The organism is Streptomyces sp. NPDC002776, assembly GCF_053592195.1.
On record NZ_JBSFVG010000009.1, the window covers coordinates 223,120 to 309,131 of the forward strand.

The following is an 86,012-nucleotide window of genomic DNA, read 5'->3' on the forward strand; positions in this document are numbered from 1 at the left end:
CGGTCTGGAGCGGTACATCGGTCAGCAGACGGGCAGTCCGGGCACCGGCCCGTCGTTGTCGCCGCCCCTGACGTAGACGTCGCTGACCCAGACGTCCGCGTTGCCGCTGTCGTCGTCGGTCTTCGCCCACCAGACGTTGGTCCACTGGCCGCTGGTCTCGCGCCGGCCCAGATTCTGCTGGCAGTAGAAGTAGTTGGTGCCCGCGCCGAGGATGCCGACCTCGGCGCCGTCGGCCGTGTAGGACTTCGCGGTGCGCCAGACCTCGCAGTTGTACTTGCCGCCGCCGATGGGGTGGCAGGCAGGGGCGGTGGCGCCGTCTCCGGCCGCGGTCTTGCTCGGGGTCGGAGACGGCTCGGCGCTGCGGCTCGGTGAGCTGCTCGGTGTCGGGGACTTTCCGTCGGCCTTGTCAGTGGGCGTGGGGGCGGCCGGGGTGACGGTAGGGGCGGGGTGTCCGGCCGCTTCGGGTTCGTCGCCGCCGTTCAGCAGGGCGACCGTGGTGCCGGCCGCGGCGAGGACGAGGAGGACCGCGGCGGCGGCGAGCAGGGCGCGGCGCCTGCCGCCGGCGGGGCGGGCGGCCGTCGTGGTGGGCGCTTCGGCCGGGCCGTGCGGGGCGGGGAGCCGGTGGGCTTCCGTCGCCGTTCGCACCGGCCCGCGCAGGGTGGTCGTGGGCGTGTCGCCGGAGTCGGCCACCGCCTGGAGGAGGTCGCGGGCCTCCTCGGCCTCGGGACGGCCCTCGGGGCGCTTGTCCAGCAGCCGCTGGAGGACGGGGGCGAGCGGTCCGGCGCGGTGCGGCTCGGGAAGTGGCTCGGAGACGATCGCGGTGAGCGTGGAGAAGGTCGAGGTCCGGCGGAAGGGCGAGGAGCCCTCGACAGCGGCGTACAGGGTGGCGCCGAGGGCCCAGACGTCGGAGGCCGGGCCCGGCCGGGCGCCCTGGGCACGCTCGGGAGCCAGGTAGTCCAGGGAGCCGACCAGTTCGCCGCTGCGGGTGAGGTGGGTGGCGGAGCCGTCGCCCGGGTCCTCCATGGTGGCTATGCCGAAGTCGGTCAGCAGGACCCGGCCCGAGCGGTCGAGGAGGATGTTGCCCGGCTTGACGTCGCGGTGCAGGACGCCGGCGCGGTGGGCGGCGGCCAGCGCGTCCATCACCTTGGCGCCGATCCCCGCGGCCTCGCGCGCGTCGAGGGTGCCGCGCTCGCGCAGGACGTCGTCCAGGGACGGGCCGTCGACCAGCTCCATGACGATCAGCGGACGCCCGTCGACCTCGGTGACGTCGTGCACGGCCACGACGGCGGGGTGGCGCACCCGGGCCGCGGCGCGTGCCTCGCGCTGCATCCGCAGCCGCAGGCCGTCGAGTTCGGGGCCGGCGGTGTCGGTGTAGGTGCGCAGTTCCTTGACGGCGACCTCGCGCCCGAGGACCTCGTCGCGGGCCCGCCAGACGACCCCCATGCCGCCCCGGCCGAGCTGGGCCAGGACGCGATAACGCCCGGCCAGCAGCCGACCGGCCCCGTCCGTCTGTCCGTACTCCCCCGAAGACACCGCCGCCCCGTTCCTGTGCGCCCTGCGTGTGTGGCGTACAGCCTAGGGGGCGGCGGCGACCGTTCTCCCGCGCCCCCTCTACTGCGCCCCGGAGACGGTCAGGTCACCGCGCCGGGGTGCGGCGAAGGCCTCCAGGTCGGCGCGGGTCAGGCCGGTGAGCCGGGCGACCTCACCGGTGTCCAGGGCGCCGCAGTCCAGGCCGCGCAGCAGATAGCCGCTGAGGGCCTTGGCGGTGGCGGGCTCGTCCATGACGTCGCCGCCGGTCCGGTTGGCGTAGCGGGCGAGCCGGGCGGCGGCCTGGGCGAAGCCCTCGCGATAGAAGGCGAAGACGGCCGCGTACCGGGTGGGGATGTGACCGGGGTGCATGTCCCAGCCCTGGTAGTAGGCGCGGGCCAGAGCGCGGCGGGTGAGGCCGTAGTGCAGCCGCCAGGCGTCGTGGACCTTCTCGGTCGTACCGACCGGGAGGACGTTGGTGGAGCCGTCGGAGACGCGGACCCCGGTGCCTGCCGCGGCGACCTGCATGACCGCCTTGGCGTGGTCGGCGGCGGGGTGGTCGCTGGCCTGGTAGGCGGCCGAGACGCCCAGGCAGGCGCTGTAGTCGAAGGTGCCGTAGTGCAGGCCCGTGGCGCGGCCCTCGGCGGCCCGGATCATCCGGGCGACGGCGGCGGTGCCGTCACCGGCCAGGATGGACTGGCTGGTCTCGATCTGGATCTCGAAGCCGAGCCGCCCGGGCGCCAGGCCGCGCGCCTTCTCGAAGGACTCCAGCAGGCGGACCATGGCGGTGACCTGCTCGGGGTAGGTGACCTTGGGCAGGGTCAGCACCAGCCCGTCGGGCAGGCCGCCCGCCTCCATCAGACCGGTGAGGAAGATGTCGAGGGTGCGGATGCCGCGGTCGCGGACGGCGGCCTCCATGCACTTCATGCGGATGCCCATGTAGGGGGCGGCCGTGCCGTTGTCGCAGGCCTCCGCGATCAGGCGGGCGGCGCGGGCCGCGTCCTGGTCCTCGTCCGTGCCCTGGTAGCCGTCCTCGAAGTCGACGCGCAGGTCCTCGACGGGCTCGCGCTCCAGCTTGGCCCGCACGCGCGTGTAGACGGGCTCGGCCAGCTCGTCGGCGAGGCCGAGGACGGCAGCGAAGGACGCGGCGTCGGGGGCGTGTTCGTCGAGGGCGGCGAGGGCCCGGTCGCCCCAGGTGCGGATGGTGTCGGCGGTGAAGGCGTCGCCGGGGACGTAGACCGTGTGGACGGGCTGGCGGGTGCCGGGGTCTCCGGGGTAGCGGCGCTCCAGTTCGGCGTCGACCGGGGCGAGGGAGGCGCTGATCTCCTCGCTGACGGCGCCCGCGAGGCTCGTCGCCACCTTCTCCTGCTGGCCCTGACCCATCCCACACCCTCCTGTTTTCCGCTGTACGGAATCAACAATCCGTAGAACGAAGTTATCCGGGCACCATCCGGATGGTCAACACCATGTCCACGGGGAGCCATCCCGCCATATCGTCATGTTCACGCCCACCTCATGACGCTCCCTGACCCTCCATGAGTACGCCCGCACGACTCGCCCGGCCGTTCCCACCGAAGGAGCCCCCGTGCCGAAGCACAGCCGAGTCACGCGCCGTCTGGGCCTGAAGGCCGCGCTGGCCGCCGCGGTCACCACGCCCCTCTCCAGTACAGCACTGACCGCCGCCGGCGCCGCGGCGGAGGAGCACCCGCGGCGCCGGCTGGAAGTCATGTCCTTCAACCTGCGCTTCGCGAGCACCACCGAGCCGCACAGCTGGGCCGTGCGCAGACCGGTGATGCGCGAGCTGCTGCACCGCGAGGCCCCGCACATCATCGGCACGCAGGAGGGCCTCTTCCCGCAATTGCTCGACATCGACAGCGACCTCGGCCGCCATTACGACTGGATCGGCACCGGCCGCCTGCACGGCAGTGCCGACGAGTCCATGGCGGTCTTCTACGACACCCGTCGCGTCCGTCCGCTCGAGTACGACCACTTCTGGCTCTCCGGCACCCCGTACGTGATCGGCTCCAACACCTGGGGCGCCGCCTTCCCCCGGATGGTCACCTGGGTGCGCTTCCGTGATCTGCGCGACGGCGACCGGGAGTTCACCGTCATGAACACCCACTTCGACCACCGCGGCCAGAGCGCGCGCGAACGCGGCGCCGCCCTGATCGCCGAGCGGATCAAGGGCCTCGACCCCGCGCTGCCGGTCGTGGTGACCGGCGACTTCAACGTGCCCGCGCACCGGAGCGTCGTGTACGACACGCTCCTGGGCGCCGGACTCGTCGACACCTGGGACACGGCCGCCGAACGCGGCCCGCGGTACGCCACCTTCCACGGCTACCGGCCGCTGGTCCCGGACGGCGACCGCATCGACTGGATCCTGACCACGCCGGGCGTCACCGCGCACCGGGCGGCCATCAACACCTTCGCGGTGGACGGACAGTTCCCGAGCGATCATCTGCCTGTGCAGGCCTCGCTGAGCCTGGGCTGAACGCGCCGAGGCCCCCACGACCGTCGGCACGGTCGCGGGGGCCTCGTACAGCGCGCGGAGGATCAGCCCTTGCGGGTCTTGACCTCTTCGGTGAGCTGCGGGACGACGTCGAAGAGGTCGCCGACCACGCCGTAGTCGACGAGGTCGAAGATCGGGGCCTCGGCGTCCTTGTTGATCGCCACGATCGTCTTCGAGGTCTGCATACCGGCCCGGTGCTGGATCGCGCCGGAGATGCCGGAGGCGATGTACAGCTGCGGCGAGACCGACTTGCCGGTCTGGCCGACCTGGTTGGTGTGCGGGTACCAGCCGGCGTCGACGGCGGCACGCGAGGCGCCGACGGCCGCGCCGAGCGAGTCGGCGAGCGCCTCGATGATCGCGAAGTTCTCCGCGCCGTTCACACCGCGGCCGCCGGAGACCACGATCGCGGCCTCGGTCAGCTCGGGGCGGCCGGTCGACTCACGCGGCGTGCGCCCGGTGACCTTGGTGCCGGTGGCCTGCTCGGAGAAGGTCACCGACAGGGCCTCGACCGCACCGGCGACCGGGGCGGCCTCCACGGCGGCCGAGTTCGGCTTGACCGTGATGACCGGGGTGCCCTTGGCGACCCGGGACTTGGTGGTGAAGGCGGCGGCGAACACCGACTGGGTGGCCACCGGGCCCTCGCCGCCGGCCTCGATGTCGATGGCGTCGGTGATGATGCCGGAGCCGATGCGCAGCGCCAGACGGGCGGCGACCTCCTTGCCCTCGGCGGAGGAGGGGACCAGCACGGCGGCCGGGGAGACGGCCTCGTAGGCGGACTGCAGGGCGTCGACCTTCGGTACGACCAGGTAGTCGGCGTACTCGGAGGCGTCGTGGGTGAGGACCTTCACCGCGCCGTGCTCGGCGAGGACGGCGGCGGTGTCGGCGGCGCCGTTGCCCAGCGCGACGGCGACCGGCTCGCCGATGCGGCGGGCGAGCGTCAGCAGCTCCAGGGTGGGCTTGCGGACGGCGCCGTCCACGTGGTCGACGTAGACGAGAACTTCAGCCATGGGATTGCTCTCCTGCGGAATGCGAAGGCTTAAGGGGCGGTATGGGACGGTGCCTAGATGAACTTCTGGCCCGCGAGGAACTCAGCGAGCTGCTTGCCGCCCTCGCCCTCGTCCTTGACGATCGTGCCGGCGGTACGGGCCGGGCGCTCGGCCGCGGAGTCGACCGCGGTCCAGGCGTTCTCCAGACCGACCTCGTCGGCGTCGATCTCCAGGTCGTCCAGCTCCCAGGACTCCACCGGCTTCTTCTTGGCCGCCATGATGCCCTTGAAGGACGGGTAACGCGCCTCGCCCGACTGGTCGGTGACCGACACGACGGCCGGCAGGGAGGCCTCGAGCTGCTCGGAGGCGGCGTCGCCGTCACGGCGGCCCTTGACCGTGCCGTCCTCGACGGAGACCTCGGAGAGCAGGGTGACCTGCGGGACACCGAGACGCTCGGCGAGCAGCGCGGGGACGACACCCATGGTGCCGTCGGTGGAGGCCATACCGGAGATGACCAGGTCGTAGCCGGCCTTCTCGATCGCCTTGGCCAGCACCAGGGAGGTGCCGATGGCGTCGGTGCCGTGCAGGTCGTCGTCCTCGACGTGGATCGCCTTGTCGGCGCCCATCGACAGCGCCTTGCGGAGCGCGTCCTTGGCGTCCTCGGGACCCACGGTCAGGACGGTGATCTCGACGTCGTCGTCCGAGTTCTCGGAGATCTGCAGCGCCTGCTCGACGGCGTACTCGTCGAGCTCGGAGAGCAGACCGTCCACGTCGTCCCGGTCGACGGTCAGGTCATCGGCGAAGTGCCGGTCGCCAGTGGCGTCGGGCACGTACTTCACAGTGACAACGATCCTCAAGCTCACGCCGGCTCTCCTACTGCGTCGACATTTCTCTGCTGCCTACTTGCAGGCAGCATAGGCGCCTGAAGCGGCCGTTCCCGATCGGGGCGACCTGCGCTCCGACCGAAATATTACTCGTCAGTACACCCAGTTCGTTCCCGCTAAGCAAGCGCTTTGAACTGTGACCTTCGCAACGCAGCGTAATCGGAACTGGACGGTTTCGCAGAACCGTCCGGTACACAGTCAGTCGCGCAGGCCGGTGAAGCCTCCCTGGTGGTAGAGCAACGGCCGCCCGGGACCGGTGGGGTCGCCGCGCAGGACGTGCGCGAGCACGATCCGGTGGTCCCCCGCGGGCACGCGCGCGTGGATGCGGCAGACCAGCCAGGCGCGGACGCCGTCGAGGACCGGGACACCTTCGGGGCCCTCGCGCCAGGCGGTGGGCGGGGCGAAGCGGTCGGCGCCGCTGCGGGCGAAGGTGGCGGCCAGCTCGCGCTGGTGCTCCCCGAGCAGATGAACGCCCACATGCTCGGCCCGCGACAGCGTGGGCCAGCAGGAGGATCCGGTGCCGATGCCGAAGGAGAGCATCGGAGGCTCGGCCGAGACGGAGGCCAGGGAGGTGGCGGTGAAGCCGACGGGGCCGTGCTCGCCGCGGGCGGTGATCACCGCGACTCCCGCCGCGTGCCGCCGGAAGACGGAGCGCAGCAGGTCGGGCGAGGCGAGCCGGGTGGCGTCGGTGTCGGGCGTGGCGGTCATGAACACCTGGGGAGTAGGAGCGCCGGGGACATCCCGTCAGACTGACGATAGGTGGCCCGTACAGTCAAGTGCGCGCGGGCAGGTGGGAGATGACTCACTGCCTGGTCCATCCCCTCACACCGCTTCACCCAGGGCCGCGATCACGTCCGCCTTGCGCGGCTGTCCGACGGCGCGCCGCACCACCCGCCCGTCGGCGTCGAGGACCAGCACCGTGGGTGTCTTGCGGATCTCCAGCCGCCGTACGAGCTCCAGCCGCGCCTCGGCGTCGATCTCGACATGGGTGACTCCGGGGACCATGGCGGCCACCTCGCCGAGGACCCGCCGGGTGGCCCGGCAGGGAGCGCAGAAGGCGCTGGAGAACTGCACCAGAGTGGCCCGTTCGCCGAGCCGGCCGCCCACGTCCTGCGGCCCCAGCCGACCGCCTTCGCCCTGCCCCTGCACGCGTGTCCTCCTTGGGTCCTCGTCCGCTCCAGCGCGCACCGGACCGCAAAGATTCCCGGTCACGACTACAACGACGTGACGAGGATCTCTCCGTTCCCCGGCACGAGGGCTGGCTACCGGTGCGTTCTTGGGGCACGATCTGCGAGATGCCGTAAACCTACGGCTGCGTAACTTTCCCGCCGGGAGCCTTTCCCAGGCAGAGAAGGAAGGGTCCACACCGTCCATGGCAGAGCTTGTCTACCGTCCCGTCGTCGGTCTCGCCCTCACATTGTTCAAGGCGTGGGACCTCAAGATCGACTGCAAGGGTTCGGAGAACATCCCGCGCTCGGGCGGCGCCGTGCTGGTGAGCAACCACATCAGCTACCTGGACTTCATCTTCAGCGGCCTGGCCGCCCTGCCCCAGAAGCGCCTGGTGCGCTTCATGGCGAAGGAAGCCGTCTTCCGGCACAAGATCTCCGGCCCGCTGATGCGGGGCATGAAGCACATTCCGGTGGACCGCAAGCAGGGCGAGGCCGCCTACCAGCACGCGCTGGAGTCGCTGCGTTCCGGCGAGATCGTGGGCGTCTTCCCGGAGGCGACGATCTCCCAGTCGTTCGCGCTGAAGAGCTTCAAGTCCGGCGCCGCCCGGCTCGCCCAGGAGGCCGGGGTCCCGCTGATCCCGATGGCCGTGTGGGGGACCCAGCGGCTGTGGACCAAGGGGCACCCGCGCAACTTCAAGCGCAGCCACACCCCGGTCACGATCCGGGTCGGCGAGGCCGTCGAGGCGCCCAAGGACAAGTACGCGGGCGCGATCACCCGCCAGCTGCGCGATCGGGTCCAGGAGCTGCTGGAGGCCGCGCAGCGGGCCTACCCGGTACGCCCCAAGGACGCGGCCGACACCTGGTGGATGCCGGCGCACCTCGGGGGCACCGCGCCCACGCCGGAGCAGATCCGCGAGGCGGAGTCCCGCTAGGCCCTGCCGTTCGGATCGTCCCGGCGTTGCCGAACGACAAGCCCTAGGCACCGCTTGCGGGGTGCATCTCGATGCGGGCTCCCGGACTGCACTTCTCCAGCAGTTCGGCGAGTTCGGTGGCCGCACGCTCGACGTCGGCCACCGGCATCGGCGCCATGCTCTCCAGCAGGAAGACCGCCGAGACGGTCTCCTCGGTGAGACGGGTGCGCGGCCCCTGACGCCAGTTCCAGCGGCGGCAGGTCACTCCGGCGTCGTCGCACCACACCACCTCGCCGGCGTCGGGGTGCTCGACGGTCCCGGCGCCGTCGGCGACGGTCACGAAGGGCTCGTCGCCGGTGGCGCGGACCAGCCGCATACCGCCCTGGACGCGGTCGAGGTCCTCGCCGCCGACCGGGACGAGGTGCGCCACGCTGATCGCGTTGTAGAGATCGACGAGCAGGTTGATCCGGGGCAGCCCGGCACCCGACAGGGCCCTCTTGGCCAGCGCCTCCGCCGAGTTACGGGTACGCGACGGCTTGGCCCCGAACGCCGTGTACACCTCCCGCCAGGCCGCCATGTGCGCATCCTCGTGCGGCGCCCGGCCGTCCAGGCGTACGGCGAGACGGCGGGCCGCGTCGTCGAGGAGGGCCGAACCGGCTTCGGTGCTCGGTCCGTTGACGAGTCCGTGGGCCGTGACGGCGAGGTGGGTGAAGCCGGGGGCGAGGGCGCGCACCTCGTCGGACACGGTCAGGGTGAGGGTCATGGTCGGCCTGGCCTCAGAGTTCGGTCGGGAGCGTCTGCCACAGATGCGGCCGGTCGGTCGCGCCTCGGAGCGCGCCGACAACGGCCGGGTGCGGTTTAGCGTACAGGACCGGGTAGTCCATCTCATTGGACTTCGGGTCGACCGGGAAGGCCAGCCGTTCGCCGTCCAGGGAGAACTGCGCGTCCACTCCCGGCTTGTTGCCGCGGGGGTCCTGGCGGTGCCAGGCGCCGTTGAACCGGACAGCCACCAGGCCGTGCACCACGGTCCCGCCACCGTCGCCCCCCAGCCGCTGGTAGCACAGCGCCGTCGGGATGTCCTCGGCCCGCAACAGGGCCGCCAGCGCATGGGACTTGGCGTAACAGATGCCGGTGCCCTGCTCCAGCACGTCGGAGGCGCGCCAGGTGACACGCGGGTCGCCGGAATCCTGGGAGTGCGGGACGGTGTCGCGCACGAACTCGAACGCCAGTCGCGCATAGGCATACGAGTCCTCTGCCTGACCGGCGAGCCGCGCGGCCGCCTGCCGCACCCGGGGATGGTCGTGGTCGATGACCTCGTCAGCGGCCAAGTAGGCGGAGAGGTCGGGGGTTTCCTGGATGAGCTCCATGGCCGCAGAGCATAGGAATGCGATCACCCGAGAGTCAATGCTTTTTCGGGTGACCGCATATCTATGCAGCGTCGGCGATGGCGTCCGCTAGCGCGCCATCTCCTCCTTGAGTGCCACCAGGAAGGCGTCCACGTCGTCCTCGGAGGTGTCGAACGCGCACATCCAGCGCACGACGCCCTCGGCCTCGTCCCAGAAGTAGAACCGGAACCGCCGCTGCAGACGCTCGCTCACGTCGTGCGGCAGCTTCGCGAAGACGCCGTTGGCCTGCACCGGGTAGAGGATCTCCACGCCATGCACCGCGCGGACGCCCTCGGCGAGCCGCTGCGCCATCTCGTTGGCGTGCCGGGCATTGCGCAGCCACAGGTCCTTGGCGAGCAGCGCCTCCAACTGCACCGACACGAAGCGCATCTTGGAGGCGAGCTGCATGGACAGCTTGCGCAGATGCTTCATGTGGCGGACGGCGTCCTGGTTGATCACCACGACCGCCTCGCCGAACAGGGCGCCGTTCTTGGTGCCGCCCAGGGAGAGGATGTCGACCCCGACGGCGTTGGTGAAGGTCCGCATGGGGACGTTCAGCGAGGCCGCCGCGTTGGCTATCCGGGAGCCGTCGAGGTGCACCTTCATGCCGCGGGCGTGGGCGTGCTCGCAGATGGCGCGGATCTCCTCGGGCGTGTACAGCGTGCCCAGCTCCGTGCTCTGGGTGATCGAGACGACCTGCGGCATCGCCCGGTGCTCGTCCTCCCAGCCCCAGGCCTGCCGGTCGATCAGCTCAGGGGTGAGCTTGCCGTCCGGCGTGGGCACGGTGAGCAGCTTCAGGCCGCCCATGCGCTCGGGTGCGCCGCCCTCGTCGACGTTGATGTGCGCGCTCTCGGCGCAGATCACCGCGCCCCAGCGGTCGGTGACCGCCTGGAGCGCGACGACATTGGCGCCGGTGCCGTTGAAGACCGGGAACGCCTCGGCCGTAGGACCGAAGTGGCTGCGGATGATCCCCTGGAGGTTCTCCGTGTACGCGTCCTCGCCGTAGGCCACCTGGTGGCCGCCGTTGGCCACGGCCAGGGCGGCGAGGACCTCCGGGTGGGTGCCGGCGTAGTTGTCGCTGGCGAAACCGCGGATGTCCGGGTCGTGATGGCGACGCGCATCGGTCTTCGGGGGGTTCACGGCTTCTCGGTGAGCCACAGACGCTGTCCGTTCACTTCCGCGGCGGGCTTCTCCCAGACGCCGGCGATGGCCTCGGCGAGGTCCGTGACGTCCGTGAAGCCCGCGAACTTCGCGTTGGGCCGCTCGGCGCGCATCGCGTCGTGCACCAACGCCTTCACCACCAGGATCGCAGCCGCCGAGGTCGGCCCCTGCTCGCCCCCGGCCTTCTTGAAGTAGTCGGCCATCGCCAGCGTCCACGCCTCGGCCGCCGCCTTGCCCGCGGCGTACGCGGCGTTGCCCGCGGTCGGCTGGGTGGCACCGGCCGCGCTGATCAGGACGTACCGGCCACGGTCGCTGCGCTGGAGCGCCTCGTGGAAGGCGAGCGAGGTGTGCTGCACGGTGCGGATGAGCAGGAGCTCCAGGAAGTCCCAGTCGTCCAGGCTGGTCTTGGTGAAGGTCTCGCTGCCGCGCCAGCCGCCGACGAGGTGGACCAGGCCGTCGATGCGACCGAACTCCTTCTCGGTGCGGGCGGCCCAGTCGCGGGTGGAGTGCAGGTCGAGCAGGTCGACGGTCTCGCCGGTCACGGTCGCGCCGCCGGAGGCGTAGCGGGCGGCGTCGACGGCCTCGGCGAGCCGCTCCGGGTCGTTGTCGGCGCCGATGACCGTGGCACCGGCCTCGGCGAGCCGCAGCAGTGCCGCCCGTCCGGCGGGTCCGCCCGCGCCGGCCACCGCGATCACCGCGCCGCTGAGAGCCCCGTTGCCCATGATGTTCCCCTTCACCGCAGTGTTCCGGAGGCCGTCGCTCACGCGGCGACCCGCTCGGCGCTGTCCGCCGTGATGCCCTTGGTGGAGGCGATCACGTTCTTGAGCTTCTTGGACAGGGCCTCATAGAACATGCTCAGCGGAAACTCGTCCGGAAGCACGTCATCGACGAGCCTGCGCGGCGGCTGGGTCAGGTCCAGGGCGTCCGGTCCCTTGGCCCACTTGGAGCCGGGGTGCGGGGCGAGGTAGGTGGAGACCAGCTCGTAGCCGGCGAACCAGTGGACGAGCTTGGGGCGGTCGATGCCGTCGCGGTACAGCTTCTCGATGTCGGCGCACAGCTGGTTGGTGACCTGCGGGGCGCGCTGCCAGTCGATGAAGAGCTTGTTGTCGGTCCAGCGCACGACGTCGTGCTTGTGCAGGTAGGCGAAGAGCAGCTGGCCGCCGAGTCCGTCGTAGTTGCGCACCCGCTCGCCGGTGACCGGGAAGCGGAACATGCGGTCGAAGAGCACCGCGAACTGCACGTCACGCGCCTGCGGGATGCCCTCGGCCTCCAGCTTCACGGCCTCCTTGAAGGCGGTGAGGTCGCAGCGCAGCTCCTCCAGGCCGTACATCCAGAACGGCTGGCGCTGCTTGATCATGAAGGGGTCGAACGGCAGGTCGCCGTGGCTGTGGGTGCGGTCGTGGACCATGTCCCACAGCACGAAGGCCTCCTCGCAGCGCTTCTGGTCGTGGACCATGGCGGCGATGTCCTCGGGCAGCTGAAGGCCCAGGATGTCGACGGAGGCCTCGGTGACCCGGCGGAAGCGGGCGGCCTCGCGGTCGCAGAAGATGCCGCCCCAGGTGAAGCGTTCCGGCGCCTCGCGCACGGCGATCGTCTCGGGGAAGAGGACGGCGGAGTTGGTGTCGTAACCGGCCGTGAAGTCCTCGAACTTGATGCCGCAGAACAGCGGGTTGTCGTAGCGGGTGCGCTCCAGTTCGGCCAGCCACTCGGGCCAGACCATGCGCAGCACGACCGCTTCGAGATTGCGGTCGGGGTTGCCGTTCTGCGTGTACATCGGGAAGACCACCAGGTGCTGGAGGCCGTCCGCGCGGTTCGCGGCGGGCTGGAAGGCCAGCAGGGAGTCCAGGAAGTCCGGTACCTCGAAACCGCCCTCGGCCCAGCGACGCAGGTCCTCCACCAGGGCACGGTGATAGTCGGCGTCGTGCGGAAGCAGCGGCGACAGCTCCTCGACGGCCGTCGCGATCCGGGCCACGGCGGCCTGCGCGTCGGCGGCGGCCGGTGCGCCCTCGGCCGTGAGATCGATCGACCCGTCCTTGGACTGCCATGGCCGGATCCGCTCCACCGCATCCTTGAGCACGGGCCATGCAGGGTGCTCCACCACCCTGGCCGCAGGAGCGATCCGCTCCGCCCTACCCGACTGCACAAGAATTTCCGTCATGTCCCATCCTCCACGGGAGAACCTCGCGTAAGAACACCGTATGCGTACGAGGTTCCTCCCAGCAAGAGGGGTCTCGGGAAATTATCCTGCGCCACCCCCATAGTCACCGAACTTTTTCCTGCGAGGCGGAGTGCGGGCGCGCTGCCGGGGTAGGGGTGATCGACCGGCCGGTCAAGGCCCGTGAGACTCGCCCACGGCCGGGTGACCGACTCGGCGACGACCGATGCGACCGGCCGCCAGGCACTGGCCGGATCCCTCCGTCCACCCGGCTGAACCCCCGTGCACGCACGGGTTTCATCCGGGGTCCCGGCGGTTAGGCTGCGGCTCTGCCGCGCGAACGCCCCGTTCCGGTCGCGCGCGTGCCGAGCCGCCGTCGACGGAAGCGAGTCGAACGTTGAACTTCCTTACCATCGGTCATCGCGGAGTGATGGGTGTCGAACCCGAGAACACCCTCCGTTCCTTCGTCGCCGCCCAGCAGGCCGGCCTCGACCTCATCGAACTCGATCTGCATCTGAGCAAGGACGGCCACCTCGTCGTGATGCACGACACCGAGGTGGACCGCACGACCGACGGCAGCGGCCCGATCGCCGAGAAGACCCTCGCGGAGCTGCGCGCCCTGGACGCGGGCAGGGGCGAGCGGGTGCCGGTCCTGGAGGAGGTGCTGGACGCCGTGGCGGCGCCGCTCCAGGCCGAGATCAAGGACGTGGCCGCCGCGCGGGCGCTCGCCGAGGTGATGCGGCGGCGGGACCTGGTCGCGCGGGTGGAGGTGTCCTCGTTCCACGACGAGGCGGTCGCCGAGATCGCCCGGCTGGTGCCGGGGGTACGGACCGCGCTGATCGGCAGCCGGTACGGCACCGACATCGTGGACCGGGCCGTCGCGGTGGGTGCAAAAACGGTCTGCCTGAACATCCGCCGGCTCACCCTGGAGGTGGTGGAGGCGGCCCGCGCGGCGGAGCTGCGGATCATCGGCTGGGTGGTGAACACCCAGGACCATCTGCGGCTGGTGCGCGCCCTGGGGCTGGACGGCGCGACCACCGACTACCCGGAGATCAAGCGCACGGGACGCTTCACCGCCTGAGGCTCACCCGAGCTCCTTGGTCAGCAGCTCGAACCGGAGGTCTTCACGCTGCGGGATGCCGAAACGCTCGTCGCCGTACGGGAAGGGCGTCGTCCTTCCCGTACGGCGGTAGCCGCGGCGCTCGTACCAGGCGATGAGGTCCTCGCGCACGGAGATCACCGTCATGTGCATCTCGGTGACGCCCCAGCTCTCGCGGGCCGCGCGCTCGGCCTCCGCGAGGACGATCTTGCCGAGGCCGGCGCCCTGGAGGGCGGGGCTGACCGCGAACATCCCGAAGTAGGCATGGGCGCCGCGGTGTTCGAGCTGGCAGCAGGCGACGATCCGGCCGTCCCGCTCGACCGTCAGCAGGCGGCTGTCGGGGGCCTTGATGACGTCCAGCACGCCCTGCGGGTCGGTGCGCTGCCCCTGGAGGATGTCCGCCTCGGTGGTCCAGCCGGCCCGGCTGGCCTCGCCCCGGTAGGCCGACTCGATCAGCGCGACCAGCGCATCGACATCGGCGTCGGTGGCGTCACGGAAGGTCGGTTCGGCGGCGGTCTCCATGGGGCGCGTCTCCACTTCTCGGCACGGCGCGGGCAGGGACGAGGGTAACGCGCGGCCACTAGGCTCCGGGATCATGGTGCATGTACTCAGCAGCAGAATCCTGCTCCACCCCGTCGACCCCGACCGCTCCCGGGCCTTCTACGGCGATCAGCTGGGCCTCGCCATCCAGCGCGAGTTCGGCACGGGCCCGGAGCGCGGCACCGTCTACTTCCTCGGCGGCGGCTTCCTGGAGGTTTCCGGCCGCGCCGAGGCCCCGCCCTCCCCCGCCCTCCAGCTCTGGCTCCAGGTCGAGGACGCGGCGGCGACGCACGAGGAGCTGCGGGCCAAGGGCGTGGAGATCCTGCGGCCGCCGGTGCGGGAGCCGTGGGGGCTGATCGAGATGTGGATCGCCGACCCGGACGGCACGCGGATCGCCCTGGTGGAGACCCCGGAGGACCATCCGCTGCGGTACCGGCCGGGGATCTAGGCCGTCTCGTCGGCTCGTCCCGGCGCCGGGACGAGCCAGGGTCCGGGCCCGCCTCTTCCGATGGCCCGGGGCCGGTGCGGGGCTTAGCGTGCTGGAGGGGGTCGCCCTCGCGGAAGGAACGCCATGAAGCTCGACAGGCCGGTGACCGGCGGGCCCTGCTGGACCGAGCTGGGCACCAGTGATCTCGAGGCCGCCCAGCGGTTCTACACCCGGCTCTTCGGCTGGCGCCCCGAGACGGACCCGCGCCAGGAGGCGGGCGGCTACACCGTGGCCCACCTCGGGGAGCGGGCGGTCGCCGCGCTGAGCCCGCTGTACCAGGAGTCGCAGCCCGTCGCCTGGAACGTCTCCTTCCTGGTGGCCGACGTGGACGCCACCGCGGCGCGGGCGGCGGCGGCCGGCGGCGCGGTGCTGGTCGGCCCGATGGACGTCTTCGACCTGGGCCGGTTCGCGGTGGCCCTCGATCCGGCCGGGGCCGCCTTCCAGATGTGGCAGGCCCGCTCCTTCCCGGGCGCGGGCCTGTTCAACGCGCCCGGCTCCCTGGGCTGGGTGGAGCTGATGACCCGCGCCCCGGAGCGTGCCGTGGACTTCTACACCACGCTGTTCGGCTGGAGCGTCAACGCCTCCGGGCACTACACCCAGTGGGGCATCGACGGCGCCGACTTCGGCGGCATGGTGGCGATGGACGACAAGTTCCCGCCGGAGGTGCCCCCGCACTGGCTGCCGTACTTCGCCGTGGCGGACGTCGACGACAGCGCGGCCACCGCGACCCGGGCGCACGGCACCGTCCTGATGGAGCCGACCTCGGTGCCCGAGGGGCCCCGGATCGCGGTGCTGCGGGATCCGCAGGGCGCGATGTTCGGTGTCTACCGCGCCGGGGACCACGACGACCGGGACGCCTGAGCCGCCTTGCGCTGAAGTGCGCTCCAGCCCGTAGCGTCGGCCGCACGAACTGCCCCGAAGGGATGGCACCGTGCGGTACACACTGTTCGGCAGGACCGGTCTGCGCGTCAGCGAGCTGAGCCTCGGCGCGATGACCATCGGCGACGACTGGGGCTGGGGCGCGGGCAAGGAGACCAGCGCCAGGATCCTCGGCGCCTACGCCGACGCGGGCGGCAACTTCGTCGACACCGCGAACAACTACACCGACGGCAGCTCGGAGCGGATCCTCGGCGAACTCCTCGAAGGGCGGCGCGACGAGTTCGTGCTGGCCAGCAAGTACACCTGCGGCATCCGCGACGGTGACGTCAACGCGGCGGGCAATCACCGCAAGAACCTCCTGCAGTCGGTGGAGGCCAGCCTGAAGCGGCTGCGCACCGACCGCCTCGACGTGCTGTGGGTGCACGCCCGGGACAACTTCACCCCCGTCGAGGAGGTCATGCGCTCCCTCGACGACCTGGTACGCACCGGCAAGATCCTCTATGTCGGCGTCTCCGACTGGCCGGCCTGGGAGATCGCGCAGGCGAACACCCTGGCGGAGCTGAGGGGCTGGACCGCGTTCGCCGGTTCGCAGCTGCGGTACAACCTGCTGGAGCGCACCCCGGAACGCGAACTGCTCCCCCAGGCACGGGCGTTCGACCTGGCCGTCCTGGCCTGGGCCCCGCTGGCGGCCGGGAAGCTGACCGGCAAGTACCGCAGGGGCGAGACGGGGCGGCTCGGCACCGCGGACGGCACGCCGGACCCGCGCGAGGAGGAGATCGTCACCACCGTCCTCGACATCGCCGAGGAGGGCGGCTGGAGTCCGGCCCAGGTGGCGCTGGCCTGGCTGCTCGGCCGGCCCGGCAATGTCGTCCCGATCGTCGCCGCCACCAAGGAGAGCCAGCTCGCCGACAACCTCGGGGCGGTCGGCGTCCGGCTCGACGCGGACGCGGTCGCCCGGCTGGAGGCGGTGAGCGCGGTGCCGCTCGGCTTCCCGCACGACTTCGTCCGTGAGCCCGCGATCACCCGCACCATCTACGGCGACCGCTGGACCCGGATCGACGACCGCCGCTCCACCCACCGCCGCACCGCCCACGACGTGCTCTGAGAGCCGTCAGACCCGCACGGTCCCCAGTCGCCCCTCGAGACACGTCAGCAGCTCGCCGAGGAGCCCGGCCAGTTCCTGCTGTCCCGGCGCCTCCAGGTCGGAGAGGACGGCCGTCTCGTAGGCGAGTTGTTCGGGGAGGATGCCGTCGACGAGGTCGCGTCCGGTGCCGGTGAGGCGGACGTGGGAGACGCGGCGGTCGCGGGCGTCCACGCGGCGCTCCACCAGGCCGCGCTCGGTGAGCTGCTTGAGGCGCTTGGTGACGGCGGCGCCGGAGGAGAAGGTCTCGCGGGCCAGCTCGCCGGGGGTCAGCTCGCGGCCGGTGCGGCGCAGCGCGCCCAGCAGGTCGAACTCGGGGCGGCTGAGACCGGCCCGGCGCAGCGGGGCGTCCTCGGCCTGCTGGAGCAGGGCGGCGCAGCGGTTGATGCGGCCGATGATCTCCATGGCGCCGGTGTCCAGGCCGGGGTGGACGGCCCGCCACTGCCGGACGACGGCGGCGACCGTGTCGTCCCGCCCGCCTCGTGCCCCTGCCGATTCGGCTGCCGTCATGGCCGTACGCCCTCCGTAGTGCTGTGGTCCGGGCGTGCTGCCCGGTGCCGGGTGGTCGCCGCGAGCGTACGATGTCCCGCCTGCTCGGCGAGCACGACCCGCTCCTGGGGAAGATCGCGCCGCCCCCACTCGCCGGCCGCGGCGTCGACGGTGGCGCGCAGTCCGACCAGTGCGGCGGCCAGGGAGCGGTGGGCCGATTCCAGGGCGGCGGGGGCGGGATGCGGCTCCGCGAGCAGGCGGGCGGCGCGCTCGCGGGCGCGTTCCACGGCGGCCAGGGCCCCCTCGACCCGGTCGGCCGCGCGCCGGTCGGTGACGAGGAGGGCGGCGGCGAAGCCGACGAGCGCGCCGACCAGGGTGTCCACGACCCGCTCGGTGATCAGCGTGCCGGGTTCCTGGAAGCCGGTGAACTCCGTGATGAGCAGCGCCATCGGGGTCACGCAGACGCTGCCGAGCCAGTAGTTGCGGCTGATCAGCGCCTCGGCGCCGAAGTTCAGGGCGAGGCAGCACAGGACGAGGGCGACCTGGCCGAGGTGGGCCAGCGGGGCGAGGGCGGCGAAGAGCAGGACGCCCGCGAGATTGCCGACGACGCGCTGGACGCTGCGGCTCCAGGTGAGGCTGAGGTTGGCCTGGTAGAGGGCGGCGGCGGTGACCAGCGCCCAGTAGGGGCGGCCGATGCCGAGGGCGAGGGACGCGTATCCGGCGAGGGCGCAGCCGAGGGCGGTGCGCGCGGCGAGCGGGGCGAGGGGACGGAGCCGGTGCCCCAGGGGCTCGTGCGGTACGGCCGTCTCGGCGGCGATGCCGAGGAGTTCGCCGGGGTCCGCGGGGCCGGTGCGGGGAACCGGGCCGGTGCCGCGCAGGTCCCGGGCCCAGCCGCGCAACCGCTCGGGGTCGCTGTCGGCGGGGGCGGCGAGGGCGCCCTCGGCACGCACGACGAGGCGTTCCAGGGCGCGCCGGGTGGCCGAGCGGCGGCCCGCGGACAGCAGCGACTGCCAGGCCGCCTGGATCGCGGCGGCGGCCCGGTCGCGGGTGCGGCCGTCCTGGGTGGCGGCGTACGCGGCGGCGGCGTGCAGTGCGGCCGCCGTGGCCCGGCGCTCCGGGCCGTGCGGGCGGACCAGACCGGGTGCCATGCCGACGGCCCAGGCCCAGGCGCCGGCCGCGAGGGCCAGGGCCAGATGAGCGGGGACCTGGGCCAGGGTCTGGGGCGTGAAGAGGGCGGCGGAGCTGATGAAGGTGAGCACCACATTGCCGGGCGGGCCGATGCGGGTGGCGTCGCACAGCGCCTTCTGCGCCGCGGCCAGCAGGGCGCCGACGGCCACCAGGACGGCCGTACGGCCGGTGAGCGAGGCCGCGACCAGCGCGACGGCGAGTCCTCCGAGCATGCCCGCGACCACCCAGGCGAGCGCGCGGGCCCGGGCGGCGTAGGGGCGGTTGTGGGCGTACAGCGCGCACAGGGATCCGGCCATCGTGTACATCGCCAGATCGAGGCGGCCGAGCGCCAGCAGGGTCAGATTGGGCGGGGCGACCGCAGCGACGACGCTCAGGGCGGGCTTGAACCAGATCTCCGAGGGACGGTTCAGGCGCAGCGCGCCGGCCAGGGATAGACGTCGGGAGGGGGGCGCACTGCTCATGACGTGAAACCTTAGCAGGTGTTTTACTCGTAAAGCATATAAGGTGACCTGCCGTGCTCCCCCCAATGCCCCCCGTGTACACCCTTGCGCTTGCGTGCGCGCCGGATGGCCCCGGGCATCCTCCGACCGACCGCGGGCGACTGCCCGGCACCGTCGAGCGGGGAGGGCGTGTGCATCTACCGGCTTCGCCCGGCTGGCTGCTCGTCGCGCTCTGCGCGGCGACCGGCGCCTACTGTCTGCTGCGGATGCGCAGCCACGTCGAGGAGCAGCGCCGGGCCGCCGGCGGCGAGGCGCTGATGGGCTTCGGCATGGCCGCCATGGCCGTGCCCGCCGCGGTGTTCACCCCGCCGCCCTGGGCCTGGCCGGTCTATGCGGCCGTCTTCGGTGCGGCGGCGCTGCGCGCGCTGTGGGCGGCGCGCGCGAGCGCACACCATCTGCACCATCTGATCGGCGCCTCGGCCATGGTCTACATGGCGGTCGCGATGGCCGCCTCCCCCGGCCACGGCGCCTCCGGCGTCCCGCTCGTCACGGGCACGCTCCTGCTCTACTTCACCGGGTACGTCCTGCTGACCGGCGTCCGGCTGGTCCCGGTCACCGCGGGCGGCGCTGCCGTGCGCATCGGCGACCGGCCGGAGCTGGCTCGGGCGTGCCGGCTGTCGATGGGGATCGCCATGGTCGCGATGCTGCTGACCATGTGAGCGCCGGAGTTGGCTTGGCCCGGCGGAAGTCGGGGAGTATCGCAGTATGCACACCCAGTCCGTCGACTCCCCGCCCCGGCCGTCCGACCGCGGGCCCGCCACCCGCTGGGCCGGTGTCCTGGCCCTGTGTTCCGCGCTCCTGCTGGCGCTGGTCGCGGTCCGGTACCACCCGCTGATGACCCTCGACGGCGAGATCGCCGAGACCACCCACCGCTGGGCGGTCGCCGAGTCGGGGCTGACGCAGACGTTCCGCATCCTGACGGACTGGGTCTGGGATCCGTGGACGATGCGCATCCTCTGCGCGGTCGTGGTGCTCTGGCTGCTCCGGCGGCACGCGGCCCGCTGGACGGCGCTCTGGCTGGCGCTCACCACCACCCTGGGCACCGCGCTGCAGCAAGGCCTGAAGGCCGCCGTGGACCGCGCCCGCCCCGTCTGGCCCGACCCCGTCGACTCCGCCCACTACGCCGCCTTCCCCTCCGGTCACGCCATGACCGCCACGGTGGTGTGCGGTCTGCTGCTGTACCTGCTGCACCGCCACGGCGCGAGCCCCGCGTTGTGGCGTACGGCGGTGGCGGTGGCGGTGGTCTCCGTGCTCGGCGTCGGGCTGACCCGGGTGTGGCTGGGCGTCCACTGGGCGACGGACGTCGTCGGCGGGTGGCTCCTGGGCGCCGCGCTGGTGGCCGCCGCGGTGGCCGTGCACCACCGCCGGTGGCCCGGGGGGCCGGACGCCGATCCGGTCTTCCCGCGCGGGCGATCGTCCGCCCCTTAGGCTGCGGGCATGACCGCCGTCCTGTTCGACTTCTCCGGCACCCTCTTCCGCGTCGAGTCCACCGAGTCCTGGTTGCGCGGGGCGCTCGCCGAGCGGGAAGTGGAGCTGACCGAAGCGGAGTTGACCGAGGCCGTGGCGGCGCTGGAGCGGATGGGAGCGCTGCCGGGCGGGCCGAGCCCGGCCTGGCTGCCCCAGAGCGTCGCGAGCGTCTGGGGCGTCCGGGACAAGACCCAGGAGCTGCACCGCGCCGCCTACACCGGCCTGTCCCGGCACGTCACGCTCCCCGACGAACGACTGCACGACACGCTCTACGACCGCCATATGACGCCCGCCGCCTGGGCTCCGTACCCCGATGCCGCCGACGTCCTGAGCGCGCTGCGGGAGCGCGGGATCGGTGTCGGTGTGGTCAGCAACATCGGCTGGGATCTGCGGCCGGTCTTCCGCGAGCACGGCCTCGACCGTTATGTGGACGCCTACATCCTGTCCTTCGAGCACGGCATCCAGAAGCCGGACCCCCGGCTCTTCCGGGCCGCCTGCGCCGCACTCGACGCCGATCCGCGCGAGGTCCTGATGGTCGGCGACGACCGCAGGGCGGACGGCGGCGCCGCGGCGCTGGGCTGCGCGGTGCACTTCGTGGACCATCTGCCGGCGGCCGAACGGCCGGACGCACTGCGACCGGTACTGGAGTTGATCGAGCGCCGCCGGACCGAGGACTCCGGAATCGGCGCCTGAGAAGTCGCCCGAGGCCACCATCGGGAAGAGCGCACGCCCGCCTCAGGCGATCCCCCGCGTCGCCCGAGGCAGGCGGCAACCCGATCCGGTCGGCACGGAGCCGGACCGGCTGCGCTGAGTATAGTTGGCTGGCAGCCAGTCAACGCAGGAGTCAAGCATGTCCCCTCGAAGCGCCTCGGTCAATGAAGAACTGCGAAGGCGTTCTCGGGAACGGCTTCTGCACGCGGCCGTCGAACTCGTCGGCGAGCACGGCTACGAGGCCACGACCCTGGGGGACATCGCGGACCGGGCCGGTTCGGCGCGCGGTCTGGTCTCGTACTACTTCCCCGGAAAACGCCAGCTCGTCCAGTCCGCGGTGCACCGGCTGATGCACCGCACCCTGGAGGAGGCCCTGGAGCGGGAGCCGCACACCGAGGACGGCCGGGAGCGGATGGCGCGGGCCATCGACGCGATCCTCGGCCTCGCCCGGGACCGGCCGGTGCTGATGCGCCAGCACATGGCGGGCATCCTCCAGGCCGAGGGTTTCGTGCAGTGCCCCGAACAGCGCCGCCTCGCCGACCTCCTGCGGGACACCTGCGCCCGGCACGGCTCCAGCAGCGTCGACACCGACTACCCCATGCTGCGTGCCCTGCTCATGGGCGCGGTCTACGCGGCACTGGTCCCCGGCGTGCCGATGCCCGTACCGGTCCTGCGCACCGAGCTGTTCAAGCGCTACCGGCTCGACTGGGAGATGGGCATCCCCCCAGACACGCCCACCACGACCCCCGGGCCGGACACCACGGACCTGTCGCGCTTCTACGCCACCGGAGAGGCACCGTCGGCCTAGCCGATGCGCAGGGCGACGGCCCCGCTCAGCGGCGGGCGTGGCGCGGGGAGAGGAAGCCCTCGTCGCGGGCCTGGGAGATCAGCCGAAGCGACTTGCGGCGGCTGTGGCCGGTCGCGCACATCACCGCGAGGACGGGGTCGAACCCCTCCTCCTGGGCGGCCCGGTACTCCTGCGCGACCAGCCAGCGCCCCTCGACGCCGCGCGGCCAGGCAGGCCGCGCGCGCCGCGACGGCGCCGACTGCTCCCCCTCGCCGGCCCCGGCCTCGCCCTCCGGCTCCGCAGTCGCCCCGCACGCCTCGAACAGCGGCTCCTCGATCCAGTCGGCGAGCTCCGTCAGGTCGGGCAGGGACAGCGCCGGCTGGGCCCGTACGTCCTCGATGGACACCCGCCCCTCGCAGACCACGGCGAGCGCGTCGACCCGGGCGCCGTCGGCGAACGCGAGACGGACCTGGAACCACGAGGTCGTCCCGTCGCCCTCCCGCACTTCCCACGCGGGCCACACGGACACCTGGCCGTCCGTCGGACAACGATCAGAAAGATTAAGAAAGGATGCTTCTAGCACACACGGAACGTAACCGCATGATCACATTCCATACGAATGGACACGCAAGGCCACTCTGCGTCTGCACCCTGTCAGCGCAGCTCCGCGGATGCGATGCTGGAAGCACCAGCGCTCTCCTGAGATCCCCCGGGTGAGGAGTTCCGCCGTGCTGCATGTCGCCGTCGTCGGCTCAGGGCCGAGCGGGTGTTACACCGCGCAGAGTCTTGTCCAGCAGGACCCCGCGGTGCGCGTCGACGTCCTGGACCGCCTGCCGTGCCCGTACGGCCTGGTCCGGTACGGCGTGGCCCCGGACCACGAGAAGATCAAGTCCCTCCAGAACAACCTCCGGACCGTTCTGGAGCACGAGCGGGTGCGGTTCCTCGGCGGGGTGCAGATCGGCCCCGACGGGATTCCGGCCGCCCGGCTGCGGGAGCTGTACCACGCGGTGGTGTACTGCGTGGGCGCCGCCACCGACCGGCATCTCGGCATTCCCGGCGAGGATCTGCCGGGCAGCTGGTCGGCGACCCAGTTCGTGTCCTGGTACAGCGCCCATCCGGACGCCATGGACGACGGTTTCGTCCGCGGCGCGCGGTCGGCCGTGGTGATCGGCGTGGGCAATGTCGCGGTGGACGTGGCGCGCATGCTGGCCCGGGCCACGGCGGACCTGTCCCCGACGGACATGCCGCAGGCGGCGCTGACCGCGCTGGGCGCGAGCCGGGTGACCGAGATCGCCATGGTGGGCCGGCGCGGCCCGTCCCAGGCCCGCTTCACCACCAAGGAGCTGCGCGAACTGGGCTCCCTCCCGGACACCGACGTCACCGTGGACCCGGCTGAGGCCGCCCTCGACCCGGACTGGGCCGACCCCTCCGCCCTGCCCGCCGCCCAGCGCCGCAACGTGGAGGTGCTGCGCGGCTGGGCCGGCACCGCGGCGGCGGGCGCCACCCGCCGCATCAGCGTGCGGTTCTTCCTGCGCCCCGTCGAACTCCTCGCCGACGAGGGCCGGGTCGGCGCGGTCCGCTTCGAGCGGACGCTGCCGGACGGCCGGGGCGGGGTGACGGGGTCCGGCGAATTCGAGGTGATCCCCGCGCAGTTGGTGCTGCGCTCGGTGGGCTATCGCGGAGTTCCGCTGGAGGGACTCCCGTTCGACCCGGCGACCGGCACGGTGCCGAATCTGGCGGGCCGCGTCCTGCGCGACGGAGTGGTCACGCCGGGCGAGTACGTGGCCGGCTGGATCAAGCGGGGCCCGACCGGGGTCATCGGCACGAACCGCCCGTGCGCGAAGGAGACGGTGACGTCGCTGATCGAGGACGCCGCCCTCCTCGCAGGCAAAGAGGTCCGCGAGGATCCGCTGACGGCGCTGCGGGCGGAGGGGGTCGAGCCGGTGCGGTGGGAGGGCTGGCAGGCCATCGAGAAGGCGGAGGCGGAGCTGGGGGCCAGCCTGGGCCGGCGCGTGGTGAAACTGGCGGACTGGCAGGCGCTGCTGGCCGCCGCGAGGGGCGGCTCCTTGCGGGAATAGCGGGACACCCAGCGGAAACACGGCGGAAATCAACAAACTGTTCAAGCCGCTTACGGTCTCGCCCATGACCTCCACGCACCCTGTCGACGATGTCCCACCCGTCCGCCACCTGGCCGCCTTCGGCCTCCAGCACGTCCTCGCGATGTACGCGGGCGCCGTCGCCGTTCCGCTGATCGTCGGCGGCGCGATGCGGCTGCCCCCCGCGGACCTGGCCTACCTCATCACCGCCGACCTCCTGGTGTGCGGCATCGCCACGCTCATCCAGTGCATCGGCTTCTGGCGCTTCGGCGTACGGCTGCCGATCATGCAGGGCTGCACCTTCGCGGCCGTGTCCCCCATGGTGATCATCGGCACGACGGGCGGCGGACTGCCCGCGATCTACGGCTCGGTGATCGTCGCGGGACTCGCGATCATGCTGCTGGCACCGGTGTTCGGCAAGCTGCTGCGCTTCTTCCCGCCGCTCGTCACGGGCACGGTGATCCTCATCATCGGCGTCTCCCTGCTGCCCGTCGCGGGCAACTGGGCCGCGGGCGGCGCCGGTTCTAAGGATTTCGGGGCACCGAAGAACCTCGCGCTGGCGGCGTTCGTACTGGCGGTGGTCGTGGGCGTGCAGCGGTTCGCGCCGGTCTTCCTGAGCCGGATCGCCGTACTGGTCGGCATCGTCGTGGGCCTCGCCGTCGCCGTGCCGTTCGGGTTCACGGACTTCGGCGGGGTGTCCGACGCGGACTGGGTAGGGATCAGCACGCCGTTCCACTTCGGCGCGCCCACCTTCGAAGTGTCGGCGATCGTCGCCATGTTGGTGGTGGCGCTGGTGTGCATGACCGAGACGACCGGTGACTTCATCGCCGTCGGCGAGATGACGGAGCGCAAGGTCGATGCGCGGTCGCTGTCCGACGGACTGCGTGCCGACGGCCTGTCGACCGTGCTGGGCGGCGTCTTCAACACCTTCCCCTACACCGCGTACGCGCAGAACGTCGGGCTCGTCGGGATGACCCGGGTGCGCAGCCGCTGGGTCGTCGCCGCGGCGGGCGGCATCCTCGTCCTGCTCGGGCTGCTGCCCAAGCTGGGCGCGGTGGTGGCGGCGATACCCGCGCCGGTGCTCGGCGGTGCCGGGCTGGTGATGTTCGGGACGGTGGCCGCGAGCGGCCTCAGGACGCTCGCGCAGGTCGACTTCCGGGGCAACAACAACCTGACGGTGGTGGCGGTTTCGGTCGCCATGGGGGTGCTGCCGGTGGGCGTGCCGACGATCTACGACCGGTTCCCCGACTGGTTCCAGACGGTGATGCACAGCGGGATCAGCGCCGGGTGCCTGACGGCGATCGCGCTGAACCTGCTGTTCAACCACCTTCCTGAGAAGCCCGAGAAGCCCGAGAAGGCGGCAGCACCGGCGGTCGAGGCAGCGCCCCGGGCGGAGGAGGTCGTCTAGCGGGTCAACCGCTGCACCGCGTCCTCCAGTTGCGGCAGCGCCCGCTGGCCCGTCAGCGCCATCGCGATCGCGGCGACCACCCCGGCCCAGGCGATCGGGCCGAGCGGGGTGCAGCCGAACAGGCGGCTGACGCCCGGGGTCTGGACCACGGCCACCAGGGCGGCGGCCGAGCCGAGCGAGGTGACGCGGACCAGGGGGCTGTCGCGGCGGTCGGCGAGGGTCTGGGCGAGCTGGGTGCCGACCACCGCGCACAGGGCCATCGTCGTGGAGCGCTGGGCCGAACCCGGGGTGAACCGTCCGATCAGCCAGGCCGCCACCGCGCCGAGGGTCGTGGTCAGCGCCCGGTGCCGGATCTGTTCCATCAGCGGGGCGCCGAGCAGGGAGGTGCCCAGCGGCTTGTCGTCCCGGGTCGTCTCGTCGCTCGCGTCCTGGTGCGGGGTGACCGCGACGGCCATCGCCGGGAACAGGTCCGTGAACAGGTTCACCAGCAGCATCTGCCGGGTGGACAGCGGCGCGGAACCGGCGAGGATCGTGCCGATGATGCCGAAGCCCACCTCGCCCGCGTTGCCGCCGATGAGGATGGCGATCGCGTCGGCGACGCTGTGCCACAGGGCGCGGCCCTCGGCGATCGCCTCGATGAGGACGGTGAGGTCGTCGTCGGTGAGCACCAGGTCGGCGGCGTTGCGGGCGGCGGCCGAGCCGCGGGCGTTGATGCCGACGCCGATGTCCGCGGCGCGGATGGCGGCCGCGTCGTTGGCGCCGTCGCCGACCATGCCGACCACCCGGCCGGAGTCCCGCAGCGCCTCGACGACCTGCAGTTTCTGTTCCGGCGCGACCCGGGCCACGACGCCGACGTCATGCAGCATGCGGGCCCTCTCCGACCGGTCGGCGGCGGCGAGTTCGTCGCCGGTGACCACGGCGGTGTCCTCGGGCCAGCCCAGTTCCACGGCGATGGCGAGAGCGGTCTCGGGGTGGTCGCCGGTCAGCATCACGGGCCGTACGCCTTCGTCGCGCAGCCCGTGCACCAGCGCCTGCGAGGTCTCGCGCGGGACGTCGGCCAGGGCGAGCAGGCCGGTGAACTCCAGGTCGCGCAGGGGTTCTTCGAGGGCGGCCGGGTCGTCCGGCTGCTGCCTGCGCCGGGCGACCGCGAGGACGCGCAGGCCGTCCCGGGCCAGGGACTGGGCGGTCTCGCCGGCGTGGTCGGGCAGGTCGGAGCAGGCGGGCAGCACGGTTTCCGGGGCGCCCTTGACCACCAGCACGCGCTCGTCGTCCCCGGTGTGGCCGACGGCGGCGGCGTAGCCGCGGGCGGCCTCGAAGGGCAGGCCCTCGGTCTGCGTCCACTCCGGGTCCTCCGCGGCCGCGTCCAGGACGGCTTCGTCGGTGGCGTGGACGGGGCGGCCCGAGCCGCCGTTGAGCACCGGGCAGGCGCGCGCGGCGACCCGCAGGACCTCCACGCTGGTCTCGGCGTCGGGCTTGGCTGTGGTGCCCTCGGCGTCGGTGACGCGGAACAGGCGCAGGCGATTCTCGGTCAGGGTGCCCGTCTTGTCGAAGCACAGGGTGTCCATCCGGCCGAGGGCCTCCAGCGTGCGCGGGGCCCGCACCAGGACGCCCCGCCGGCTGAGTCGGCGTGCGGCGGCCAGTTGCGCGGCCGTGGCCACGAGCGGCAGGCCCTCGGGGACGGCGGCCACCGCCACCGCCACGCCGCCGCTGACCGCCTGCCGGATCGGGGTGCCCCGCAGCAGGGAGAGGCCGGTCACCGCGGCGCCGCCCGCCATGGTCAACGGCAGGGCCTTGGAGGTGAGTTCCTGGAGCCGGGCCTGCACGCCGGCCGACGGGGGCTTGCGGGCGGCGAGGGAGACGGCACGGGAGGCCTCGGTGCGGTCGCCGGTCTCCACGACCACGGCCCGGGCGTGTCCGGCGACGACGGTGGTGCCCTCGAAGACCATGCAGCGGCGGTCGGCGACGGGCGCGTGCGGAGTGGCGGCCGTCTGCTTGTCCACCGGCAGCGACTCGCCGGTGAGCGCGGACTCGTCGACCTCCAGCCCGTCCTCCCACAGGAGCCGGGCGTCGGCGGGGACCACGTCGTCGGCCTTGAGCTCGATGATCTGGCCGGGGATGAGCTTGGCGGCGTCGACGGTGCGCGGAGACGCCGTCTCGTCCCCGGACTCGTCCGGCGCCAGGCGGGCCTTGCGCTTCTGTTCGGCGAGCAGTCCGGCCAGCGCGCGCTCGGCCCGTAGCCGCTGGATGCCGCCGACCAGGGCGTTCAGGTCGAGGGCGCCGACGACGAGCAGGGCGTCCATGGCCGAGCCGAGGATCGCCGAGGCCGCCGAGCCGACCGCCAGCACCGGGGTGAGGGGATCGTCGAGTTCGCCGCGCACGGCTCGGGCCAGGTGCAGCGTCCAGCGGGCCGGGGCCAGCACGGGGACGCGGCCCGCGGTCTCGGCGGCCCGCTGGACGCGGGTGGCCGCCTGCTCCACGACCGACGGCTCCGCCTCGGACCGGCGGCGCAGCCGGGCCCGTACGTCGGTGGGCCGCAGGGCGTGCCAGGCCACCCGCGCGCGGGGATGCGGGGCGCGGGTCGTCGCCACGCCGAGGGCGCCCCGTGCTCCGGACAGCAGCGCGAACGCGGCGCCCAGGTCGACGGGGGCGTGCCGGACCCCGGGCACGAGGCTGCGCCGGCCGCGCCGGGACTCGCCGACGGCCACCATCAGTCCGGAGAGCGCCGCGCCGGAGCGGGCCAGCGTCTGCGAGCTGCGGCCGACCTTGCGGGCGACGGGCACGGACATGAGCAGGCGCCATACGTCGACGAGCCCACCCGGGGCCACCACGTCCGCGCCCCACACGACGGGCGCGTCCCGGTCCGCGAGCGCGACGGCCACGTCGGAACTGAGCAGTCCGTTCAGGACCTCGGTGTCCTCGCCGGATTCCGGCCGGGCGACGGTGACGACGCCGCCGTGTTCGCGCAGCGACCGGACCACGTCGGTCAGCGGCCGGTCGCGTACGACGCGGTCGGCGAGGGCGGTGAAGTCCTCCAGGGCGGGGTGGTCGACGACCACGATGCGCAGGCCGGCGTGGCGTGCTGCGTCCAGGACGGCCTCGGTCCAGGCGTCCGCGCAGACCTCCTCCTCGCCGGTGCACAGGGCGCTGGGGTGCAGGACGAGGGTGCGGGCGGTCTCCAGCCGCCGCAGCCGCTCGGGGTCGCGGACGAGGACTCCGGTGCGGGCCAGGGCGCAGCCGAGGACGGCGTTGAAGGCGGCGGGGCCGTAGCGGGCGGCCTTGGGGGAGCCCGCGAGGACGGCTTCGGCGGCCTCGGACGCGTCGTGCTTGACCAGCAGGGTCGCGAGGGCGCCGACCACGCTGCCGGTCTCGGCGTGGTTGGCGTACTCGTGGGCGGGGGTGGCGCGCAGCGGCGGGCGCGCGCAGACGTCGGCGGACACGTCGGAGCGGCCGGGCGAGCAGAGCCGGTCGTGGACCGAGTCGAAGGCGGCGGCCCGTGCCACGGTCTCCGCGAGCTGGAAGGAGCGCAGGGTCGCGTCGAGCAGCAGGGATGTCGGGGTCTGCCCGGCGCCGTGCGTGGCGGCGTTGACGGCGGCCAGGATCAGGTCGGTGCGGTCACGGCCGTAGCGGTCGCGGAGCCAGCCGCGGAAGCGGGGGTTCTCGCGCAGCAGGGTGACGCCCGCGGTGACGAAGCGGGGCGAGGGCGGCAGCCGGAGCGCGTACGCGGTGATCGCGGCGCCGGTGCCGATCGCGTCGGCCAGGAGGGCCGCGGCGGCGATGCGGATGCCGCCGGGGTCGCCCGGGTGGGTGATGTCCTCGATGGACTCGTCGCCCGGGCCGAGACCGTGCCGCTCGGCGAGGGCGGTCGCCTTCTCCACTACCCCGTCGGTGAGGGCCTCGTCGGTCGCGGCCACCACCAGGCGGGCCAGTCCGCCGTCCCAGTAGGCGTACGCCACCTCGGGATGCTCCGCGAGGGCCGCGGCCACGCGCCGCGCGGCATGCGCCGTCCCGCCCTCCCGCCGTACCCGGTCCGACGCTCCCCGCAGTGCCAGGTGCACGCGTTTGCCCGAGCGCCAGTGGCCGTCGCCGCCGGGCAGCGCGTTCCGGGCGACCCGGGTCACCCTGACGACGGCGTCGACGCTCCTCACCCCGGCTCGGGCCGTCCCGGCCGCCGCGCCGGCGGCGACGCTCACGGCGGGCACGGCGCCGCGCGCCAGCAGCCGGGGTCCGGCCATGACGAGACCGGCCGCGGCGGCCGAGGTCTGTGTCAGCAAGCCCATGGCAACCCTCAGTTCTCGGTGCGACTGCCCCAGCGGGCGGTGGACGACGTGTCGGTGGGGGTCTTCTCGGCCGGCGCCTGCTTCGTGGTGGCCTCGTCGGGGGCCGCCTCGGCGGTGACGGTCCTGCCCATCGTCGCCGGGACCCTCTGTTTCCGCAGTTCCAGGGGTCGCGGCCGGGTCACCCGGGCCGCCGTCGACGATGTCTCGTGGGCCATGGCTCTTCTCGCCTCCCGAGCCGGAACCATCGCAGAGCTCCGCGGATCCTTCCTGATCCGGCGGGTTCCCCGGGATTCGGATTCCGAAAAGGAGGCGGCCGGGGTCACTGCGCCGTGCGGGACGCACAGAGAGCTCTTGCCTCTCACCAGGACTGACAGATTTGTTGTGCGCGAACCGTTGACCAGAAAGCGCTTGCACTCTACATTCCGTTCAGCAGTGTGACCGAGCCGCGCCCCAACTCCCCCGAACGGTCACCCTGCACGCGCGGACCATTCCGCATGGTGAACGAAAACCGCATATACGAACGACGCAGATCTGAACCCCCACTCAGAAGAAGGCATCGGGACATGACTTCACGGCACACCAGGCGTCGCGCCCTGATCGGCGGGCTCGCCTCACTCGGCGTCACGGTTGGCATGATCACGACAGGAACGGCTCCGGCGGCGCACGCCGCCACCTGGCCCACCCCCAACGGCAGCCAGGCGGTCAGCGCCACCATCGCCGTCTCCGGCACGGTGGACGGCGGGATGAAGAAGTACTACGGCAGCGGCAACCTGGCCGGCGACGGCCAGGAGGAGGGCCAGGACCCGATCTTCCGGCTCGCGGCCGGCGCCACGCTGAAGAACGTCATCATCGGCGCGCCCGGCGCCGACGGCATCCACTGCGAAGGCAACTGCACGCTGCAGAACGTCTGGTGGGAGGACGTCGGCGAGGACGCGGCCACCTTCCGGGGCGGCTCCACGTACACGGTGACCGGGGGCGGCGCCAAGAAGGCCGCCGACAAGGTCTTCCAGCACAACGGTCCCGGCACGGTGAACATCTCCAACTTCGCCGTGAGCGAGTTCAAGACGCTCTACCGCTCGTGCGGCGACTGCTCCACGTCGTACACGCGCAAGGTCAACCTCAGCAACATCGAGGTGACCGGCACGGGGACCACGGCCCGCCTCGTCGGCATCAACGTCAACCGGGGCGACGTGGCCACCCTGCGCGGCATCACGATCCTCAACGACGCGAGCCGCCGGGTGATCCCCTGCCAGAAGTACAACAACAACACGGCGGTCGGCACGGGCCCGGACAGTACGAACTGTCTGTACTCCAGCTCGGACATCACGTACCGCTAGGGCCCTCGCGGGAGGCGGCCGCACGAGCCTTCGTGCGGCCGCTGTGCTGTTGCGGAGGCGCATGTGTCGCATGTTGGTTCCTGCCCGGCACGCGCGCGTAGCGGTTCGGTTGCCTCGGGCGGGTGGCCGGGGCGGGCGGCGCGGCCGGGAGATCGGCGGACAGGGGTTCATGCGGCGTAGGCGGTTGGCGCCGCCGCCGTGGCATTCGCGCGTCGCGCGGCACTCCGTGCGGGAGCGAGCCGTCTTCCGCCCGGCGCGGTCCTCCTGGTGAGGGCACCGGTTCGGGCGACCGAGGGGAGCGGCCAGGCGCTTTGTGACGCCACCGTGGCATCCCGCGTCGCGCGACACTCTGCGCCGGGCCGATCCGTCGCTTCCGCCCGGCACGGTCACCTGGCACGGGCGGCCCCGGAGGCCAGCGGCCCTCTGGCCGGACCGCGGAAAACATAACGAGGCGCCGGGCGCCGTGGGCATCCCATATCGCGGCCCTCGGCACGGGGCCCATCCGTCGCTTCACCCGGCGAAGTCTCCCCGCGCGGGCACCCGTACGGACGGCCCCGTGAGGCGGCCAAGCGCCAGGCGCCGCCACCGCGGCATCCCATATCGCGCCGCCCTCAGCGGGGGCCCATCCGTCGCTTCACCCCGGCGAAGTCCCTACGCGCGGCACCGGTGCGGGCGGCCCCGTGAGGGCGGCCAAGCGCCGGGCACCGCCACCGCAGGCATCACATGTCGCGCGGCCCTCAGCGCGGGGCCCATCCGTCGCTTCCGCCCGGTGAAGTCTCCAGACGGGGGCACCGGTGCGGGCGGCCCCGTGGGGCGGCCAGGCGCCTTGGCGTCGCCACCTCGGCATCACATGTCGCGCGGCCCTCGGCGGCGGGCCGATCCGTCGCTTCCGCCCGGCACGGCCACCTGGCGTGGGCACCGGCAGGCCGGGAGGCCAGGTGCTCATGGTCACCCTGGGCTGGTGCTCCGTGCAGGCCGGGGGCGTGCGCGGATCGGCAGGGGCTTCGGACGGTCGACCCGTCGTTCCCGCGGCGCGCCTCGCTGCGGTGCGGTTCGTCAGTCCCGGGCGGCACGCGCGCGTAGTTGTCCGGTCAGCTCTTCCTGGTACGCGGCGTAGGCGGCGCGCAGTGCGGGGCCCGGCCAGTCGGGGGGCAGGAGTTCGGGCGGGAGGACCGGGTCGGTCAGCAGGTGGCGCACGGCGGCGGCGAAGGCCGTGAAGCGGGTGGCGGGGCGGGTGGCCCCGGCGATGTGCGCAAGGAGGGCCTGGGCTGTCTCGGACCAGGTGTCCAGGGGCCAGAGGGTCTCTGCCGACTCGCGCGCGGGGGCGGTCGGGCGGGCGGTCCAGAGCTGGGTCACCGGGGCGAGGTCGGCCGGCAGGGGGCGGGTCAGGTTGGCGGGGCGCAGCCAGACGCCCTTACGGAGTTCGGCCAGGCGCAGGGCGGTCAGCCGGGCGCGGAGTTCGGCGCGTTCGGCGGGGCCGCGGCCGGTGGCGGTGATGACGACCATCTCCCAGTCGCCGTCCCACGCGCGCGTGCGGGGACGTACGGCCTCGTCCTGGCGGCGCTGACGCTCCAGCAGCCGGTCGCTGAGCCGGTAGACGGTGTCCTCGCGATGCAGATCCCCGGCGGCCACCATCCTGCTGAGCGCGGCCCGCACCGTGGATCCGCCGACCCCGAAGGGTTCCACACCGCGCACGAGGTCCTTCACGGGCAGCTCCGGCGGATGGCTGCCGAGCAGCAGGCTCAGCACGACCGAGCGCGCGGACAGCGGACGCAGGGCGAGCGCTCCCGCCTCCGCCGCCTCGTCCGTCCCGCCCGTCCCCATGAGCACGTACTGTACGGCGCCGATCTTCATGTTGCACTATTGCTGCGACTGTCGCAAAAGTGCAACACTCCTCGTATGGTCCTGACACCCGAGCACGCGCCGTACGCCACGCACGACGTCACCAACCAGCCCCCGCCCCTGGCCCCTTACGACGCCTCCGAGGACGCGGCCCTGTTCGAGGGGCTGCGGCGCGAGGGCGCCGGGTGGGCCGAGCAGGACATCCGGCGGCTGGGCCGCGAGGCCGGCGGTGTCGCCGCCCAGGAGTGGAGCGAGCAGGCCAACCGCCGGGAGCCGGAGCTGCGCACGCACGACCGGTACGGCCACCGCGTCGACGAGGTCGAGTTCCATCCGAGCTGGCACCACCTGATGCGGGTCGCGGTGGCCGAAGGACTGGCCGCGGCCCCGTGGGCGGACGAGCGGGCGGGCGCCCATGTCGCCCGCAGCGCCGGCACTCTGGTGTGGGGGCACACCGACGCCGGACACGGCTGCCCGACGTCGATGACCTACGCCGCCGTCCCCGCGCTGCGCGCCCAGCCGGAGCTGGCCAAGGTCTACGAACCCCTGCTGACCAGCAGGGAGTACGACCCGGGACTGCGGGTGCCGACGGAGAAGCGGGGCCTGCTCGCGGGCATGGGGATGACCGAGAAGCAGGGCGGCTCGGACGTCCGGACCAACACCACCACGGCCACGCCCACCGCCGAACCCGGGGTGTACACCCTGCGCGGCCACAAGTGGTTCACCTCGGCGCCCATGTGCGACCTCTTCCTGGTGCTGGCACAGGCGCCGGGCGGTCTGTCCTGCTTCCTCGTGCCGCGCGTCCTGCCCGACGGCACCCGCAACACCTTCCGCGTCCAGCGCCTCAAGGAGAAGCTGGGCAACCGCTCCAACGCCTCCTGCGAGCCGGAGTTCGACGGGACCGTCGCCTGGCTGGTGGGACCCGAGGGCCGGGGCGTGAAGACCATCATCGAGATGGTCAACTGCACGCGTCTGGACTGCGTGACGATGTCCGCGGCGCTGATGCGCAAGACGCTGGTGGAGGCCGGGCATCACGCGCGGCACCGCAGCGCGTTCGGCGCACGGCTGCTGGATCAGCCGCTGATGCGCAACGTTCTGGCCGACCTCGCCCTGGAGTCCGAGGCCGCGACCGCGCTCACCCTGCGGCTGGCGGGAGCGGCCGACCGGGCGGTGCGCGGGGACGCGGGCGAGGCGGCGTTCCGGCGGATCGCCACCGCCGTCGGCAAGTACTGGGTCACCAAGCGCGGCCCGGCCTTCACCGCGGAGGCCCTGGAGTGCCTCGGCGGCAACGGCTACGTCGAGGACTCCGGCATGCCCCGCCACTACCGCGAGGCTCCCCTGCTGTCGATCTGGGAGGGCTCGGGCAATGTCAACGCCCTCGACGTGCTGCGGGCGCTCGGCAGGGAACAGGGCGCGGCCGAGGCGCTGTTCGGCGAACTCGCCCTGGCGCAGGGGGCGGACGCCCGCCTCGACGCGGCCGTGATCCGGCTGAAGGGCATGCTGTCCGAGGCCTCCCAGACCGGTGCCCGGCGTCTGGTGGAGCTGATGGCGATGGCACTCCAGGCGTCCCTGCTGGTCCGGCACGCCCCGGCCGAGGTGGCCGACGCGTTCTGCGCGACCCGCCTGGGCGGCGACTGGGGGCACGCCTTCGGCACCCTGCCCGGCAGCGCGGACCTGGACACCGTCCTGGAGCGGGCCCTGCCCGCCGCGCACTGACCGGATCGCACACGGTCACGTCTCGATTCCACCCCGTTGTCAGTGCCGTGGTGCAGACTCCGGAGCAGAAGGCACTTGCCTGGGGAGGACGACGTGTTCACGGGGATCGACGAGGTCGACTGGGCCTCGATGCGCCATGCGTACGGCAGCGCCGAGGACGTGCCCGCACTGCTGAGGGGCCTGGCCTCGGCGGACCCCGCCGAGCGTGAGACCGCGCTCGACGGTCTGTACGGCGCCGTGCACCACCAGGGAGACGTGTACGACTCGACGCTCGCCTGCGTTCCGTTCCTGTTCGCGCTGGCGGCGCGCCCGGACCTGCCGGACCGGGGCGCCGTCGTGGAGCTGCTGGTCAGCATCGGCGGGGAAGGCGAAGGGCCGTCCGCCGTACGGGCCGGCGCCGAGGTCTTCGCCCGGCTCACCGGGGACCCGGACCCCGGGGTGCGCGGAACGGCTCCGGGCGCGCTCGTGCGGTTCCTGGACCAACCGGCCCGGGTGCTGGACCTGTTACGGGAGCGGCTCACCGTGGAGCGGGACGACCGAGTCCTGCTCGCCCTCGTCGAGAGCCTGGGACTGTACGCCCGGCGGAACCCCGCGCACGCCGACGCCGCGGTGGACCTCCTGGCGGCCCAGGCCGCGCTGCCGCACGGGCCGGAGCTGCGACTGGCCGCGCTCGGCCAGCTCGCCGGATGCGCGCCCGACCGCATACCCGCCGACCTGGTTCCCACCGCCGTCCGGCTGCTGCAGGAGCGGTCCGAACGGCGGTCCCGCCAGGCGGCACTGTGCGCCCGCCCGCACACCGACACCCTCGTCGGACGGCTGCGCCGGCTGCGGCCGTCCGACGAGGAGGGCTCCCAGCTGCTGCGCACTTTGCACAACGCGCTCGACGGCCGGACCGGCGACCGGATCGCCCTGCTGGTCGGGCAGTTGAGCAGCCCGGAGTGGGCGGACCGGTGCAACGCGGTGTGGATGTCGGGCGGGCTGTTCCGCACCTGGCGTGCCGACTTCAGCGAGCCGGTCGCGCTGATCGGGGCGCAACTGGACGCGTCGGAGGACCGGTTGCGGGACGCTGCGGTGGCCGCGCTGAAGCAGCTCTTCGAGCTCGCCGCTCCCGCGGCGGACGGTCTGCACAGACTGGTGACGGCCCGTCCCGATCTATGGGTCCGGCACTGGGAGCACGGCGCGCCCGCCTTGGGTGATCCGCTGCGGGCACTGGTGCGGTGCGGGGATCCGCGGGCCGTGCCGGTGCTGGGCGATGTGCTGGCGGGGGCTGTGGTGCCGGACGACCTGGGTCATGAGATCTCCTGGCTGGGCGCCGCCGCGGCACCGCTCGCACCGGCGCTGCGGCGCCGCCTGGGCTCGCTCGCCCTCGACGATCCAGGGACACCGGGGCGGGCGGCGCCGCTGCTGCGGGCGCTCAGCGGGCTCGGGGACGCGGAGTCGGTGCCTGAGACGCTGCGGCTGCTGGAGGCCGGCGGGGCCGTCGAGTACGCGGTCCCGGCGCTCGGCGCGTGGGGCTCCGCCGCGCGGGAGGCCGTACCGGCGCTGTCGCGGCTGCTGGACACGGAGTTCGCCGTCCCGGCGGCGGCTGCCCTGTGGTCGATCGACGGGGATGCTTCCGCTGTACTCCCCGTGCTGCTGGGTGAGTTGAGACACCGGGACTCCCGTCGGTGGGGGACGGCGGCCGAGGTGTTGGGGCGGATGGGACAGGCGGCCCGTGCCGCGTTGCCGGAGCTGCGCCGGGCGGCCGACTCTCCGGGGCCGGCGGAACGACGGGCGACGGCGGCGTGCGCCCTGTGGCGGATCGGCGGCGAGGTTGAGACGGTCAACCCTGTGCTGCGCTCCGCCTGGACGGAGAAGCCGCACCTGCGCCGCCGGATCGCCGTGTGTCTGCGCGCCATGGGCCCGGCAGGCGCCCCGCTCGGCGACCTCGTGGCCACGGAACTCGCCGCGCTCCGCCGCCACACGGCCCACTCCGAGGGGTACGGCAGCCACGACATCCCGCACGACGAGGACCTACTGCGCCTGTGCCGGGAGGTGCTGCCGGCTCCCTGGACGCAACAACAGGCGGCAACGGGGTGAGTTGTCTGCCAGGAGGTGCCCCCCCTGCTGGGCCCCTGGCCCTGAGCCCCGCCCCACCGCTCACCCCGTCGTGCGCCCCCACAGCGGCCCGAAGCGCGTCCACTCGGTCTCCCACTGGTCGATCCGCTGCCGCTTCAGGCGTCCGCGCAGCATCCGGCCGCCCGCGAACGGCACGACCGCCGCGCCCGCTCCCACCAGGCCCCCGGCGAGGGCGGCGCGCGAGCGGGCCTGGGCGGCGGTGGCGGGCTCGGTGACCAGACGGCCGGTGCGGTCCGTCCAGACGGTGACCGCGGTCCCGGCCTCGCTGCCCGGGCGGACCCGGACCTGGCCGGTGCGGTGGGAGCCGTCCGGGGCCGTCCAGGACACCTGCGCCCACATCCGCTCGCCGTTGAAGACACCGGGCGCGTGAGCGGTCAGCCGCGCCCGCACCGGGCGCCACTCGGCGCGCTCACGGGCCAGGCCGTGCTCGATGGAACCGGCCGTGGCCAGGCCGACGGCCACGCCCACGAGGACGGTGAGCGCCCCGGCCCCCAGCAGCACCCAGGACTCCACCGCGTCGGCACGGCGCTTGAGCGGATTGCGCCGCCAGCGCCACCACCACACCCTCGGACCTCGCAGCGGACCTCGCAGCGCCATCGCGGGCTTCCTCCTCATGCGCACACCGACCTGCCGGGCCGCCCTCCCATACGACGGACGGCGCCCCGACGCTCACGCCATCTGCCGGTCCCCCGACCGTCGCACACGCCGCTCACCCCTCGCTCGGGTCTTGGGGAAACCGCCCCTCCCGTCCGGGCTGCTGGCTATCATCGCCGCGCTGACCTGCGACGAAGCCGTTTCCAGAGGTGACTGTCAGTGCCGGGGTGCAGACTGGCCGGTGTCTGAGACAAAGACGTCGCGGAGGTGATCGGCATGACCGAGGTACTGCTGGCGGTTGGCACGCGCAAGGGCCTGTTCATCGGCCGGAAGCGGGGTGGCGCCTGGGAGTTCGACGAGAGCCCTTATTTCAACGCACAGGCCGTGTATTCGGTCGCCATCGACACCCGCGGTGAGACTCCGCGGCTGCTGGCCGGCGGGGACAGCGCGCACTGGGGGCCGTCGGTGTTCCACTCCGACGACCTGGGCCGCACCTGGACCGAACCGGCCCAGCCGGCCGTCAAGTTCCCCAAGGACACCGGGGCTTCACTGGAGCGGGTGTGGCAGCTGCACCCGGCGGCGGCCGAACCGGACGTGGTCTACGCGGGCACGGAACCGGCCGCGCTGTACCGCTCGGAGGACCGCGGGGAGAGCTTCGAGCTGGTCCGCCCGCTGTGGGAGCACCCCACCCGCTCCCAGTGGGTGCCGGGCGGCGGCGGAGAGGGCCTGCACACGGTGCTGACCGACACCCGGGACCCGCGGTCGGTCACCGTGGCCGTGTCGACCGCGGGCGTCTTCCGTACCTCGGACGGCGGCGCGAGCTGGACGCCCTCCAACTCCGGTGTCTCCGCGGTGTTCCTGCCCGACCCCAACCCGGAGTTCGGCCAGTGCGTGCACAAGGTGACGCGGGACGCGGTGACTTTGGACCGGCTGTATCTGCAGAACCACTGGGGGGTGTACCGCAGCGACGACGCGGGCGCGACCTGGACCGACATCGGCGAGGGGCTGCCGTCGACGTTCGGTTTCGCCGCGGCCGCCCATCCGCACCGCGGCGACACGGCATACGTCTTCCCGATCACCGCCGACGCCGACCGGGTGCCCGCGGACCGCAGATGCCGGGTCTTCCGCACGGCGGACGCGGGCAAGACGTGGGAGGCGCTGTCGGCGGGGCTGCCGCAGGAGGACCACTTCGGCACGGTGCTGCGGGACGCCCTGTGCACCGACGACGCGGACCCGGCGGGCGTGTACTTCGGCAACCGCAACGGCGAGGTGTTCGCCTCCGCCGACGACGGCGACAGCTGGCGGCAGTTGGCCTCGCATCTGCCGGACGTGCTGTGCGTGCGCGCGGCGGTGGTCGGATGAGCCGCACCGGGTCACGGCCGGGCCCCGGCCACCGGTTGATCGCCGCTGTGGGTACGGCAGTAGGGTGACGCCCGTGGCACCACGACCCTTGCATGAGATCGTCGAACCGGGCTGGGCGAAGGCCCTGGAACCCGTCGCCGGACGGATCGCCGAGATGGGCGACTTCCTGCGCGCGGAGATCGCCGCGGGACGCACCTATCTGCCCGCCGGACCGAATGTGCTGCGGGCCTTCCAGCAGCCCTTCGACGACGTGCGCGTCCTGATCGTCGGACAGGACCCGTATCCGACACCGGGACACGCGGTGGGGCTGTCCTTCTCGGTCGCGCCCGAGGTGCGTCCGCTGCCCGGCAGCCTCATCAACATCTACCGGGAGCTGACCACCGACCTCGGGCTGCCGCAGCCGTCCAGTGGTGATCTGACACCGTGGACGGAGCAGGGCGTGCTACTGCTCAACAGGGCACTGACCACGGCTCCGCGCAAGCCCGCCGGGCACCGCGGCAAGGGGTGGGAGGAGGTCACCGAGCAGGCGATACGGGCGTTGGCCGCGCGCGGCAAGCCGCTGGTGTCCATCCTGTGGGGCCGGGACGCCCGCAATCTGCGCCCTCTGCTGGGCAGTCTGCCGTCGGTGGAGTCCGCCCATCCCTCCCCCATGTCGGCCGACCGCGGCTTCTTCGGCTCGCGGCCGTTCAGCCGGGCCAACGACCTGCTGATCGGACAGGGGGGTCAGCCGGTGGACTGGCGCCTGCCGTGACCGGGGCCCGCGGACTCCTCGCCGTCGACTCGGGGGGATCCGGGCTGCGGGTCGTCGTCGGCACCGTCGAACGGGGCGTGCTGGCCCAGCGGGAGTCCCGCGAGCCGGTGCGCACCGGTTCACGCGGGATCGACGCCGGGCACTTCATGGAGCAACTGGTGCCCCTGGTGCGGGAGTCGGCCGCCGAGGCCCGGCTCGCCCAGGTGCACACCGCCGCGATCGGGGCCGCGGGATTCGCCTCGCTCGGGGACGGTCTGCGCGCGGAGCTCCCGGCCGCGCTGCGGCGGGCGTTCGGCATCCGCAGGGTCGCGCTGGTCGCCGACGCCGTCAGCGCCTACGCCGGGGCCCTCGGGTCCCGGCCCGGTGTCGTCCTCGCGGCCGGTACCGGTCTGATCGCCATCGGCACCGACCTGAAGCGCTGGCGCCGGGCGGACGGCTGGGGCCATCTGCTGGGCGACTGCGGCGGCGGGGCATGGATCGGGCGGGCGGGACTCGAGGCGGCCCTGCGGGCGTACGACGGGCGGCCCGGCGGATCGAACGGCCTGCTGGCCCGCGCCGAGAAGCTGTTCGGACCGATGCCCGGACTGCCCGGGCAGTTGTACCCGCGGCCCGACCGTCCCGCCGTTCTCGCCTCCTTCGCGCCCGAGGTGGCCGGCTGCGCCGGGGGCGACCCGGTCGCCGCGGGCATCCTGCGGGAGGCGGCCCGGCACGTGGCCGAGTCGGCGGCCGCCGTCTGCCCGGCCGAGGGGGAGCCGCGAGTCGCGCTCACCGGCGGGCTGTTCAGGATGGGGGACCCCCTCCTCGTACCCCTGGAGGCGGAGTTGTCGCGCCGTCTGCCGCACGCTCGGCGGGTGGCGGCCGACGGGGATCCGTTGCTCGGGGCTGTCCGGATCGCGACGGAGTTGGCGTCGGATGCGCTCACTCTGCCGGGTGACGAATCGATGCTTTGCGTGGTCAGGGACGGGGAGGACTGATCGCCTGCGCCCGCCCGGTGCCGCAACGCGCGTAACTCATCAGACAAAACCGGACGGATACCGCTCACCTGCACCCTCCCCGAACAGGGGAGCCCAGGAAGCCAGTAACATGCGGCGCCATGAGCTCCCCCACTGGGCCCGCCGGCCTGCCAGTACGAATGCCGCGCCCCCGACAGCCGGGCCGGCACCGCCGACCCGAGCCTCTGGCTGCTCCCGAGGGCGCGCCCGCGCTCGTCCTCGCGGTCCCTGGCACGCCGGGCGCCCCCACGCGCAGCCTCGCCGAGGAGGTCGTGAGCATCGCCCGCTCGGAGCTGCCCGGCCTGGATGCCCGGATCGGGTACCTCGACGGGGACGACGCGGAGTTCCCCACCCTGCAGAGCGTGCTCGCGCACACCGCCCACGAGCGCACCGCCCGTTACGAGCAGGCGATCGCCGCGGGTGTGGAGGCCAAGGCCCCCGAGGGTCCGGTCGCGGTCGTGGTTCCGCTGCTGGCCGGTCCGGACAACTCGCTGCTGCGCCAGGTCCGCCAGGCCGTGATGGACAGCCGGGTGGCCGCCGATCTGACCGACGCGCTCGGTCCGCACCCGCTGCTCGCCGAGGCGCTGCACGTGCGGCTGTCGGAGGCCGGGCTGGCCCGCGCCGACCGCGCCCGGCTGTTCACCGTGGCGACCGCCGCGGACGGCATCATCCTGGCGTCCGTGGGCGGCGACGAGGCCGTGCAGGCGGCCGGGATCACCGGCATGCTGCTCGCCGCGCGCCTCGCCGTGCCGGTGATGGCGGCAGCCCTGGACCAGGAGGGCTCGATCGCCTCCGTCGCCGAGCAGCTGCGCGGCTCCGGCTCGCAGCAGCTGGCGCTCGCCCCGTACCTGATAGGGCCGGAGATCGACCCGGCGCTGATCGAGGACGCCGCGCAGGAGGCGGGCTGCTCCGCCGCCGAGCCGCTCGGCGCCTACCCGGCCATCGGCAAGCTGGCCCTGGCCAAGTACACGACGGCGCTGGGCATCGCCCCCCAGCAGCCGCAGGGCGCGCCGGTCCGCTGAGACCCGGCCGACGCCCGACGCACGACGGAAAGGGCCCGCTCCACGAGGAGCGGGCCCTTCGTCGTACGCGCAGGTGCCGCGAGGCCGCTCAGCCGATGAGCACGCAGGATGCCGCCGGGACCTCGATGGAGCCGCCGTAGCGGGGCAGTCCCGACGCCGGGTCCACGGCGAACCAGGCCACGTCGCCGGAGCGCTCGTTGGCCGCGTACAGGAAGCCGCCCGCCTCGGTGAGCGCCCTGGGCCAGTGGCCCCGGCAGGGCACGGTGCCGAGCAGCCGGAGCGTGTCTCCTTCGACGGCGAACGCGGACAGGACGTCCTCGCCGCGGGTCGCGGTCCACAGGAAGCGTCCGTCGGGTGAGGCGACGATGCCCGAGGGGTACGCGTCGCCCGCCGGGGCGCCCGGCAGCACCGGCGTCTCGGCGAGGGGCTTCAGGGAGCCGTCGGCGGTGTCCCAGCGGCAGACGGTGACGGTGGGGGTGAGTTCGTTGATCACGTACGCGTGCGTGCCGTCCGGGTGGAAGGCCAGGTGGCGGGGGCCCGAGCCGGGGCGCAGCGCGTACTCCCCGTGGAGTTCCGGGCGGCCGTCCGTCAGGGTGCACACCCGTACCGAGTCGGTGCCGAGATCGACACTGACGGCCCAGCGCCCGCTGGGGTCGGCCTGCACCTGGTGGGCGTGCGGGGCCTGCTGGCGGGGCGTGTAGGGGCCGGAGCCGGTGTGCGGGAGGACGCCGGAGGGGGCGCTCCCGAGGGAGCCGTCGGGGCGCACGGGTACGGCGCTGACGCTTCCGGAGCCGTAGTTGGCGGTCAGGACGTGTCCGTCGTACAGGCCCAGATACGTGGGGCCGCTGCCGGCCACGGGGGTGGGTGAACCGAGGGGATCGAGCCTGGTGCCGGTCACGCGGTACGCGGCCACGGCTCCCTCGCTCGTCTCGCTGACCGCGTAGAGCGTGCCGCCGTCGGGCGCCAGGGCCAGGTAGGAGGGGTCGGGCAGGTCGTCGTCCGTGCCGGTGAGGACCGTCAGTGCCCCGCTGTCGGCGTCCACGGCCGCCGTCACGATGCCTGGCCCTCCGGCCGCCGTGAACGACCCGATGAAGGCCCGCCTGCCACCGTCTGCCACCGCTGTCCCCTTTCGGTCGGGTGCCGTCCGGAGGTGACGGTAGCAGTCGATCAAACGCGGTCTAGACCAAGTAACCCACATGCGGCGACGTCAGCGGGGCGGAAGGAGGCCTTACCGGGCGACGCCGGGATGCCGGGGACGCCCGGTAAGGAGCGCGCCACCAGGGCGCCTTACGTGGGACCGGCGTGGCGCTCCGCCAGGGCGCCCTGCCGGGCCACGGAGGGCTGCCGCCAGCACGCCCACCGAGCCACGGCGAGGGTTGCCACCAGTAGGCCCCACCGAGCCACGGCGAGGGTTGCCGCTGGTACGCTCCACCGGGCCATGGCGGAGCCCGCCACCAGCACTCCAACCGGCCACGCCAGGGGCTGCCGCCAGCACGCCAACCGGCCACAGCAAGGGCTGCCGCTAGAACGCCCACCGGGCCACGGCAGAGGCTCCTGCCAAGACACCCCACCGGACCACGGCAGAGGCCCCCGCCAAAACACCCCACCGGACCACGGTGAGGGCCGCCGCCGGCACGCCCCATCAGGCACGGCGGGGGCCCAAGACGCGTCCCGAGCTGAGCGGCGCGCGGACTTCCGGAGCGGACCAGCGGAGACCCGGCGCCCGGACCTCCGGAGCCGAGCGCCCAGACCCGGCGACGGGACCTCGGGCGTCGACCAGCGGGACCCGACGCCCGGACCCCCGATCCGACCGCAGAGACCCGGCGACCAAACCTCAGACCCCGACCCCAGACACCCCGAGCCCAGACCTCAGGCCCCGACCAGTGGAGACCCCGCGCCCGGGCCTCCAGGGCCGACCAACGGGGACCCCGACGGCCTTCTGAGCGGTGTCGCAAGCTCCGCCAGTGCCCGCTCCAGGCCGTGCAGATGGGCCAGTGCTGGGTCCGCCGCCGGTGGCTGTTCGCCGGGGGCGGTGATGTCCGTACCGCCGGTGAGCGCCTCGACCGCGGCCTCGACGCGCCAGCACGCCGCGGCCAGACGGGCGTCGTGGGAGGCCACCGGGTCGGCGGCGACGGCCACCAGGCCGCGGATCTCGCAGGCGCAGTCGTCGAGCAGGGCGAGGACCCGGCGGGCGCGGCGCTTGCGGCCCCGCATCGGGTTGAGCGGGTGGACCAGCGGGGCGACCGACAGCCGGACCCGGCCGAGGAGCTGCTCCAGCTCGGCCACCCGGGAGGCCGGGTCGGCTGTCGTGGAGCCCGCCAGACGGGCGGCGGCCTCCGCGGTGGCGGCGTGGACGCAGCGCAGGGCGCGCTGGATCCAGGCGTCGGTGACGGCGTGGGTGGTGACGGGCAGGACGAACAGCACAGCGAGGACGGCGCCGAGTGCGCCGACCCCGGTCTCCGCGAGGCGCAGCGCCAGCAGCGCGGGATCGAGGACGCCGAGCAGGCCGTAGAGGAGCTCGGCGAGGAGGGTGACGCAGAGCATCATCCAGGTGTACGAGACCGCGGCCGTGTAGAAGATGCCGAAGACGCAGACGGCCAGGATGACGGCCGTGGGGGCGGGCGCGCCGTTCACCGGGAGCGCGATCACCAGTCCGAGGCCGATGCCGATGACCGTGCCGAGGACCCGGCGGAAGCCGCGGACGAGTGTCTCGCCGCGCGAGGTGGTGTTGACGAAGACCCACCAGGTCGCGCCGACGGCCCAGTACCAGCGTTCGCCGGAGATCAGCTGGCCCACCACGAGGGCGAAGCCCGCGCCGGCGGTGGCCTGGACGGCCTGGCGTGTGGTGATCCGGGCCAGGCCGGTGCCGCCGGGGGCGGCGGGCACGGGCGCCGGGGGCAGGCGGCGCTCGTAGCACCACAGGCCGAAGCGCACGCCGAAGGCGATGAGCAGGGACAGCAGCAGGGCGGCGTAGAGCTCGGGGAGGTGGCGCGGGGTCGCCTGGAGGAACTGCGCCACGAAGAACGTCATGAACGCGAAGACGCCGAGGCTGTGCCCGCGCGGCCCCCAGCGGCGCGCGTACACGCCCGCGCCGACCACCGCGAGGAAGGTGAGGTCGCGGGCGAGCGGCTGGTCGTGCAGCTCCGCCGCCGCGGCGAGCACGGGCAGGCCGACGAGCGGCAGCAGCGCGGTGGTGACCGCCTGGCCGCGGACCGTGGGGTCCGTGACGGTGAACAGGGCGAGCAGGGCGGCGAGGCCGCCGGTGACGGCGCCGACGAGGGAGTGCCCGGCCAGCCCGCAGACGACCACCGCGAGACCGATGCCGACGACGGCCCGCGCGGCGAAGCGCAGCCGCGCCCGTCCCGGGTCCGGCGCCATGAACACCCTCTTCAGCACTGCTGTCCGCCCCCTTCTCCGGCCGGCATGAAAAAGGCGCCGCGGAGGTCCGCAGCGCCATCGACGGGCCCATTGCAGCATCAGCCCGACTGCTGGCTCAAGTGGCGTCGAATATGCTGGTCCATTGGTACAGGAAATTCGGTCCCGGCCCGCCCACCGGCGGGCCAACGGACCATGCAGGAGGAGGCCGGGCCCATGGCCGTGGACGAGCTCGACACCCGCATCCTGCGGCTGCTGCTGGAGCAACCGCGCACCAGCGTGCGCGAGTACGCCCGCATCCTCGGGATCGCCCGCGGCACCCTCCAGGCCCGGCTCGACCGCCTGGAACGGGACGGCGTGATCACCGGCACCGGCCCCGCCCTCTCCCCCGGCGCCCTCGGCCACCCCGTCCTGGCGTTCGTGCACATCGAGGTCACCCAGGGACACCTGGACGACGTGGGCGACGCGCTGGCCGCCGTACCGGAGATCGTGGAGGCCTTCTCGATCACGGGCGGCGGGGATCTGCTGACCCGGGTGGTCGCGCGGGACAACGCGCACCTGGAGGACGTGATCCAGAAGCTGATCAGCCTGCCCGGTGTGGTCCGCACCCGGACCGAGGTGGCGCTGCGCGAGCGGGTGGCGCACCGGCTGCTGCCGCTGGTGGAGTCGGTGGGCCGCTCGGCCCGCACATAAGGACCACATATAAAGCCCGCCGGTGAACCCCGACAGTGGCCCTTGGCATGCTGGCTCCATGAGCAATCTCGGCGGCATCTCGGTCATCTTCGATCTGGACGGAACGCTCGTGGACAGCGAGCCGAACTACTACGAAGCGGGACGGCAGACCCTCGCCGAGCACGGCGTGCCGGACTTCTCCTGGTCCGAGCACGAGGGTTACGTCGGCATCAGCACCCTGGAGACGGTCACCGACTGGAAAGCCCGCTACGGCCTGCGGGCCTCGGTGGAGGAACTCCTCGCCGCCAAGAACCGCCGCTACCTCGACCTCGCCCGCGCCTCCACCGGCGTGTACCCGGAGATGCGGAAGTTCGTGGAGCTGCTGGCCACCGACGGGGTGGCGATGGCGGTGGCGTCGGGCTCCTCGCGGGAGGCGATCGAGGCGGTGCTGGCCGGCACCGGCCTGGACACCCATCTGCGCACGATCGTCTCGGCCGAGGAGGTCGAGCACGGCAAGCCCGCCCCCGACGTCTTCCTGGAGGCGGCCCGCCGCCTGGGCGCCGAACCCGCCGACTGCGTGGTCCTGGAGGACGCCGCCCCGGGCGCCGCCGCCGCGCACGCCGCCGGGATGCGCTGCATCGCGATCCCGTACGTCGCCGCGCAGGCCGACGCCCCCGAGTTCGCGACGGCCGGGCTCCTGCTGCGGGGCGGCCAGCCGGAGTTCACGGCGCGGGCCGCGTACGAATGGCTCGCCGCCGCGGGGCAACCCTGAGCCGGTCTCGATGGTCATGCGTTGCATGATCCGGATGCTCCGCGGCCCCGGGCTGCCCCGATGACGGCGTCGCGCGGTGAGCTGATCCGCGTGTACGAGCTCTATCGCCTGCACGCCGACCGGGAAGGGGCGGAGCGCACCGGGCGGTTGTTCACCGTCGCCGCCCGGCTGGCCGCGGGGGCCGCGGTGGTGCTCGGATGGCTGGCCGGGGTCCTGCTGTGGGCGCATCCCGACGGGACGGGGCCGCGGACGGCTCTGGCGGTCGGCGGCGCCGGACTGGCCTGCGGGGTGCTGTGGGCCGTACTGCTGTGGCGGGCCGCGCGCTGGCTGCGGCGCGGCCTGGTCGCCGACGCGGGCAGCCGGCCGCCTCGGGTGGCCGGTCTGGCGTCCGACAACTGGGGTGACCCCGAGTGGCTGTGGAACACGCTGAGGATCGCGAACCTCGTGCTGATCGCCGTGCCCATCGCCGGGTTGGTGCTGGCCCTCGGCGCCACGGCCTCGGCGACGGACCCGGACAGATGGCTGACCGCGGGGCGGTGGGTGGTCACCGGGGTGGTGCTGCTGATCACCGGGCTCATGGGCGGGATCATCGGCGGCTTCTCCGTCGGCTTCGGCGCCGGCGCCGAGGACTGCTGGACCCTGCGCGGCGCTCTGGGCTGGCTGCTGGTCTACGGCGTGCCCTTTCTGCTCGCCGCGCCACTGCTCTCCGGCGTGCACGCGATGTGGACCGGCATCCTGGCCGGCGTCGCCGTGCTGTGGCTGCTCGTCGCGCCGGTGAACAAGGCCGCCAAGGAGATCCCGAGCGTCTCCTCCGACTGAACGGCCGGAACTGACCGCTCCGGACCTGTTGACCCCCACGCGCCTCCTCCCTATCGTCTGGTCGACTCTTCGCACATTGTTCGAAATGCCGGCAAGGCACTTGTCGGTCATCGTGAGCACGACGTGGACCCGTGGAGGAGCACCCATGGCACCGTCCCTCTCCAGACGCTCCCTTCTCCAGGCCTCGGCCCTCGCCGCAGCCTCCCTCGCGCCAGCCTCCCCCGCCGCGGCGGACGTTGCTCGAGCACCCTCCGCCGCCGCACCGGCCGCCTGGTCCGTACGGCCCTTCACGCTCGGCCAAGTCACCCTCGGCCAGGGCCTCTTCGCCGACAAGCGCAGGCTGATGCTCGACCACGCCCGCGGCTACGACGTGCACCGGCTGCTGCAGGTCTTCCGTGCCAACGCCGGTCTGCCTACCGGTGACGCGGTCGCCCCCGGCGGCTGGGAGGGGCTGGACGGGGAGGCCAACGGCAACCTCCGCGGGCACTACACCGGCCACTTCATGACCATGCTCGCGCAGGCCTGGGCGAGCACCGGTGAGCAGGTCTTCGCCGACCGGCTGCGCACCATGGTCGGCGCGCTGACCGAGGTGCGCGCGGCCCTGCGCGAGGACCCGCAAGTACTGAGCACCACAGGGAAGTTCGGCACCGCGGTCGAGAACGTGCGCGGCTCCTACCAGTACGTCGACCTGCCCTCCGGCGTCCTCGGCGGCACGTCCGCGGTGACCCTGTCGGCGTGGGTGAAGCCCACCCACGACGGTGACTGGGCCCGGGTCTTCGACTTCGGTGACGACACCACGCGGTACATGTACCTGGCCGCCCGCAACGCCGACGGAGTGCCGCGCTTCGCCCTCACCACCGCGGGCCCGGGCGCCGAGCAGGGCCTGAACGGCACCGCCGCGCTCCCGCTCCACCGGTGGAGCCACCTCGCCGTCACCCTCGCGAACGGCACCGGCGTCCTGTACGTCAACGGCACCGAGGTGGCCCGCAACACCGCGATGACCCTCACGCCGGCCGCGCTCGGCACCCCCGTCAACAACTGGCTCGGCCGCTCGAACTACGCCGCCGACCCCGTCTTCGCGGGCGCCTACGACGAGTTCAACATCTGGTCGCGGGCCCTGACGGCCGCCGAGATCACCGAGCTGCAGAGCGAACGCGCCGCCGGTTCCTCCGCCGGACGCGGCGACCTGGCGTCGTACGCCTTCGACGAGACCGCAGGCGGCACCTTCGCGGACGCCTCCGGCCGGAACCTCACCACCGCCCTGCGCCGCACCTGGGGCGCCCCCAGCCACCCCGGCTTCCTGGCCGCCTACCCGGAGACGCAGTTCATCGACCTGGAGTCGAGGACCAGCAGCGACTACACGCAGGTGTGGGCGCCGTACTACACCGCGCACAAGATCCTCCGAGGCGTCCTCGACGCCTACCTCGCCACCGACGACGCCCGCGCCCTCGACCTCGCCTCCGGCATGGCCGACTGGATGCACGCGCGGCTGTCCCGGCTGCCCGAGGCCACGCTGCAGCGTATGTGGGGCCTGTTCTCCAGCGGTGAGTTCGGCGGCATCGTCGAGGCCGTCTGCGATCTGCACGCCCTCACCGGCAAGGCCGAACACCTCGCGCTGGCCCGGCTGTTCGACCTCGACCGGCTCATCGACTCCTGCGCCGCGAACACCGACATCCTCGACGGGCTCCACGCCAACCAGCACATACCGATCTTCACCGGGTACCTCGGGCTGTACGACGCGACGGGCGAGCGGCGCTACCTCGACGCCGCCAGGAATTTCTGGGACATGGTCGTCCCGCACCGCATGTACGGCATCGGCGGCACCAGCACCGGCGAGTTCTGGAAGGCGCGGGGCGTCATCGCGGGGACCCTCGGCGCCACCACCGCCGAGACCTGCTGCGCGTACAACCTGCTGAAGCTGAGCCGCACGCTGTTCTTCCACGAGCAGGCGCCGAAGTACATGGACTACTACGAGCGGGCGCTCTACAACCAGGTGCTCGGCTCCAAGCAGGACAAGCCCGACGCGGAGAAGCCGCTCGTCACCTACTTCATCGGGCTGACGCCCGGTCAGGTGCGGGACTACACGCCCAAGCAGGGCACCACCTGCTGCGAGGGCACCGGCATGGAGAGCGCCACCAAGTACCAGGACTCCGTGTACTTCCGCAAGGCCGACGGCAGCGCCCTCTACGTCAACCTGTACAGCCCGTCCACGCTGACCTGGGCGGAGCGGGGCCTCACCGTCACCCAGACCACCGGTTATCCCAGGGAGCAGGGGTCCACCCTGACCTTCGCGGGCGGCAGCGCGGCCTTCGAGCTGCGGCTCAGGGTGCCGCCCTGGGCGACGGCCGGGTTCCGCGTCACGGTCAACGGCCGTGCGGTGTCCGGCACTCCGGCGCCCGGCAGCTATTTCACGGTGTCCCGCACGTGGCGCGGCGGCGATGTCGTCCGGATCGCCGTGCCCTTCCGGCTCCGGGTGGAGAAGGCCCTCGACGACCCGTCGCTGCAGACGCTGTTCTACGGCCCGGTGAACCTGGTCGGCCGCAACTCCGCCACCGTGTATCTGGAGTTGGGGCTCTACCGCAACGCCGGTCTCTCCGGCGACCTGCTGCCCAGCCTCACCCCGGTCGCGGGCAAGCCGCTGCATTACACCCTGAACGGCACCGAGTTCGCCCCCTTCTTCGAGGGCACCGAGGACCCCACACACGCCTACTTCCGGCGGGTGGAGCCCCGGGTGGTCTTCGGCACCACGGACTCCGGTGTCGCCAACCCGGCACGTCCCGACGGCACCACTCTGCTGGATGCGATCTGGGCCGGGGCTCCGTTCGGCGGCAAGGCCGCCCTGCTGTCCCGGGTGCGGTCCACCGTGGACGCGTGGGTGGCGGCGGGGCTGCTGGGCGGGGCGGACGGGCGGACGGTGGTGCGCACGGCGGAGCGGGCCACCTTCGCCCCCTGACCCCGGGGCCAGACGGCCTACGACCTGCGGCGGGGCTTGCCGCGGCGGCCGGGGGCGCTCTTCTTGGCCGGGGCGGGCTTGCGGCGGGCGGGTGCGGGCTCGGGGCGCTTGCGCTTGGGCTGCTCCTCGGCCTGCGGGGCCGAGCGGCCGCGGGTGCTGTTGACGGTGCGGCCGCGGACCACGCCGATGAAGTCCTCGATCCGGTCGGTCGTGGCCTCCTCCGGCCAGGACAGGGCGATGCCCGACTGGGGGGCGTCCACCAGGGTGCGGTAGGTGAGATCCTTGCGGTGGTGCAGGCGGGCCAGTGACTGGGGCACGACCAGCAGGCCGACATTGGCCGCGACCAGCTCGACGGCGTCCGCGGTGGTGGCCGGGCGCTCGAAGCCGGGCTGCCCCGGCGGCCGCTCCCACCCGATGACGTCGTCCAGCGGATGGAAGACGACGTCGTCGGCCAGGTCCTCCGCGGTGACCTCGTCGACGGCGGCCACGGCGTGCTCCTTGGGGACCACGACGACCGTGGTCTCCGTGTAGAGGGGGATCGCGCTGAAGAACGTACGGTCGACCGGCAGCCGGACGAACCCGGCCTCGGCGCCGCCGTCCCGCAGCACCCCGGGCGCCTCGGCCGCGGTGACCGGGACGAGCTCCAGGGGGACGTCGGGGTAGCGCTCGTTCCAGATCCGCACCCACTTCGAGGGTGTCACTCCGGGAACGTACGCGAGCCGGAACGATGGAGGTGCTTCCGAGCCTGTCACCTGGCCAGGTTACCGGCCGTGGTCGGCGGTCGTTCACCCACTCGATACCCTTGAGGCATGACGTCGCACCAGACCGCCCAGACGATGAAACCGGCCACCGCCGCCAAGAAGCTGGGTGTGTACCTCGAGGCCACCCCCGCCGAGTTCCAGGAGGGTGTCGTCTCGCGCGCCGAACTGAACGCGCTCCAGGCCGAGCCGCCCCAGTGGCTGCGTGACCTGCGCGCCAACGGCCCGCACCCCCGTCCGGTGGTCGCGGCGAAGCTCGGTGTGTCCATCGCGGGCCTCGCCCGGGGCGGGGTCACCGAGCCGCTCACCACCGAGCAGATCGAGGCGGTGAAGCAGGAGCAGCCCGAGTGGCTGCAGAAGGAGCGCGCCACCCAGGCGGAGGTCCGCAAGGAGGCTGCCCGCCTGAAGCAGCGGGACGCCGAGCGCCAGGAGTCCTGACCCCTCGTCCACCTGCCGAAGAAGCCCTGCTGGGAAAGCCCTGCCGGGAAAACCCGCATGCGTACACGCGTGCGATTCTGGGAGCATCCCGGCATGGATCGCAGCCTGGAATCGCTGGTCGTCCGGCACACTCACCGTCTCCCCCTGCCCGCGCGGCCCGCGGGGTCCCCGGCGCGGGGCGAGGTGGTGGCGCGGCAGTTCGACGCCGCTTTGATGTCCGTGGGCTTCAAGCTCTCCGCGGAATTGCTGGAGCACCTGTCGGGGTTGTCCGAGGAGACGGTAGCCGCCCTCGCCGAGCGCACCCTCGGCACCGTCCGGACCATGGTCGGCGACCACGTCCGGCACAACGTCTACTTCGTCGACTTCCCGGCGAACGTGCCGGACACCCTCGACTTCTGGCGGGACTGCATCGTCCGGGCCCTCGCCGACGAGTCGGTACGGCCGGCCGTCCTCGCCCAGCTGAGCAGCGGGGTGGTGAACCTGCTCACCCTGCCGTCCTACGGCCGCTACCAGCACTCGTACGCCGAGATGCTCGCCGCCCACGACGAGCTGATCGCCGCCGGCGGTGACCGGGTGACCGTCCTGCACCTGGGCGGCACGCTCGAGGACGAGGTCGGCGGCCTGTACCTGGCGCTCGCGGGGTCCACCACCCCGCTGGGCGAGGAGCACCTGGCCGACCTCGCGCTCCTCGCCGGGCTGTGCGCCGACGGACCGCAGCCGGAGAAGATCCCGGTGCGGGAGAACCGGGCCGTGGTCAACCGGGCGCGGCTGGCGGCGGGGGCCGTGCCGCTGCTGGACACGGTCACGGACGTACTGCGGCTGGCGTGCGCGCTGTGCGACGGAGACGTCACCCTCCAGGAGCCGACCAGGTTCCGGGCGCTGTCCCGTGCGACGCGCCGCGCGCTGCTCGCGGGGCTCGACTCCGTCGTGGCGGCGGCGCCGGGCAAGCTCGCCGACGTACCCGTGCACCGCGAGGCGTTCAAGCGGCTCGGTGAGCGGCTGCATCCGCACGAGTTCCCGCGGTGGCCGCACGCCGCCGAGGTGTTCGCGGTCGCGCGCGGTGAGCGCGAGGCGCCGTCCTTCGACCGCCGGGTGGAGGAACTGCTCGGCGCGGACGACGTCGTAGGGGCCGCGGAACTGCTGAAGTCCGCGCCCGGGCGGCTGTTCCGGTCGCTGGACCGGCTGCTGCGCACCTGCGGGGAGCAGCGCGAGCGCGATGCCGTCGTGGCCGCCGCGGAGGCGGTCGCCCCGGAGGTCTCCGGCCGGGTCCTGCTGTCGGTCCGTGAGCATCTGCACAACCGGACCGACGGCACCGACCGGCGCCGGGTGTTCATCAACCGGCTCGGCCGGGCCTGGGTGACGGACGATCTGCGCGCGCCGGTGCCGGCGCCCGAGCGCGCGCGGCTGATCGACGCGCTCGACGCCGAGCTGCGCCGCCGGCTGCCGGACCCGGGACAGCTGCTCGTCGACCCCGACGTCCTCGACGTGGCGCTGCCGCTGAGCGGACGTGCCACGGCGGCCGGGCTCGGGGTGCTGCCCCGGGGTTCGCTCTCGCCGGTCGAGGGAGAGCTGCTGCGGTTCTTCGTGTACTGGAAGCAGCGGCACCGGGACACCGACTACGACCTGTCGGCCCTGATGCTGGACCAGGACTACGCGACGGTCTGCTGGCTGTCGTACACCCAGCTGACCGAGGTGGAGGGCGAGCACTCCGGTGACATCACCGAAGCGCCGCACGGGGCCTCGGAGTTCATCAACCTCCGGCTGGGGGCGGTGCGCGGGACGTTCGTCGTGCCGCAGGTCAACCTCTACTCCGGGGAGGGCTTCGAGGAGGTCGCCGAGTCGTTCTTCGGGTTCATGCTGCGCGAGGGCGAGCAGAAGGGGCGGCCGTTCGAGCCCCGGACCGTGCGGATGAAGTCGGAGCTGCGGGGTCCGGGCCGGGTGGCGCTGCCGCTCGCCTTCCTGCGCGGGGCCGACGGCCGGTGGCGGGCCAAGTGGCTGCATCTGTACCTGCGGGGCGCGCCGGCGTCCAACCGGGTCGAGGGCAACCAGGTTTCGGTGGCGGCGCTGCTGCGCGGCATCGTGGAGCGGGAGCAGTTGACGGTGCGTTATCTGGCGGAGCTGATGGTCGGCGGTGCCGTGACGGTGTGGGACGGCAGCGAGGTCCCGGAGGGTCCGGTCACCTACATCGGGCTGCAGCGGCCCGAGGGGCTGCACCCGGAGTCGCGGATCGTGACCCTCGAAAATCTGCGCGACCTGATACCGGAGTGACTGATAGCGTGAGCCGCGGCGAGGCCATGAGGGGGCTTCCTTCTACCTCCGCGAAAACGGATTCGATGCTAGTCCCTTCGCTCTCCTCGCCCTCGACATGCCTCCGGCCGTCCCGCCACCGTGCGGGACGGCCGGAGGCATGTCAGCTGTCGTAGTCCACCGTCAGCGTCTCGGAGACCGGGTACGACTGGCAGGTCAGGACGTACCCCGCCTCGACCTCCGCCGGTTCCAGGGCGAAGTTGCGCCGCATGTCCACCTTGCCGTCGGTGAGCAGGGCCCGGCAGGTGCCGCAGACGCCGCCCTTGCACGCGAACGGCAGATCGGGTCGGCTGCGCTGGGCGCCGTCGAGGACGGACCGCTCGCGGGGCAGGGCGGAGGTGGTGGAGCGGCCGTCGAGGACGACGGTGACCTGGCTGACGGGACCGGCCGGCCCGGACTCCGTGTGGTGCACTTCGCGTACGGGCTCGTCGTCGGCGTAGAACAGCTCCTGGTGGACCCGGTCGGCCGGGACACCGAGTCCGTCGAGGACCCGCTGGGCGTCGCGGACCATGCCGTGCGGGCCGCACAGCCACCAGTGGTCGGCACCGGGCACGTCGACCAGGCCGTCGATGAGCGCCGTCAGCCGCTCGGCGTCCAGGCGGCCGGAGAGCACCTCGGCCTCCCGGGGTTCGCGGGACAGGACGTGGGCGAGCTGGAAGCGGCTCGGGTACAGGTCCTTCAGGTCGGCCAGTTCGTCGGCGAACATCACCGTGCCGCTGCGGCGGTTGCCGTAGAAGAGGGTGGCCCGGGAGCGGGAGTCGGCGGCCAGGACGGACTCGGCGATGGACAGCATGGGGGTGATGCCGGAGCCCGCGGCGAGCAGCACATGGTGGCCCGGGGTGGTCAGGTCGGGGGTGAAGCTGCCGGTCGGGGCCATCACTTCCACGGTGTCTCCGGGGCGCAGCTCGTTGACCAGCCAGGAGGAGAACAGGCCGCCGGGCACCACGCGTACGCCGATGCGCGGGGCGGTGCCGACGGGGGTGCAGATCGAGTACGAGCGGCGCTCGTCCCGGCCGTCGGTCACGCGCCGCAGGGTCAGGGACTGGCCGGGCGCGAAGGCGAACTCCTCGGCCAGCTCGGGCGGGATCTCGAAGCCGACGGCGGCGGCGTCCTCGCACAGCGGCTGCACGGCGGCGACCCGCAGCGAGTGGAAGACCGGGCGGCGGCGCGGGCGCGGCTTCACGGCCTCGGCGGGGGCGGTCGGGGCCATCAGATCTCCTTGACGTACTCGAACGGCTCGCGGCAGGCACGGCAGCGCCAGAGCGCCTTGCAGGAGGTGGCGGCGAACCGGGAGGTCTCCTCGGTGTCCGCGGAGGCGCAGCGCGGGCAGGGCACCGTGCGCCGGATCGGCGACAGGGTGAGCGGCACCGGGCCGCGCGGGGCGGGGCCGGGCGGGGCGATGCCGTGCTCGGCCAGCTTGCGGCGGCCCTCGGGGGTGATCCAGTCGCTGGTCCACGGCGGGTTCAGGACGGTGCGGATCTCCACGCGCGGGTATCCGGCGTCCCGGAGACGGGCGGCGACGTCGGCGCGCATCTCGGCCATGGCGGGGCAGCCCGAGTAGGTGGGGGTGAGCTCGGCGACGACGGTGCCGTCCTCGGTGAGCGTCACCTCGCGCAGGACGCCCAGGTCGGCGAGGGTCAGCATGGGCAGTTCGGGGTCCGGCACCTGCTCGGCGATGTGCCGGGCGTGCCGCGCGTCGAGCTGGAGGGTCACCATGTCGCCCCCGGGTGGGCGCGGGCCACGCTCTGCAACTCCTCCAGCAGCGGGGCCAGATGCTCGGTGTGCTCGCCGGCGCGGCCGCTGCCGGGGGACGGCCGGTAGACCGGCATGGGCAGCCCGGCCTCCTCCGTCACCTGGCGCAGCACGGCGACGACCTCGTCGCGGACGTCGCAGGCGGTGAACAGTTCGCCGAGGTACGGGGCGACCTGCTCGACGGCCTTGCGCATCCGGCGGTGGGACTCCTCGGTGCCGTCGCCCAGGCGGACCGCCCACTCGGCGGCGTACTGCCGGTGGTAGGTCAGTTCCTTGACGCCCTTGGCGGCGACGGCGGAGAGCACCGGGTCGGGGTGGGAGACCAGTTGCTGGAAGTGGGCGAGCCGCCAGCTGGACAGGACCAGCAGCCGTACGACGGTGAACGCGAAGTCGCCGTTGGGGAGTTCGGTGAGCCGGACGTTGCGGAAGTCGGCCGAGTCGCGGAAGTAGGCGTAGGCGTCCTCGTCGCGGCCGGTGCCGTCGGCCTGTCCGGCGCGGGAGTAGAGCAGCCGGGCCTGGCCGAGCAGGTCGAGGCCGATGTTGGCGAGCGCGACCTCCTCCTCCAGCTCGGGGGCGCGGGTGATCCACTCGGCGAGGCGCTGGGCGGCGACGAGCGCGTCGTCGGCCAGGGCGACGCAGGACGCGGCGAGTTCGCCGGCGTCGACGCCCTCGGGCACGGTCGTGTCGACGCCGTGCAGGGGGTCCTCGAAGCCGGTGCCGTACGCCCAGCGGGTGTCGTCCTCGTGGCCCTCGGCGAGGGTCAGGTAGACGTGGTCCTCACTCATCCACGGCTCCTAGATGTGCGGGACATCGTCGGGGATGTCGTAGAACGTCGGGTGGCGGTAGACCTTGTCCGCGCTGGGGGCGAAGAAGGGGTCCTTCTCGTCGCGGGTGGAGGCCGCGATGTGTTCCGAGCGCACCACCCAGATCGACACGCCTTCGTTGCGCCGGGTGTACAGGTCGCGGGCGTGGGTGAGGGCCATGGCGTCGTCGGCGGCGTGCAGCGAGCCCACGTGGACGTGGTTCAGGCCGCGCTTGCCGCGCACGAACACCTCGTACAGCGGCCAGTTCTGCGAGTTGCTCATGCCGCCGGCTCCTTCCGGGCCCGCTTGGCCGCGTGTGCGGTGGCCGCCTCGCGCACCCAGGCACCTTCCTCGTGGGCGCTTCTGCGCCGCTGCGTTCGCTGGTCGTTGCAGGGTCCGCCGCCCTTGATGACCCGCATCAGCTCGTCCCAGTCCGGGGTGCCGAAGTCGTGCCGGCCGCGCTCGGCGTTCCACTTCAGCTCCGGGTCGGGCAGGGTCACGCCGAGCTTGTCGGCCTGCGGGACGGTCATGTCGACGAAGCGCTGCCGCAGTTCGTCGTTGCTGTGCCGCTTGATCTTCCAGGCCATGGACTGCGCGGAGTTGGGGGAGGCGTCGTCGGGCGGGCCGAACATCATCAGCGAGGGCCACCACCAGCGGTTCACCGCGTCCTGGACCATCTCGCGCTGGGCGTCGGTGCCGCGCATCATCGTCATCAGCAGTTCGTAGCCCTGCCGCTGGTGGAAGGACTCCTCCTTGCAGATGCGGACCATCGAGCGGGCGTAGGGGCCGTAGGAGCTGCGGCACAACGGGACCTGGTTGCAGATCGCGGCGCCGTCCACGAACCAGCCGATCACGCCGACGTCGGCGAAGGTCAGCGTCGGGTAGTTGAAGATCGACGAGTACTTCTGGCGGCCCTCGATCAGCCGCTCGGTGAGGTCCGCGCGGTCGGCACCGAGGGTCTCCGCCGCCGAGTACAGATACAGCCCGTGTCCGGCCTCGTCCTGCACCTTGGCGAAGAGGATCGCCTTGCGGCGCAGCGAGGGGGCGCGCGTGATCCACTCGCCCTCGGGCTGCATCCCGATGATCTCCGAGTGGGCATGCTGCGCGATCTGCCGGACCAGCGTCTTGCGGTAGCCGTCCGGCATCCAGTCGCGCGGCTCGATCCGCTGGTCGCGCGCGATCGTCGCGTCGAAGTGCTCCTGGAGTGCCTCCGGGGGCGAGGCCTCGGCGTGGTGTGTCGTGGTCATCTCCACCAGCTTCCCAACCGACCATTCGTTCGGTATCAGTGTGACGCCTTTCCGGCCCTCCGGCAAGACCCTTCGCCGCCCTTGACAGCCACCGGACCGACTGGTTGTTTGACCGGTGCCGCATGCTGACCGAATGATCGGTCGGGGCACGAGGTGGTGGAGATGCCGACGAAGGAGTCCCGATGAGCAACCTGGGCGAACCCCTCCCCCACGACCTGCTGGACGACGGCGAAAGACTCACCCGCGAACAGCTCGGGGAACTCCAGCTCGACCGGCTGCGGGCGACCTTGCGGCACGCGTACGACCATGTCGAGCTGTACCGCAAGAAGTTCGACGAGGCCGGGGTCACCCCCGAGGACTGCCGCACGCTTGCGGACCTCGCCCGGTTCCCCTTCACCACCAAGGCCGACCTGCGGGACACCTACCCCTTCGGCATGTTCGCCGTGCCGATGTCGCAGGTGCGGCGCGTGCACGCCTCCAGCGGGACCACCGGCCGCCCCACGGTCGTCGGTTACACCGAGAACGACCTGTCGATGTGGTCGGACGTGGTCGCCCGCTCGATCCGGGCCGCCGGCGGCCGCCCCGGCCACAAGGTGCACATCTCCTACGGCTACGGCCTGTTCACCGGCGGACTCGGCGCGCACTACGGCGCCGAACGGGCCGGCTGCACGGTGATCCCCGCCTCCGGCGGCATGACGGCACGCCAGGTGCAGATCATCCAGGACTTCCGGCCCGAGATCATCATGGTCACCCCGTCCTACATGCTGACCCTGCTCGACGAGTTCGAGAAGCAGGGCGTCGATCCCCGCGACACCTCTCTGCGGGTCGGCATCTTCGGCGCCGAGCCGTGGACGGAGGAGATGCGCCGTGAGATCGAAGAGCGCGCGGGCCTCCACGCCGTCGACATATACGGGCTGTCCGAGGTGATCGGTCCGGGCGTGGCGCAGGAGTGCGTGGAGACCAAGGACGGGCTGCACATCTGGGAGGACCACTTCTACCCGGAGGTCGTCGACCCGGTCACGGACGAGATCATGGCCGAGGGCGAGGAGGGCGAGATCGTGTTCACCTCGCTCACCAAGGAGGCGCTGCCGATCATCCGTTACCGCACCCGGGATCTGACCCGGCTGCTGCCGGGCACCGCCCGCCCGGCCTTCCGCCGGATGCGGAAGGTCACCGGACGCTGCGACGACATGATCATCCTGCGGGGGGTGAACGTCTTCCCCACCCAGATCGAGGAGATCGTGCTGCGCGCCCCCGCGGTGGCCCCGCACTTCCAGATCCGGCTCACCCGGCGCGGCCGGATGGACCACCTCACCGTCCGCGTAGAGGCCCGCCCCGACGCGGGCCCCGACCAGCGGCGGGCCGCCGCCGACGCCATCGCCCAAGGCGTGAAGGACGGCGTGGGGGTCAGCGTCGAGGTGGAGATCGTCGAGCCGGAGACCCTGGAGCGCTCGCTCGGCAAACTGAAGCGCGTGAAGGATCTCCGCCAGGCATAGGTCAGTTGCCGCCCCGGGTCCTGAGCTACCGGTCGAGCCGCTCGATGTGGGCCACGTTCCGCAGATCCTCGGCGTCCTGGCTGGCCTCGGCCGTGAACCAGGCGTCGAGGATTTCCTTCAGCAGGGGCTCGGAGGTCAGCCGCAGGCTGAGGGCGAGCACGTTGGCGTCGTTCCAGCGGCGGGCGCCGTCCGCCGTGGGGGCGTCCGTGCACAGGGCCGCCCGTACGCCGGGCACCTTGTTCGCGGCGATGGAGGCGCCGGTGCCGGTCCAGCAGCAGACCACGGCCTGATCGGCCGTACCGGCGGCGACCTCGCGGGCCGCCGCCGCGGAGCAGACCGCCCACTGGGGGTCCTCCCCGGGCCGCAGCGCACCGTGCGGCACGACCTGGTGGCCGCGCCGCTCCAGCTCCGCGAGGAGGAGGCGGGCCACGGGTTCGTCCATGTCGGAGGAGACGGAGATCCGCATGTCCGCGAGCCTACTCGGCCCGCCCCGTCAGTGATTCGGGGTCGCGCGGCTGATGTCCGCCAGGGCGGTGTGCGGGTCCTCGGTGACGGCGAGGTCGCCGAGGCTGACCATGCCGACCGGGCAGCCCCCGTGCTCCACCACCGGCAGCCGCCGTACCGCGTGCCGGCGCATCAACTCGATCGCGTGGTCGGTGCTGTCCTCGGGGCCCACGGTGACGACGGGCGGCCGGCTGCACACGGCCCCGACCGCGGTGGTGTGCGGGTCGCGGCCGTCGGCGATCGCCCGCACCACGATGTCGCGGTCCGTGAGCACTCCGAAGAGATCACTGTCGTAGACGACCAGGACGTCGCCGAGGTTCTGCTCGCTCATCACGCGGGCCGCCTTCTCCACCGTGGTCATCGGTTCGACGGCCACGGCTCCGGGCGACATCACGTCACGTATCCGGTGGGTCATGGGGCACCTCCTAGGGCCGTTCCTTGCGCAGGAAGCGGCGCAGACGGGTCAGGGTCCAGGTGTTGATCACGTCGTCCGCGGTGAGCCAGCCGCGCTGGGCGGTCGCCACGCCGTGGCGCAGGTTGGCCAGGTGGGGCACGGCGTGCGCGTCGCTGTCGATCGCGAACCGCACGCCGTACCGCTTGGCCCGCAGGATGTGCTCGTCGCCGAGGTCGAGCCGGTCCGGGTGGGCGTTGATCTCCAGGGCCGTGCCGGTGCGGGCGCAGGCGGCGAAGACCTCGTCGAGGTCGGCGTCGATGCCCGCCCGCCTGCCGATGAGCCGGGTGGTGGGGTGGCCGATGATGTGCACGTACGGGTTCTCGCAGGCCCGCACGAGCCTGCGGGTCAGGGCCGTCCGCCCCTGGTCGAAGTGCGAGTGGACCGAGGCCACGCACAGGTCGAAGCCGGCCAGGAACTGCTCCGGCCAGTCGACGTCCCCGTCGGGGCCGATGTTCAGCTCGGCCCCGTGCAGCAGCCGCATCCGCCCGGCATCCAGGCTTCGCACTTGCTCGCGCTGGGCGAGCATCCGCTCGTCGGTCATGCGCTGCATGGACAGGTCGGGACCGTGGTCGGTGATCGCGTAGTAGGCGTAACCGCGTTCGGCGGCCGCGGCGACCATGTCCTCCAGGGAGGCGAGCCCGTCGGTGAGGTCGGTGTGGGTGTGCAGATCGCCCCGTACGTCCGCCTCGGTGACCAGCTCGGGCAGCTCGTCGCGCAGCCCCGCCTCGATCTCCCCGCGGTCCTCGCGCAGCGTGGGCGCGATCCACGGCAGCCCGAGCCGGGCGTAGACGTCCTCCTCGGTCCGGGACACGATCTTCTTGCCGCTCTCGGCGTCGAACAGGCCGTACTCGGACAGCTTCAGCTTCTGGTGGACGGCGATCTCCCGGACCCGGATGTTGTGCGCCTTGGAGCCGGTGAAGTACAGCAGGGCCGCGCCCCAGGAATCCGGCGGTACGACGCGCAGGTCGACGGCGAGCCCCCGGTCGGTGCGCACGGAGGTCTTCTTCTCCCCCCGGGCGATCACCTCCGAGACGTACGGCAGGTCGGTGAGGGCCCGCATCACGGGCCCCGGCGTGCGGGCGGTGACCAGGACGTCGAGGTCGCCGATGGTCTCGCGGCCCCGCCGCAGCGATCCCGCGTACGCGCACCGCCACACGCCGCCGACCCCGGACAGCGCGGCGACGACCTCCTCGGCGAGCCCGGTGGCGACGTCGATCAGCACCCGGCCGCCGGAGGCGCGCAGCAGATCGATGCCGTGCAGCAGCTTCTCCTCGGTGCGCGGCCCGAAGCCCTTCAGATCGCGCAGCCGCTCCTGATGGATCGCGTCGGCCAGCTCGTCGATCGAGGAGATGCCCAGCTCTTCGTAGAGCATCAGGGCCTTCCTGGGGCCGAGGGAGGGGATCGCCGTCAGCCGGCGCACTCCGGCCGGGATCCTGGCGCGCAGTTCCTCGACCGCACCGACGCTGCCGCTGGTCAGGTACTCGGTGACTTTCTCGGCGATCGAGGTGCCGACCCCGGGGATCTCCTTGAGGCCCGTGGCGTCGAGCCGGGCGACGTCGGTGTGGTGGCCGCCGATCGCCCGGGCCGCCTTTTCGTAGACGCGTGCCCTGAACGCGTCTCCTCCGGTGATCGAGATCAGGTCCGCGTACTCCTGGAACAGCGCGGCGACCTCGTCGTTGGCCCGAGCCACACGTTCAGGGTAGGCACGCGGCGCGGGTTCAGTCGCCCGCGGAGGCCCGGACGTGGTCGGCGCACCACTGGCGGGCCGCGTCGGCGACCTCGTCCAGGGCGCCGGGCTCCTCGAACAGGTGGGTCGCGCCGGGCACGACATGCAGCGTGCAGGGCACCCGCAGCCGCCGCGCCGCCTCCTCGTTGAGCCGCAGCACCTCCCGGTCCCGACCGCCCACGATCAGCAGCACGGGCGCGCGTACGGCGTCCAGGGCGTCCTCGGCCAGGTCGGGCCGTCCGCCCCGGGAGACCACGGTCAGCACGCGCGCGGGACGCTCGGCGGCGGCCATCAGGGCGGCGCCCGCCCCGGTACTGGCACCGAAGAGGGCGACGAGCAGCCCGCGGGTGTCGCCCCGCTCCGCCAGCCAGTCGATCGCGGCCACCAGCCGCCCGCCCAGCAGCGGAAGGTCGAAGCGGTGCTCGCCGGTGAGCTCGTCCCGCCGTTCCTCCTCCTCGCTGAGCAGGTCCATCAGCAGGGTGCCGAGCGCGGCCGTCCGCACCGCGGCGGCCACCTGCCGGTTGCGGGGACTGTGCCGGGAGCTGCCGCTGCCGTGCGCGAACAGCACCACCGCGCGCGCGGAGCCCGGCAGGACCAGGTCGCCCGCCAGTTCGATGCCCGGGCCCGCGGGCACCACGACCGAATGGGAGATCATCACCATCGCCTCCGCTCCCCGGGTTCCTCCGATCCGGCCGCGCAACCGGCCTGCCGGTGACCGGTTCCCGAAGAGGCCAAGGCCCCGGCGGGGCGTTGTCAGTGGTCACGCCTAGAGTTCCCGTCACTTGATCACTGAGTGCGGGGAGGCACCTGTGGGGTGGGTGACGGCCGGCGACTACGAGGTCGCTCTGGACGCGGGGAAGGTCGTGTGCCGCAACGCGGCCGGGCGACGGCTGAAGTCGGTGCCGGCCAAACTCGCGGACGAGCCCGCGCTGGTGGGGCTGCGTCAGCTCGCCGAGTGGCTGGAGCGGCACGAACGGCAGTGCCTGACCGAGGTGGAGCGCTGGATGGTGCGCTCGCTTCCGGTGCCACTGACGGTCGTCGCCCGGGTGTGGCCCGACCCGGCCTGGCAGCACGCCCTGCGCGACCTCGTGGTCACCGGCCCGGACGGCGCGGTCGCCGGCTTCCTGCGGGACGCCGACCCGGACCGCGGACTCGGGCTCGTCGACCTCGACGGCGACACCGTGCGCATCAGCCCCGAACTCGTGCGCATCCCGCACCCGGTGCTGCTGGAGGACCTGGAGGACTTGCGCGAGTTCGCCGTCGAACTCGGCGTCGAGCAGCGGGCCCAGCAGCTGTTCCGCGAGGTATGGCACGGCCCCGCGGATCTCGACGCCGATGCCACGGCCGTGGAGGACTACGCGGGCGGGGCCTTCAAGGAGCTGCGGTTCCTGCACGGCAGGACCACCCAGCTCGGCTACCGCGTCCGCGGCGGTGACGCCGTCTGCTCGCTGCGCGAGGACGGCCGCGCGCTCGAGGCCCGCGTCTGGATCGGCGACTACGACACCTACCTGGAGACCGAGACCGGCCCGCTCACCTGGACCGACGGCAGCGGCAAGGTGCTGAGGCTCGGTCAGGTCGGGCCGGTGGCCTGGTCGGAGGGGATGCGCATGGCGGCCGCGCTGTACGCCGGGCGCGACATCGAGGACGAGGAGAAGGCCGCATGAGCACGTACGACGAGACCACCGCGGCCGCGCTGCTGGAGGCGGGCGCCGTCCTGCCGCCGGGCACCACCGCCCGCGAGGACGCGGACACCCTCACCGTCCGCACCTACACCCACCCCGCACTGGACGACCGGCGTGTGGTCCGGCTGGTCCCGGGCACCCTCGGCGAGGCCGAGGACCTGGCCCTGGAGTTCCTCGGGCTGGCCCGCGAGCCCCAGGCGCCCGAGATCGGCCAGGTGCGCCGCGAGACCCTCGGCTTCCCGGCCTGGGCACTGGTCCACGACCCGGCCAACGGCCACCACGCCCTGGCCCTCGTCAAGGACGTCGAACGGCTCGCCCGCCAGGCCAAGTCCCGCCCCGGCACCGCCAAGGAGGGCTTCGAGGAGCTCGGCGAACGGCTCGGCCGAGCCGTCCCGCACTTCCTGCCGACCTTCTACGAGCAGGCGGCCCGGATCTTCCTCCAGCACGAGAACACCACCTACGCGGCGGCCTTCTTCGGCAAGGCGCGCGAGGCCGAGCGGGTGCACGCGCTTGCCGTGGACGAGGACCGGCAGCGGGCGGTGTTCCTGGAGTTCGCCTTCGCCGGGGCGCTGACCGTCAAGGCCCTCAAGGAGCATGTGAAGGACCTCGCCCGGCGGCTGGACCCGCGGGAGGCGTGGGCGCAGTACCGGCAGCTGACGGTGGAGCGCTGCGCGGCCGGCATGCCGCCGTACGCCTCGCTGCCGCAGGACGCACGGAGCCTGATCAAGGCGGCCGGGCTGTCCCGGGTCACCGAGGAGTGCGAGCTGGTCGCCGACCTGATCGCCTCCCCGGCCGCCGTGCGGGCCCCGGCCTCCTTCTGGAACACCTACCGGGCCACCCTGACCGTCCTCGCCGAACAGCGCCCGGCGGTACGGGTGCGGCTGCTGGAGATCATGCCGAGCGGTCTCGGCCGCAGCGTCGAGGACGACGAGTTCTGGCTGGGGCTGCTCGCGGAGACCGGCGCCGACCGGTTGCTGACCGGCGAGGACGCCGAAGCGGCGGGCGCGGTCGACGCGGCGGACTGGCTCGGCCGCTGGGCGACCCACCGCAAGCACGGCGCCGCGGTCTCCTGGCGCTCCCCCGCCACCCTCGCGCTGGTCGCGCGCATGGCGGACCGGCTGCGCGCCGACGCCCGGCCGGTCGACCTGTTCACCGGCCGCTGGCACGCCGGAGCCGACCCGGACCTCCTCGACCTGTGCGCGGCGCAGGACGTGCCGCTGGCGATGCCGGACGAGGACACCCGGGTCCATCTGGGGCTCGACCGGTGGCTGCGCGACGAGCGCGCCGGCCGCCGCGACCTGACGGCCACCGCTGCCGACCCCCGGCTGCGGCGGCTGCTGTACGAGGCGATCGGCACCCTGAGCGGCGACCATGCCCTGTCCGGCGTGCTGGAACCGGTCGCCGGGCATCCCGTACTGGGCGAGGTGCTGCGCGACTGGCTCGCCGACTCGGCCGCCGAGTACACCGGGGCGACCGGCCTGCCCGCGGCCCGCACGGCGCTGGAGCGGATGCGGCCCTTCCGTCCGGTGGCCGCCCGTGTCCACGCCGAGGCGGTCGCCCGTGTCGCCGCCCACGACGTCACGCCGGTGCTGGCGCGCACCCTGCGCGCGGGCATCCTGGACGAACTGGGCTGGCCCGCCCTGGAGGAGGGCCTGCGGCTGCTCGACACGGAGACCCGCGGCAAGGGCCACCACGACGAGCTGGCGGTCGGCGAGGCCTGGCCCGCACTGATCCTGTCCCGGGGACACAAGGCGGTCGTCGTCGGGCCCGAGAAGGTGCTGCTCGAGCACGATCTGCGGCTGCCCGTCGAGCTGGACCGCTGGAACCGCCCGCAGTTCCGCTGGACCGACGGCGAGCTGCTGGTGATGTGGCGGCAGGAGGGCAAGCAGGTCGGCTACTGGTCGGCCCGGCCGTCCGAGGTGTTCACCCTGGGCGGCGAACAGCTCGGCTACGGCTACGGTCGTCACCTCGGCTACCCCTCGATCCCGCTGCCCGGCGGCGGCCGGGCCACCGGCGGCCGCACCCTGCACGCCGGCGACACCGTCCTGCCCGCCGGCCGTGCCGTCATCGGCGACGGCACCACCTGCTGGCGCGAGGGCCGGCAGGGGCGGCAGGAAGTGTGGCTGGAGTACGACCCGGCGACCGGCACGCACGGGCGTGCCTCGCTGCCCGCCTTCCTGCGGTCCGCCGTCCGGGAGGACGCCCGGCTGGAGCAGCGCCTGTGCGAGGTCCTGCCCCTGCAACCGGGGCTGGAGCAGAGCCCGTTCGGCACCGACGGCACGGTCCTGGGCCGCTGGGTGCGCACCGCGGGGACGGGCGGCGAGGCGGTGACGACCGCCGGTACACCGGACGGCCGGACCGCGGTCCTGCGCCGCACCCGCGGCGTTCCGCTGGGCTGCCTGCGGCTGCCCGGGGGCGCCGCGCCGGTGGTCGCGATGACCGGCGGGCAGATCGGCCTGTTCGCGCCCGACGGCGGGCTGCTCGGCCGGGTGACCGTGGGCGAGCGCGGCAGCGAGTTCGCCGCCGGCAGCCGGTACGTACCTCCGGTGGCGTTCTGGCACGCGCTGCGCCCCCGCGACGAGCGGGCCTCGGCGGTGCTGCGCGCCCTGAGCGACGAGCGGGCGGCCGGCCTGCTGCGGGCCGACACCGCCGCCCTGGCGGAGCACCGGGCGCAGCTCGCGGCGGCCGGTGACGCCGAGGCCCGCGGCAAGCTCCCCTCCGCCGACGAGGTCCTGGTGCGGGCCGTCGCGTCGGCACTGCCCGAGGTCACCGACGGGCGGCTGCTGCTGGGCGTCTCCGCCCTGGTCCGTGCGGCACTCCGGCTCACCGAGTCGGCCACCGCCCTCGCCGCCCCGCCCGTCGAGCGGGACCGCCCGGACCGCCGCCGCACCGAGGGCATGTTCGCGGACTACCACCCCGAGCACGGCGACGACCGGACGCTGAACAGCGCCGCCGGTGGCATCGCCGGGCTGTGGGGAGGCTGGAGCAGCCAGCGCCAGTGGACCGCGCTGCGCCAGATCCGCGCGGTGAACCACGTGCTGTCCGGACAGCCCGCCGACGGCAAGCCGCTGTCCGCCGAACCCGGACGGCCGGCCCCGCTCGGCGACGGCTGGACCAGCGACGAGCACACCGTCCCCGGCATCGGCATGATCTGGCCGTCGCTGCTGGGCGTGCTGCGCCCGCTCGCCTACCGCGCCGCCCTGCCGACGGTGTCCGAGGCCCAGCGCGAGGCGCTGCTCCTGCTGTTCGAGGCCCTCGCCGAAGGACCGCTCGCCGCACCCGGGGACAGCCTGCGCGAGGTCCTCCTCGGCGAGCCGCGCGACAACCAGCACCGCGTCGGCCAGGTACTGCGCCGGGACGGCCGTACCGTCGTCATTCTCGGCTGCCAGAACATCGACACCGCGCGCGGGAGGGTGAACTGGCTGGCCCTGGACCACGATCCGTCCGGCCGGTTCGGCGCGATCGCCCACTTCCCCCTGGAGCGCGAGACCCGGCACGGCCAGGGGTTCCCCGCCGACGGGCTCGCCGCGGTCGCCCGGCTGATCCGGGACAAGGGCGCGGCTCCCTGGCGGGCCGAGGCGCCCGAGGCGTTCGCCGCCGTGACGCGGGGCGGGCTCGGGCCGCTCCAGGCGACCGTGCTGCTGGCCGCCCAGCCGCGTGATCACGACGCGCAGACGCTCGCCGTCATGGGCCTGAAGCCGCGCCGGATGGACCAGGCGAACAGCATGCTCGACTCGCTCACCACGGAGGACCGCACCGCACTGCTCGGCGCCCTGCTGCCCGCCGACCCCGCCGACCTGTGGTCGACCGGGCCGGACCTGGAGGGCGCGGGCCGGGTGTGGGCCGAGCGGCTCGGCTCCGTCGTCCGGGTGCCCGAGGAACTCTCGGCGGACCTCGCCGGACTGCCCGCCGCCTCCGCCGGGGTGGTCCTCAACCCCGGGCGCACCCGCTGGATCAGCCGGACCACGGCCCTGCGCCCCGACAAGGACGGCAGCTGGGTCCCGGACGACCCGTCCGCCCTGCCCAGCCACTACGACCTGGGCAGCGCCGTGGCCGCCCTGGCCTCGCTCGCCTACGCCCTCCCCTACGGGCACCCCCTGCGCCCCGTTCTCCCGGAGAGCCTCGCCGCGCTGCGCCGCCGGTTCGCCGACCCGGAGCTGGTGCTCCCGCTCGGCGTGGAGTGGACGGAGAAGGGCGGCCCCACGGCCGTGGAGGTGCGCAAGGCGTACGGGCTCGCGGAGACCGGAGGCGCCGACGCGCAGGGCCAGATCCGCGTCGGCGAGGCGCTGGTGCTGCGGCCCTGGCACGGGGACAGCGAGATCACCCTGGTCCGCCCCGCGGGCCTGACCGGGCCGGACGACTCCGTGTTCGGCCTCCTGGAAGGGCTCGTCGGACCCCAGCGCGGCGCGGGACTGGGGTGGTTGCGGGCACTCCTCGGCGACGTCCTCGCCCGGGCCGTCGCCGCCGACGGCCCCGCCGGGTACGCCCAGGACCCCATGGTCAGCGTGCCGGACCTGGTCACGGAGGTCGCCGCGGCCCACGACCTGGGCGAGGACGCGGCGGCGCTCTACCTCCAGCTGCTCGCCCTGCCCGACCCGACGGACCGCAACTGCGCCCGCTGGACCGGCTGGAAGCCCGCCCGGCTGAAGAAGGCCCGCGTGGAACTGGCGGCGACCGGCCTGGTCGTCGAGGCCAAGCGGCCGCGCGCCGGGCGCGCCCTCTTCCTGCCCGGAGGCTGGCGCGACCTCAAGGGCGCCGCGCTGCCGGTGGAGAGCTGGAAGGAGGGCCTGTACGCGATACCCGAGCGGATGCGTACCGTGCCGCACCTCCCGCTGCCCGAACTGTTCGCCCGCGCCTGGGAACGGGTCCGCGCCGGCGACGCACCGGCGTACGAGGAGCTGATCACGCGGAGGGGACGCCGCCGATGACGACCCCGCGACTGGCCGGGGGCACATGCCGACCGGCCGGGAGAACCAGGTCGGCCAGACGCCGGCCGACCGGAAGGACCGGGCCACTCCGACGCCCGCCGACCGAAAGTACCAGGCCGGCCACACGCCCACCGGCTGGAAGCACCAGGCCACGCGCACGCTTACCGACCGGAAGCACCGGGCCAGCCACACGCCCGCCAGCCGGAGGCACCAGGCCATTCCCACGCCCGCCGACCGGAAGCCCCACGCCAGCCACACGCCCACGGACCGGAAGAATCGCCGCCGATGACCTCCACCCTGCCCTCCGCCCCGGCCCGCCAGATCGTCCCGCCCGAGGATCTGCACGCCACCGAGCTGGCGTTCCTCGCCGCGTACGACGACGGGCCGCGTCCGCCCGCCTGGCACCTCACGCCCCGGGCCGTCGTCACGTTCGTCATGGGCAGCGGCGGCCAGGCACTGAAGCTGCCCGACACCGCCGAGGTACCGGACGGCGTGCCGCGGCGCCTGACGGTGCCGGCCAAATTCGTCGGCGAGCGGGCGCTGGTCGAGCGGTGTGTCGTCACGCTCGCGGGAGAGCGCGGGCTGCTGCTGGTCGGCGAGCCCGGCACCGCCAAGTCCATGCTGTCCGAGCTGCTGTCGGCCGCCGTGTGCGGCACCAGCGGCCTGGTCGTGCAGGGCACCGCGGGCACCACCGAGGACCAGCTCAAGTACGGCTGGAACTACGCCCTGTTGCTGGCCCAGGGCCCCAGTCGGCAGGCGCTGGTGCCCTCGCCGGTGCTCACCGCCATGTCGCGGGGCGCCATCGCCCGGGTGGAGGAGGTCACCCGCTGTCTGCCGGAGGTGCAGGACGCGCTGGTCTCCCTGCTCTCCGAGCGGCGTATCGCCGTACCCGAACTGGCGGGCGGCGAGGATGCGTTGGCGCATGCCGCGCCCGGCTTCAACCTCATCGCCACCGCCAACCTGCGCGACCGGGGCGTCTCGGAGATGTCCGCCGCGCTCAAGCGCCGCTTCAACTTCGAGACGGTCGGACCGATCGCGGACCTCGACGCCGAGACCGCGCTGGTGCGCAGTCAGGCGCGGGCGTCCGTGGAGCGGGCGGGTGCCGCCTTCCAGGTCGACGACGCGGTGCTGGAGGCCCTGGTGACCGCCTTCCGGGACCTGCGGGAGGGCCGGTCGGCGGAGGGCTGGGAGGTGGAGCGGCCGTCCACCGTGATGAGCACCGCGGAGGCGGTGTCGGTGGCGGGCGCGCTGGGTCTCGCGGCGGCGTACTTCCCGGGCGACCGCGATGTTCTCGGGCTCCTGCCGGGTCATCTGCTCGGGGTGGTCCGCAAGGACGACCCCGCCGACGCGGCCCGGCTGCGCGGCTACTGGGACGGCCCGGTCCGACGGCGCGCCGAGCAGGGCTCCGCCACCTGGCGCACCCTGTGGGACCTGCGCACGGTGCTGGAGGGCTGACGGTCATGCCCCTCTCCCCCGACGAGGCCGTGGCGGCCCTGACCGATCCGGCGGGGCCGTACCTCATCGGCGTACGGCACCACGCGCCGTCCCTGGCAGCGGCGGTGCCCGCCCTGCTGGACGCGGCGAAGCCGGACGTGGTGCTCGTCGAGCTCCCCGCCGAGATGCAGGAGTGGCTGCCGTGGCTGGGCCACGAGGAGACCCGCGCCCCGGTCGCCCTAGCGGCAGCGCCGCCGGACGGGGGCGGCGGACCGGCGTTCTACCCGTTCGCCGACTTCTCCCCCGAGCTGGCCGCGATCCGCTGGGCGGCTCGGCGGGGGATCCCGGTCCTGGCCTGCGACCTGCCTCTGGCCGACCGGGCATGGGGAGCGGGACAAGCCGCGCTGCGCCCGGCGTCCGCCGGTCCGGGCGGGCGCGGTTCGGCGGGACCGGCGTCCATCGACCCAGGCAGGCGCGGTGCGGTCGGGTCGGCGCCCATCGGTCCGGGGGGACACGATGCGGCGGGGCCGACGGGCGTTGGCCCCGGGGGGTCCGATACGGCGGGAGCCGTGCCCGTCCGCCCCGAGGGGAGCGGTGCGGTCGGGCCTGCGCCTGTCGACCCCGAGGGGCGCGGTTCGGAAGGATCCGCGTCCGTTCGCCCCGAGGGGCGCGGGCCGGTGGGACCGGCCTCCGGCGGCCCCGAGGGGCGCGATACGGCGGGACCCGCGTCCGTTCGCCCCGAAGGGCGCGGGCCGGTGGGACCGGCCTCCGGCGGCCCCGAGGGGCGCGATACGGCGGGACCGGTCTCCGTCGGTCCGGAGTCGGTGGGGTCGGCGGGGTCGGTGGGTGTCGGGCCTGGGATTGCCGATGCGTTGCGGGCCCGGCTCACCGGGCGTTCGGGGGACGATCTGTGGGACCGGCTCGTGGAGGCCACGGCGCCGGGCTCGCCGCCGGAGGCGCTGCGGCGGGCGGCGCTGCTGACGGGATGGGCGCTGCGCGAGGACGCGGCGGCCTCGGGGGGCGTGCCCGAGCTGGATCTGCGGCGCGAGCGGTGGATGCGGGCACGGCTGGCGGCGGCGACCGCCGACGGGGCGCGGGCCGCGCTGGTCGTCGGCGCGTTCCATGCCCCGGCACTGACCGCGGGCGAGCCCGCCCCGGAGCTGGACGCGCCCGCGGCGGGCGGGAGTTGGATCACCTCTCTCATCCCGTACACCTACGCCCTGCTGGACGAACGGTCCGGCTACCCGGCCGGTATCCGCGACCCGGAGTGGCAGCACCTGGTGCTGCGCGCGGCCGGGGACCCCGCCGCGCTGGAGGAGGCGCTGACCCGCGCGGCGGTGGAGGTGTGTGCCGCGTTGCGGTCGCTGGGGCATCCGTCGGGGCCCGCCGACGCGCGGGAGATCAGTCGGCTGGCCGGTGATCTGGCTCGGCTGCGGGGGCTGCCCGCGGCAGGGCGCGGCGAGTTGGCGGAGGCGGTGCAGACGGTGCTCGCGCAAGGCGAGCCGTACGGCCGGGGCAGGGCCGTCGCCCTGGCGATGGAGCGCGTCCTCGTCGGGACCCGTACCGGCCGGCCCGCGCCCGGCGCACCGCGCAGCGGCCTCGCTCCGGCGGTGGAGTCGGAGGTGGCCGCGCTCGGACTGCCCGGCCCGGGCCACGGCAGCGCCCCGCGTGATCTGCGGCTGGATCCGCTGCGGTCGGATCTGGACCGCCGACGCGAGGTGCTGCTGCGGCGGCTGACGGTGTGCGGGGTGCCGTACGGGCGGGCCCAGGAGGTGGCCGGGGCGGGCGGGGCCGAGGCGCTCACCTCGCGGTGGGAGGTGCGCTGGACTCCCGCCACGGCGGCGATGCTGACCGCGGCGGGCGTACGCGGGGTCACGGCGGCGCAGGCCGCCGAGGGTGTGCTGCGCGAGCGTCGGCGCACGGAGCGGGACGAGGGCGGCAGTACGGCCGAGCAGACGCTGCGGGGGCTGCGGGAGGCGGCGGAGTGCGGACTGCCCGCCCTCGCGGACGAACGGCTGGCCGATGTCGCCGACGTGCTGCCCCACTCCGGCACCCTCCCCGAACTCCTCGCCGCCCTCGCCCTGTCGGACCGGCTGCGCGCCGGTCACATCCCGGGGCTCGGCGCCGACGAGGACCGTACGGCGAGGGCCGCCGCCGTGGCCGAGCTGCTGACGTCCGCCGCGGTGCGACAGGTGGACGGGCTCACCGGTTCCGAGGACCCGGCGGACGCCCACGCCCTGCTCGAACTGGCCCACCGTGCCGACGAGTTGGGCGGCATCCGGCTCGCCGACGCGCTGGCCCGGCTGGCCGCCGACGGTTCGCCGCTGATGCGGGGCGCCGCAGGGGCCGTACGGGTGCTGCTCGGACACGAGGCGCCCGGCACGCTGGGCGGCCGTATCGCCTCCTGGGTCGACTCGGCGACCGGGCCGGAGTCCCGGTCTGATCTCACCGCGCGCCTCACGGGCGTACTGACCGCGGCCGGACCGCTCCTGGAGTCGGCCTCGGCCGCGCTGGAGCCGCTGCTGAGCCGGGTGGTGGAGGTGTCCGACCGGGCGTTCCTCGACCGCCTGCCCGCGCTGCGGGGCGGGTTCGACACGCTCAGCCCGGCGGCGCGTGAACGCCTGCTGTCCGCCGTCGAGGAGCGGCTGGGCGGCACGGCAGACGTGACCGACATCGGTGCGGTGGAGCCCGCCGCGCTCGCCGCCTGGACCCGCGCGGATCTGGTGGCCCGGGCGGGGCTGGAGGGGCTGGGGCTGCTGCCGGCACCGCGAGCCCTCCCGGCGGCGTCGGCTGCCCTTCCGGCGGTGGTTGCCGCTCCGGCGGCGTCGGCTGCCCCTCCGGCGGCGGCACGATCAGTCCCGGTGGCGGCACGATCCATCCAGGTGGCGCCACAATCACACCCGGTGGCGCCACTAGCCCTTCCGGCGGCGCCCGAAGAGCCCGGGACCGCTCCGGTCCTGGAGGATGACCGCCTCTCCCCCGCCGACCGCTGGCGGCTCGTGCTGGGCCGGCGCACCGATCAACTGCCGCGTTCCGCCGCCGGTTTGGCGACCGCGCTGGACGAGTTGTACGGCACCGGGCGCGGTGAGGGCAGTCGAGGCGGGCTGCCCGGCGCGGGCGGCCGTGGCGGCGGTCGGGAGGCCCCCTATCCCGGGGTGCGGGAGTGGTCCGAGGAACTGGCGGCGCTGTTCGGGCCGGGGATCCGGGAGGAGGTGCTGGCGGCAGCGGCGGCGTCGGGGCGGACCGATGTGCTGGCCGATCTCGATCCGGAGCGTGCGCGGCCCTCGGTGGATCTGCTGCGGACGGTGCTGCGGCATGCGGGCGGACTGCCCGAGGCCCGGCTGGCCGCACTGCGCCCGCTCGTGCGGCGTCTGGTGGACGCGCTGACCCGGGAGCTGGCCACGCGGCTGCGACCGGCCCTGCACGGTACGGCTCTGCCGCGGCCGGGGCGGCGGCCGGGCGGGGGCCTGGACCTGCCGCGCACCCTGCGCGCCAACCTGGCGACGGCGCGGCGCGGCCCGGACGGGCGGATCGTGGTCGTCCCCGAGCGGCCGGTGTTCCGTACGCGGGCGAAGCGGGCCGCGGACTGGCGGCTGATCCTGGTCACGGACGTGTCGGGGTCGATGGAGGCGTCCACGGTGTGGGCCGCCCTCACCGCCTCCGTGCTGGCGGGAGTGCCGACGCTGTCCACGCACTTCCTCGCCTTCTCCACGGAGGTCATCGACCTCACCGGCCATGTCGACGACCCGCTGTCCTTGCTGCTGGAGGTCAGCGTGGGCGGCGGCACGCACATCGCCGCGGGGCTGCGGCACGCGCGGGAGCTGGTGACCGTGCCGTCGCGGACGCTCGTCGTGGTCGTCAGCGACTTCGAGGAGGGCTATCCGCTCGGCGGGCTGCTAGCCGAGGTGCGCGCCCTGGTCGGGGCCGGCTGCCAGGTGTTGGGCTGCGCGAGCCTCGACGACGCGGGCCGCCCCCGCTACTCCACCGGCGTGGCGGGACAGCTCGTCGCCGCGGGCATGCCGGTGGCCGCCCTCAGTCCGCTCGAACTCGCCCGCTGGGTAGGGGAGAAGATCGCATGAGCCCGGGCCTTCCGCCGGTCGCGCCGGATGTGACCGCAGAACTGGTCGAAGCGCTGTCGCCCCGGCTGCGCAAGCGGCTGGACGCGGGTGTCGCCAAGCTGGCCGGGCGTCCGGCCGTCGTGAACGGCGACACGGTACGCGTGGCCGTGGACGACGACACCGACCTCGAACTGCACGCGCCGGGCGGGGTGGTGAGCAGCGCGGACGCGATCCGGTGCGGGTGCCTGCTGGCGCCGGCCTGTCTGCACCGGGCCGCGATCGCATCGGCGGCACCTGTCGCGGACGCCCCGGCCCCGGACGACGCCGCGGAGCCGACGGCGACCACGGCAGCGCCACCGGATCCCGACCCGGCGGCGGCCACGCCAGCACCACCGGATCCCGACCCGACGACGGGCTCGGCAGGCCCGTCGAGTTCCGACCTCACAGAGGACACGGCACCCCCGCCGAACCCCGCCCCCACGACGACCACAGCAGCACCGCCAGATCCCCTCCCGACGTCGAACACCACAACGCCACCGGATCCCAACCCCACGACGACCCCGCCAGCCCCGCCGAACCCCGCCCCCGCGACGTCCACAGCACCACCACCGGAGCCCGACCCCACCGCAACCCCCGGCCAACTCACCGCCGTTCACGCCCTGCGCGCCGCGGCGGCCGCCGTGCTCGACGCCGGTACGGACGGCGCCGGGGCCGTCGTGCAGGCGGAGTTGCTGCGCGCGGCGCACACCGCGCGGCTCGCCGGGCTGCCCCGGGCCGCCGCGGCCGCGGTCGCCGTGGTCACCGGGCTGCGCGCGGCGCGCGGAGCGGATCCGTCGTACCGCCTCGCCGACCTCGTCACCGCGCTCCACGCCGTGCTGAGCGCCGCGCACCGCCTGCCGCGCGCCACCGGCCCCGAACTGGCGGCGCTGCGCGGCAGCGTGCGGCAGCCGTACACCCCGGACGGCTCCCTGCGGCTGTACGGCCTCTTCTCGGAGCCGGTCCTCACGGCGACCGGTTACGCGGGCGCCGTGACCTGGACCGCCGACGCGCAGGGCCGCCTGTACACGGTGTCCGACGTCGCGCCGGGCGGGGCGGGCCGCGCGGTCGGCGCCGCCGAGCGTGCCGTACGCATTGGAGACACCGCGCTGACGCACCGGGAGTTGTCCCGCGCGGGGCTCGCGGTGTCCGGGGCGACGGTGTCGCCGACCGGGCGGCTGGGCGCGGGCAAGGGGGTACGGGCGGTGCGCGCGGCCGGGGTGGCGTGGGACGGCGATCCGCTGCACCGGCTGTGGGCCGTGCCGGTTGCCGAGCAGGCGCTGCGGGCTCTGTCCGAGGACGGGCACGACCTGCTGTTCCTGGACATCACGCTGCTCGGCACGGTCCGTGAGGCGGCGGGTGACTGTCTGCTAGCCGACTGCGGCGGTCTGACGGTCCGTCTTGCCGCCGCCCATGACCATCCGGCGCTTCCCGACCGCGACAACCTGCGGCTGCTGGCCGCCGCGCCGGGCGCCCGGCTGCGCGTCGTGGCACGTCTCTCCCCCGCCCCGCACGCCCGCGCCTTCCTGCTGGGCACGGCCCACCCCGCCGACCCCGACGCCCGCGTGGACCTGGGTTTCGACCGCCTCCAGCACGCGGACCTGCCCGGCACCGCACCCACGGCTCCCGCACCGGCGGTTGCCGCATCCCCTCCCGATGAACCCCCGCTGCACCTGCTGCGCCGCCGAGTGCAACAGGCCGCCTCGGGGGGCCGCCGGGTGCTGGCGTTCCCCGGCGACAGCGCCTCCGACGCCCGGCGTCTGGGCCGCCTCGGTCTCGCCACCGCTGGGGACCTGCTGGAGGAGCTGCACGCGGCGGCCGCGGACCGGGATCGCGATGCCTTCGGCCGCCTGATCCCTGCCGACGCCGATCGTTTCGCCCGAGCCTGGCTGGGTGCGGCCCACTACACGGCCGAGGTGGAGCGGACGCTGTGCGCGGCGGCCTGGGGAGCGGAGCCGGGCCTGGCGTGAGGCGGCATCCCTCATACCGGTCCCAGCGTCGCTCCTACCGGTCCCGGCATTCCCTCACACCGGCCCCGGCATCCCTCCCCCGCCCTTGAGCCGTTCCAGGTCGGACGGCCGGACCTGGATGGCCAGCACCGCGATCAGCGCCGCGACCACGGTGAAGATCGCCGCTGTGATGAAGGCCGAGGAGACTCCGGCGGTGAGCACCTCGTCCGACCAGGGCGGCGGCAGCTCGCCGGTGCGCTCGAAGCGCAGGCGTTCGGCGGGGGTGGCCTGGGCGAGGTAGTCCGGTACCTGTTTGTCCGCCTCGTTCCTGCTCGCCGTGCCGAACATCGTGACCAGGATGGACAAGCCGAGCGAGCCGCCGACCTGCTGCGTGGCGTTGAGGAGCCCGGAGGCCGCGCCGGTCTCCCGGACCGAGACGTTGGACAGCGCCATCAGCGTGAGCGAGACGAACTCCATGCCCATGCCGAGGCTGAAGACGAGCATCGGTCCGAGGACGCTGCCGGCGTAGGTGGAGTTGACGTCGGTGAGGGTCAGCCAGCTCAGACCGGCCGCGGCCAGGATGGCGCCGACCACCATGAAGGGTTTGGGCCCGTACGTGGGCAGGAACTTGGACGCGAGACCGGCGCCGATCGCGATGACCGCGCTGACCGGCAGGAAGGCGAGCCCGGCCTGCAACGGGCTGAAGTCCAGCACGTTCTGCACGAAGAGGGTCAGGAAGAAGAACATGCCGAAGATCGCGGCGGCCAGGCACAGCATGATGCCGTAGGTGCCCGCGCGGTTGCGGTCGAGGAACATGTGCAGCGGCGTGATGGGCTGGGTGGACCGGCGTTCCACCAGGATGAACGCGGCGAGGAGGAGTACGGCCGCGGCGAACGAGGCCAGGGTCAGCGGGTCGCGCCAACCGTCCTGCGCGGCCCGGATGAAGCCGTACACCAGCAGCACCATGCCCGCGGTGGAGGTCAGGGCGCCGGTGATGTCGAAGTGGCCGGGGTGGCGTTCGGACTCCTTGATCCAGCGGGGTGTGGCGAGCGCGATGAGCAGTCCGATGGGGACGTTGACGAAGAGGACCCAGCGCCAGTTCAGCCACTCCACGAGCATGCCGCCGGCCAGCAAGCCGATCGCGCCACCGCCCGCCGAGACGGCGGCGAACACGCCGAACGCCCGGTTGCGTTCCGGGCCTTCGCGGAAGGTGGTGCTGATCAGGGCGAGGGAGGTCGGGGAGGCGATGGCGCCGCCGACGCCCTGGAGGGCACGTGCGGCCAGGAGTTGGGGCTCGTTCTGGGCGAACCCGCCGAGCAGGGAGGCGAACACGAAGAGCAGCACGCCGAAGATGAACACCCGCCGTCGGCCGAGGATGTCTCCTGCCCGGCCACCGAGGAGCAACAGGCCGCCGAAGGTCAGGGTGTAGGCGTTGACCACCCAGGACAGGCTGGTGGTGGAGAAGTCCAGGGAGCGCTGAATGTCCGGCAGCGCGATGTTCACGATGGTGATGTCCAGGACCACCATCAGCTGGCACGAGGCGATGACGAACAGGGCCATCGCGTTCCCGCCACCGCCGTTCTCCTTGGCGGTGGTCCGCGGGGATGTGGGCTGCGGGCTAGAGCTCATGTCGTGTCGCACTCTCGGGGCTTGCACCCTCGTGAGGGGTCGGTGAACGGCTCCGTCCACCGTCGGTCCACCGTTCGACCGTACGCCGGTGCCCGGGCGGTCACCACTCGATCAACCGCACCCCCTTGACGCTCGGGAGGGCCGTTGGCACACTCCCGGGCCATCGCAGAAAACGCTTGCTATGTCACGCGCCGTGTGTGAATCGATTCAATCACCGCGTATTCCACACCGCAGGTGACCAAGGCGCGTCCCCGCGCCCCCAACCCCCCATAGGAGAAGCCGAGATGGCACACCGAGCCGCAACAGCCCGCCGCAGGCGCGCCGTTGTCACCGCAGCCTGCGCCACCGCCCTGCTCACCGGCGCCGCCTTACTGTCCGAGCCCGCGACCGCGGCCGCACCGCAGCCGGCCGCGGCCTGCGGTGAGGGCACCTACCAGGCGGAGGCGGTGCTCAGCGGCAGCACCTGGACCGCCCGCCGCGGCAGTTCCGTGGTCTACACCGGCACGGACATGCGCGCGGCGATGCAGGCCGCCGTCAGCAGCCTGACGGCGGGCCGCACATCGAAGGAACGGGTCGTCGTACGCGGCTCGGGGTCGATCAGCGCCGGGTCCCGGGTCTCCCTGCCCAGCTACACGGTCCTCGACGTCTGCGGCACGATCAACGTCACCGGATCGGGCTCCGGCGACCAGGCCCCGGTCTACGCCCGGGGCGTCCGCGACATCGAGGTCCAGCATCTCAACGTCACCGGCGCACCGCTCTACGGCATCTTCATGCGCAACGTCCAGAACGTCGTGCTCGGCCAGATCGACATGCGCCTGTCGGCCGGGCTCGGGGTCCGCATCGACAACCGCGGCGACACCAGCCAGTGGACCCGCAACGTCCGCATCGACAGCGTGTACGTGTCCGGCGCGAGCAGCCACGCGGTGGAGACGTACGGCGTGGACGGCCTCACCGTCGGCACGGTCACCGCCCGCAACGTGGGCCACTCGGGCCTGCTCCTGAACCAGACGATCAACGCCACCGTCACCAGGGTCGACGCCGACGGCGCGGGCACCGGCACCGGTTACGCGGCCTTCCGCATGGCCAACCGCAATGGCCGGGTGGGCAGTTCGTATCCCACCAACATCCGGGTGGGCGAGGTGATCGCGCGCGGCGGCGGACGCGGGGTGTTCTGTGTGTCGGAGAGCGGCGGGGCGGTCATCGACCGGGTCAACCTGTCGAACACGGGCAACAACGCGATCCTGATCGAGAACTGCACCAACGTGAACATCGCCGCCCAGAGCGGCAGCGTCACCGGCGGCGGCGAGATCCGGCTCGCGGCCCGTTCGGAGTTCCCCAACAACTCCGACATCACCATCCAGAACCTCACGGTCACCAACTCGGCGATCAACGAGAACCCCTGCGGGACCAACACCACGTTCCGCAACAACACGCTCGTCAACAGCCGGCAGACCATCTGCTGAACCGCGAGGGGCGGACCGGCCGCAAGGCCCGTCCGCCCCCGTGCGGGTGTTCCCCGATCAGCAGGTGCGGCCCAGGTAGTACGCGCCGTCGATCTTGGAGGAGGAGCCCAGCCAGGTCTTGCCGGGGGCGACACACCGCTCGTAGTCGGGGGCCCAGGCGGCCTCGACCTTGATGACGACCCGGGAGCCGTCCGAGGTGCAGTGGTGGTAGTAGGCGTCGGAGCCGGTCTCGAAGAAGCCGCACGGGTCGGCGACGGCGGAACCGGCGGCCGTGGCGACCACGCCGAAGGAGGAGAGGACGAGGGCCGCGCTGCCGAGGGCGCCGGTCACGAATCGACGAACAGACAAGGAAAACTCCATGCGGTGAGGGACCGGGCCCCGGGCCGGCGGCCGATCCGATGATCAATGCCGAGCCAGGATCACCGCTTCCCGCCGCCGAGTTGATCAAGTGGTGGTCCTCTTCACCCGGCGTATCGATTTGTCGTTGCGCCGATCGGTTGACGAGGACTCAAGGCGGCCCAGAGGTTGTCGATCCTGCGCCCGCGCCATACCCCATCGATGTCACAGAACTATGGCGCCCGGTGTCCTGTGGGGGACGCAGTCGTCAGCGGAGGGGACCACGCATGGCAGGCACGACACAGGCGGGCGACTCGGCCACGAGGGCGTTCGTCGCGCACCGCAATCTGCTCTTCACCGTGGCCTACGAGCTGCTCGGCTCGGCCGCCGACGCCGAGGACGTTCTCCAGGAGACCTGGCTGCGCTGGGCGGGCGTCGACCTGGCCGCCGTACAGAATCAGCGCGCGTACCTCGTACGGATCGCCACCCGCCAGGCTCTCGTCCGGCTGCGCACCCTGGAGCGCCGCAGGGAGACCTACGTCGGCCCCTGGCTGCCCGAGCCGCTGCTGACGGCGCCGGACGTGGCGGAGGACGTGGAGCTGGCCGACAGCGTCTCGATGGCGATGCTGCTGGTGCTGGAGACGCTCACGCCGACCGAGCGGGCGGTGTTCGTGCTGCGGGAGGTGTTCGCCCTCGACTACGACGAGATCGCCGAGGCCGTGGAGAAGAAGCCGGCGGCGGTACGGCAGATCGCCCACCGGGCCCGGTCGCATGTCGCCGCGCGCCGCCCGCGCGGAGAGGTCTCGGCGGCGGAGTCCAAGGCCGTGCTCGGGGCCTTCCGACGCGCTGTGGAGACAGGGGACTTGCAGGGCCTGCTCGACATCCTCGCGCCGGATGTCGTGTTCCTGGGCGACGGCGGCGGGGTCGCCCAGGCCGCGCTGTCGCCGATCGTGGGCGCCGGGAGCGTGGCGGCACTCCTGGCCGCGTCCCGGCTGGCCTCGGTGGCCCCGCTGGAGCCGGCCCTGGTCAACGGCTCCCCCGCGCTGGTCCTGCGCCTTCACGGGGAGGTCGACACGGTGCTGGCGGTCCGCATCGACGAGGGCCTCATCTCGGGCCTGTACGCGGTCCGCAACCCTGAGAAGCTGGCGCGGATGGGGCGGGAGACGGAGCTGCGGCGCCGGGTGAGCACGTACTGAGGGCGTTGCGCCGGAGCGTGGCGGACACTCCGGCGGTCACATGCCGATGAAGCTCACCGTCTCCGTCATCTCCGCGCGCCCCGTGCGCAGCGCCGGCACGCCTTCCTTCTCGAATCCCACCGCGACCCCGCAGAAGAGCACGAGCCCGTCGTCCGCCCCGACCGCCCGGCTCACGGTCCTGCGGTACATCGTCCACATCACCTGGGGGCAGCTGTGCAGCCCCTCCGCCCTCAGCAGCAGCATGACCGTCTGGAGGTACATCCCCGCGTCCCCCCACTGTCCGGGCCCCATCGCCCGGTCGAGGTAGCAGAACAGGACGACCGGCGCCCCGAACGCCTCCGAGTTCAGGGCGGCGATCTTCCTGGGGCGGTTGGGGTCGTCGCGCTCGATGCCCAGCGCCGCGTACCGCTGGGCGGCCGCGGCGGAGAAGCGGTCCGGATACGGCGAGGCCAGTCCCGCCGGATACATCGGGTACTCCCGCTCGTCACCCGGGTCACCGGCCAGGGCCCTGGCCGTCGCGTGGCGCTTCAGCTCGGCCAGGGGGTCGCCGGTGACGACGTACAGGTGCCACGGCTGGAGGTTCCCGCTGGACGGGGCCCGGGTCGCCGCCGTCAGCACCCGCTCCAGCACCTCTCGGCGTACCGGCTCGGCGCTGAACGCCCGTACGGCCCGGCGGCTGTCCACGGCCTCGTACACATCCACGTCTTCTCGCCCTTTCCCCCGCACCGGAGCCGCGACAGCGGAAACCGCGTTGCCCCGGACCGTGGCGATCACTAAGGTCCTTCGGGTGACTGCCGGGTCGGCCATGGGCCATGCACGAGTGAGCGTCCCGGCCTCGGCGTGAGCCCGAGGCGGGCCAGAGCCCCGCCCTCCCCTCCGCGTCCTCCCGTAGGCGCCCGCACGCGGCGCCCGACCCAGCGGATACCGAGACCCGGAGAAACCCACCACACATGCCGAACGAACAGCAGCACCCGCACGCTCCCGAACTGCCTACGACATCCGTCCAGTTGAACCACACCGCCGTCTACGCCACCGACCGGCAGCTGTCCGCCGAGTTCCTGGCCGCCATCCTGGGCCTTGAGGTCGGCGCCCCCTTCGGGCCGTTCCTCCCCGTCGACCTCGGCAATGGCGTCACGCTCGACTACTACGAGATGCGTACCGAGCCGATCCAGCCGCAGCACTACGCGTTCCTCGTGCCCGACGAGCAGTTCGACGGCATGATCGCCCGCCTGGAGACCGTCGGGGTCACCTACTACGCCGACCCCAGTCACACCGAACCCGGCCGGATCAACCGCCTGTTCGGCGGTCGCGGCGCCTACTTCGACGACCCGGACGGCCACAACATGGAGATCATCACCCGGCCCTACGCCCGCCCCTAGCCGGCACTCCTCGCCTGGCCCTGCTCCTCCGGCCCCCACACCTGGAGCAGGGCCAGGCACTTGTCGTGGCGCAGCAGGTGAACAGGAACTCGTCGACGCCGTCGAGCACCACCCCCTTACTTGCACACCCATGGGCAATAACCTAATCTGCACATGAGTGAGCAATTAACTGCCGCCGTGCCATAGGCGCACCCCCGCCTTCCGCCCCTCCCTGAATCTCAGGACGTTCCATGCCGCTCTTCGCGAACACCCCCGTCGAGAAAATGCCCGGCCCCTACCCCCGCCGCTGGTGGGCCCTGCTCGTGCTCTGCCTCAGCCTGCTGGTCGTCGTCATGGCGAACACCTCGCTGATCGTGGCCGCGCCCGACATGACGAGGGACCTCGGGCTGTCCAGCAGTGACCTGCAGTGGGTCATCGACGGCTACACCGTCCCGTACGCCGCGCTGATGCTGGTCCTGGGGGCCCTGGGCGACAAGTACAGCCGGCGCGGCGCGCTCGTCAGCGGGCTGTTGATCTTCGCGGGCGGGTCGGTGATGGGCAGCGTGGTCGACGAGACCGAGCTGGTCATCGCGGCCCGCGCCATCATGGGCGTCGGCGCCGCCGTGGTCATGCCGGCCACGCTCTCCCTGCTGGTCGCCATCTTCCCCAGGGGCGAGCGGGTGCGGGCCATCACCGCCTGGACCGCCACCTCCGGCCTCGCCATCGCCGCGGGCCCGCTGCTGGCCGGCCGGCTGCTGGAGGACCACGCCTGGGGCTCGACGTTCCTGATCAACGTGCCCATCGTCCTCGTCGGCGTGGTCGGCGCGCTGGTCCTCGTCCCGCCGTCCAAGGCACAGGGCATGGGGCGGATCGACTACGTCGGCGGTCTGCTCTCCATCGCCTCCGTCGCCGCGCTCGTCTACGCGATCATCGAGGGCCCGCACTTCGGCTGGGGCGCCGGACCGGTCACCGCGGCCGTGGTCGCCGGCGCCGGTCTGCTCGCGTTCGTCGGGTGGGAGCTGCGCCATCCGCACCCGATGCTGGACGTGCGCAAGTTCCTCCAGCGGCCCTTCAGCGGCTCGATGATCGCGGTGCTGTTCTTCTTCTTCGGCACCTTCGGCTCGATCTACTACTCCACCCAGTTCCTGCAGTTCGTCCTCGGCTACGACGCCCTGGAGACCGGTCTCCGGCTGACGCCGCTGGCCGGGGCCGTGTTCGTCGGCGCCGCCGTCACCGGCAGGCTGTCGCCCAGGCTCGGGGTGAAGGCGATGGTCGGGACCGGGATGGTGCTCGGCGCGGTGGCCGTCTTCCTGCTCACCCTGGTCGACGCCGGCTCGGGGTACTCCGCCTTCCTGCCGACCATGCTGCTGCTCGGTTTCGCGATCGGCCTCAGCGTCTCCCCCGCCACCGACACGATCATGGGCTCCTTCCCCGAGTCGGAGCTGGGCGTCGGCGGCGGCGCCAACGACACCTCGCTGGAACTCGGCGGTTCCCTCGGCATCGCGCTGCTGGGCTCGCTGCTCAGCACGTCCTACCAGGACAGGCTGACCGACCTGGTCGGCGGACAGTTGCCGGCCGAGGTCCTGCACACCGCCCAGGAGTCGGCGGGCGGTGGCCTCGCCGTCGCCGAGGAGATCGCCGAGGACCCGGCCGGCGGCGCCCAGCAGGCCCAGGCCCTGGTCGACGCGGTGCACGAGGCGTTCGCCCACGGGGTCGCGTACACCAGCCTCGTCGGCGGCATCGTCATGGCCGCCGGTGCCGTGCTCGTCCTGCTCGTCCTGCCGGGCAACCGCGCCATGAAGCAGCACCAGGAGCAGTCGCCCGAGCCGCGGGAGGAGCGGGTGAGCGCTAGCGGGTCACCACGGTGAGCACCGGGTAGATCCTCGGCGTCGCTTCGGGGATGCCGAGTTCCTGGAGGATGGGCCCGAGGGTCTCCCCGAACTCCCGGAACGCCTCCTCGGACTCCCATACGTCGACCACGAGCCAGCCGTCGGAGGTGGGGGCGGCGGTGTGCGAGACGAGGCCGGCCACCGGCCAGTCCGAGGGGCTCGTCAGGGGGCCGGGGCGGCCGGTCAGCCGCTCCACGCTCTGCTCGTACTGGGCCTGGGTCATCCCCGGCAGTTCGTGGACCACGACGACGGACATGGGGTGCTCCTCACAGGGCGGTACAGGGTCCGGCCCAGTCGACCACCCCGCCGCGTCAGGGGCGCGTCGGCCTGAGCCGTACGGAGCACACGGGGCAGGCCGCAGGTGGGACCGTCGGGTCAGTCGTCGGCGCCGGCCGTGCGGACCGCCGTCGGCGCGATCTCGGCGACCACCCCGCTCGCCCGCTCCTGCGGCACCCCGGCGGCGATCAGCGTGGCGAGGGCGGTCCTGGCGCCGTCGTCCTCCAGCGCCCCGGTGTTGACCTCCTCCAGCAGCGCGACGTGCATGGCCTCGAGACCGGCGCTCAGCACGGCGGGCGGCAGATGGGTGTGGAAGACACCGTCCCGCTGGCCCCTTTCCAGGATGGCGGTGACCTCGGAGCGGGCCGGGGACAGGATCTCCGTGACGCGCTCGATGCCGAGGTCGCGCCGGGCGAGCGCCAGGAGCATCCGGTAGCGGTCGCCGACGGGCCACATGGTGAGGACGAAGTGTGCGAGCGCCCGGTCGGCCGGTTCGGCGGGCCTGACCGCCTCGGCCAGCGCGGCGCGCAGCGACTCGGACGCCTCCTCGGCGAGCGCCTCCAGCAGCGCCGGGCGCCCAGGGAAGTGACCGAAGAGCGTGCGCCGTACGACGCCGGAGGCCCGCGCCAGTTCCTCCAGCGTGATGTCGGGATTGCGGCCGAGCTCCTGGCGGGCGGTGGCCAGGATGCGCGCCCGGTTGGACCGCGCGTTGCGTCGCTGCGGCACGCGGGCCACGGGCTTGGTCACGGGGAACCTCGGTGAAGCGGTACGGGGGGGACGACGGGGGTCCGGAGGCGGTCGTCTTCATTCTGGCACGACGGGTGCTCCCCGCCCGGCCGTTGGCCGGCGAGGGTGCGCGGGCCGTCGTGCTCATCCTCCGTCCGCCTCCGCGGGCGCCGAGGACAGCGGGACCGGGGTGAACATGGGCGGCTCCTCCTCGGGCGTGAGCGCGGTGGGGCCGTACACCCAGTCGGTGAAGGAGTAGTCGTACGTGTCCCGCTCCCGCATGATCGCGTTGCGCCGGCGCCGGGGCTCGCCGTCGAGGTGCCACAGCTCGCCCCAGGCACGGGCCGTGGTCTGCACCCGTTGGCAGTGCGGCACGCGAACCGCCTCGTAGGCCGCGAGGGCCGCGTCCCAGTCCGGGTGCCGGGCATGGTGCTCGGCCAGTACCCAGCCGTCCTCGATCGCCATGATCGCGCCCTGCGCCAGGTACTGGAGGGGCGGGTGGGCGGCGTCACCGAGCAGGGCGATCCGGCCGTGCACCCAGGTGTCCACGGGGTCGCGGTCGAGCATCTGCCACCGACGGTCCCGCCACATCAGCGGGATGCCCTTGCGTACGGTGTCGCAGGTGGCCTCGAAGGCCGCGTCCAGCTCGTCGGGGGTGCCCCAGTCGGCCTGTCCGGCCAGGGCCTTGGGCGACTCGAAGACGGCGACCTGGTTGAACATGTCGCCGCCGCGCAGGGCGTATTGGACGAAGTGGCAGCGGGGGCCGACATGGACGGTGACGTCCTTCTCGGCGATGCCGTTCTCCCGGACCTGCCCGATCGGGACGGCGGCACGGTAGGCGACGTAGTGGGAGCTGACGACGTCGTCGCCGACGAGCAGGCGGCGGGCCGTGGAGTGCAGCCCGTCGGCCGCGACGACCAGCGGGGCGGACTCGGTCCGGCCGTCCTCCAGCACGGCCCGGGCCCCGCCGGGAGTGTTGTCGTAGCCGATGACGGTCCGGTCGGTCAGCAGCTCGACACCGGCGCGTTCGCAGGCGCGCAGGAAGATGCCGTGCAGATCGCTGCGGTGGATGACCATGTACGGGAAGCCGTACCGGCGTTCGAGGTCGCGCAGGTCCAGCCGGGTCAGCTCCCGGCCGTCGAGCGCGTCGCGCATCACCATGTGCTCGGGGAGGACGCCGAGCGTCTTGGCCTCCTCCAGCAGGCCGTACTCGGCGAGGATGCGGGTGCAGTTGGGTGCGATCTGGAGGCCCGCGCCCACCTCGCCGAACTCCTCGGCGCGTTCGAGGACGCGCACCCGCAGTCCCTGGCGGGCCAGGGCGAAGGCGGCACCGAGGCCGCCGATCCCGCCGCCGACGATGAGGACGTCGGGGCCGCAGGGAGGGTTCATGATCTGCCCTACCTTTCTAGTGGGTTCGAAATGATCATTCGTAAGATCAGTGGGACCCAGGGGCTCTGGGCATGGCTGATGATTGGGCGACCGTCAGATG

Annotated in this window: 73 protein-coding genes (1 of these 73 running past the window's edge); 36 read left to right on the plus strand and 37 right to left on the minus strand. The window is 73.2% G+C overall.

What is annotated here, in order from left to right; all coding sequences use genetic code 11:
• Window positions 1-76, plus strand: the 3' end of a protein-coding gene (locus ACWD11_RS20250) for a hypothetical protein (RefSeq protein ID WP_389417773.1). The gene continues 716 nt to the left of window position 1, outside the view; 76 of the gene's 792 nt are visible here — the last part of the coding sequence; the start codon falls outside the window, past its left edge; its stop codon occupies window positions 74-76.
• Here the strand turns inward: ACWD11_RS20250 and ACWD11_RS20255 are convergent.
• Window positions 22-1,533, minus strand: coding sequence for a serine/threonine-protein kinase (locus ACWD11_RS20255; RefSeq protein WP_451284521.1), 1,512 nt, complete (start codon window positions 1,531-1,533; stop codon window positions 22-24). The two genes, ACWD11_RS20250 and ACWD11_RS20255, sit on opposite strands and share 55 nt — an antisense overlap.
• A gap of 78 nt (window positions 1,534-1,611) precedes the next feature.
• Window positions 1,612-2,910: a DUF6986 family protein gene (locus tag ACWD11_RS20260; RefSeq protein WP_451284523.1), complete on the minus strand. Its 1,299-nt coding sequence runs from the start codon at window positions 2,908-2,910 to the stop codon at window positions 1,612-1,614.
• A 202-nt stretch (window positions 2,911-3,112) separates the two neighbouring features.
• Here ACWD11_RS20260 and ACWD11_RS20265 point away from each other — a divergent pair, with 202 nt between their 5' ends.
• Window positions 3,113-4,018, plus strand: coding sequence for an endonuclease/exonuclease/phosphatase family protein (locus tag ACWD11_RS20265; RefSeq protein ID WP_451284525.1), 906 nt, complete (start codon window positions 3,113-3,115; stop codon window positions 4,016-4,018).
• A gap of 62 nt (window positions 4,019-4,080) precedes the next feature.
• On the opposite strand, the gene ACWD11_RS20270 is transcribed toward ACWD11_RS20265, so the two are convergent.
• The 4 genes from ACWD11_RS20270 to ACWD11_RS20285 all read right to left on the minus strand — a co-directional run bounded on the left by ACWD11_RS20270 (window position 4,081) and on the right by ACWD11_RS20285 (window position 7,094).
• Window positions 4,081-5,043: an electron transfer flavoprotein subunit alpha/FixB family protein gene (locus tag ACWD11_RS20270; RefSeq protein ID WP_451284527.1), complete on the minus strand. Its 963-nt coding sequence runs from the start codon at window positions 5,041-5,043 to the stop codon at window positions 4,081-4,083.
• A gap of 53 nt (window positions 5,044-5,096) precedes the next feature.
• The gene (locus ACWD11_RS20275; protein ID WP_250073021.1) at window positions 5,097-5,885 is read right to left on the minus strand and encodes an electron transfer flavoprotein subunit beta/FixA family protein; all 789 of its coding nucleotides are present in this window, start codon (window positions 5,883-5,885) and stop codon (window positions 5,097-5,099) included.
• A gap of 219 nt (window positions 5,886-6,104) precedes the next feature.
• Window positions 6,105-6,614 carry a flavin reductase family protein gene (locus ACWD11_RS20280; RefSeq protein WP_451284529.1) on the minus strand — a complete coding sequence of 170 codons (510 nt, stop codon included), beginning with the start codon at window positions 6,612-6,614 and terminating at the stop codon, window positions 6,105-6,107.
• A 114-nt stretch (window positions 6,615-6,728) separates the two neighbouring features.
• The gene (locus ACWD11_RS20285; RefSeq protein WP_451116664.1) at window positions 6,729-7,094 is read right to left on the minus strand and encodes a thioredoxin family protein; all 366 of its coding nucleotides are present in this window, start codon (window positions 7,092-7,094) and stop codon (window positions 6,729-6,731) included.
• Window positions 7,095-7,278: 184 nt separating this feature from the next.
• On the opposite strand from ACWD11_RS20285, the gene ACWD11_RS20290 reads away from it, so the two are divergent.
• Window positions 7,279-8,007: a lysophospholipid acyltransferase family protein gene (locus ACWD11_RS20290; protein ID WP_389417765.1), complete on the plus strand. Its 729-nt coding sequence runs from the start codon at window positions 7,279-7,281 to the stop codon at window positions 8,005-8,007.
• 43 nt (window positions 8,008-8,050) lie between these two features.
• Here the strand turns inward: ACWD11_RS20290 and ACWD11_RS20295 are convergent, their stop codons facing one another.
• The 5 genes from ACWD11_RS20295 to ACWD11_RS20315 form a co-directional block, all read right to left on the minus strand.
• Window positions 8,051-8,749 carry a B3/B4 domain-containing protein gene (locus tag ACWD11_RS20295; protein ID WP_389417764.1) on the minus strand — a complete coding sequence of 233 codons (699 nt, stop codon included), beginning with the start codon at window positions 8,747-8,749 and terminating at the stop codon, window positions 8,051-8,053.
• Between the two features lie 13 nt (window positions 8,750-8,762).
• On the minus strand, window positions 8,763-9,353 hold the full coding sequence (locus ACWD11_RS20300) for a transglutaminase-like domain-containing protein (RefSeq protein WP_389417763.1): 591 nt from the start codon (window positions 9,351-9,353) through the stop codon (window positions 8,763-8,765).
• Window positions 9,354-9,440: 87 nt separating this feature from the next.
• Window positions 9,441-10,511 (minus strand): threonine aldolase family protein, encoded by a 1,071-nt coding sequence (locus ACWD11_RS20305; protein WP_451284531.1) that lies wholly within the window; start codon window positions 10,509-10,511, stop codon window positions 9,441-9,443.
• A complete protein-coding gene (locus tag ACWD11_RS20310; protein WP_389417761.1) occupies window positions 10,508-11,254 on the minus strand; it encodes an SDR family NAD(P)-dependent oxidoreductase in 747 nt (248 codons plus the stop codon). The genes ACWD11_RS20305 and ACWD11_RS20310 overlap by 4 nt, the downstream gene beginning before the upstream one ends.
• A gap of 38 nt (window positions 11,255-11,292) precedes the next feature.
• Entirely contained in the window at window positions 11,293-12,690 is a 1,398-nt protein-coding gene (locus ACWD11_RS20315) for a DUF6421 family protein (RefSeq protein ID WP_389417760.1), read from the minus strand.
• A gap of 394 nt (window positions 12,691-13,084) precedes the next feature.
• On the opposite strand from ACWD11_RS20315, the gene ACWD11_RS20320 reads away from it, so the two are divergent.
• Entirely contained in the window at window positions 13,085-13,768 is a 684-nt protein-coding gene (locus tag ACWD11_RS20320; RefSeq protein ID WP_389417759.1) for a glycerophosphodiester phosphodiesterase, read from the plus strand.
• 3 nt (window positions 13,769-13,771) lie between these two features.
• Here the strand turns inward: ACWD11_RS20320 and ACWD11_RS20325 are convergent, their stop codons facing one another.
• Window positions 13,772-14,308, minus strand: a complete 537-nt coding sequence (locus tag ACWD11_RS20325) for a GNAT family N-acetyltransferase (protein ID WP_389417758.1) — start codon at window positions 14,306-14,308, stop codon at window positions 13,772-13,774.
• A 73-nt stretch (window positions 14,309-14,381) separates the two neighbouring features.
• On the opposite strand from ACWD11_RS20325, the gene ACWD11_RS20330 reads away from it, so the two are divergent.
• The 3 genes from ACWD11_RS20330 to ACWD11_RS20340 all read left to right on the plus strand — a co-directional run bounded on the left by ACWD11_RS20330 (window position 14,382) and on the right by ACWD11_RS20340 (window position 16,797).
• Window positions 14,382-14,774, plus strand: coding sequence for a VOC family protein (locus tag ACWD11_RS20330; RefSeq protein WP_451116681.1), 393 nt, complete (start codon window positions 14,382-14,384; stop codon window positions 14,772-14,774).
• A 123-nt stretch (window positions 14,775-14,897) separates the two neighbouring features.
• On the plus strand, window positions 14,898-15,674 hold the full coding sequence (locus ACWD11_RS20335) for a VOC family protein (RefSeq protein WP_389417756.1): 777 nt from the start codon (window positions 14,898-14,900) through the stop codon (window positions 15,672-15,674).
• Window positions 15,675-15,744: 70 nt separating this feature from the next.
• Window positions 15,745-16,797, plus strand: a complete 1,053-nt coding sequence (locus ACWD11_RS20340; protein WP_451284534.1) for an aldo/keto reductase — start codon at window positions 15,745-15,747, stop codon at window positions 16,795-16,797.
• 6 nt (window positions 16,798-16,803) lie between these two features.
• Here the strand turns inward: ACWD11_RS20340 and ACWD11_RS20345 are convergent, their stop codons facing one another.
• Both ACWD11_RS20345 and ACWD11_RS20350 read right to left on the minus strand, forming a co-directional pair.
• Complete coding sequence (locus tag ACWD11_RS20345; protein ID WP_451284536.1) at window positions 16,804-17,343, minus strand: MarR family winged helix-turn-helix transcriptional regulator; 540 nt, start codon at window positions 17,341-17,343, stop codon at window positions 16,804-16,806.
• A complete protein-coding gene (locus ACWD11_RS20350; RefSeq protein ID WP_451284538.1) occupies window positions 17,340-18,971 on the minus strand; it encodes an FUSC family protein in 1,632 nt (543 codons plus the stop codon). The genes ACWD11_RS20345 and ACWD11_RS20350 overlap by 4 nt, the downstream gene beginning before the upstream one ends.
• 170 nt (window positions 18,972-19,141) lie before the next feature.
• Between ACWD11_RS20350 and ACWD11_RS20355 the strand changes: the two genes are divergently transcribed.
• From ACWD11_RS20355 to ACWD11_RS20370, 4 genes are all read left to right on the plus strand, one after another.
• Entirely contained in the window at window positions 19,142-19,669 is a 528-nt protein-coding gene (locus ACWD11_RS20355) for a DUF5134 domain-containing protein (RefSeq protein ID WP_451284540.1), read from the plus strand.
• A gap of 46 nt (window positions 19,670-19,715) precedes the next feature.
• Entirely contained in the window at window positions 19,716-20,438 is a 723-nt protein-coding gene (locus ACWD11_RS20360) for a phosphatase PAP2 family protein (RefSeq protein WP_451284542.1), read from the plus strand.
• Window positions 20,439-20,447: 9 nt separating this feature from the next.
• Window positions 20,448-21,170, plus strand: a complete 723-nt coding sequence (locus ACWD11_RS20365) for an HAD family hydrolase (RefSeq protein ID WP_451284544.1) — start codon at window positions 20,448-20,450, stop codon at window positions 21,168-21,170.
• Between the two features lie 157 nt (window positions 21,171-21,327).
• Window positions 21,328-21,996: a TetR/AcrR family transcriptional regulator gene (locus tag ACWD11_RS20370; RefSeq protein ID WP_389417750.1), complete on the plus strand. Its 669-nt coding sequence runs from the start codon at window positions 21,328-21,330 to the stop codon at window positions 21,994-21,996.
• 25 nt (window positions 21,997-22,021) lie between these two features.
• Here the strand turns inward: ACWD11_RS20370 and ACWD11_RS20375 are convergent, their stop codons facing one another.
• Window positions 22,022-22,504 carry a DUF6214 family protein gene (locus ACWD11_RS20375; RefSeq protein WP_389417749.1) on the minus strand — a complete coding sequence of 161 codons (483 nt, stop codon included), beginning with the start codon at window positions 22,502-22,504 and terminating at the stop codon, window positions 22,022-22,024.
• Between the two features lie 199 nt (window positions 22,505-22,703).
• On the opposite strand from ACWD11_RS20375, the gene ACWD11_RS20380 reads away from it, so the two are divergent.
• Window positions 22,704-24,053: an FAD-dependent oxidoreductase gene (locus ACWD11_RS20380; protein ID WP_451284547.1), complete on the plus strand. Its 1,350-nt coding sequence runs from the start codon at window positions 22,704-22,706 to the stop codon at window positions 24,051-24,053.
• 64 nt (window positions 24,054-24,117) lie between these two features.
• Entirely contained in the window at window positions 24,118-25,479 is a 1,362-nt protein-coding gene (locus ACWD11_RS20385) for a nucleobase:cation symporter-2 family protein (protein ID WP_451284549.1), read from the plus strand.
• Here ACWD11_RS20385 and ACWD11_RS20390 read toward each other — a convergent pair.
• Both ACWD11_RS20390 and ACWD11_RS20395 read right to left on the minus strand, forming a co-directional pair.
• A complete protein-coding gene (locus ACWD11_RS20390; RefSeq protein ID WP_451284551.1) occupies window positions 25,476-29,756 on the minus strand; it encodes a cation-translocating P-type ATPase in 4,281 nt (1,426 codons plus the stop codon). The two genes, ACWD11_RS20385 and ACWD11_RS20390, sit on opposite strands and share 4 nt — an antisense overlap.
• An 8-nt stretch (window positions 29,757-29,764) precedes the next feature.
• A complete protein-coding gene (locus ACWD11_RS20395) occupies window positions 29,765-29,971 on the minus strand; it encodes a hypothetical protein (protein WP_451284553.1) in 207 nt (68 codons plus the stop codon).
• 348 nt (window positions 29,972-30,319) lie between these two features.
• On the opposite strand from ACWD11_RS20395, the gene ACWD11_RS20400 reads away from it, so the two are divergent.
• Entirely contained in the window at window positions 30,320-31,093 is a 774-nt protein-coding gene (locus ACWD11_RS20400) for a pectate lyase (protein WP_451284554.1), read from the plus strand.
• 1,056 nt (window positions 31,094-32,149) lie between these two features.
• Here ACWD11_RS20400 and ACWD11_RS20405 read toward each other — a convergent pair.
• Window positions 32,150-32,917, minus strand: coding sequence for a PaaX family transcriptional regulator C-terminal domain-containing protein (locus tag ACWD11_RS20405; protein WP_451284556.1), 768 nt, complete (start codon window positions 32,915-32,917; stop codon window positions 32,150-32,152).
• Window positions 32,918-32,992: 75 nt separating this feature from the next.
• Between ACWD11_RS20405 and ACWD11_RS20410 the strand changes: the two genes are divergently transcribed.
• Both ACWD11_RS20410 and ACWD11_RS20415 read left to right on the plus strand, forming a co-directional pair.
• The gene (locus ACWD11_RS20410; protein WP_451284558.1) at window positions 32,993-34,648 is read left to right on the plus strand and encodes an acyl-CoA dehydrogenase family protein; all 1,656 of its coding nucleotides are present in this window, start codon (window positions 32,993-32,995) and stop codon (window positions 34,646-34,648) included.
• Between the two features lie 93 nt (window positions 34,649-34,741).
• The gene (locus ACWD11_RS20415; protein WP_451284560.1) at window positions 34,742-36,727 is read left to right on the plus strand and encodes a HEAT repeat domain-containing protein; all 1,986 of its coding nucleotides are present in this window, start codon (window positions 34,742-34,744) and stop codon (window positions 36,725-36,727) included.
• A 60-nt stretch (window positions 36,728-36,787) separates the two neighbouring features.
• Here ACWD11_RS20415 and ACWD11_RS20420 read toward each other — a convergent pair whose 3' ends face one another.
• Window positions 36,788-37,381: an Rv1733c family protein gene (locus tag ACWD11_RS20420; RefSeq protein ID WP_451284562.1), complete on the minus strand. Its 594-nt coding sequence runs from the start codon at window positions 37,379-37,381 to the stop codon at window positions 36,788-36,790.
• Window positions 37,382-37,636: 255 nt separating this feature from the next.
• Here ACWD11_RS20420 and ACWD11_RS20425 point away from each other — a divergent pair, with 255 nt between their 5' ends.
• The 4 genes from ACWD11_RS20425 (at window position 37,637) to ACWD11_RS20440 (ending at window position 41,487) form a co-directional block, all read left to right on the plus strand.
• Window positions 37,637-38,722, plus strand: coding sequence for a WD40/YVTN/BNR-like repeat-containing protein (locus ACWD11_RS20425; RefSeq protein ID WP_389417739.1), 1,086 nt, complete (start codon window positions 37,637-37,639; stop codon window positions 38,720-38,722).
• A gap of 73 nt (window positions 38,723-38,795) precedes the next feature.
• Window positions 38,796-39,473: a uracil-DNA glycosylase gene (locus tag ACWD11_RS20430; protein WP_451284564.1), complete on the plus strand. Its 678-nt coding sequence runs from the start codon at window positions 38,796-38,798 to the stop codon at window positions 39,471-39,473.
• A complete protein-coding gene (locus ACWD11_RS20435) occupies window positions 39,470-40,447 on the plus strand; it encodes an N-acetylglucosamine kinase (protein WP_451284566.1) in 978 nt (325 codons plus the stop codon). The genes ACWD11_RS20430 and ACWD11_RS20435 overlap by 4 nt, the downstream gene beginning before the upstream one ends.
• A gap of 119 nt (window positions 40,448-40,566) precedes the next feature.
• Entirely contained in the window at window positions 40,567-41,487 is a 921-nt protein-coding gene (locus tag ACWD11_RS20440) for a sirohydrochlorin chelatase (protein WP_389417736.1), read from the plus strand.
• Window positions 41,488-41,575: 88 nt separating this feature from the next.
• Here the strand turns inward: ACWD11_RS20440 and ACWD11_RS20445 are convergent, their stop codons facing one another.
• Together ACWD11_RS20445 and ACWD11_RS20450 are read right to left on the minus strand one after the other, a co-directional pair.
• Complete coding sequence (locus ACWD11_RS20445) at window positions 41,576-42,604, minus strand: lactonase family protein (RefSeq protein WP_451284568.1); 1,029 nt, start codon at window positions 42,602-42,604, stop codon at window positions 41,576-41,578.
• Between the two features lie 752 nt (window positions 42,605-43,356).
• Window positions 43,357-44,883 carry an FUSC family protein gene (locus ACWD11_RS20450; RefSeq protein WP_451284570.1) on the minus strand — a complete coding sequence of 509 codons (1,527 nt, stop codon included), beginning with the start codon at window positions 44,881-44,883 and terminating at the stop codon, window positions 43,357-43,359.
• 195 nt (window positions 44,884-45,078) lie between these two features.
• On the opposite strand from ACWD11_RS20450, the gene ACWD11_RS20455 reads away from it, so the two are divergent.
• The 4 genes from ACWD11_RS20455 to ACWD11_RS20470 all read left to right on the plus strand — a co-directional run bounded on the left by ACWD11_RS20455 (window position 45,079) and on the right by ACWD11_RS20470 (window position 50,078).
• Window positions 45,079-45,555 (plus strand): Lrp/AsnC family transcriptional regulator, encoded by a 477-nt coding sequence (locus ACWD11_RS20455; RefSeq protein ID WP_389417733.1) that lies wholly within the window; start codon window positions 45,079-45,081, stop codon window positions 45,553-45,555.
• A 58-nt stretch (window positions 45,556-45,613) separates the two neighbouring features.
• Window positions 45,614-46,306 (plus strand): HAD family hydrolase, encoded by a 693-nt coding sequence (locus ACWD11_RS20460; RefSeq protein ID WP_451284572.1) that lies wholly within the window; start codon window positions 45,614-45,616, stop codon window positions 46,304-46,306.
• 60 nt (window positions 46,307-46,366) lie between these two features.
• Entirely contained in the window at window positions 46,367-47,125 is a 759-nt protein-coding gene (locus tag ACWD11_RS20465) for a hypothetical protein (RefSeq protein WP_451284574.1), read from the plus strand.
• A gap of 145 nt (window positions 47,126-47,270) precedes the next feature.
• Entirely contained in the window at window positions 47,271-50,078 is a 2,808-nt protein-coding gene (locus tag ACWD11_RS20470) for a beta-L-arabinofuranosidase domain-containing protein (protein ID WP_451284576.1), read from the plus strand.
• Window positions 50,079-50,095: 17 nt separating this feature from the next.
• On the opposite strand, the gene ACWD11_RS20475 is transcribed toward ACWD11_RS20470, so the two are convergent.
• Window positions 50,096-50,830: a LysR family substrate-binding domain-containing protein gene (locus tag ACWD11_RS20475; protein ID WP_389417729.1), complete on the minus strand. Its 735-nt coding sequence runs from the start codon at window positions 50,828-50,830 to the stop codon at window positions 50,096-50,098.
• A 57-nt stretch (window positions 50,831-50,887) separates the two neighbouring features.
• On the opposite strand from ACWD11_RS20475, the gene ACWD11_RS20480 reads away from it, so the two are divergent.
• Together ACWD11_RS20480 and ACWD11_RS20485 are read left to right on the plus strand one after the other, a co-directional pair.
• Window positions 50,888-51,274 (plus strand): DUF5997 family protein, encoded by a 387-nt coding sequence (locus tag ACWD11_RS20480; protein WP_451284578.1) that lies wholly within the window; start codon window positions 50,888-50,890, stop codon window positions 51,272-51,274.
• A 93-nt stretch (window positions 51,275-51,367) separates the two neighbouring features.
• On the plus strand, window positions 51,368-53,542 hold the full coding sequence (locus ACWD11_RS20485; RefSeq protein ID WP_389417727.1) for a hypothetical protein: 2,175 nt from the start codon (window positions 51,368-51,370) through the stop codon (window positions 53,540-53,542).
• 142 nt (window positions 53,543-53,684) lie between these two features.
• On the opposite strand, the gene paaE is transcribed toward ACWD11_RS20485, so the two are convergent.
• The 5 genes from paaE to paaA are packed head-to-tail and all read right to left on the minus strand — an operon-like array spanning window position 53,685 to window position 57,383.
• Complete coding sequence (paaE, locus tag ACWD11_RS20490) at window positions 53,685-54,791, minus strand: 1,2-phenylacetyl-CoA epoxidase subunit PaaE (RefSeq protein ID WP_451284580.1); 1,107 nt, start codon at window positions 54,789-54,791, stop codon at window positions 53,685-53,687.
• Window positions 54,791-55,297 (minus strand): 1,2-phenylacetyl-CoA epoxidase subunit PaaD, encoded by a 507-nt coding sequence (gene paaD / locus ACWD11_RS20495; protein WP_389417725.1) that lies wholly within the window; start codon window positions 55,295-55,297, stop codon window positions 54,791-54,793. Before paaD ends, paaE begins: the two co-directional genes overlap by 1 nt.
• Window positions 55,291-56,118 carry a 1,2-phenylacetyl-CoA epoxidase subunit PaaC gene (gene paaC, locus ACWD11_RS20500; protein ID WP_451284583.1) on the minus strand — a complete coding sequence of 276 codons (828 nt, stop codon included), beginning with the start codon at window positions 56,116-56,118 and terminating at the stop codon, window positions 55,291-55,293. The genes paaD and paaC overlap by 7 nt, the downstream gene beginning before the upstream one ends.
• 9 nt (window positions 56,119-56,127) lie before the next feature.
• On the minus strand, window positions 56,128-56,418 hold the full coding sequence (gene paaB, locus ACWD11_RS20505) for a 1,2-phenylacetyl-CoA epoxidase subunit PaaB (RefSeq protein ID WP_389417723.1): 291 nt from the start codon (window positions 56,416-56,418) through the stop codon (window positions 56,128-56,130).
• Complete coding sequence (gene paaA / locus ACWD11_RS20510) at window positions 56,415-57,383, minus strand: 1,2-phenylacetyl-CoA epoxidase subunit PaaA (RefSeq protein WP_389417722.1); 969 nt, start codon at window positions 57,381-57,383, stop codon at window positions 56,415-56,417. Before paaA ends, paaB begins: the two co-directional genes overlap by 4 nt.
• A gap of 182 nt (window positions 57,384-57,565) precedes the next feature.
• On the opposite strand from paaA, the gene paaK reads away from it, so the two are divergent.
• Window positions 57,566-58,879, plus strand: a complete 1,314-nt coding sequence (gene paaK / locus ACWD11_RS20515; protein ID WP_451284585.1) for a phenylacetate--CoA ligase PaaK — start codon at window positions 57,566-57,568, stop codon at window positions 58,877-58,879.
• Window positions 58,880-58,904: 25 nt separating this feature from the next.
• Here the strand turns inward: paaK and ACWD11_RS20520 are convergent, their stop codons facing one another.
• From ACWD11_RS20520 to ACWD11_RS20535, 4 genes are read right to left on the minus strand one after another with little or no spacing between them, the layout of a single operon-like run.
• Window positions 58,905-59,345, minus strand: a complete 441-nt coding sequence (locus ACWD11_RS20520; protein WP_389417720.1) for an RpiB/LacA/LacB family sugar-phosphate isomerase — start codon at window positions 59,343-59,345, stop codon at window positions 58,905-58,907.
• A 27-nt stretch (window positions 59,346-59,372) separates the two neighbouring features.
• Complete coding sequence (locus ACWD11_RS20525; RefSeq protein WP_451116758.1) at window positions 59,373-59,798, minus strand: CBS domain-containing protein; 426 nt, start codon at window positions 59,796-59,798, stop codon at window positions 59,373-59,375.
• Between the two features lie 10 nt (window positions 59,799-59,808).
• Window positions 59,809-61,527, minus strand: a complete 1,719-nt coding sequence (gene polX, locus ACWD11_RS20530) for a DNA polymerase/3'-5' exonuclease PolX (RefSeq protein WP_451284587.1) — start codon at window positions 61,525-61,527, stop codon at window positions 59,809-59,811.
• Window positions 61,528-61,555: 28 nt separating this feature from the next.
• Window positions 61,556-62,218 carry a dienelactone hydrolase family protein gene (locus tag ACWD11_RS20535; RefSeq protein WP_451284630.1) on the minus strand — a complete coding sequence of 221 codons (663 nt, stop codon included), beginning with the start codon at window positions 62,216-62,218 and terminating at the stop codon, window positions 61,556-61,558.
• A 154-nt stretch (window positions 62,219-62,372) separates the two neighbouring features.
• On the opposite strand from ACWD11_RS20535, the gene ACWD11_RS20540 reads away from it, so the two are divergent.
• The 5 genes from ACWD11_RS20540 (at window position 62,373) to ACWD11_RS20560 (ending at window position 75,671) form a co-directional block, all read left to right on the plus strand.
• Window positions 62,373-63,227: a DUF4132 domain-containing protein gene (locus tag ACWD11_RS20540; protein ID WP_451284589.1), complete on the plus strand. Its 855-nt coding sequence runs from the start codon at window positions 62,373-62,375 to the stop codon at window positions 63,225-63,227.
• Window positions 63,224-68,173 (plus strand): hypothetical protein, encoded by a 4,950-nt coding sequence (locus ACWD11_RS20545; RefSeq protein WP_451284591.1) that lies wholly within the window; start codon window positions 63,224-63,226, stop codon window positions 68,171-68,173. The genes ACWD11_RS20540 and ACWD11_RS20545 overlap by 4 nt, the downstream gene beginning before the upstream one ends.
• A 285-nt stretch (window positions 68,174-68,458) precedes the next feature.
• Window positions 68,459-69,628: an ATP-binding protein gene (locus ACWD11_RS20550; protein ID WP_451284593.1), complete on the plus strand. Its 1,170-nt coding sequence runs from the start codon at window positions 68,459-68,461 to the stop codon at window positions 69,626-69,628.
• 5 nt (window positions 69,629-69,633) lie between these two features.
• Window positions 69,634-73,686 (plus strand): DUF5682 family protein, encoded by a 4,053-nt coding sequence (locus ACWD11_RS20555; protein ID WP_451284594.1) that lies wholly within the window; start codon window positions 69,634-69,636, stop codon window positions 73,684-73,686.
• Entirely contained in the window at window positions 73,683-75,671 is a 1,989-nt protein-coding gene (locus tag ACWD11_RS20560; RefSeq protein ID WP_451284596.1) for a hypothetical protein, read from the plus strand. Before ACWD11_RS20555 ends, ACWD11_RS20560 begins: the two co-directional genes overlap by 4 nt.
• Before the next feature lie 54 nt (window positions 75,672-75,725).
• Here ACWD11_RS20560 and ACWD11_RS20565 read toward each other — a convergent pair whose 3' ends face one another.
• Window positions 75,726-77,279: an MFS transporter gene (locus ACWD11_RS20565; RefSeq protein ID WP_451284598.1), complete on the minus strand. Its 1,554-nt coding sequence runs from the start codon at window positions 77,277-77,279 to the stop codon at window positions 75,726-75,728.
• 284 nt (window positions 77,280-77,563) lie between these two features.
• Between ACWD11_RS20565 and ACWD11_RS20570 the strand changes: the two genes are divergently transcribed.
• On the plus strand, window positions 77,564-78,742 hold the full coding sequence (locus ACWD11_RS20570; RefSeq protein ID WP_389417709.1) for a hypothetical protein: 1,179 nt from the start codon (window positions 77,564-77,566) through the stop codon (window positions 78,740-78,742).
• Between the two features lie 57 nt (window positions 78,743-78,799).
• Here the strand turns inward: ACWD11_RS20570 and ACWD11_RS20575 are convergent, their stop codons facing one another.
• Window positions 78,800-79,090 (minus strand): DUF6355 family natural product biosynthesis protein, encoded by a 291-nt coding sequence (locus ACWD11_RS20575; RefSeq protein ID WP_451284600.1) that lies wholly within the window; start codon window positions 79,088-79,090, stop codon window positions 78,800-78,802.
• A gap of 275 nt (window positions 79,091-79,365) precedes the next feature.
• On the opposite strand from ACWD11_RS20575, the gene ACWD11_RS20580 reads away from it, so the two are divergent.
• Entirely contained in the window at window positions 79,366-80,274 is a 909-nt protein-coding gene (locus ACWD11_RS20580) for an RNA polymerase sigma-70 factor (RefSeq protein WP_451284602.1), read from the plus strand.
• A 36-nt stretch (window positions 80,275-80,310) separates the two neighbouring features.
• On the opposite strand, the gene ACWD11_RS20585 is transcribed toward ACWD11_RS20580, so the two are convergent.
• The gene (locus ACWD11_RS20585) at window positions 80,311-80,976 is read right to left on the minus strand and encodes a nitroreductase (protein WP_451284604.1); all 666 of its coding nucleotides are present in this window, start codon (window positions 80,974-80,976) and stop codon (window positions 80,311-80,313) included.
• 248 nt (window positions 80,977-81,224) lie between these two features.
• Between ACWD11_RS20585 and ACWD11_RS20590 the strand changes: the two genes are divergently transcribed.
• On the plus strand, window positions 81,225-81,653 hold the full coding sequence (locus ACWD11_RS20590) for a VOC family protein (protein ID WP_451284606.1): 429 nt from the start codon (window positions 81,225-81,227) through the stop codon (window positions 81,651-81,653).
• A gap of 230 nt (window positions 81,654-81,883) precedes the next feature.
• Entirely contained in the window at window positions 81,884-83,500 is a 1,617-nt protein-coding gene (locus ACWD11_RS20595) for an MFS transporter (protein ID WP_451284608.1), read from the plus strand.
• On the opposite strand, the gene ACWD11_RS20600 is transcribed toward ACWD11_RS20595, so the two are convergent.
• From ACWD11_RS20600 to ACWD11_RS20610, 3 genes are all read right to left on the minus strand, one after another.
• Window positions 83,481-83,777, minus strand: coding sequence for a hypothetical protein (locus ACWD11_RS20600; protein ID WP_451284610.1), 297 nt, complete (start codon window positions 83,775-83,777; stop codon window positions 83,481-83,483). The two genes, ACWD11_RS20595 and ACWD11_RS20600, sit on opposite strands and share 20 nt — an antisense overlap.
• A gap of 119 nt (window positions 83,778-83,896) precedes the next feature.
• Window positions 83,897-84,544, minus strand: coding sequence for a TetR/AcrR family transcriptional regulator (locus ACWD11_RS20605; RefSeq protein ID WP_451284612.1), 648 nt, complete (start codon window positions 84,542-84,544; stop codon window positions 83,897-83,899).
• A gap of 123 nt (window positions 84,545-84,667) precedes the next feature.
• Window positions 84,668-85,912 (minus strand): FAD-dependent oxidoreductase, encoded by a 1,245-nt coding sequence (locus ACWD11_RS20610; RefSeq protein ID WP_451284614.1) that lies wholly within the window; start codon window positions 85,910-85,912, stop codon window positions 84,668-84,670.
• Window positions 85,913-86,012: the final 100 nt, after the last annotated feature.

Bases quoted from the DNA above. Each gene is read 5' to 3' on its own strand.
- ACWD11_RS20260 (WP_451284523.1), bottom strand. From the start codon at position 2,910: ATGGGTCAGGGCCAGCAGGAGAAGGTGGCGACGAGCCTCGCGGGCGCC.
- ACWD11_RS20270 (WP_451284527.1), bottom strand. From the start codon at position 5,043: ATGGCTGAAGTTCTCGTCTACGTCGACCACGTGGACGGCGCCGTCCGC.
- ACWD11_RS20280 (WP_451284529.1), bottom strand. From the start codon at position 6,614: ATGACCGCCACGCCCGACACCGACGCCACCCGGCTCGCCTCGCCCGAC.
- ACWD11_RS20290 (WP_389417765.1), top strand. From the start codon at position 7,279: ATGGCAGAGCTTGTCTACCGTCCCGTCGTCGGTCTCGCCCTCACATTG.
- ACWD11_RS20295 (WP_389417764.1), bottom strand. From the start codon at position 8,749: ATGACCCTCACCCTGACCGTGTCCGACGAGGTGCGCGCCCTCGCCCCC.
- ACWD11_RS20300 (WP_389417763.1), bottom strand. From the start codon at position 9,353: ATGGAGCTCATCCAGGAAACCCCCGACCTCTCCGCCTACTTGGCCGCT.
- ACWD11_RS20310 (WP_389417761.1), bottom strand. From the start codon at position 11,254: ATGGGCAACGGGGCTCTCAGCGGCGCGGTGATCGCGGTGGCCGGCGCG.
- ACWD11_RS20315 (WP_389417760.1), bottom strand. From the start codon at position 12,690: ATGACGGAAATTCTTGTGCAGTCGGGTAGGGCGGAGCGGATCGCTCCT.
- ACWD11_RS20325 (WP_389417758.1), bottom strand. From the start codon at position 14,308: ATGGAGACCGCCGCCGAACCGACCTTCCGTGACGCCACCGACGCCGAT.
- ACWD11_RS20330 (WP_451116681.1), top strand. From the start codon at position 14,382: ATGGTGCATGTACTCAGCAGCAGAATCCTGCTCCACCCCGTCGACCCC.
- ACWD11_RS20335 (WP_389417756.1), top strand. From the start codon at position 14,898: ATGAAGCTCGACAGGCCGGTGACCGGCGGGCCCTGCTGGACCGAGCTG.
- ACWD11_RS20345 (WP_451284536.1), bottom strand. From the start codon at position 17,343: ATGACGGCAGCCGAATCGGCAGGGGCACGAGGCGGGCGGGACGACACG.
- ACWD11_RS20350 (WP_451284538.1), bottom strand. From the start codon at position 18,971: ATGAGCAGTGCGCCCCCCTCCCGACGTCTATCCCTGGCCGGCGCGCTG.
- ACWD11_RS20360 (WP_451284542.1), top strand. From the start codon at position 19,716: ATGCACACCCAGTCCGTCGACTCCCCGCCCCGGCCGTCCGACCGCGGG.
- ACWD11_RS20365 (WP_451284544.1), top strand. From the start codon at position 20,448: ATGACCGCCGTCCTGTTCGACTTCTCCGGCACCCTCTTCCGCGTCGAG.
- ACWD11_RS20370 (WP_389417750.1), top strand. From the start codon at position 21,328: ATGTCCCCTCGAAGCGCCTCGGTCAATGAAGAACTGCGAAGGCGTTCT.
- ACWD11_RS20385 (WP_451284549.1), top strand. From the start codon at position 24,118: ATGACCTCCACGCACCCTGTCGACGATGTCCCACCCGTCCGCCACCTG.
- ACWD11_RS20390 (WP_451284551.1), bottom strand. From the start codon at position 29,756: ATGGGCTTGCTGACACAGACCTCGGCCGCCGCGGCCGGTCTCGTCATG.
- ACWD11_RS20395 (WP_451284553.1), bottom strand. From the start codon at position 29,971: ATGGCCCACGAGACATCGTCGACGGCGGCCCGGGTGACCCGGCCGCGA.
- ACWD11_RS20400 (WP_451284554.1), top strand. From the start codon at position 30,320: ATGACTTCACGGCACACCAGGCGTCGCGCCCTGATCGGCGGGCTCGCC.
- ACWD11_RS20405 (WP_451284556.1), bottom strand. From the start codon at position 32,917: ATGGGGACGGGCGGGACGGACGAGGCGGCGGAGGCGGGAGCGCTCGCC.
- ACWD11_RS20410 (WP_451284558.1), top strand. From the start codon at position 32,993: ATGGTCCTGACACCCGAGCACGCGCCGTACGCCACGCACGACGTCACC.
- ACWD11_RS20420 (WP_451284562.1), bottom strand. From the start codon at position 37,381: ATGAGGAGGAAGCCCGCGATGGCGCTGCGAGGTCCGCTGCGAGGTCCG.
- ACWD11_RS20425 (WP_389417739.1), top strand. From the start codon at position 37,637: ATGACCGAGGTACTGCTGGCGGTTGGCACGCGCAAGGGCCTGTTCATC.
- ACWD11_RS20440 (WP_389417736.1), top strand. From the start codon at position 40,567: ATGAGCTCCCCCACTGGGCCCGCCGGCCTGCCAGTACGAATGCCGCGC.
- ACWD11_RS20455 (WP_389417733.1), top strand. From the start codon at position 45,079: ATGGCCGTGGACGAGCTCGACACCCGCATCCTGCGGCTGCTGCTGGAG.
- ACWD11_RS20460 (WP_451284572.1), top strand. From the start codon at position 45,614: ATGAGCAATCTCGGCGGCATCTCGGTCATCTTCGATCTGGACGGAACG.
- ACWD11_RS20465 (WP_451284574.1), top strand. From the start codon at position 46,367: ATGACGGCGTCGCGCGGTGAGCTGATCCGCGTGTACGAGCTCTATCGC.
- ACWD11_RS20470 (WP_451284576.1), top strand. From the start codon at position 47,271: ATGGCACCGTCCCTCTCCAGACGCTCCCTTCTCCAGGCCTCGGCCCTC.
- ACWD11_RS20480 (WP_451284578.1), top strand. From the start codon at position 50,888: ATGACGTCGCACCAGACCGCCCAGACGATGAAACCGGCCACCGCCGCC.
- ACWD11_RS20485 (WP_389417727.1), top strand. From the start codon at position 51,368: ATGGATCGCAGCCTGGAATCGCTGGTCGTCCGGCACACTCACCGTCTC.
- paaE (WP_451284580.1), bottom strand. From the start codon at position 54,791: ATGGCCCCGACCGCCCCCGCCGAGGCCGTGAAGCCGCGCCCGCGCCGC.
- paaD (WP_389417725.1), bottom strand. From the start codon at position 55,297: ATGGTGACCCTCCAGCTCGACGCGCGGCACGCCCGGCACATCGCCGAG.
- paaC (WP_451284583.1), bottom strand. From the start codon at position 56,118: ATGAGTGAGGACCACGTCTACCTGACCCTCGCCGAGGGCCACGAGGAC.
- paaB (WP_389417723.1), bottom strand. From the start codon at position 56,418: ATGAGCAACTCGCAGAACTGGCCGCTGTACGAGGTGTTCGTGCGCGGC.
- paaA (WP_389417722.1), bottom strand. From the start codon at position 57,383: ATGACCACGACACACCACGCCGAGGCCTCGCCCCCGGAGGCACTCCAG.
- paaK (WP_451284585.1), top strand. From the start codon at position 57,566: ATGAGCAACCTGGGCGAACCCCTCCCCCACGACCTGCTGGACGACGGC.
- ACWD11_RS20520 (WP_389417720.1), bottom strand. From the start codon at position 59,345: ATGCGGATCTCCGTCTCCTCCGACATGGACGAACCCGTGGCCCGCCTC.
- ACWD11_RS20525 (WP_451116758.1), bottom strand. From the start codon at position 59,798: ATGACCCACCGGATACGTGACGTGATGTCGCCCGGAGCCGTGGCCGTC.
- ACWD11_RS20535 (WP_451284630.1), bottom strand. From the start codon at position 62,218: ATGATCTCCCATTCGGTCGTGGTGCCCGCGGGCCCGGGCATCGAACTG.
- ACWD11_RS20545 (WP_451284591.1), top strand. From the start codon at position 63,224: ATGAGCACGTACGACGAGACCACCGCGGCCGCGCTGCTGGAGGCGGGC.
- ACWD11_RS20550 (WP_451284593.1), top strand. From the start codon at position 68,459: ATGACCTCCACCCTGCCCTCCGCCCCGGCCCGCCAGATCGTCCCGCCC.
- ACWD11_RS20555 (WP_451284594.1), top strand. From the start codon at position 69,634: ATGCCCCTCTCCCCCGACGAGGCCGTGGCGGCCCTGACCGATCCGGCG.
- ACWD11_RS20560 (WP_451284596.1), top strand. From the start codon at position 73,683: ATGAGCCCGGGCCTTCCGCCGGTCGCGCCGGATGTGACCGCAGAACTG.
- ACWD11_RS20565 (WP_451284598.1), bottom strand. From the start codon at position 77,279: ATGAGCTCTAGCCCGCAGCCCACATCCCCGCGGACCACCGCCAAGGAG.
- ACWD11_RS20570 (WP_389417709.1), top strand. From the start codon at position 77,564: ATGGCACACCGAGCCGCAACAGCCCGCCGCAGGCGCGCCGTTGTCACC.
- ACWD11_RS20580 (WP_451284602.1), top strand. From the start codon at position 79,366: ATGGCAGGCACGACACAGGCGGGCGACTCGGCCACGAGGGCGTTCGTC.
- ACWD11_RS20590 (WP_451284606.1), top strand. From the start codon at position 81,225: ATGCCGAACGAACAGCAGCACCCGCACGCTCCCGAACTGCCTACGACA.
- ACWD11_RS20595 (WP_451284608.1), top strand. From the start codon at position 81,884: ATGCCGCTCTTCGCGAACACCCCCGTCGAGAAAATGCCCGGCCCCTAC.
- ACWD11_RS20600 (WP_451284610.1), bottom strand. From the start codon at position 83,777: ATGTCCGTCGTCGTGGTCCACGAACTGCCGGGGATGACCCAGGCCCAG.
- ACWD11_RS20610 (WP_451284614.1), bottom strand. From the start codon at position 85,912: ATGAACCCTCCCTGCGGCCCCGACGTCCTCATCGTCGGCGGCGGGATC.